Annotated in this window: 89 protein-coding genes, 1 tRNA gene and 8 pseudogenes; 45 read left to right on the top strand and 53 right to left on the bottom strand. The window is 68.3% G+C overall.

Features of this window, described 5'->3' with window-relative positions; genetic code table 11:
* Positions 1–232: 232 nt before the first annotated feature.
* Both ACFYXK_RS29560 and ACFYXK_RS29565 read right to left on the bottom strand, forming a co-directional pair.
* Positions 233–1,081: a glycoside hydrolase domain-containing protein gene (locus ACFYXK_RS29560; protein ID WP_389413893.1), complete on the bottom strand. Its 849-nt coding sequence runs from the start codon at positions 1,079–1,081 to the stop codon at positions 233–235.
* Positions 1,082–1,411: 330 nt separating this feature from the next.
* Complete coding sequence (locus tag ACFYXK_RS29565) at positions 1,412–1,612, bottom strand: hypothetical protein (RefSeq protein WP_389413894.1); 201 nt, start codon at positions 1,610–1,612, stop codon at positions 1,412–1,414.
* A gap of 314 nt (positions 1,613–1,926) precedes the next feature.
* Here ACFYXK_RS29565 and ACFYXK_RS29570 point away from each other — a divergent pair, with 314 nt between their 5' ends.
* The 5 genes and pseudogenes from ACFYXK_RS29570 to ACFYXK_RS29590 all read left to right on the top strand — a co-directional run bounded on the left by ACFYXK_RS29570 (position 1,927) and on the right by ACFYXK_RS29590 (position 10,408).
* Positions 1,927–8,151, top strand: coding sequence for an RHS repeat-associated core domain-containing protein (locus tag ACFYXK_RS29570; protein WP_389413980.1), 6,225 nt, complete (start codon positions 1,927–1,929; stop codon positions 8,149–8,151).
* A 120-nt stretch (positions 8,152–8,271) separates the two neighbouring features.
* Positions 8,272–8,679 (top strand): hypothetical protein, encoded by a 408-nt coding sequence (locus ACFYXK_RS29575; RefSeq protein ID WP_389413895.1) that lies wholly within the window; start codon positions 8,272–8,274, stop codon positions 8,677–8,679.
* 67 nt (positions 8,680–8,746) lie between these two features.
* Positions 8,747–9,197, top strand: a pseudogene (locus ACFYXK_RS29580) (hypothetical protein); the annotation flags it as partial.
* Positions 9,198–9,220: 23 nt separating this feature from the next.
* Positions 9,221–9,754, top strand: coding sequence for a GNAT family N-acetyltransferase (locus tag ACFYXK_RS29585; RefSeq protein ID WP_389413896.1), 534 nt, complete (start codon positions 9,221–9,223; stop codon positions 9,752–9,754).
* A gap of 186 nt (positions 9,755–9,940) precedes the next feature.
* The gene (locus tag ACFYXK_RS29590) at positions 9,941–10,408 is read left to right on the top strand and encodes a hypothetical protein (RefSeq protein WP_389413897.1); all 468 of its coding nucleotides are present in this window, start codon (positions 9,941–9,943) and stop codon (positions 10,406–10,408) included.
* 24 nt (positions 10,409–10,432) lie between these two features.
* On the opposite strand, the gene istB is transcribed toward ACFYXK_RS29590, so the two are convergent.
* Positions 10,433–11,200, bottom strand: a complete 768-nt coding sequence (gene istB / locus ACFYXK_RS29595; protein ID WP_389413898.1) for an IS21-like element helper ATPase IstB — start codon at positions 11,198–11,200, stop codon at positions 10,433–10,435.
* Between the two features lie 348 nt (positions 11,201–11,548).
* Here istB and ACFYXK_RS29600 point away from each other — a divergent pair, with 348 nt between their 5' ends.
* Positions 11,549–11,698 carry a hypothetical protein gene (locus ACFYXK_RS29600; protein ID WP_389413899.1) on the top strand — a complete coding sequence of 50 codons (150 nt, stop codon included), beginning with the start codon at positions 11,549–11,551 and terminating at the stop codon, positions 11,696–11,698.
* Between the two features lie 207 nt (positions 11,699–11,905).
* Here ACFYXK_RS29600 and ACFYXK_RS29605 read toward each other — a convergent pair whose 3' ends face one another.
* The 3 genes from ACFYXK_RS29605 to ACFYXK_RS29615 form a co-directional block, all read right to left on the bottom strand.
* Positions 11,906–12,595: a response regulator gene (locus ACFYXK_RS29605; RefSeq protein WP_389413900.1), complete on the bottom strand. Its 690-nt coding sequence runs from the start codon at positions 12,593–12,595 to the stop codon at positions 11,906–11,908.
* Positions 12,596–12,848: 253 nt separating this feature from the next.
* Positions 12,849–13,058 (bottom strand): DUF397 domain-containing protein, encoded by a 210-nt coding sequence (locus ACFYXK_RS29610; protein ID WP_389413901.1) that lies wholly within the window; start codon positions 13,056–13,058, stop codon positions 12,849–12,851.
* Positions 13,059–13,316: 258 nt separating this feature from the next.
* Entirely contained in the window at positions 13,317–13,508 is a 192-nt protein-coding gene (locus ACFYXK_RS29615) for a hypothetical protein (RefSeq protein ID WP_389413902.1), read from the bottom strand.
* Positions 13,509–14,098: 590 nt separating this feature from the next.
* Here ACFYXK_RS29615 and ACFYXK_RS29620 point away from each other — a divergent pair.
* The 3 genes and pseudogenes from ACFYXK_RS29620 (at position 14,099) to ACFYXK_RS29630 (ending at position 16,858) form a co-directional block, all read left to right on the top strand.
* Positions 14,099–15,193 carry a lytic polysaccharide monooxygenase auxiliary activity family 9 protein gene (locus ACFYXK_RS29620; RefSeq protein WP_389413903.1) on the top strand — a complete coding sequence of 365 codons (1,095 nt, stop codon included), beginning with the start codon at positions 14,099–14,101 and terminating at the stop codon, positions 15,191–15,193.
* Between the two features lie 371 nt (positions 15,194–15,564).
* Positions 15,565–16,121, top strand: a pseudogene (locus tag ACFYXK_RS29625) (transposase family protein); the annotation flags it as partial.
* 305 nt (positions 16,122–16,426) lie between these two features.
* A complete protein-coding gene (locus ACFYXK_RS29630; protein WP_389413904.1) occupies positions 16,427–16,858 on the top strand; it encodes a hypothetical protein in 432 nt (143 codons plus the stop codon).
* 84 nt (positions 16,859–16,942) lie between these two features.
* Here ACFYXK_RS29630 and ACFYXK_RS29635 read toward each other — a convergent pair whose 3' ends face one another.
* Positions 16,943–17,431, bottom strand: coding sequence for a hypothetical protein (locus ACFYXK_RS29635; protein ID WP_389413905.1), 489 nt, complete (start codon positions 17,429–17,431; stop codon positions 16,943–16,945).
* Positions 17,432–18,096: 665 nt separating this feature from the next.
* Positions 18,097–18,639, bottom strand: coding sequence for a hypothetical protein (locus ACFYXK_RS29640; RefSeq protein ID WP_389413906.1), 543 nt, complete (start codon positions 18,637–18,639; stop codon positions 18,097–18,099).
* A gap of 85 nt (positions 18,640–18,724) precedes the next feature.
* Between ACFYXK_RS29640 and ACFYXK_RS29645 the strand changes: the two genes are divergently transcribed.
* Both ACFYXK_RS29645 and ACFYXK_RS29650 read left to right on the top strand, forming a co-directional pair.
* Complete coding sequence (locus tag ACFYXK_RS29645) at positions 18,725–19,099, top strand: hypothetical protein (protein WP_389413907.1); 375 nt, start codon at positions 18,725–18,727, stop codon at positions 19,097–19,099.
* 138 nt (positions 19,100–19,237) lie between these two features.
* Positions 19,238–19,513 (top strand): hypothetical protein, encoded by a 276-nt coding sequence (locus ACFYXK_RS29650; protein WP_389413908.1) that lies wholly within the window; start codon positions 19,238–19,240, stop codon positions 19,511–19,513.
* 224 nt (positions 19,514–19,737) lie between these two features.
* On the opposite strand, the gene ACFYXK_RS29655 is transcribed toward ACFYXK_RS29650, so the two are convergent.
* From ACFYXK_RS29655 to ACFYXK_RS29675, 5 genes are all read right to left on the bottom strand, one after another.
* Positions 19,738–22,317 (bottom strand): tetratricopeptide repeat protein, encoded by a 2,580-nt coding sequence (locus ACFYXK_RS29655; protein ID WP_389413909.1) that lies wholly within the window; start codon positions 22,315–22,317, stop codon positions 19,738–19,740.
* Between the two features lie 125 nt (positions 22,318–22,442).
* Positions 22,443–22,895, bottom strand: a complete 453-nt coding sequence (locus tag ACFYXK_RS29660) for a hypothetical protein (protein WP_389413910.1) — start codon at positions 22,893–22,895, stop codon at positions 22,443–22,445.
* Between the two features lie 548 nt (positions 22,896–23,443).
* Positions 23,444–23,899 carry a hypothetical protein gene (locus tag ACFYXK_RS29665; RefSeq protein WP_389413911.1) on the bottom strand — a complete coding sequence of 152 codons (456 nt, stop codon included), beginning with the start codon at positions 23,897–23,899 and terminating at the stop codon, positions 23,444–23,446.
* 1,121 nt (positions 23,900–25,020) lie between these two features.
* Positions 25,021–25,883 (bottom strand): IS5 family transposase gene (locus ACFYXK_RS29670; protein ID WP_389413912.1). Its coding sequence is split into 2 segments (ribosomal slippage): positions 25,021–25,523 and positions 25,523–25,883, totalling 864 coding nucleotides; the frame shifts between segments, so codons are not numbered across the junction.
* Positions 25,884–26,774: 891 nt separating this feature from the next.
* Positions 26,775–27,905 carry a helix-turn-helix domain-containing protein gene (locus ACFYXK_RS29675; protein WP_389413913.1) on the bottom strand — a complete coding sequence of 377 codons (1,131 nt, stop codon included), beginning with the start codon at positions 27,903–27,905 and terminating at the stop codon, positions 26,775–26,777.
* Positions 27,906–27,970: 65 nt separating this feature from the next.
* Here ACFYXK_RS29675 and ACFYXK_RS29680 point away from each other — a divergent pair, with 65 nt between their 5' ends.
* Entirely contained in the window at positions 27,971–28,555 is a 585-nt protein-coding gene (locus ACFYXK_RS29680) for a hypothetical protein (RefSeq protein WP_389413914.1), read from the top strand.
* A gap of 116 nt (positions 28,556–28,671) precedes the next feature.
* On the opposite strand, the gene ACFYXK_RS29685 is transcribed toward ACFYXK_RS29680, so the two are convergent.
* The 5 genes from ACFYXK_RS29685 to ACFYXK_RS29705 form a co-directional block, all read right to left on the bottom strand.
* Complete coding sequence (locus ACFYXK_RS29685; RefSeq protein WP_389413915.1) at positions 28,672–29,973, bottom strand: pentapeptide repeat-containing protein; 1,302 nt, start codon at positions 29,971–29,973, stop codon at positions 28,672–28,674.
* 76 nt (positions 29,974–30,049) lie between these two features.
* On the bottom strand, positions 30,050–30,916 hold the full coding sequence (locus ACFYXK_RS29690; RefSeq protein WP_389413916.1) for a serine/threonine-protein kinase: 867 nt from the start codon (positions 30,914–30,916) through the stop codon (positions 30,050–30,052).
* Between the two features lie 204 nt (positions 30,917–31,120).
* Positions 31,121–31,372 (bottom strand): hypothetical protein, encoded by a 252-nt coding sequence (locus tag ACFYXK_RS29695; protein ID WP_389413917.1) that lies wholly within the window; start codon positions 31,370–31,372, stop codon positions 31,121–31,123.
* A gap of 139 nt (positions 31,373–31,511) precedes the next feature.
* On the bottom strand, positions 31,512–32,315 hold the full coding sequence (locus ACFYXK_RS29700) for a hypothetical protein (protein WP_389413918.1): 804 nt from the start codon (positions 32,313–32,315) through the stop codon (positions 31,512–31,514).
* 382 nt (positions 32,316–32,697) lie between these two features.
* On the bottom strand, positions 32,698–33,048 hold the full coding sequence (locus ACFYXK_RS29705; protein ID WP_389413919.1) for a hypothetical protein: 351 nt from the start codon (positions 33,046–33,048) through the stop codon (positions 32,698–32,700).
* A gap of 342 nt (positions 33,049–33,390) precedes the next feature.
* Here ACFYXK_RS29705 and ACFYXK_RS29710 point away from each other — a divergent pair, with 342 nt between their 5' ends.
* From ACFYXK_RS29710 to ACFYXK_RS29730, 5 genes are all read left to right on the top strand, one after another.
* Positions 33,391–34,137 (top strand): DUF5131 family protein, encoded by a 747-nt coding sequence (locus tag ACFYXK_RS29710; RefSeq protein WP_389413920.1) that lies wholly within the window; start codon positions 33,391–33,393, stop codon positions 34,135–34,137.
* Positions 34,138–34,247: 110 nt separating this feature from the next.
* Positions 34,248–35,429, top strand: a complete 1,182-nt coding sequence (tcmP, locus tag ACFYXK_RS29715) for a three-Cys-motif partner protein TcmP (protein WP_389413921.1) — start codon at positions 34,248–34,250, stop codon at positions 35,427–35,429.
* Positions 35,430–35,579: 150 nt separating this feature from the next.
* Entirely contained in the window at positions 35,580–37,022 is a 1,443-nt protein-coding gene (locus ACFYXK_RS29720; protein ID WP_389413922.1) for an HNH endonuclease signature motif containing protein, read from the top strand.
* Between the two features lie 285 nt (positions 37,023–37,307).
* Positions 37,308–37,709 (top strand): telomere-protecting terminal protein Tpg, encoded by a 402-nt coding sequence (gene tpg, locus ACFYXK_RS29725; protein WP_389413923.1) that lies wholly within the window; start codon positions 37,308–37,310, stop codon positions 37,707–37,709.
* 56 nt (positions 37,710–37,765) lie between these two features.
* A complete protein-coding gene (locus tag ACFYXK_RS29730; protein ID WP_389413924.1) occupies positions 37,766–38,020 on the top strand; it encodes a hypothetical protein in 255 nt (84 codons plus the stop codon).
* 648 nt (positions 38,021–38,668) lie between these two features.
* Here the strand turns inward: ACFYXK_RS29730 and ACFYXK_RS29735 are convergent.
* The gene (locus ACFYXK_RS29735; RefSeq protein WP_389413925.1) at positions 38,669–38,995 is read right to left on the bottom strand and encodes a hypothetical protein; all 327 of its coding nucleotides are present in this window, start codon (positions 38,993–38,995) and stop codon (positions 38,669–38,671) included.
* A 415-nt stretch (positions 38,996–39,410) separates the two neighbouring features.
* Here ACFYXK_RS29735 and ACFYXK_RS29740 point away from each other — a divergent pair.
* Positions 39,411–40,519 (top strand): annotated as a pseudogene (locus tag ACFYXK_RS29740) (IS630 family transposase).
* Between the two features lie 366 nt (positions 40,520–40,885).
* Here the strand turns inward: ACFYXK_RS29740 and ACFYXK_RS29745 are convergent.
* Positions 40,886–42,889: a hypothetical protein gene (locus ACFYXK_RS29745; protein WP_389413926.1), complete on the bottom strand. Its 2,004-nt coding sequence runs from the start codon at positions 42,887–42,889 to the stop codon at positions 40,886–40,888.
* Positions 42,890–42,916: 27 nt separating this feature from the next.
* Positions 42,917–43,063 carry a hypothetical protein gene (locus tag ACFYXK_RS29750; RefSeq protein WP_389413927.1) on the bottom strand — a complete coding sequence of 49 codons (147 nt, stop codon included), beginning with the start codon at positions 43,061–43,063 and terminating at the stop codon, positions 42,917–42,919.
* A gap of 100 nt (positions 43,064–43,163) precedes the next feature.
* On the opposite strand from ACFYXK_RS29750, the gene ACFYXK_RS29755 reads away from it, so the two are divergent.
* The 3 genes from ACFYXK_RS29755 to ACFYXK_RS29765 all read left to right on the top strand — a co-directional run bounded on the left by ACFYXK_RS29755 (position 43,164) and on the right by ACFYXK_RS29765 (position 45,140).
* Positions 43,164–43,802 carry a hypothetical protein gene (locus ACFYXK_RS29755; RefSeq protein ID WP_389413928.1) on the top strand — a complete coding sequence of 213 codons (639 nt, stop codon included), beginning with the start codon at positions 43,164–43,166 and terminating at the stop codon, positions 43,800–43,802.
* Positions 43,799–44,272, top strand: a complete 474-nt coding sequence (locus ACFYXK_RS29760; protein WP_389413929.1) for a hypothetical protein — start codon at positions 43,799–43,801, stop codon at positions 44,270–44,272. The genes ACFYXK_RS29755 and ACFYXK_RS29760 overlap by 4 nt, the downstream gene beginning before the upstream one ends.
* Before the next feature lie 217 nt (positions 44,273–44,489).
* A complete protein-coding gene (locus ACFYXK_RS29765; protein WP_389413930.1) occupies positions 44,490–45,140 on the top strand; it encodes a hypothetical protein in 651 nt (216 codons plus the stop codon).
* Here the strand turns inward: ACFYXK_RS29765 and ACFYXK_RS29770 are convergent.
* Positions 45,037–45,756: a DUF2625 domain-containing protein gene (locus tag ACFYXK_RS29770; RefSeq protein ID WP_389413931.1), complete on the bottom strand. Its 720-nt coding sequence runs from the start codon at positions 45,754–45,756 to the stop codon at positions 45,037–45,039. The genes ACFYXK_RS29765 and ACFYXK_RS29770 overlap by 104 nt on opposite strands.
* A gap of 205 nt (positions 45,757–45,961) precedes the next feature.
* Positions 45,962–46,045 (bottom strand): annotated as a pseudogene (locus ACFYXK_RS29775) (DUF475 domain-containing protein); the annotation flags it as partial.
* A 176-nt stretch (positions 46,046–46,221) separates the two neighbouring features.
* On the opposite strand from ACFYXK_RS29775, the gene ACFYXK_RS29780 reads away from it, so the two are divergent.
* Together ACFYXK_RS29780 and ACFYXK_RS29785 are read left to right on the top strand one after the other, a co-directional pair.
* Complete coding sequence (locus tag ACFYXK_RS29780) at positions 46,222–47,112, top strand: thermonuclease family protein (RefSeq protein ID WP_389413932.1); 891 nt, start codon at positions 46,222–46,224, stop codon at positions 47,110–47,112.
* Between the two features lie 64 nt (positions 47,113–47,176).
* On the top strand, positions 47,177–47,320 hold the full coding sequence (locus tag ACFYXK_RS29785; RefSeq protein WP_389413933.1) for a PQQ-binding-like beta-propeller repeat protein: 144 nt from the start codon (positions 47,177–47,179) through the stop codon (positions 47,318–47,320).
* A 10-nt stretch (positions 47,321–47,330) separates the two neighbouring features.
* Here ACFYXK_RS29785 and ACFYXK_RS29790 read toward each other — a convergent pair whose 3' ends face one another.
* A complete protein-coding gene (locus ACFYXK_RS29790) occupies positions 47,331–47,882 on the bottom strand; it encodes a hypothetical protein (RefSeq protein WP_389413981.1) in 552 nt (183 codons plus the stop codon).
* Between ACFYXK_RS29790 and ACFYXK_RS29795 the strand changes: the two genes are divergently transcribed.
* Positions 47,821–48,174 (top strand): DUF397 domain-containing protein, encoded by a 354-nt coding sequence (locus ACFYXK_RS29795; protein ID WP_389413934.1) that lies wholly within the window; start codon positions 47,821–47,823, stop codon positions 48,172–48,174. The genes ACFYXK_RS29790 and ACFYXK_RS29795 overlap by 62 nt on opposite strands.
* 381 nt (positions 48,175–48,555) lie before the next feature.
* Here the strand turns inward: ACFYXK_RS29795 and ACFYXK_RS29800 are convergent, their stop codons facing one another.
* Both ACFYXK_RS29800 and ACFYXK_RS29805 read right to left on the bottom strand, forming a co-directional pair.
* Positions 48,556–49,974, bottom strand: a complete 1,419-nt coding sequence (locus ACFYXK_RS29800; protein ID WP_389413935.1) for a cellulase family glycosylhydrolase — start codon at positions 49,972–49,974, stop codon at positions 48,556–48,558.
* Positions 49,975–50,505: 531 nt separating this feature from the next.
* Positions 50,506–50,974: pseudogene (locus ACFYXK_RS29805) on the bottom strand (IS21 family transposase); the annotation flags it as partial.
* 422 nt (positions 50,975–51,396) lie between these two features.
* Between ACFYXK_RS29805 and ACFYXK_RS29810 the strand changes: the two are divergent.
* The 3 genes from ACFYXK_RS29810 (at position 51,397) to ACFYXK_RS29820 (ending at position 53,291) form a co-directional block, all read left to right on the top strand.
* Positions 51,397–52,605 carry a flavin-containing monooxygenase gene (locus tag ACFYXK_RS29810; protein ID WP_389413936.1) on the top strand — a complete coding sequence of 403 codons (1,209 nt, stop codon included), beginning with the start codon at positions 51,397–51,399 and terminating at the stop codon, positions 52,603–52,605.
* 36 nt (positions 52,606–52,641) lie between these two features.
* The gene (locus ACFYXK_RS29815) at positions 52,642–52,935 is read left to right on the top strand and encodes a hypothetical protein (RefSeq protein ID WP_389413937.1); all 294 of its coding nucleotides are present in this window, start codon (positions 52,642–52,644) and stop codon (positions 52,933–52,935) included.
* A gap of 119 nt (positions 52,936–53,054) precedes the next feature.
* Positions 53,055–53,291, top strand: coding sequence for a hypothetical protein (locus ACFYXK_RS29820; RefSeq protein WP_389413938.1), 237 nt, complete (start codon positions 53,055–53,057; stop codon positions 53,289–53,291).
* A 24-nt stretch (positions 53,292–53,315) separates the two neighbouring features.
* Here ACFYXK_RS29820 and ACFYXK_RS29825 read toward each other — a convergent pair whose 3' ends face one another.
* Positions 53,316–53,597 (bottom strand): hypothetical protein, encoded by a 282-nt coding sequence (locus ACFYXK_RS29825; protein ID WP_389413939.1) that lies wholly within the window; start codon positions 53,595–53,597, stop codon positions 53,316–53,318.
* A gap of 449 nt (positions 53,598–54,046) precedes the next feature.
* Here ACFYXK_RS29825 and ACFYXK_RS29830 point away from each other — a divergent pair, with 449 nt between their 5' ends.
* The 3 genes and pseudogenes from ACFYXK_RS29830 to ACFYXK_RS29840 form a co-directional block, all read left to right on the top strand.
* The gene (locus tag ACFYXK_RS29830; protein WP_389413940.1) at positions 54,047–54,418 is read left to right on the top strand and encodes a DUF4383 domain-containing protein; all 372 of its coding nucleotides are present in this window, start codon (positions 54,047–54,049) and stop codon (positions 54,416–54,418) included.
* Position 54,419: 1 nt separating this feature from the next.
* Positions 54,420–55,145 (top strand): SDR family NAD(P)-dependent oxidoreductase, encoded by a 726-nt coding sequence (locus ACFYXK_RS29835; protein ID WP_389413941.1) that lies wholly within the window; start codon positions 54,420–54,422, stop codon positions 55,143–55,145.
* Positions 55,146–55,160: 15 nt separating this feature from the next.
* A pseudogene (locus tag ACFYXK_RS29840) lies at positions 55,161–55,343 on the top strand (DUF6480 family protein); the annotation flags it as partial.
* Positions 55,344–55,365: 22 nt separating this feature from the next.
* Here the strand turns inward: ACFYXK_RS29840 and ACFYXK_RS29845 are convergent.
* Both ACFYXK_RS29845 and ACFYXK_RS29850 read right to left on the bottom strand, forming a co-directional pair.
* Positions 55,366–55,872, bottom strand: coding sequence for a TspO/MBR family protein (locus tag ACFYXK_RS29845; protein WP_389413942.1), 507 nt, complete (start codon positions 55,870–55,872; stop codon positions 55,366–55,368).
* 181 nt (positions 55,873–56,053) lie between these two features.
* A complete protein-coding gene (locus ACFYXK_RS29850) occupies positions 56,054–56,485 on the bottom strand; it encodes an SRPBCC family protein (protein ID WP_389413943.1) in 432 nt (143 codons plus the stop codon).
* A 125-nt stretch (positions 56,486–56,610) separates the two neighbouring features.
* On the opposite strand from ACFYXK_RS29850, the gene ACFYXK_RS29855 reads away from it, so the two are divergent.
* Entirely contained in the window at positions 56,611–57,768 is a 1,158-nt protein-coding gene (locus ACFYXK_RS29855; protein WP_389413944.1) for a MerR family transcriptional regulator, read from the top strand.
* Between the two features lie 32 nt (positions 57,769–57,800).
* On the opposite strand, the gene ACFYXK_RS29860 is transcribed toward ACFYXK_RS29855, so the two are convergent.
* The 6 genes and pseudogenes from ACFYXK_RS29860 to ACFYXK_RS29885 form a co-directional block, all read right to left on the bottom strand.
* Entirely contained in the window at positions 57,801–58,625 is an 825-nt protein-coding gene (locus ACFYXK_RS29860) for a DUF1295 domain-containing protein (RefSeq protein WP_389413945.1), read from the bottom strand.
* A complete protein-coding gene (locus ACFYXK_RS29865; protein ID WP_389413946.1) occupies positions 58,622–59,947 on the bottom strand; it encodes a class I SAM-dependent methyltransferase in 1,326 nt (441 codons plus the stop codon). Before ACFYXK_RS29865 ends, ACFYXK_RS29860 begins: the two co-directional genes overlap by 4 nt.
* Positions 59,944–60,711 carry a DUF1365 domain-containing protein gene (locus ACFYXK_RS29870; protein WP_389413947.1) on the bottom strand — a complete coding sequence of 256 codons (768 nt, stop codon included), beginning with the start codon at positions 60,709–60,711 and terminating at the stop codon, positions 59,944–59,946. The genes ACFYXK_RS29865 and ACFYXK_RS29870 overlap by 4 nt, the downstream gene beginning before the upstream one ends.
* Positions 60,708–61,964, bottom strand: a complete 1,257-nt coding sequence (locus ACFYXK_RS29875) for an NAD(P)/FAD-dependent oxidoreductase (protein WP_389413948.1) — start codon at positions 61,962–61,964, stop codon at positions 60,708–60,710. Before ACFYXK_RS29875 ends, ACFYXK_RS29870 begins: the two co-directional genes overlap by 4 nt.
* 95 nt (positions 61,965–62,059) lie before the next feature.
* Positions 62,060–62,677 (bottom strand): RNA polymerase sigma factor, encoded by a 618-nt coding sequence (locus tag ACFYXK_RS29880; RefSeq protein ID WP_389413949.1) that lies wholly within the window; start codon positions 62,675–62,677, stop codon positions 62,060–62,062.
* Between the two features lie 164 nt (positions 62,678–62,841).
* A pseudogene (locus ACFYXK_RS29885) lies at positions 62,842–63,631 on the bottom strand (FAD-binding domain-containing protein); the annotation flags it as partial.
* A 535-nt stretch (positions 63,632–64,166) separates the two neighbouring features.
* Between ACFYXK_RS29885 and ACFYXK_RS29890 the strand changes: the two are divergent.
* Positions 64,167–64,310 (top strand): hypothetical protein, encoded by a 144-nt coding sequence (locus ACFYXK_RS29890; protein ID WP_389413950.1) that lies wholly within the window; start codon positions 64,167–64,169, stop codon positions 64,308–64,310.
* Here the strand turns inward: ACFYXK_RS29890 and ACFYXK_RS29895 are convergent.
* On the bottom strand, positions 64,307–64,558 hold the full coding sequence (locus ACFYXK_RS29895) for a hypothetical protein (RefSeq protein ID WP_389413951.1): 252 nt from the start codon (positions 64,556–64,558) through the stop codon (positions 64,307–64,309). The genes ACFYXK_RS29890 and ACFYXK_RS29895 overlap by 4 nt on opposite strands.
* A 448-nt stretch (positions 64,559–65,006) precedes the next feature.
* On the opposite strand from ACFYXK_RS29895, the gene ACFYXK_RS29900 reads away from it, so the two are divergent.
* From ACFYXK_RS29900 to ACFYXK_RS29910, 3 genes are all read left to right on the top strand, one after another.
* Positions 65,007–65,504, top strand: coding sequence for a hypothetical protein (locus ACFYXK_RS29900; protein ID WP_389413952.1), 498 nt, complete (start codon positions 65,007–65,009; stop codon positions 65,502–65,504).
* Between the two features lies 1 nt (position 65,505).
* Positions 65,506–68,943, top strand: coding sequence for a protein kinase (locus ACFYXK_RS29905; protein ID WP_389413953.1), 3,438 nt, complete (start codon positions 65,506–65,508; stop codon positions 68,941–68,943).
* Positions 68,944–70,809: 1,866 nt separating this feature from the next.
* Positions 70,810–71,061 carry a hypothetical protein gene (locus ACFYXK_RS29910; protein WP_389413954.1) on the top strand — a complete coding sequence of 84 codons (252 nt, stop codon included), beginning with the start codon at positions 70,810–70,812 and terminating at the stop codon, positions 71,059–71,061.
* On the opposite strand, the gene ACFYXK_RS29915 is transcribed toward ACFYXK_RS29910, so the two are convergent.
* Positions 71,044–71,310, bottom strand: a complete 267-nt coding sequence (locus ACFYXK_RS29915; RefSeq protein ID WP_389413955.1) for a hypothetical protein — start codon at positions 71,308–71,310, stop codon at positions 71,044–71,046. The two genes, ACFYXK_RS29910 and ACFYXK_RS29915, sit on opposite strands and share 18 nt — an antisense overlap.
* A 160-nt stretch (positions 71,311–71,470) precedes the next feature.
* On the opposite strand from ACFYXK_RS29915, the gene ACFYXK_RS29920 reads away from it, so the two are divergent.
* The 4 genes from ACFYXK_RS29920 to ACFYXK_RS29935 all read left to right on the top strand — a co-directional run bounded on the left by ACFYXK_RS29920 (position 71,471) and on the right by ACFYXK_RS29935 (position 75,499).
* A complete protein-coding gene (locus ACFYXK_RS29920) occupies positions 71,471–72,817 on the top strand; it encodes a helix-turn-helix domain-containing protein (RefSeq protein ID WP_389413956.1) in 1,347 nt (448 codons plus the stop codon).
* Positions 72,814–73,248, top strand: a complete 435-nt coding sequence (locus ACFYXK_RS29925) for a hypothetical protein (RefSeq protein ID WP_389413957.1) — start codon at positions 72,814–72,816, stop codon at positions 73,246–73,248. Before ACFYXK_RS29920 ends, ACFYXK_RS29925 begins: the two co-directional genes overlap by 4 nt.
* 373 nt (positions 73,249–73,621) lie before the next feature.
* Positions 73,622–74,923, top strand: a complete 1,302-nt coding sequence (locus tag ACFYXK_RS29930; protein ID WP_389413958.1) for a geranylgeranyl reductase family protein — start codon at positions 73,622–73,624, stop codon at positions 74,921–74,923.
* A gap of 243 nt (positions 74,924–75,166) precedes the next feature.
* Positions 75,167–75,499, top strand: coding sequence for a hypothetical protein (locus tag ACFYXK_RS29935; protein WP_389413959.1), 333 nt, complete (start codon positions 75,167–75,169; stop codon positions 75,497–75,499).
* Between the two features lie 414 nt (positions 75,500–75,913).
* Here ACFYXK_RS29935 and ACFYXK_RS29940 read toward each other — a convergent pair whose 3' ends face one another.
* Positions 75,914–76,420: a hypothetical protein gene (locus ACFYXK_RS29940; RefSeq protein ID WP_389413960.1), complete on the bottom strand. Its 507-nt coding sequence runs from the start codon at positions 76,418–76,420 to the stop codon at positions 75,914–75,916.
* 356 nt (positions 76,421–76,776) lie between these two features.
* Positions 76,777–77,334 carry a helicase associated domain-containing protein gene (locus tag ACFYXK_RS29945; RefSeq protein WP_389413961.1) on the bottom strand — a complete coding sequence of 186 codons (558 nt, stop codon included), beginning with the start codon at positions 77,332–77,334 and terminating at the stop codon, positions 76,777–76,779.
* Positions 77,335–77,435: 101 nt separating this feature from the next.
* On the opposite strand from ACFYXK_RS29945, the gene ACFYXK_RS29950 reads away from it, so the two are divergent.
* Positions 77,436–77,960 (top strand): hypothetical protein, encoded by a 525-nt coding sequence (locus tag ACFYXK_RS29950; protein WP_389413962.1) that lies wholly within the window; start codon positions 77,436–77,438, stop codon positions 77,958–77,960.
* A gap of 350 nt (positions 77,961–78,310) precedes the next feature.
* Here the strand turns inward: ACFYXK_RS29950 and ACFYXK_RS29955 are convergent, their stop codons facing one another.
* Genes ACFYXK_RS29955 through ACFYXK_RS29965 form a run of 3 tightly spaced genes read right to left on the bottom strand, consistent with a single transcriptional unit; the run spans position 78,311 to position 82,119 of the window.
* Complete coding sequence (locus ACFYXK_RS29955) at positions 78,311–78,577, bottom strand: hypothetical protein (protein WP_389413963.1); 267 nt, start codon at positions 78,575–78,577, stop codon at positions 78,311–78,313.
* Between the two features lie 58 nt (positions 78,578–78,635).
* Positions 78,636–78,845, bottom strand: a complete 210-nt coding sequence (locus ACFYXK_RS29960) for a hypothetical protein (protein WP_389413964.1) — start codon at positions 78,843–78,845, stop codon at positions 78,636–78,638.
* Positions 78,846–78,894: 49 nt separating this feature from the next.
* Positions 78,895–82,119 (bottom strand): hypothetical protein, encoded by a 3,225-nt coding sequence (locus tag ACFYXK_RS29965; protein ID WP_389413965.1) that lies wholly within the window; start codon positions 82,117–82,119, stop codon positions 78,895–78,897.
* Between the two features lie 622 nt (positions 82,120–82,741).
* Here ACFYXK_RS29965 and ACFYXK_RS29970 point away from each other — a divergent pair.
* Positions 82,742–82,942 carry a hypothetical protein gene (locus ACFYXK_RS29970; RefSeq protein WP_389413966.1) on the top strand — a complete coding sequence of 67 codons (201 nt, stop codon included), beginning with the start codon at positions 82,742–82,744 and terminating at the stop codon, positions 82,940–82,942.
* A gap of 789 nt (positions 82,943–83,731) precedes the next feature.
* Here ACFYXK_RS29970 and ACFYXK_RS29975 read toward each other — a convergent pair.
* The 3 genes from ACFYXK_RS29975 to ACFYXK_RS29985 form a co-directional block, all read right to left on the bottom strand.
* A complete protein-coding gene (locus tag ACFYXK_RS29975) occupies positions 83,732–84,019 on the bottom strand; it encodes a hypothetical protein (protein ID WP_389413967.1) in 288 nt (95 codons plus the stop codon).
* 587 nt (positions 84,020–84,606) lie between these two features.
* Entirely contained in the window at positions 84,607–85,074 is a 468-nt protein-coding gene (locus tag ACFYXK_RS29980; RefSeq protein WP_389413968.1) for a hypothetical protein, read from the bottom strand.
* A 544-nt stretch (positions 85,075–85,618) separates the two neighbouring features.
* The gene (locus ACFYXK_RS29985; RefSeq protein ID WP_389413969.1) at positions 85,619–86,809 is read right to left on the bottom strand and encodes an ATP-binding protein; all 1,191 of its coding nucleotides are present in this window, start codon (positions 86,807–86,809) and stop codon (positions 85,619–85,621) included.
* A 973-nt stretch (positions 86,810–87,782) separates the two neighbouring features.
* On the opposite strand from ACFYXK_RS29985, the gene ACFYXK_RS29990 reads away from it, so the two are divergent.
* Positions 87,783–88,190, top strand: coding sequence for an HNH endonuclease signature motif containing protein (locus ACFYXK_RS29990; protein WP_389413970.1), 408 nt, complete (start codon positions 87,783–87,785; stop codon positions 88,188–88,190).
* A gap of 27 nt (positions 88,191–88,217) precedes the next feature.
* On the opposite strand, the pseudogene ACFYXK_RS29995 reads toward ACFYXK_RS29990, so the two are convergent.
* Positions 88,218–89,423 (bottom strand): annotated as a pseudogene (locus tag ACFYXK_RS29995) (helicase associated domain-containing protein); the annotation flags it as partial.
* Between the two features lie 210 nt (positions 89,424–89,633).
* On the opposite strand from ACFYXK_RS29995, the gene ACFYXK_RS30000 reads away from it, so the two are divergent.
* The 3 genes from ACFYXK_RS30000 to ACFYXK_RS30010 all read left to right on the top strand — a co-directional run bounded on the left by ACFYXK_RS30000 (position 89,634) and on the right by ACFYXK_RS30010 (position 93,744).
* Positions 89,634–90,689 (top strand): tyrosine-type recombinase/integrase, encoded by a 1,056-nt coding sequence (locus ACFYXK_RS30000; RefSeq protein WP_389413971.1) that lies wholly within the window; start codon positions 89,634–89,636, stop codon positions 90,687–90,689.
* 527 nt (positions 90,690–91,216) lie between these two features.
* Positions 91,217–93,187 carry a tyrosine-type recombinase/integrase gene (locus ACFYXK_RS30005; protein WP_389413972.1) on the top strand — a complete coding sequence of 657 codons (1,971 nt, stop codon included), beginning with the start codon at positions 91,217–91,219 and terminating at the stop codon, positions 93,185–93,187.
* Complete coding sequence (locus ACFYXK_RS30010; RefSeq protein ID WP_389413973.1) at positions 93,184–93,744, top strand: DUF6262 family protein; 561 nt, start codon at positions 93,184–93,186, stop codon at positions 93,742–93,744. The genes ACFYXK_RS30005 and ACFYXK_RS30010 overlap by 4 nt, the downstream gene beginning before the upstream one ends.
* 76 nt (positions 93,745–93,820) lie before the next feature.
* On the opposite strand, the gene ACFYXK_RS30015 is transcribed toward ACFYXK_RS30010, so the two are convergent.
* From ACFYXK_RS30015 to ACFYXK_RS30045, 7 genes are all read right to left on the bottom strand, one after another.
* Complete coding sequence (locus ACFYXK_RS30015; RefSeq protein ID WP_389413974.1) at positions 93,821–94,393, bottom strand: hypothetical protein; 573 nt, start codon at positions 94,391–94,393, stop codon at positions 93,821–93,823.
* A gap of 137 nt (positions 94,394–94,530) precedes the next feature.
* Positions 94,531–94,965, bottom strand: a complete 435-nt coding sequence (locus ACFYXK_RS30020) for a hypothetical protein (protein ID WP_389413975.1) — start codon at positions 94,963–94,965, stop codon at positions 94,531–94,533.
* A complete protein-coding gene (locus tag ACFYXK_RS30025) occupies positions 94,962–95,984 on the bottom strand; it encodes a hypothetical protein (RefSeq protein ID WP_389413976.1) in 1,023 nt (340 codons plus the stop codon). Before ACFYXK_RS30025 ends, ACFYXK_RS30020 begins: the two co-directional genes overlap by 4 nt.
* A 148-nt stretch (positions 95,985–96,132) precedes the next feature.
* The gene (locus ACFYXK_RS30030) at positions 96,133–97,173 is read right to left on the bottom strand and encodes an ImmA/IrrE family metallo-endopeptidase (RefSeq protein ID WP_389413977.1); all 1,041 of its coding nucleotides are present in this window, start codon (positions 97,171–97,173) and stop codon (positions 96,133–96,135) included.
* Positions 97,170–98,129 carry a hypothetical protein gene (locus tag ACFYXK_RS30035; protein WP_389413978.1) on the bottom strand — a complete coding sequence of 320 codons (960 nt, stop codon included), beginning with the start codon at positions 98,127–98,129 and terminating at the stop codon, positions 97,170–97,172. Before ACFYXK_RS30035 ends, ACFYXK_RS30030 begins: the two co-directional genes overlap by 4 nt.
* 84 nt (positions 98,130–98,213) lie before the next feature.
* The gene (locus ACFYXK_RS30040; RefSeq protein WP_389413979.1) at positions 98,214–99,323 is read right to left on the bottom strand and encodes a hypothetical protein; all 1,110 of its coding nucleotides are present in this window, start codon (positions 99,321–99,323) and stop codon (positions 98,214–98,216) included.
* A gap of 485 nt (positions 99,324–99,808) precedes the next feature.
* A tRNA-Ser gene (locus ACFYXK_RS30045) sits at positions 99,809–99,881 on the bottom strand.
* Positions 99,882–100,302: the final 421 nt, after the last annotated feature.

Consider the following 100,302-nt stretch of genomic DNA (forward strand, 5'->3'; position numbering starts at 1 on the left):
ACCTCATGACCCGACGCCTCACCCACCAGAACACCCCCAACTGGCGCGACACCTGACCCCAAATGAAACAGACAACCGAGAATCAAACGCTCACTAAGGCACGGGTGGGTGTGGCTGGGAGGCTTGAGCCGGGTAGCGACACAGCCCGGCCGGTATTCGAGGGATTTCCGGAGCCTAAATCGTCAGAAGTCGTCGTGCTTGCCCCGCCGGCTCAGAGCGCTTCTTGAGGTTGTTATTTAGCGATGATTGCGACCGGGGCGTCCCAGGTGTTGCGGTCGACGGTGAGGGTGACGCCGCCGCGGGTTTCGGTGCTGTTGGCTGCGTACTGGTGGGCGCGGCGGTGGCCGGTGTACAGGTTCGGGTCCCAGCGCCAGTCGTCGGTGGTTGTCTCGTTCTTGTCCCACAGGGCGTACCAGAGGATGGCGGGGAGGTCTCGGCGGTCCGAGGCGTTCGCCACTGCGGCGGCGCTGCTGCTGGTGAACCCGTACATGCCTGGCCAGTAGCGCTGTGTGCGGACAGCTTTGTCCCAGGCGCGGACATAGGTGAGGACGGCGTCGAGGCAGGGGGCGTCGGAGAGGTTGAAGGGTTCCATGTCCAGGTAGAGGGCGCTGCCTGGCTTCATGCCCAGGGCCGAGGCCTTGGCGACGGCGTCATTGCCGTTCGCGGTGCCGACGGCGGCGGCATCGGCTGTGGTGAACCGTTCCGGATTGCTGCCGGTCTGGCATGGTGGCTGGGCGCCGACGTAGAGCGGCACGAGCTTCCAGCCGGCCGCGTCCACTGACTTCACCCAGGAAGCGGTCAGTTGCGGCTGGGCGCAGCCTCGGTTCTTCCCTCCGATGTAGACGGCCGCGCCGCCGTAGAACTGGTCGGAGCGCCATGCCTTCATCGCAGTGAGGGAGGGTGCGGTGCAGGTGTCGAACACACGCCCTGCGTAGAGGGAAGGAGTCGGGAGGCCGCGCCCGACCACAGCACCGTGGAAGGTCAAGGCGTTGGCGCTGACTGCCGTCGTCGCGGCAAGTGTCAGCCCTGCGGCCATCCAAATCAGGATGCGGGCGCGCCGTGATCGGCGGTGCTCGGACATGGATGCTCCCCTTGTGCTTCGAATCGTCTGTGCCACAGGCCGTGCCGTGCAGGTCTACGCCTACTTGAGGAAGCGAGTGGGGTCCTTGCGGCCAGGCGATCGTAGCGCCACAAGAGGCGGACAGAGAGGCCGGGTCGATTCACGGGTTTGCCGCTCGACTCTCGTGCCACGGCGTGCCCAGTCTGGGCGGCGCCCCGCTGCCGGGCTGCGGTCTCGGAGGACCGCTCGGCGTAGCGGTCCTCCGAGACGTCGTCGACGCGGTCGACCGAAGAGTCATCGCCTGCACGACGGTGTTCTGCTCAAGGGCGAGGCCGTCCGCACCGTTGCGGGTTACGTGTCCGCAACGGCCGCAGAGGCACCCACGTACGACCGGCCCTCGATCGTCAGGGCCTCGGCGTTGGCCGAGATGGCGGCTTCCCGTAGGCCGGGGACCTCGCTGGACATCGCCCGGTGCGGCGATTCAGCCGCCGCGTCGGCGGTGTGGCCCCTGCTGTCGCCGGGAACGCATATCCGCGCAAACAGCCCCTTCACCTCGGTATGCAAGTGGCTTGTTCTCGGCCACTCCAAAGCCGAAAATACGAAAAATCTGATCACTCAGCTCACCTTTAGGTAACTCTTGATCGTTGTTAGGGGGTGGCATGTCCATATCTGTTCCGGTATAGAAACCGGAGCCTCCGGCTACGTTTCGCCCTGCGCCGCATTTTTTTTCAGCCAGGCGCTTGAGAACTCTTGCTGGGGGGACAGTGAATCTTCGTAGTACTTCGGGCATGCTGCAGTGGCGTGCCCGGTCATGGACGGGCAGACCGGGTCGGCTCGGTGCCATCGCCACTGGTCTGGCCTTGGCGATGTCGATCTCGGCGCTCCCAGGGGCCGAACCCGCGCTCGCCGTCACGCAGCCCGCTCAGACGGCCAGGCCCACGACCGCGGCCGCTGCTGCCGACATACCCTCCGCCCGCGTGGCCGCCCGTCTGTCGGGCAAGCGGGTCGAAGCCCTGTCGGAGCGGACGGAGACGTCGACGACGTGGGCCAACAAGGACGGTTCGCTGACCTCAGAGGTAGCGGCCGGCCCGATCCGATTCAAGGACGCCACCGGCCAGTGGCGCGACGTGGACGTCAGTCTCACCGCTGCGGCCGACGGTTCGGTCGTGGCGAAGGCTCACCCGCAGGGGCTGCGGCTGAGCGGCAAGGCGGGAACCAAGGCCCAGTCGCTGCGTGCCGCTCAGTCGACCGCAGGCACCGATTTGGTGACGCTGGGCACTGGCGACGATGCGATCACCCTGCAGTGGCGTGGCGGGCTGCCGGCCCCGGTGCTGGACGGCACCCGGGCGACCTACCCGGACGCGGTGCCGGGTGCGAACGTGGTCGTAGAGGCCACGCGTACCGGCTTTGAGCAGTTCGTGGAGGTCAAGACCAGGCCCGAGGCGGGCTTCGGCTACACGCTTCCGCTGAAGACCAAGGGTCTGAAGGTCGAGCAGCAGGCGGACGGCAGTGTGCTGTTCACCGACAAGAAGTCCAAGAAGACGGCGACGATGCCGGCCCCGGTCATGTGGGACGCGACCGTCGACCCGGCCTCCGGTGAGCACACCCGCCGCGCCAAGGCCGGCATGAAGGTCGTCAAGACCAAGGAGGGCGTCGACCTCGTCATCACGCCCGACGCGGCCCTCCTCGCGGACCCGGCGACGAAGTACCCGGTGACCGTCGACCCGTCGACGTCCTCGCTCGGCAACCTCTTCGACACCTACGTCCAGCAAGGCGAGACCGTCGACTGGTCGAACGACACCGAGCTCGACTTCGGCAACCCGGGCACGAAGAACGGTGACGGCAGCTGGCGCACCGCCCGTTCGTTCGTCACCTGGAACACCGCGCCGATCGCCGACGCGCTCGTCTCGGACGCCAAGTTGTCGCTGTGGGACTTCCACTCGGGCAACACGGACTGCACCGCCCAGCCCTGGGAGGTGTGGACCGCCAACGGCCCCACCACCGCCTCCCGCTGGACCAACCAGCCGGCGATGGTCACCAAGATGGCCACTTCCACCGAGACCAAGGGCAACCCGGGCTGTGCCTCGCAGCCCGACGGCTGGATCAACGCGGACGTCACCAGCCTGGTCCAGCAGTGGGCGAACAACAAGTGGGCGTTCTCCAGCATGGGCCTGCGGGCGACGGACGAGAACAACATCAAGCAGTGGAAGCGGGTCAACTCCGCCAACGCCGCTGCCAACGTCCCCAAGCTCACGGTCACCTACAACTACCGGCCCAAGACCGGCACCAATCAGGAGGCCGGCCCGCCGTTCTTCTCGTACGGCGGTGCCTACACGGTGAACACCGTGACGCCCACCCTGCGCGACACCTTCGTCGACACGAACGGAGACAAGGTCAACGGCACCTTCCAGATCTTCGACACGGCCACCGACACCCAGGTCGGCAACGTCATCGTCTCCCCCTACGTCCCCTCCGGCCAGGTCGCCTCCGTGACCGTCCCCGCAGGTGTTCTGACGAACGGCAAGACGTACAAGTTCCGCACCAACCCCTACGACGGCACCCACTACAACACCGGCTGGTCCGCGTGGAAGACCTTCACCGTCGACACCACCGCCCCGGCCACGACCAGCATCGCCTCGACGGCGTTCCCGCGTGACGCCTGGTCCGGCACCCCGGACGCGGACGGCAAGCTCTCCGGCGGGTTCACCTTCACACCGCCCGTCTCCGACGTCCGCGACATCCAGTATTCGCTGGACGGCGCGCCCTGGAGCACCCTCTCCGCGACGGCCGCCGTCACCGAGCAGCTGAGCTTTGGCGCCGGCCAGCACACCGTGCGCGTACGGACGCGGGACAAGGCCGGCAACCTCTCGGCCGAGACCTCCTACCCCTTCGCCGCCGGTACGGGCGCCGCCCTGACCTCCCCGTCGGAGGGCGACCGCGCGGCACGCCGCAGCGTGCTCACCGCGGAGGGCCTGGCCACCTACACCGGGGTCACCTACCAGTACCGGCGCAGCGACACCGACGCGTGGCAGAACGTGCCCGTCGCCGATGTCCGCAAGGCCGCCGACGGCTCCGCCGTGGCCTCCTGGCCGCTGGCCTCGCCGCAGGGCCGCCCCGAGGCGCTGACGTGGAACATCACCGACACGCTGGCCGAAGACGGACCCGTCTCGGTGCGCGCGGTCTTCAACGTCGGAGCCCAGACGGCGAACTCGCCCGCACGGACGCTGACCGTGGACCGGAACGCGGGCACCGCCCCGTCCCAGAACGTGGGTCCGGGCGTGCTGAACATGCTGACCGGCGACTACGTCGTGTCGGCCACCGATGCCAGCGCCTACGGCCTGACGGTCTCCCGCACCGCCGCGTCCCGGGGCCGTCTGCAGGCGGCCGCCGAGACGGCGCCGATCTTCGGCAAGGAGTGGCTGTCCGGCACCGCGCTCGACGGCAACAGCGCCTGGCTGCACGTCCGCAAGACCTCCGCGACCTCGCTCGCGCTGGTCACCCTCGGCGGCCTGGAGATCGGTTTCACCTCCGTCGCGGGTGGCGGCTGGAAGCCCGAGCCCGGTTCGGAGGAGCTCACCCTCACCGGTGCGTTCACCGGCTCCTTCACCCTGAAGGACAACGGCGGCCACATCACGGAGTTCGTCAAGCAGGACCCGGCGCAGGCTACCTGGCCTGCCGTGACCTCCGAGCTGGACGGCCAGTCCGGCAGCGAGACCAAGGTGGTCGCCGAGACGGTGACCATCGGCGGCAAGAAGCTGTCGCGCCCCAAGCTGCTCGTCGGGACGACCTCCGCGGTCCCGCTGACGACCTGCGCCACGACTCCGGCCACCAAGGGCTGCCGGGTGATCGAGTTCACCTACGCCACCAGCACGACGGCCACGACCTTCGCGTTCGGCGACTTCGCGGACCAGGTCAAGGAAATCAGGCTGTGGGCCACCGAGCCGGGCGCCTCCGCGGCCACCTCCAAGCCGGTGTCCACGTACCGCTACGACAGCTCCGGTCGGCTCCGCCAGCAGTGGAACCCCAACCTGGCGCAGTCCACCATGGCCGAGTACGACTACGACTCCGCGGGCCGCGTCACCTCGCTGCGCTCGCAGTCGGAGCTGCCCTACACCTTCACCTACGGCAAGGCGGGCAACAGTGCCGCCGCCGGTGAGGGCATGCTGCTCAAGATGTCGCGTCCCGGCCTGAAGCAGGGCACGACCGACGTGGAAGAGGGGACGGCGGCCCAGAGCATCGTCTACGACGTGCCGCTGACCGGCTCGAAGGCCCCGTACCAGATGGGCTCCAACGACGTGAAGGCCTGGGGCCAGCAGCAGCTGGTTACGGACGCCACCGCCGTCTTCCCGGCGGACAGCGTTCCGGCCTCGAATGACGGCGCGCAGCTCTCCGCGTCGAACTACACGCGTGCGGCGCTCATGTACACGGACGCCTCCGGGCGCGAGGTGAACGCCGCGGCGCCCGGCGGGCACATCACCACCAAGGAGTACGACAGGTACGGCAACACGGTCCACAGCCTGTCCGCCGCCAACCGGGAACTCGCCCTCGGCATCAGCACGTCCGACCAGGCCATGCTCGCCGACCTCGGCGTGCAGAACCTGCCGTCCGCGGAGCGCGCCGAACTGCTCTCGGCCCGCACGGTCTACGACAGCACGGGTACGCGGGGCCTGGAGGCCCTCGCCCCGCTGCGCCGGGTCACCCTCGCCCAGCCGCTGACCTCCGGCGGTAGCACCCTCGTGGCAGCCGGCGAGTCCGTCGTGGCGCGGAACTGGACGAAGAACACCTACGACGAGGGCCGTCCCACGGACGGCTCCGCCACAGTCGAGAACCAGATCACCCGCGTCTCGATCGGCGCCCAGCTCCTGGCCCACCCGTCACTGATGGCGGAGCCGCGGATCACAGAGCACACCTACGACTGGGTGAAGGGCCTGAAGACCAAGACGGTCGAGGACCCGGGCGGTGTCGCGCTCACCGAGACCACCGAGTACGACGACCAGGGCCGCGCGACCAGCGAGACCCTGCCCGGCGGTGGTGGCCAGGCCGCCACCACCCAGATCACCACGTACTGGTCGGCGACCGGTACCGGCGAGTGCAAGGGCCGGCCCGAATGGGCCGACCGTCCCTGCATCACCCGTCCCGCCGGCGCGATCACAGGCGGCGGCTCCAACCCCAGCGAGCGGCCCTCCGTCGCCGCCGAGTACGACTTCTTCGGCAACCCGACGAAGTCCACCGAGACCATCGGCGGACAGACCCGGGTCACCGAGAAGACGTTCGACGCCGCGAGCCGACAGACCGGCGTGAAGGTCACCGGCGGACTCGGCACGGCCGTGCCGGAGACCAAGACCGAGTACGACCCGACCACCGGACGCGAGGTCAAGACCACCTCGCCCACGGCCGGCACGATCACAACCGCCCACGACAAGCTCGGCCGTGTCGTCTCCTACACCGACGCCGACGGCGGGGTCACCGCGACCCAGTACGACCTCCTCAACCGGCCGGTCAAGGAGACCGACTCCATCCTCTCGACGGTGACGTACGCCTACGACCACGCGGCCGAGCCGCGCGGCGTGGCCACCCAGACCACCGACTCGGTCGCGGGCACGTTCAACGTCGCGTACGACGCCGACGGCGCCGTCGTCTCCGAGACCCTGCCCGGCGGCTACTCGCTCGCCCAGCGCCGCGACCCGGCGGGCGGTGTCCTCCTGCGCGAGTACACCCGCACCGGCGACGGCGTGGCCGTCCTGTCCGACAGCGTGACCCGGTCCATCCACGGCCAGGTCCTGGAGCACTCCGGGCTGACCTCGCAGGACTACGGCTACGACGGCATCGGCCGCCTGACGTCCGTCAAGGACGACGCCGTGGACGGCTGCACCACCCGCACGTACTCCTTCGACAGCCGGAGCAACCGCACCGGACAGACCACCGCAACCGGCGCCCCCGGTGCGGCCTGCCCGACCTCGGGCGGCACCTCCGTCACCCACACCTACGACAGTGCCGACCGTCTGACCGACAGCGGCTACACCTACGACGCCTGGGGCCGGACCACGGCCAAGCCCGGCACCACGATCGGCTACTACACCAACGACCTCGTGCGCCAGCAGACCACGGGCAACCAGCGCCAGACCTGGGAGCTCGACGCCTCCATGCGCTTCCGCTCGTTCACGGCGGAGAGCAACGCGTCCGGTTCCTGGGCGCAGACCTCGTCCAAGGTCAACCACTACGCCGCGGACGGCGACAGCCCGAGCTGGATCGTGGAAGACGGGACGGGCACCATCACCCGCATGGTGAGCTCGGCCCCCGGCGAGTTCGCCGCGACCACCACCGCCACGGGCGGCACGGTGCTGCAGCTGACCAACATCCACGGTGACGTGGCCCTCCAACTCCCGCTGGACACGGCCCAGCCGCCGGTGGCACTCAGCACCGACGAGTACGGCAACCCGCGTGCGGGACAGGTGGACACGCGCTACGACTGGCTGGGCGGCAAGCAGCGCTCCAGCGAGAACGTCGGCGGCCTCACCCTGATGGGCGTGCGCCTGTACGACCCGACCATCGGCCGCTTCCTGAGCCGTGACGCGGACCCCAAGGGCGGCGCCAACGCCTACGCGTACTGCTCGGGCGACCCGGTCAACTGCTGGGACACCACCGGCCTGCTGGACTACACCGTCACGTACTTCATCGGTACCGGGAACGCGACCCCGCAGGGTGTCTTCAGTTACTGGATGAACTACTTCGGCAAGATCTTCCCGCTGGCCGGCCGCGCAAACCGCGTCTCCTACTACGGGCAGTTCATGCCGCTCCGGGACCACGTCGGCATCGACATCAACTTCAACGTGCGCGTGGGTTACATCGGCTCCACCTACCTGCTGTTGTGGGCCGCCCCCGGCAGTATCGTCTACGGCCGGAACTCCTACGTCGAGTTCTGGATCACCAAGTGGTGGACCGGCGGAAGGTGGGGCTACCTCTACCTCAACGTCCACGGCCACACCAGTGGCGACACGACGGCGGACTACATCCCGGGCTGGATGTACAAATTTGGTGCGGCAGCTACCTGGCGCAGGTTGGCCACCAACCTGAACCGATACCTCTGGTAACCCCTTACAGAAGCAATCCGGGGGCCTGAAACTCGGAACGCTGCCGGGGGTGGTGCGCACTCACCGCGCCCCACCCCCGGCTCTCTGCAATTGCCGAACCCTCAAGGCTGGACGTCATCCATGAAGATCATTGAAACGGCAGTATTGGCCTGGCGAGAGCCGTTCTCCCGCGTGTACATGGCCGTACTCGCGGTGTGTGCGCTATGGGCGGTGGCCGGTGGCATCGGCCTGGGCGAGGAATGGCGGCTGCCGCGCTTGTTCGCGGTGATCCTGACGATGCCCTGGTTTCTGGTCGTCCACCTCTTCTTCGTGGTCACCAACGCCGACTGGGCGCTGCTCGGCTACAGCTTCTACTTCGACTCCCCGGCCTGGTTGTTCGAACCCGTCTTCATCCTCTATTGCCTCACCGCGGGGCTGATCAACGCCCACCTCTTCGCCCGCTGGTCCCGAGCCGCGTATCGCCCCTGGTCGGTGCCGCTGTACACGACGCTCTTCTTCGTACTCGTGCTCATCGTCTGGCACCTCTGAGCACTGGCGGTGGAGGAGCCGGAAAAGGCCCCGCCGAACGAGGAGCCGGAGGGCCCCCGGCGGAGTGATGAGCCGCTTGTTGCGGCTGCGGGCCCAGGAACGGCTTGCGCGGGGGCATGTGCGTCTTGCGGGGGAGTGTTTGGGGGGTGTCGGAGCGGACGGTGTGGCGGTGGCTCGCGCAGGCGGAGGCCGAGCCCCGCTTGGCGGCCCGTCCAGGGCAGCGACCGGAGGACCGGTTCGAGGTGACGGCTGAGGTACGGGTACTCCTCGCCTACTGGCGTGGCGACGCGTCCGCAGTTCACCGGCAGCTGGTGGCCCGCGCCCAGACGGCGGCCGGTGAGCCGGTAATCGCGGTCCGGGGAGGTGCGCCGATCAAGGCGGTGCCTTTGCTGAATCCGGTGCCGTCGTTGTCGACGTTCCTGCGCGCGGTGCGCCGTGACCTGACCGCGTGCGAGCGCGCGGGTCTGGCCCGCGGGACGGAGGCGGCCCGGGCCCACGATGTGTTCGGACGTCGCCCAACGCCCGTGAGATGGTTGCTGTCATGACTATTGGCGCGCCGGGCAGCGAGGTTCTACTCGAGACGAGTCGGCTGCTGCTCAGACCTTGGCGGGTAGACGAGGCTGTCGTCCAGCGTGAACTGTGGACCGAACGTGATCCACGAGTGCCGCCGCACCGCCGAATCGACGTGGACGGACACCCCACGGTCGCGGAGCTCGAGGATTCGATCCGCACCAACAAGGTGTGGTCGACCGGGTTGCTGGCGGTCGAGCGGAAGGCGTCTCGTGACGTCATCGGCTATTGCGGGCTGGTCGACAGCGGGCGAGGGTCGGTAGGGGAACCGGAACTGGCATTCGAGCTGCTACGCCGAATTTGGCGTCAGGGATACGCGACCGAGGCCTCGTTGGCGGTTCTGGAATGGGCGCGATCGTCTGGGTACGAACGTCTGTGGGCCACCGTCTGGGACTGGAACACTGCTTCTCGCAGAGTGCTGGCCAAGGTCGGGTTCACCGAGACCGATCGGAAGGAAGTGGACGCGGTACACGGGACCACCTTGTTCACCACGAGACGGCTCTGACACACCCGACGTTTGACCTTGCGGACGGATCCGTGCAGTGCCGCTTGGCGACAGGTGTCCCCCTTCTCGTCGGCGGTGTCAACGGTCTCTGAATATTGACCCCGTGTGGGTCTCCGAAAATTGACCCCTTTGTTGTCGGCGACTCGGGTCTGCTGACCTTGCTCTGGACGAGCCGAGCTGTCGGCCATGGATGCGAGACTCGTCGCCATGACGTTGTGCGATTACTTCTCTGCTGCTGACGACCAAGCAGCGTTGGCGGTGGCCGGGCGGGCCGGAGGGCCGGCCGACGCTGCGCTCGACGTGGTCTTCCTCAAGAACATCGACCCGGTCGTCGCCATTGCCCAGCTCGAAGCGATCCTCACGGACTGCACCTATGAGGAGGCCAGCCGACGCCCGCGGGCCGGGCAGCTGCTGTCCTCTCCAGAGGACGAAGGCCGCCTCATCATCAGCGTGTCGGACACCCTGGCCGAGGCCCTCGCCGGGGCGACGGGGGCCGACCTGGAACGCGTCGCCGAGGCGTGGTCGATGACCGCCGAACTGCAGCAGAGCAAGGTCGACGCCTCCAACGCGCTCGATGTCCTTGAGGCCCTGGCGGGCCTCGCCCAGCGTGCCCGGTCAGCCGACATGCACCTGTATTGCTGGTGGTCGATCTGAACCGGACCGGCTGTCCGGGGCGGCTCAGTCGCGGCTGGCGCGGTTTTCCTTCGCGAGGAGTTCGCGCCGCTGGCGGGTCCGGTAGGAGTCGCCGGTGAGGGTGAGGACCTCGGCGTGGTGGACCAGGCGGTCGATCATCGCGGCGGCCGCGACGTCGTCGGAGAAGGTCTCTCCCCATCGCCCGAAGGGCAGGTTCGAGGTGACCATAACCGAGCCCTGTTCGTAGCGGGAGGCGATGAGCTGGAAGAACAGGTTCGCGGCGTCCTGGTCGAAGGGGATGTAGCCCACCTCGTCGATGATGATCAACTTGTAGCGGCGGATCTTCTTCAACTCGGCGTCCAGACGCCCGGCCTGGTGAGCCGCCTGGAGCCGGGCGATCCAGTTGCTGGCGGTGTCGAACAGCACCGAATAGCCGGCGTGGGCGGCCTTCACCCCGAGCCCGATCGCCAGGTGGGTCTTGTTGATCCCGGGCGGGCCGAGCAGGATCACGTTCTCCGCCTTCGCGACGAACGTGCCGGTCGCCAGGTGCGCAAGGACGTCGCGCCGCAGCAACGGCAGGTGGTCGAGGTTGAAGTCCTCCAGCGTCTTGACCTGCGGGAAGTGGGCGGTGCGGATCCGCATCACGGTGCCTTTGGACTCCCGGTCGGCGACCTGCCGCTGCAGCAGGGCTGCCAGATACTCCTCGTGGGACCAGTTTTCGTCCCGCGCCTGCTCGGGAAGCTCCTCCCAGAACGCGCCGATTGCGGCGGCCTCAGGGAGGGTGAATGCCAGCGGTGAATATATCCCTCTCAAGACCTTTCCTCAGGGGCAATTTGGCCGATGGGCGCATGTTGTGACCGTCGATCACAAGCGACTTTTCTTCTACCGTAACGACAGTGACGCGAAGGCCATGGCCGCAACGGGTGAGATGGATCCGAACGGCAATTACCTCAGCCTGAAGGATTTTCCTGCTGGGCAATTCGCGCGGTGGACCCTGATCGTTGGATAAATCATCCCCACTAACCCCCTGCGTGCGTGTTCTACGGCCGACAACTCAGGTGTCGGAGGCGACGAGTTCGCCGGTCAAGACCAGGCTGGCGGAAAGCTGCTCCGCGGCGGCCGCCACCAGAGTTGGCTACCGGTCCTGCACCCCGCAACGGTGTGGCCGGCCCCGCCCGCCGCTACGGCTTCGACCCCAGGCCGGTGCAGTGGGAGGTGGAGGCGTTGGAGCCGGCCAAGCTCCAGAGCCTGGTCCTCGCCTCCGGCGATCCGTACATCGACCGCCGCGTGCTCGTCCGGCAGATCGCCTGACAGGAACAGCAGCGCCCGACGCCTGGCAGGCCGAGGCCGTACACAGCGCCCGTACCGGTTACCCGTGGGAGGGGATCGCGGGGCCCTGGGCACCTCGAAGCGGTCCGCGCACAAGCGGTTCAGCCGCTGAGAGACGGGGCGCAATGCGGGCGGGCCCGGAGGCCGACGGGGCGGGGCAGGGGGCTCGGCCTCGCCGGGGTTCCTCGGTTATGCCAGTCGGTCGCTGCTGACGCCGGTACCGGGGCTGGTGACCATGCCAGCTTGGTAGGCGAGGACCGCGGCTTGTGTCCGGTTGTCCAGCCCGAGGCGGTTCAGCATGCGGGACGCGTACGTCTTGACACTGGCGAGGGAGAGATGGAGGGTCTCGGCGATCTGCTGGTTGGTGTGGCCGGCGCCGATGAGCGCCAGCACCTCCCGCTCGCTCTCCGTCAGGCTTGCGATTTTCTCCTGCATGCCGTCGGACCCGGCGGTGGTGCGTGACTGTGCCTGGCTGACCAGCTTGGTCATGATCTCGGGTGACGTCACGGTGCCTCCCGCCGCCGCCGTTCGGACGGCGGCGGTCAGCTCGGCGCCGCTGAGGTCTTTGAGCAGGAAACCCGAGGCCCCGGCGTTCAGCGCCTGGATCACCAGGTCGTCCGTGGTGAACGTGGTCAGCACCAGGACACGGGGCGGCTTCTCCAGCCGCAGCAACTGCGGTGTGGCCTCGACACCGCTGATGTGTGGCATGTGCAGGTCCAAGAGGACCACGTCCGGCTGGTGGCCGCGCGCGGCGCTGATGGCTTCCGCCCCGTCGGCCGCCTCGCCGACAACGACGATCCCCTCGGAATCGGCGAGGACGGAACGCAGCCCTGAGCGGATGAGGCTTTGGTCATCAACGATCAGAACTCTGATCGGCACCGGTGGCTCCTTCGTTGCGGCGGGGATGGCCGGGTGGCGGCTGAGTGGGGTGCGACGAGGCGACGCGAATGCTTCTATCACCGTTCCTGCGTTTCCGCGCTGTGGGCGGACGAAGACGCGCCGGACCGGTTGTCGCCACGACTGCTGGCCTGACGACGTTCCGCTGCTTCTTGCGGAGGCGGTTCCTTTCGCCTTGCCGGGCGCTGATCCGGCGGCAGGCAGGTGAGCGCCGGATCACCGCCACATCGGGTGTCTAGCCCTGTAGTTCGCCGGCGGTGATGCCGCGGCGGAAGGCGGTCCATTCCGCGGCGCTGAAGCGCAGTGCTTCGCGGTCGGGGTTTTTGGAGTCGCGTATTGCGACGGCTCCGCCGGGCAGGTGTGTTACCTCGACGCAGGCTCCGTCGCCGGTGCTGAATGAGGATTTCTGGGAGAGGTCCAGCGCGTACAGGTCGTCCTTCGCCATGCTGTTCTCCTTTTCGGGGGAAGGCTGCGCCTCATCTCTACCCGGCCCGTACGGCGCCTACCGGCCAGCTTCCTTTGCCCACTCCGGGCGTCCTGCCGGGCGCCCGGGGACCGGGTGCCGGCCTTGGCGGCCAGGGGTCGGGGGCAGCCCGTGCCGATATGGCGTGCTCGGGTGAGGCCCGTACCCAGAGCGCTCTGGGGGCAGCAGTACCACCGGGCCGCCCCAAGCAGGCAGGAGTGACCGGATGGTGATGGCCGGTCAGTGACAGGCGATATCCGCCCCGGGTCCCAGGGGGCGCCGGCCCGGGGAACGGGTCATCGCGGGCACCCCGGGCGCAGTGCCGGTGTCCTCGGCAGGCTCGGCGGCGAGGCGGGCCCGGCGCGCAGCCGCGGGCGGCATGGAGGGTGTTGTGGGGCCGGGGCCGGTGCCCAGGGGGCGGCGTTCGCTCATGTGCCCAGTGTCGCGGACACGGCTTGTGCGTTCGGCCGGTGGCTGATGGTGCGGTGGAGAGAGGCGCGCAGGATCGCCCCGGTGGTGATGATCCGCGCGGCGGCGCGGCCGCGTTCGGCGAGGGCTTTGGGCGGCGCGGCCTGCCTGCTCGCCGCATCCGGTCCCCACCGGTCGCCCCAATTGCGATCTCTCGGTCTGGGGGCAGTGGTGTGAGAGGCGGCGGGTCATGGTGTGTTGGTGCTGGTCGGGGGCTGTTTCGGGGCGTGGGGTCACTGTTTTGAGCGTGAGAGATCGGTGTGGGATGGCTGATCTGGGCGTTCATCGCGCCTGGGGTGACGCCGTCTCAGTCTTGTGAGTCCTTATCCACCTGTGGCGGGGGTTGGTGTGATCGGGGGTGGATCGGGACGGGCGGCGTGTAGGCCGGGCTCCCATCACTGGGGCTGGATGTCTGGTTTGGGGTGGCTGTGTCTGTCCGGGTGGGTTCGATGATCTACAGTGACTTTCTGTCATGGGTCGTAACTGTCGGTGGCGTGCGTGGTGCTCCGTGGTGATGGCCTGAGGGATGGTTTTGATCTAGGAGAGGGGACGCAGTGGGCAATTCGAAGCTGGCTGCTCCGTCTGATCTGCGTGCTGACATCCGCTATCGCGATGACGGCAAGTACACGATGTACGGGATCAGCCTGCGATGGCAGATCGGGGAGAACGCCCCTGATCAGGGGGCCTGGCCCCCGCCGGCGGACTGGGAGGAGGGCAACGCGTCCTATCCGCACCTGTACGAGGTGTGGCTCAACGACGAGCTGCGGCAGACGGTCTTCTTGCACTGGTCTGCCTGGAACTGGATCCAGTCCAACTCCCACTGGGTGGATCTGGGTGACGAGGAGCCGGAAGAGCAGTTCCGTGTGAAGATCCGCGCCAAGGTGGACGGTCAGTTCACGCCCTTCACCAACGTGGTCACCATCGGTTCGGAGCAGGCAGGCTCCCGTAAGTGGGCGGTGCGCCAGCCTCGCCGCAGGGCCCCCAAGTCCTCCGGGACCTCGATGGCGGATCCGCGGCACGGCACGGCCAATCATCCGCGCAGCCGGGCCGGCGCCGCGATCCGGGACCAGGACCCCTCACGGATCTGTGCCGAGGCGCGCCGTGTCAACACGAGCACCGACTGGCACGAAGTGGTGCCGGGGGCTGCCAGGATGCTCGCCGACTATCCGTGGAACAACGCCCAGAAGTACCTCGAGTACCGCAAGTTCTTCGAGGAGGGCACCCTGGCGTCCGCGGGCAACCCGGCTTTCCGCGGCCTGGACCTGGAACCGGGCGACACGCTCGGGGACTGGCCCCTGACGGAGCTGGACACCTCGGCCTCCACCCAGACCTTCACCTACGACTACATGGCGTATCACCAGGGCGAGAGCTGGTCCCACCGCTGGTTCATCACCCGTGACGACTGGGTTCCTTCCCACGGCTTGAGCTGGCAGGACCTGGATCCGATCCCGTTCCTGGTCGAGGTGCACGGTGCGCCGAGGGAAGAGGAGTCCGCCAGCTGGGAGTTCGCCTCCCTCCCGCGCCGGACCGGGCGGGCGGCGATCGTGGGTATCTGGGGCGGTCACGGGGGGCCGGACACCCCGAACGGCGAGAACGGCGGTAAGACGGGCGAATTCTTCCTGTCCACCTGCGACGTGATCCTGCGGTAGCCGAGTCTCTGCGCCGCCCGATCGACCGCCCCCGGCCGACGACCACCTCGTCGGCCGGGGGCCGGAGCAGGCGGTCAGGAGCCGGCCCACTCCACCCCGAGCCCGGCCAGGGCTTCGATGTCGCCGGTCAGTGAAACTGAGCAGTCGTCAGGCTTCGGACCTGCGGTTGTGCAGGTTGGCTGAGCGGGGCGTGATGGGCGACGTGTGAGTTGCAGTGGTTGGCGGCAGGGCTTTCAGGGTGGGTTTTGCCTGGTGGGTGGGTTGTGGGGTGTCGTTCTTCTGCTGAAGGCGGGTGTCGTTTCCCGCTGAAAGTTTGCTGTCGTGTGTGTGGGCTTGCCGTGCAGGGGCTGGCTGCTCGGCTCGCTGTGCCGGTGTACCTGCGTGGACACACCACGCTGGCGGAGATCGCCGCCGGTTTCGGGATCAGCGAGTCCACCGCCCACGCCTACACCAGCGCGGTCGTCGACCTGCTCGCCGCACGTGCACCGGGCCTGCTGCGAGCATGATTCCGACTTCGTCCTGCTCGTCGGGACACTCGCCGAGTGTGACCGTGTCGGCGACGGCCGGGCCGGCTGCTCCCACAAACACCGGGCCCCGCGGCGTGAATGTGCAGATCGTCACCGACCCCGGAGGCCGGCTGCTCTGGCTCTCGCCCGCCCTGCCGGGCCGCACCCATGACCTGACCGCCGCCCGCACCCACCGGATCATCCGCATCTGCGAGCGCCAAGGCGTTCACATCGTGGCCGATCTCGCCTACCAGGGCGGCGGCCTCTGGCTGACCACCGGCATCGAACGCAGACCGCGGCAGGAACTGACCCCCACCGAGAAGACCCGCAGCCGGGCCCTGGCCGCGGCGCGGGCACCCGTCGAGCGCGGTATCGCCCGTCTGAAGTCCTGGCGGATCTTCCGCAGATCCCGATGCAGCCCCGTTCCACGCGCACCTCGGGGCGGGTCCGGTCCTCAACCCCGTGCCGGAGTCACGGTGCGAGGCCATGCTGAACCGGCACCGTGTACCGGACGCTCCTCGGACCCCGGCCCGCCGCGGCCGACTGCGCCAGAAGTCCTCCTGCCCGGCGCCGCGGCAACTGTCCGACGCGGCATGGGACGAGCTGTTTGCGGCGATGGGAAGCGATCGAGACAGGGCCCTGCTGTCGTGCGGTGACGAAGGAGCCCCGACGGCTCCGGGTCCCAAACCGTTTGCCCTCGGTGCCCGGCGCGGTGTGACATGTGGGCATGAGCAGAATGGCGCAGGTCATCGTGTTGGCCCGGTACGAGGATGAGGTGATGGAGCCGCTGACGCGGCCGGACGAGGCCCGCACCTGGCAGGGCTGCTTCGTGCAGATTCCCATGTTCGTCGGGGGCTGGCACATCGAATTCGAGCGGTGGAACCGGCGCCTCGGGGTGCTCAAGGACCTGGAGTCCCTGCCCTGGAACGAGCCTGCCTGCGTCCAGGTCATGCTGCACGACGAGGACGATGACCTGTTCGGTCTGTGGATGTTCCGGGACGGAGTCCTCGTGGAGGTGGGGATCCCCGGCACCCAGCGGGTGCACTGCGCTTCCTCCCCGTGGGACGTGGATCCCGGCTTCCTGATTCGGACCGGTCTGGGCAGGGGAGAGGACCGGCACTCGCCGGAGCACGTACAAGACCCGCGGTTGTGCTGGTGACCCGGCGAAGAAGGAGCCGGACACATGCCTGCTCGGGGCCGGACCGGTTTCGCCTGGCTCCGGGCAGGACTGGCTGGACAAGTCCTAGGAAGGGGCACAGGTGCGGTCGCCGGCGTCGCTGAGCTGGAGCGGAGCCTTGGATGTCGTGCCGTCGTGGCTCAAGAGCAACGTGATGCTGCCCTTCGTGTAGTCCGGGAACCACACCGCATACAGGGTGCGGGCACCGTCCGCGACGGTACCGACCCGGTGGACTTCCAGGGGTTCGCCGCTGCACGTCGCAGAGGTCACCTGCTGGTGGTCGGTGGCGAAGAGGCGAACCCAGCCATCGGTGAAGAGGGTTGCGAGCGGGTCCACCCCGCGCGAGTTTCCGATGGCCATGGGATTGGTGGCGCAGGCCCGCTCGGAGAAGCCAGTTTCGCCGACCGACGCCCAGCACAGGCGCCGGTCGGTCGTCTCCCAGGCGTAGGCGGCGCCGGTTGGCCAAGCCTCGGCCAGCATCAGGCCCTGGGAGCCGGGGGCGTCGGGGCCCACTGCCCCCGATGCCATCAGGGTGGTACGGGTCCGGTTGATCACCGCGGTGAGATCCGGAGGCGAGGGAGTCGGCGCAGCGGTCGAGGCAGAGGCTTGAGTGGCCGACGGCTTCGCAGCGGTCCCTTCCCCGCCTGAGCAGCCCGTAGAGGCCGTGACCAGCAATATCGCTGCCCCGAAGGCGGCGCGAAGTACGTTTCGCATGAGCGGTCCCCCCCTTTTTGTGCTCCCCCGCGACCGGGGCAGCAACAGAGGATCACACACAGCAGCCGGGTCCGGACCACTACCCCGCCGCCGACTTCCATGCTCAGGCCTGCCAACTCACTCGGCTCCGTCGAGCCGGAGGACGTCAAGGGCCATGAAGCAGGGATGCGGATCGCGAGCGTGGGCACGCTACGAGCGCGGGCGGCAGCTCGGCGCTGCAACGTCTCGAACGACAGCTGGCCCGCTTCCGGATCCCATACCAGCAGCTCACCATCCAGGACCAGTCCCGGCGGGAGCTCTCCACCGCTGTTAGACGACTCTCTGCGTGGCGATGAGGCGGGGGTGATGGCGAGACCCCCGTTGCACACAGGCTGTGGTCGCGCCTGGGTCCCGGTCGTCTCTTTGTGTGCGACGACGCGTTGGAACACGAACGGGGCCGTCGACGTGTCCCTGTACACGGTCATCTGCAAACGCGTAGGGGGCTGGCCTCGCTTGGTCAGATCGAGTCAGCCGCCGATGGTGCCGGCGAGAGCAATACAGACGAGCATCCCCACAGTGCAGCCGTCGGCTACCCACGCCCAGGTGTAGCGCCGGACCGTACGGGAGTTCCCTCTCGGGTCCCGCCGTTCCGCAAGCCTGGCCTTGATCTGGACGATGGCCCGATCGGTGGAACCAGCGAAGTGGTCCACGATCGATCCGGCGAACCCGAACGCCCCGATCTCGACAGCTTGCGACGTGGTGATGATCAGGCTCCCGCCGTTGTCAGCTGCCGCCTTGGCCACGTATCGGTAGGGAATGTCATGGGTGAACACGGGATTCACCACAGATAGCACCTTCTCGCTGAGCACTATGCGGGATCCGGTGATCCGCCGGATGAACGCGATCCCGCCTAGCATCACAGCCATGACCGTGAGTGCGTCCGTGTCAGGCCCGCCTTCGGCCATGCTCACCCAGGCCCCCAGCGCGATCTCTCCAAGTAGCGTGGTGAACAGAAGCGACAGGAAGACGAATGACTTCCGGCGCAGCATCTTCCGGCCTTTGGCACGCACGGGCGCCTTCTTGGGAGCACGCCCGGTATTCGTCAAGCCTCGGCTTTCCACTTTGCGCCCCTTCCGGCCAGGAGCGCACGCAGGTGTGGTGTATCTTGAACGCGTTCAGTTGAACATGTTCAAGGGGGGGGTTGTGGTGACGGAATGCCAGGGGGTGCCGGCTCGGCAACTGAGGTGGGCCGTGGCAGGGGTTGTGGTGGCAGGGATCCTGGGGGTCTTCGGGCTCGTGGTCGCGCCCTTCCTGGCGCATTTCCTCTTTCTCAGTGCGGCTGCGGCTGCCCTCCCGCTTGTGGTGCGAGACTGGCCGAAGGTGTTTTCCGGTGCCTGCCTCGTGGTTGGGGTGGGTCTGCTGGCCTGGGCCGTGATCGGCGCTGCCATCGGGATGTTCGTGTTCATCCCGGTGGCTCTGTTGCTGCTGGTCGCCGCCTTCGCAGACGGCGGCGTTCGCCCGGGCGCATAGTTGGTGGTGATCAAGCCCATCGTGGCGGTGACAGCCGTAGCAGCGTCCTCTCTCCATCCTCCGGACCCGGCGGGCGGACCGACACCCCCGCGGCCTCCGACTTCGACGAGGTCGGGTTCGTGGACATGGCCGAGCTCCGTGGCCGGCGGCGCCGGTGAGCCTGCCCCCGTACGCGGTCCGCCTCTCGGCCCGGCCGCGAAGGTTCTCGCCGAACTCCCCGAGCACGCCGAAGAAACGGTCTGGGACCTGCCCGACGCCGCCGCGGCCGACCCGTGGGGCTTCCGCCAGTGGGACCCCGGCGACCCCGGAGACGAAGACGTCCGGATCACGTCCGCCGGTCAGCTGTCCGTCGTCTACTTCGCCAACCGGCCGCGGCGGCACCTGCCCGTACTGGACATCGTCTGGCTCGGGTAGTTCCTGACCGCCGTGCCGACGCACTCGCCCGCATCACATCTGTCGCGGACTTGAACGTCCGGAACGCATGATGCTCACGAGCCCAGTCACGCAGTTCCGGCTGACGGACCGTCGGCCTGGGATGGCGGGCGCCCTGACCGCTCCGCGCCCGGGCGAAAGCGGAGGGCGCCAAGGCCATCCGCCGCCGGGGCCAGGCTCGCGAGTGCTACGCGACCGAGAGATCGTTACCGAACACTGCCTCGGCCGCCTGTCTCCCCCCGCCAGTGGGCGAGGTTGTGTCGGGTGGCGAGGGTGTGGGGGTGGTCCGGGCCCAGCACCCGCATTCGGTCGGCCAGCAGTTCGGCGAGCGCGACGGCGGCGCCAGCCGGATCCCCCGCCCGCCCCAGCCAGTGGGCAAGGTCGTGTCGGGTGGTGAGGGTGTCGGGGTGGTCCGGGCCCAGCAGCCGCAGCCTGTCGGGCAGCAACTGCTCGAAATCGGCCACAGCGCCATCTGCATCCCCCGCCCACCCCCGCCAGTGGGCAAGGTCGTGTCGGGTGGTGAGGGTGTCGGGGTGGTCCGCGCCCAACACCCGAACCCTGTCGGGCAACAACGCGGCGAGCGAGGCGACGACACCATCCGCTTCCCCTGCCTCCCCCCGCCACCGGCCAAGGCTGTGTCGGGTGGTGAGGGTGTCGGGATGGTCCGGGCCTAGCACCCGCAGCCTGTCGGGCAGCAACTGCTCGAAGCCGGCCACAGCGCCATCTGCGTCCCCCGCCCGCCCCCGCCAGTAGGCAAGGTCGTGTCGGGTGGTGAGGGTGTCGGGGTGGTCCGGGCCCAGCACCCGCAGCTTGTCGGGCAGCAACTGCTCGAAGCCGGCCACAGCGCCATCTGCGTCCCCCGCCCGCCCCCGCCAGTGGGCAAGGTCGTGTCGGGTGGTGAGGGTGTCGGGGTGGTCCGCGCCCGACACCCGCAGCCTGTCGGGCAGCAACTGCTCGAAATCGGCCGCAGCGCCATCTGCATCCCCCGCCTCCCCCCGCCACCGGGCGAGGCTGCTCCGAGCGGTGAGGGTGTCGGGATGGTTTGCGCCCAGCACCCGCAGCATGTCTGCCAGTAACTGCTCGAAGTCGGCGGCACCGTCCGCATCCCCCGCCCGCCCCCGCCAGTAGGCAAGGTTGTGCCGAGCGGTGAGGGTGTAGGGGTCGTCCGGGCCCAGCACCCGCAGTCTGTCCTCCAGCAACTCGGCGAGCGAGGCGGCTGCTGCTGCCGCGTCTCCCGCCTGCCCCTGCCAATGGGCGAGGTTGCTGCGGGCGGCCAGGGTGTTGGGGTGGTCCGGGCCCAGCACCCGCAGCGTGTCCTCCAGCAACTGCTCGCAGTCGGCGGTGCCGTCCGCATTTCCCGCCCGCCGCCGCCAGTAGGCGAGGTTATACCTGGCGGTGAGGGTGTTGGGGTGGTCCGGGCCGAGGCGCGTGTGCGCGGTGTCGGCAAGGTGGCGGAAGTATGCGGTGGCGGCGGTGACCTGGCCGGCCTCGCCAAGGCTTGCACCAGTGCGGTAGAGCACGGCGTGGGCCTCGGGCTGGTAGAGGGCCTCTGGCGCGTGGCGGGTGAGGGCATCGGTGTTGGCGCGCAGGGCCCGGGCGAGGCCGGTGTCCCGCTCCACGTCGGGCCAGGTGGCGGTCAGGGCGTCGGCGACGGTACGCGCGAGCCGGTCGTACCGGTCGGTGGGCAGGGGTTCGCGAACGGCACGCTGGATCAGCTGGTGCACGTGGACGGCTTGCTGAGGGGTTCCGGGGGTGTGGTTGATCAGGCTCAGGCGGTGGAGCACACGCAGGGTGTCGTACGCCTGCTCCGCTGTGATGGGCGCGGCCGGGTCGTGTCCTGGTGAGGGGTGGGTGCGGTGTTCGGCGAGGTAGGCCAGCACGGGTGGGCTGGTCAGGACGGCGGCGGGGATGCCGTTGGGGTCGAGCATCGCGGCGACTTCGAGCATGGGTCGAGCCAGGCCGGCCGGCTGGAGTTTGCTGGCGCGGCCGATGGACAGCGACCAGGCCGCGGCCGTGCTGGTGGTCTGGTCGTCGGGCAGGGCGTCGGTATCGGGGAGCAGGTCGGCCAGGCGGCGGGTGTGGTCGGCCAGGTGCCGGCGGTAGGTGGCGCAGTCCAGTTCGGCGTCGATGAGGTAGGCGGCTGCCTGGGACAGGGCCAGGGGGAGGTGGCCGAGGTCGGTGGCCAGGTACGCGAGTTGCTGGTCGGGTTCGTGGCGGCCGCGCTCGGCCAGGGCCGCCCGCAGGTATGAGGTGGCCTCGCCGGGGGTGAACATGCCTACCGGTACCTGGCGTCGGCCGGGGCCGCTGAGGGCGGCGTCGCGGCGGCGGGTGGTGACCACCGTGGCGCCGTGCGGGCTGGTCGGCGGCCACAGGCCGGAGAGGTCGGCGGGGGAGGACACGTCGTCCAGGACGATCAGCCAGCGCCGTGGCGTCGCCGTGGCTCGGGGTTCGAGCCACGCGAGGAACGCCCTCGCGGCGTCCTCGGGGTTCTCCGGAGGCACGGGCAGAATCTCTGCAGCGGCTTGCGCGTACCCGGACATGATCGCCGTCCGGGTGCTGGCGGTGATCCAGATCAGGAGGTCCGCGGTGCCCGAGTGCCAGGCACGGCGGGCGTAGTCGGCGGCGAGCTGAGTCTTGCCGACTCCGCCCGCACCGGCCAGCACCTGGCCGACGAGGACCGCGGTGTTCCCGTCAGCCAGGGCCGCGCCGACTTGGTCCACCGCGCGGCGGTGCTGGAAACAGTCGGCACGCCGCGGGATCACGCCGACCTGGTGCGGCCAGGACACCAAGGGGCGCGTGTTGGGGAAGTAGTTGTTCTGCGTGCTGTGGTGGCCGTACTGCCCGGCGGTGGGTCCGTTGAACGTACTTCCGCCGCTTCCACGGGTGTGTTCGGGGTCGGCGGCCGGCCCGTTCAGGACCCGGCCCCGAAGTGGTTGTCCATCCGGTTGTTGTCCCCCGTCTGGATTGCGGTGGGGCCGTTGAAGGTGCCCGAGACGCCACCCCCGCCACCTGTGTGCGCGGACTGTTCGTCGATCAAGGCCCGCAGTCCCTCGGCGAGCCGTGCGCGTTCCTGCGTATCGCTCACGCTCTCCAACAACACCTCGAAGCGGGTCTGCCAGGAAGCCTCCTGACGGATCCGTACCCGGCCCACCTCGGCCGGCTCCAGCTCCCGCAAGGCGGTGGCCGTCTGGTCCAGGCGTTCCAGCTCCGCCTGTTCCAGCGCCGGATCCCCACGGCCCAGCAGCCGGGCCACCCGGGACCGCAGCCCGTTCCACGCGTCAGTACCCGCCGCTTGGACCACCGCTGTCCCGCCCGCCACGGCCACTGCCGCCAACGCCGCCTCCAGCATCCCCACCACCTCCACGCTCGCGTCTCTGCTCCTGCGACCGTACCGCCGCCCCGGCACGCAGGCAGCGATCGCGCGAAAATGCCCGACAACCACGCGTCTGCCCCTGCGCCCACCGGGTGCAGGGCCGGGGCGCCGCCCCGACGGGACGGCGCCTGAGGCCCGCATGGGGGGTGGCGGCCACAGCGGTGCCGTGGGGGAGAGGAATCACTGCTGTGGCCGGGCGCCTTGAACATGCCCTCGGTGCACGTGGGTCACGTGCGAAACCACCTGTGCGCATGGAGAGGTGCGGGCCGGGTTTACAGACTGGCATTGTGCTCACCTGCGCGGCTCGCCCGCAGCGGCGCCAGGCCGGCCTTCGTAATGTGTGTCGTGGGAGCGGGGTGCGCCCCCGTCGGCAGGCCGTTCGCGGTGAGGGCTGTCCTCCGGTGAGAGGTGGCAGCCCAGGTGAGAGCCGGGCGGGGCAGGTTGCCGTGCGGAGCGGGCCTGGGGGGCCGGTTGCGTGGCGGCAGCGCGGGTGGAGGCCGCTTCGGCGACCCGCTTGGGCGTCGCCGGGTGGCGGGGCGTCAGCAGGTGAGGGTGACCTCGTGCACGACCGGCTGGGGTGTCCAGGGGAAGGAGGCCACGCCGAACGTGCCGCGGAGCGTGCTGCCACAGGGGACGGTGCTCGCCGGGCCGCGCACCTCGAGCGTCGTGGTGGTGAAGACGACAGGCTTGTTGTGCGTGAGGGGCGGGGCGCCGGCGCCCACGACCTCGGCGGACAGCGTGGTGGACAGCTCCTTTGTGGCCGGCGTCGGGCTGCCGGGAGAGGGCGGCCCGGCGAGGCTGACCCTGCCATAGAACTGCACCGCGTTACCGGTGACTTCCGCGCACAGCCGGGTGAGCAGGCCTGCCTGAAGACCCGAGTTCCCGCAGGTGGTCACGGTCTGGTCGGCGGCGGCCTCGGGGGTCGCGGCGGCCGGGCCGGCGGCCAGAACGGTCAGGCCGGCAACGCCGACCGCGAGAAGGGCTAAGCGGTTCATGGGGACGTGCTCTCCTTGGTGTATTCGTCGGTGCGTGACGGGCCATCAACCCGCCTTGTGTGATGTGATATTTCACATCACACAAGAAGGCGAGAAGATCGCGCCCTGAACTCCTTCCATCGGGGGGTCAAACTCTCCGGCGCAGCGGTCGGCCCGACCTTCCGTGGTCGAGCAGCGCAAGCCCCGCCTCGCTCTCCGCATCGGCGAGGTCACCAGCCTGGTCGCACCTGGCAGCAGCAGGCGCTGCGGGCTCTATCGAGGCGGTTACCGGTGGGAGGTCACCAGCCAGTGAGGGTTGGGCACCTGCCGCCCGGGTATTGGCCGGCCCTGGCGCCACCCGTTGGGGGGTCCTACGGACACGGTCAGCTCGCCCTTGCCGTCCTGGGCTGCGAGTTCAGCGGAGGCTTCCTTGGCCGGGGGGTACTACAGGGTGAGGTAGGAATTGCGGACGTCGAAGTCGACGCCCAGCTGGTCTGTGGCCGGGGTGCCGTTACGCGCCCGCGCGGTCGAACCGGACTTCCCCACCCCCTGGAACATGATCGTCTTCCCGGACGGCAGCGTTCACGACGCCGCCACCCACCCCGACCCGCCCGCGGCCCCGCCGACCCTGCCGCGCTCGTTCCCGAGGACCACCGGGCCGCGTGGACGGCGCTGTGGGCCACGCACGCGGCTGGGGACCTCCCCACCGCGGTCGTCCTCGCGCACCGCCTGGAGGCACAGCTACTGACTTCGGCGTGTCAGGGTGAACTGTGGGGAGGTCAGTAGCGCCCAGGGTCGGCGGGATTCACCAGCGCCCTGAGGGTGCAGCTGCTGTTCAGGCCCGGGTGGTGAGTCGCGCGAGTGCCACGTCGTAGCGTGTTTGGACCTCTGGACTTGGGGCTGCGCGCAGGAGGGCGGCGAGTGCTCGTACCGTGCCGTCGTCGTAGCCGGCGGCTTCCGCTTCCCGGGCCGCGAGGTCGAGCTGTGCGGTGCCCTCGGCGTGGTGTCCGAGTCCGAGCAGTGCCTCGCCCTTGATCGCGAGCAGGAGGAGGTGGGGGATGTCGGTGGCGCCGGGGCGGTAGTCGAAGTCCAGGGTGCGGGTGGCGATGGTGAGGGCTTGCTGCTAGGCCGTTTCTTAGCGATCACCTCGCGGCCCAGATGTGGATGGCCGCGAGGTGAAGGGCCGCCTGGTAAGCGGTGGCTGTCTTGTCATAGCAAGTGGCGATACCGCGCCACTGTTTCAGCTTGTTGATGCAGCGTTCGACGGTGTTCCGCTGCTTGTAGGCCTCGCGGTCGAAGCCCGGCGGCCGACCGCCCTTGCTGCCAAGTCGTCTGCGATTGGCGATCTGGTCGGCCGGCTGCGGGATCACGGCCCGGATCCTGCGTTTGCGCAGGTGCTCGCGGATCGCACGGGACGAATACGCCTTGTCGGCCAGCACGACGACGGGGCGGGATCGCGGCCTGCCTTTCGGCCTCGTCACCCGGATTGCGGCCATGACCTGGGTGAACGCCGGTGCGTCCCCGGCCTGGCCGGGAGTGAGGACGAAAGCGAGCGGGCGGCAGCGGCCGTCAGAGGCAAGATGGATCTTCGTGGTCAGCCCGCCGCGGGATCGTCCGAGGGCATGATTGGCCGGCTCGCCGGCCGGAGCCCCTTTTGACGGGCCCCGGCGGCGTGCTGGTGGGCGCGGACGATCGTGGAATCGACGGCGACGACCCAGTCCAGGTCCTCCTCGGCGTCGGCCTGGGCAAGCAGAGCGACGAACACTCGCTCCCACGTGCCGTCGATCGCCCACATCCGCAGCCTGCTGTGGGCGCCCTTCCACGAACCGAACCGCTCGGGCAGGTCCATCCACGGCGTACCGGTGCGGTACTTGAACGCGATCGCGTCGATCACCTGCCGGTGATCCCGCCACCGCCCACCACGCCTCGGCGTCCGATCCGGCAGCAACGGCTCGATCCGCGCCCACTGCGCGTCAGTCAACGACACATACCAACCAGCGATCATATGATCGGTAAGAAACGGCCTAGTGGCCGGCGTCGGCCTGGTGGCGGGCGAGGTGCTGGGTGGCGAGGCGTTCGACCCTGCGGTCACCGATGCGGCGGCCCAGGTCGGCGGCGCGCTCGCAGCTGGTGGCGGCCTGGTCCAGGTCGCAGAGGGCGGCTTGGGCCATGGCGAGGACGATCAGGGCGTTGGCCTCGGCGAAGGTGTCGCCAGCGCGGGCGGCGAGCGCGGAGGCGGCCTCCAGATGGACGAGTGCCTCGGGGGTGCGGTCTTCCTCGGTGAGGACCCAGCCCAGCACGTTGAGCACCCGTGCCTCCCCGTGCTCCTCGGCGTCGGCCCGCGCGGCGGCGAGGGCGGTTTCCAGGAGCGGGGCCCAGCCGTCGCGCACCCGCCAGACCATGAGTGGCCACATCGTCATGACGATGCGCCAGGTGCGCTCGTGCAGGCGGGCGGCGTCGGCGGCGTTGATCGCCTGGGTGAGGTTGCCGCGCTCGGCGGTGAACCAGGCGACGGCGGCGCTCCGGTCGCCGAAGTCCCGCACCGCGGTGGGCGGGTGGAAGTCGGCGGGGAGGGGGAAGCAGTCCTCGGAGCCGGGTTCGGCCGCCGCGACGGCGGCGGTGGCGGTGGTGATGTAGTGGTCGAGGACGCGCTTGAGGGTGTCGGGGTGGGCGTCCAGGCCCCGGGCGTACAGCCGCACAAGGTCGTGCATCGTCCAGCGGCCGGGCGCGGTCTCGGTGAGCAGGTGTGCGGCCGTCAGGCGGTCCAGGGCCGTGTCGGTGGCGGTCGGGTCGGTGCCGGCCAGGGCGGCGGCGGTGTAGCGGTCCAGGTGGGTGCCGGGGTGGCAGCCGAGGGCGGCGAACACGTCCGTTACGGGCGCGGGGAGTTGGCGCAGCGTCAGGTGGAGTGCGGCGCGGACGCCGGTGTCCTCCAGGTCCAGCAGGCCAAGGCGGCGGGTCTCGTCGGCGAGCTCGTCGGCGAGTGCGGCCAGGGTCCAGCCGGGCCGCCCGGCGAGGCGGGCGGCGACCACCCGCAGCGCCAGCGGCAGTCCGCCGCACAGGTCCGCGAGGCGCAGTGCGGCGGCCTCCTCGGCGTGGACCCGGTCGGCGCCGAGGAGGCGGGCCAGGAGGGCGGTGGCGTCCTGGGGGGGGTGAGGACGTCCAGGGGGACGGGGCAGGCAGTGTCGGTGACGATCAGCCCGGGCAGGCGGTGGCGGCTGGTGACGACGGTGACGCAGCGGTCGCCGCCGGGCAGGAGCGGACGGACCTGGTCGGAGTCGCGGGCGTTGTCGAGGACGACCAGCAGCTGCCGGTCGGCGGCCAGCGAGCGGAACAACGCGGCCGCGGCCGGCTCCGACTCCGGGATCCGCTCGGGCGGCACGCCGAGGGCGAGGAGGAACTCGCGCAGCACCTCGACGGCGGCCGGCTCGCCCATGTCGCTGAAACCGCGCAGATCGGCGTAGAGGCGGCCGTCGGCCAGGCCCGCGGGGTCGTGGCGGGCCCAGTGCAGGACCAGGGCGGTCTTGCCGACCCCGGCGGGCCCCACCACCAGGCACACCGGGGCCTCGCCCGCGCTGGCCCGGGTCAGCGCGTCGAGCTCGGCCGCCCGGCCGTGGAAACCGCGCGGCGCGCGCGGCAGCAGATCGGGCGCGTTCACAGTGGCCTCCGGTACCAGGGCGGGCACCGGGACGTTCGGCGAAGGGCTGAGCGGTGGTGCTGGGGCGTCCGTGGTACGGGTGGCGCGGGGCCGGCCCGCGCTCGCGGCGTCCTCCAGCTCCCGGGCGCCGGCCGCATCCAGGCCCAGCGCCGTCGCTAACGCCTGCACGGTACGGCGCTGCGGCCCGCGGGAGCGGCCCTTCTCCAGGTAGGACAAGCCCCGCACGCTCATCCCGGCCGCGTGCGCCAGGTCCTCCTGGCTGAGCCCGGCCCGGCGGCGCAGGGCGTGCAGCAGCGTACCGAAGGAGTAGTCGTACGAACTGGGCGTCGCTCGCCACAGCCTGCGGGACAGGCGAGGCCCTGCCGGCGGCACTGACACTCCTCACCGACGCTGACCCGATCATCAGGGAGTCGGCTCTCCACGATGCGCTGGGGCCCGTGACTCACCAGAACAGCATCTACGAGGCCACTGTCCCAGTGGCACTCTACGTCGCGGCGATTCTCAACCATCCGTCCATCACGGCGGGCGACGACAACCCCAACGTCGAGACACAGAACCGCCCGACTCTCGTGCAGCTGCTCGACTGGCTCGGCGACACCGCCTACGACGCCAATGACGAGTGCGTGGCTATTGACGAACGCCTCTACGGTGAGGGAATTCACGATGAGCAGATGCGGGCGTTTCGGGACGCACGCCCGGCGATCTACTCCGCTGTTCATTCACTCCTCGGTCATGACAACGCCGACGTGCGCCACACCGCCCTTGTTGCTTCCATCCCCCTCATCGAGCACCCCCTCCTCACTCAGCACCAAGCCGCTTTGGCCGCACACGCCCGACGCCTACTGGCCACCAGCACCGACCGGCACCACCGAGACCGCGTCCTGGACGCGCTGAGGGCATGGGGCCAAGGCCCCAGCGCCCTGGAGAACGCATCCGACTTTGCAGCCCGCGAGCACTACGCGCGCCTCAGAGCTGCACGCGCTTCTTGGGGAGGCGGGTACAGCGAAGACCCTCCGTTCTAACTCAAGGTCTTAAAACACTCCGAATCATCCAATGACTACCCCGCGTGGCCACACCACAAGAAGTGGACCAGAGCCCCGGTTCCGACAGCACTTGCTCGTGAGAGTCGGGCCGGAATTCAGCCCGTCCCGCCCTCGGGCGGCCGAAGGCGGCCCCATCGGACGTTGGCTCCGCTGAAGTGTGCGTCAGCGAAGGCGACCCGGCCCCCGTCCACCTGGGCGCGGACGAAGGAGACCATGCCGCCGCTGAACCTGGCGTTGTCGAGTGAGACGGTGCCTCCGGTGAATCGCCCATGGTGGAAGGTCACGGTGCTGTTGGTGAACTGCCCGTAGTCGAGACTGACGTTTCCACCGTCGAACCGCGCCGCGTAGAAGGTCACCGTACCGCCCGTGAATACCGCGTCGTCGAGAGCGACGGCACCGCCGGTGAAGTGTGCGTGGTCGAAGCTCAGCGTGCTTCCGGTGAACCGCGCGCGGCGGAAGGCGAGTGAACCGTCCTCGAATCGCGCCCGGTTGAAGGTGGCCGTGGCGTTGTCGAACTGCGCGTAGTCGAAGCCGACCGTGCCGCCGTTGAACCGTGCTTCGTCCAGAGCGAGCGTTCCGCCGCTGAGGCTCGCATGGTGAAACGTGATGTCGCCGGGACCGAGCAGCGCGCCGCAGAAGGAAAGCGCGCTGCCGCTGAACCGCGCCTCGTCGAAGCTGACCGTACCGCCCTGGAATTGCGCGTCGTTGAACGTGACCGCGCCGGCGCCGAATCGTGCGCTGTGGAAGGTAACTGTGCCGTCGAGGAACCCGGCTTCGTCGAAGCTGATCAGGTCACCGACGAAGTCGGCGTCGGCAAAGGAGACACTACCGCGGAACCGGCAGCCGGAGAAGTCGCCTCCGTCGAAGGTCGCGCGCGTGAAATCAAGAGCGCAGGTCGACCAGGAAGACTCCTCCCGTGACTCCTGGAGGTGGTCGCGGATGACCTGGATGATCGTCTGCCGTACCTCCCGTTCTCCCTTCTTGTACTGGTTGGACTCAGGGTTCCATTCGTAGGGCATGCGCAGATAGGCGCACAGGACATCCACGCAGACCTGGCGTTGCTCTACCCAGTCGTCGGCCAGCCGGGCCATTGCGTATACGCCGGCGAGGCGTACGGCCGGTCCTTCATGGCCGAGCTGGCCGGCTGCCGTGCTGTAGCGCTCGGCGAACTGGGTCGCGTCCGCCCGGTGGGCGTCCCCTTCGGAGATGCGCTGCTTGCGGTAGGCGTACACACCAGCGAGCGCCGCGCCGAAGACCGTCAGCATGGCGATGCTGAGCCTGATGCCGTCAGGAACGCCCAAGGGCTCCGTGGGTTCCGCCAGCTGGCGGAGGAGCCAGTACGCCACGACGCCGGCAACGCAGACCACGACCACAGCCAGACCGGCCACGATCCACACGGGCCAGAGGTCCGGCGCGTACCGACCACTCGTATGCCGCCATCGGCGCGGCCACCAGCGTCTCCGGGGCATCGTGTCAGCTTGCCCGACCGCCCGCGGCGGCAACCAACTCCGCCACAAACTCCCGGCACGAGCCGTAACGATCCTCAGGGGCCTTGGCCATCGCCTTCGCCATCACGCTGTCAACGGCCGACGCGAGCCCCGGACATCGCCCGGAGAGCTCCGGTGGCAGGTCGTATTGGTGCGCCCACAACAGCGTCACGTCTTCGTTCCTCTGGAATACGGGCTCACCCGCAAGGGCCTCATAGACGACGCAGGCGAGGCTGTACAGATCACGCCGACCGTCTGCTGGGCGGCCGGCGATCTGCTCTGGGGCGATGTACTCCAGGGTGCCCACGGATTCACCCACTGTGGTCACGGAGGAGGCGTCCAGCGATGGCTTCGCCTGCCCGAAGTCCATCAGATACGCATAGTAGGGATCGTCACCTACATTGCTCCTGGCCACGAGGATGTTGCCGGGCTTCACGTCCCCGTGTACGAGACCGTGCTCGTGCGCGGCGTCGAGCGCCGACGCCACCTGCGCGGCGATGCGCATCGCACCCGGCACAGGCAGTGGACCGTCCCGGTCCAGGAGAGCTCCCAAGTCCGGCCCGGAAACGTAACGCATGGCGATGTACAGGACCCCGTTAGCCTCTCCGGCTTCGAAGATCGGCAGGATGTGGGGATGATCAATCGCTGCGGCCGCGCGCGACTCATGGATGAAACGTCGACGGAAAGCGTCACTGCGCGTCAATTCGGGGGCGAGCACTTTCAGAGCCACGGCACGGCCCAGCCGCAGATCCTCCGCGAGGTAGACAACGCCCATTCCCCCGCGGCCGATCTCACGCTCCACCTGGTAGCCCGCGATCTGTGCACCGAGATGAATGGGTTGATATCGGGCCACCTGCCCAAATTAGCATCCAGACGCCTCGGGTCGATGGACATCGGTGAGGGAGTGCGGCGCGCTGTCGGGTACGGTCCGTCCTCTACGGCCGCTGGCTGATGTCGGCGGCCGTAGAGCATCCGGTCTGCGCGTGGTGATTGGGCTCGAGTTCCGCTCCCCGACATCGTCGCGGCATTCCTCGTTCTGATCCTCATCCCGCTCGCCCTAGCGTGGGCTCTGCAGGCATCGGCCGTCGGCCAGCCAGCAGGTGCCCGACGCCGCGACGACCACGATGGTCCCGCTGATTGCGTCACGCTGCTGGTCGCGGCCGCCTCCCAGGTCTCCAAGCTCGGCGACACGCCTGGCCGGCGTCGCCGCCGCCGCAGCTCCCTCGCCGTCCCGCCGCTGGCCAACCACGCTTCCATTGATCCCACGACCGGCGTTGACCGGGGGAGTGATGACGATCTTGCCGTCCACGACCTTCTTCAGGATTTCCGGTTCACCTCCGGGCGCGGCGACGGCCGCACGCTGCAGTGCGGCGCAGACGGCCCAGGTCCAGGGGTGGGTGCGCCAGTGGAGGTGCTCGATGATCCGGTTGGTGAGGACAGCCGACGGCTTAGATTTGGGCGGGACGAGTCTCTCCGGACTCCGGGATCCATTCCACACCCCCCTCGCGGTTCGCGCCCAGCGACTCCCTCGCAGCATCGACGAAATCGTGCAGCGCCGCTGCGTAGGCGTCGCCCCGGTCCTGTTGAGCGGCGACAAGGTGCCCATGAGGGATGTCCATATACACCGCCATGACCTGCCGTTCGTCGAGAAGGCCACACCGCCGCAGTTCCCTCATGGCCTGCACCTGGATCGCGTCCCGGTCCGAGTGATCGTCGGCCGCTGCGATCCGCGCCGCCCTCACGGTGTCATACGCCAATAAACCGGGTGTGCCTCCGTCCGCCGCCGGCACGAGCAGCAGCCGCGTGCTCCTGGCAGCTGGCCCCCTCGAACGCGCCAGGAACCACGCATCCTCCGCAGCCTCCAAGAGGCCTCCCGCCAGGAGCACGATGCTCCCAGGCGCGCACAGCTGGACCTCGGCGTAGGCATAGGACAGCGCACCATGCGCCTGCCTCGCCTCCTCCTCACGGTCATCGTGGTACAGCTCCCAGCTGAGACGAAACAGTGCTCGAGCCCCGCGGACGAACTCAGCGATCGCCAACCGCCTCTCGTCCCTCAACGCCGCCAGCCGGGACGCCTCCGCCGTGATCCGGGCCGCCTCCCGGGCCGCACTCGCCTGGGCCAGGCCCCCGTTCGCCTGGATCCTCGCGCCGAGCCAGTTCCCCAGCAGCCCGCCCCCGATCGCCAAGAACGGCACCAGCAGGCTCAACCCCGCCGAGTTCCGTTCGATCCAATGCCAGAGCCCGACCACCATGCCGCCCCCTCAGATCCACCCGCCCGCATACAACGGTCCGGCAGCGTACGCACCGGACCGCAGGCCCGGACCCCGTACAGGCAATTTGGCCGAATGGACCACGACGCCACCGCGCTGCGCCGCGCTGGTGGAGGAGTGGCTGCCCGGCCCGAACTCCGAGGCCTCCGGCTACAGGTCGGCTTCACGCGCTAAACAGGTCGCAGCAGGCGGCCGAGCGCGCTCTGTCCAGCATGGTGCGCGCGGCTCTGGCGATCTGACAGGCTATCCCGACCCGGGATTTGGCTCGCTATCAGGCGGCCTTCATTTGTGGCGTCCTGGGCGCACGCCTCCGCCGCAACGAAGGCGCCCCCTCCGGCTTCCGGCGGAGGGGGCGCAACGTCGACTATGCGGCTCGATAGAGGCCGCGTTTCACTCGCACAACCTTCCCCGTCTTCAAGAGCCCGTCGAGATACACGGAGGCTCCGTCCGGCTTCAGGTTCGACCCGGCCTTGCTCACAGCGTCCGCGATCTGCCCCAAAGTCATGGGTTCTGAGGACTGCGCGAGGGCTGCAACGATAGCTTCCGCCTTCGTCATTCCCTGGACGTTCAGCTCCGGGGCCTTGACGATCAGCCCCTCCAGCACCGCTTCCTTGGCCCGCAGGGCGGCAATCTGGGCTTCGAGGCGCTGGTATTCGAGTTCTGCCGCGGCCAACTCGACCCTCACCTGCTTCAGGTCATCCTCGAGTGGGTTCATGCTCACAACCCTACAGAAGGCTATGAATAATTCCTAGAGTCCTAGGATTCTTTCTTAGAGCTTGCTAGATCGTCGAACGGGGTGGCAACACGGCTCCGCCTCTTCCTGCGGTGGCAGTTGAGGGCCGTCCTGTCTCCGGTCAGGTGCCGCATGCATGGGGAGGCGTGTCGAGCGGGTCTGGAGTCACCCCTGAGTAGGGGCTGGGGATCCAAGGAGCTCCATCAGAAAGAAACTTAGGTCAAGAACCAAGGGCGTAAGGGTGGTTGGATGGCGGATACCGAGCCCCCGGGCGACGCTTCGTTGTCCGCCGATGCCGGGACGCGGCTAGACAGGAGGCAACCGGTGAGTGACCGGAGTTCGATCGAGTGGACCGAGGCGACCTGGAACCCGACGACGGGCTGCGACCGAGTCTCATCAGGCTGCGACCACTGCTACGCACTGACCCTGGCGAAGCGGTTGAAGGCCATGGGAGCGGCCAAGTACCAGAACGACGGTGATCCGCGAACCTCAGGCCCAGGCTTCGACCTCACTGTTCATCCGGAGGCCCTGGACGTTCCGTATGGGTGGAAGGGCCCGCGCACGGTGTTCGTGAACTCCATGTCGGACCTCTTCCACGCCAGGGTGCCACTGGACTTCGTACGCCGTGTGTTCGAGGTCATGGCGGGTACCCCCCAGCACACCTACCAGGTCCTCACCAAGCGGGCCCGCCGACTGCGGCAGGTCGCAGACCGCCTGGAGTGGCCGGCCAACGTGTGGATGGGCGTCTCGGTGGAGACCGCAAGGGAACTCCCGCGAGTCGACGACCTGCGCCAGGTGCCTGCCGCGGTTCGGTTTCTCTCCTGTGAGCCCCTGCTGGGCCCGCTTGACGGCCTGAGACTCGACGGCATCCACTGGGTGATCGCCGGTGGCGAGTCAGGGCCTGGCCACCGGCCGATGGGCCCCGCCTGGATCGCCCAGATCCGCGACCTGTGCGTTGACGAGCACGTCGCGTTCTTCTTCAAGCAGTGGGGCGGCCACAGACCTAAGGCTGGCGGACGGACCCTGGACGGACGGACCTGGGACCAGATGCCGATCCCCGCCCCCGCCTGAGGCCGATCCGGTTTCGGCAATACCACTACACACCGGGTTCACCCACCGCAAACTTGTCCCCAGACATTCTGAGATGAGGGGGCGGAATCTTGGAAGAACCCCATGAAGCAATGCTCGACAACGCCGTACTCGATCTGAGCGGTGAGACCGCTGGCGAACACGCCACTGACGTCGCCAGCCCCTTCTTCGTCAGCAAGAAGGCCGCGGCCGTCCTCAAGCACGCGATCCTCGACAAGTATGTCGTCCCCTTCGCCAGCAAGGTCGGCAAGTACGCCCCGGACGGCCGGGTCGTCTACCTGGACGGATATGCAGGCCCTGGCAGGTACGACGACGGCACCCCCGGCTCGCCAGACCTCATCCTCGACTCCGCTGCCGCCATCTCGGCCTTCCGCAAGCTCGACTGCTACTTCATCGAGAAGAACCGCAAGAACTACCAGTCCCTGTCAGCGCTTGTCGCAGAAGCCCGTGAGCAAGGGCTCTCAGCCCATGCTCTGCAGGGCGGCGTCGAAAGGCACCTGGACCACGTCCTGGAAGCAGCGCAAGGGTCGCCGCTATTTGCCTTCCTTGACCCATTCGGTCTTGGCATCACCTTTGAGGCCCTCACGCAGCGGATCTTCGGGAGCCGTCGCGCCGGTGGTCAGCCCACTGAGGTTCTCCTGAACTTCAACGCCAACGCCGTACGCCGCATCGGAGGCCTGCTCACCAGCACGAAGGACAACCCTAGGAAGCCGGCAACCCTCAAGGCTCTGGACGACGCCTGCGGCGGCGACTGGTGGCAACAAGAGTTCCTAGATTCCGCTGGCAACCCCGAGGCCGTCCGTCGCATCGCCAGAGGCTTCGCCCAACGGGTCGGCAAGGCCGTCAACGCGGGCTCCTGGATTGTCGGGGTACGCAATCGTGCAGACCTCCAGGTCGCCTACAACCTGGTCCACTTCAGTCGTCACAGGGACGGCCTCTGGCTCTTCGGCGAAGCAGCCAGCCTCGCCCAGGTGGAATGGCGCCGCGCCTGCCTCCCACCAGACACCCCCGACATGCTCTTCAACCCGGCTGACACCTTCGAGCAGGAGGAAGAGGTCCGCCGCCTCGGATGGATCAAGACGATCCGCGCGAACCTGGAAGATCTCCTCCACAAACACGGCAGCTTCGTCGTGGGTGACCACCAGCGCGAGGTCCTGGCCGGGGTACTCGGCGAAGCCCGGGAGAGAGGCACGTCCGCGCAGCCATCAAGGAGCTCTACAAGGAGGGAAAGACCAGCTGTACCGGGGTCGGCGACGTGCGGAAGCTATGCGTGACTGGAGCACGCGTAGCGGGCAGCTCCCACACGGCTCGTCGCCAGTAGCCCATCAGCCCCCGGTCCGCGGCGAACGAAGCGCGGAGCGGCAGCTGACACCCTGTTCGGCGACAATTTTGTGAGCGGCAGCGGGGAGAGGAAAGGGGGGCCGGTGACCAACCAGGACTTCGCGGACTACGCCAACGCGAACGAGCTCACCTTGGCCATCGCCAGACTGCGGACCCAAGAACGAATCAGCTTGGACAAGGGCGACAGTCGGGCAGCCGCCGAGGCAAAGGTCGCTCTTGGTCGTGCCCAGGCACGACTTGCCGAGCTGTACCGCGAGCGCGGCCTGCTCGGTACTACGGCCCCCGCCAACTCCACGGCAACCCCGGCCGAGCGCGCCGCCGAGGGGTGGGAGAGCGTCCTCGCCAACCCCCTTCCGAAGCTTCCGCCGAAGCCACGCAAGCGAGACAAGGAAAAAAGCCCGAGGCCGAAGAAATCCGCGGCCATGCCCGCTCCGCACCCGGACGACCTGGAGCGGACGCTGACCTACAGTACGAAGCGCCTAACAGGCGTGATCCAAGCTCGGAAACTGACCAAGCAGGACGAAGCGGATCTGGCTCTCTTGCCGACCAACGCTCTCGTGTTTCTCCCGAAAAGCACCCAGCCGCTGTGTACCGCGGCCGAGCTGGAGGCCATCGGCTGGAGCCGACACTTGATCACCGAACTGGGACCCCTCGCAAGCGGGATGAGGTATCGCCGGACGCAGATACTCCACCGTGCCAGTGGCGAGGACTTCCAGCGCGAGCTTGCTCGGCTCTACCAGATCCGGCTGGAGGAGGCGTGGCAGGAGCAGAAGCGGCGTGAACGCGAACGGGATATAGAGCGCCTCACCCGTGGGTGGAAGCCCGAGAGTAAGGCCGCCCGTACGTGGAAGGAGCAAAACGCCCGCTACCAGAAGATCCTCCAGAGTCGGAAAGCGCTGGAGGCGGGTGCAACCCCCACAAGCAAGGGGCCAGATCTGACCGTGAGGCCAATTCGGCCGCTTCCCATGCAGGCCACGGTCGAGTCCCGGACAGGCGAGCTCCTCGAAGGCGTGTGCCCGGTATGCAACAAGGGTGGTCTCCCTCGCGGCTGGCTCCGACACCAGCGATGCGAGGGGATGGCGCGGCCACAGGAGACCGAGGATACGGATCCCACTTGGGTAAGGGACGCCCCGACGCCAGAGCCACATGGATCAGTGGAGTATCGACGGCTGGTAGCGGTGGTTGAGCGGAAGGAGGCGGCGGCGAGTGGGAAGCGGACAGCCGGATCAGCTCGGCCCATCCGAATCCCAGAGGCTCGCAGGGCGGTGCTTGAGAGGTGCAAAGGCTGCTGTGAGAACCCTGGATGCGCCGGCCAGCCGGACGATGTCACGGACAACAATGTGGCGCTGCTGGAGGTCGATCACGTGGACGAGATCGCCGGGGGCGGCCGGGACCACCCGCGTGTGATGGTCGCACTCTGCCCGAACTGCCACGCGGTCAAGACGCGCGGGCGGACCCGGGAACAACTCACGAAGGTCCTGCGCGGAGTCGCGGAGCGGGCACACGCCACCGCGAACGGCGCCTGACATGGCCCCTCGGCGTCACCATGGCCCGGCGGCCTCGAGCGGAAGCCCAGCGTAGCGACCAAGGATATGGTCCACAGGCTGAAGCACTGAAGATCCATTGCCATGAGCAACGGCGACACCGCCGCGCGCGGCGCGACAAGCTCCATGACGGCCTGCGCCGTGCGGAGCGCACCCTGTTCACGCGTCCCGCGCCGAAATCCGTGCAGGCCCGGACGAAATTCCTTCGCACGCGTGAGGGCGGCTCTTCCAGGGCTCCTGGCGGAGCGTCTGGGTGTCTCCCGTGTAATGGTGGACCGCTATCTCTCCGGAGCAACGAACACGCCACAGAAGCGCCTCCAGGCCGTCCTGGAGCAGGAGACCGCGGCCGAGTGGCGACCGCAGGTCAGAGCACAGGCGAGGCAGCGCGCGGCCACCTCGGCAGGGCTCGTCATCTCGACCACCGCCTACTTCGCTCTCGGCCCTGCGGCCACCTCGGACGCGGGCCGCCGACGCGACATCAGCGTCGCCGTCACGCCCTCCCACGCCGCCGCGATCCTCGCCGCCAAGGACAGAGGAGCGACGGACAGCGAGCTACACGGCCTCGTCGCAGAGGCCATAGCCGATGCGTATTTCCGCCGCGAAGGTGGCGGCCGCGCGAACCTGAAGGCACAAATCGTGGACGTCGAACGGCTCGATATCGCGTTTTAGAAACTCCTAATTCCATGCGGGCACCCCTTTCCGTTTCCGTGTGAAAGCGAGACGTGATGAGCACGACCGACGGCTGGCGGCGACCGCGCCGCGTCCCCACGGCCCGCACCCAAGGCCCGCGCACGCTCATCGACCCGGCGAAGATCGGCCGCTCCTCGGTCCGGCGCCGCCCCTGCGGCATGACGTACCGCGAGGCGTTCCAAGCACTCGCCGACGCCGAGCTGGAGGCGCACTTGGACCGCCGGTACGAAAATGCAGCCGACCACAGCCGCCGCCGCGCGGCCGACGGCGCATCGCAGAGCTCCTCGTAAGGGTCGGCGGCCCGTACGACCTGGATGCCGACGCCGTCGTCCAGGAGAAGCTCGCCGCCGAAGCCGCGGTCGCCGCCGCCCGGGAAGCCGAACGGCGCGACGCTGCCCGGATCGCCGACCGCGCCGTCCTCAAGGAGACCGACCCCTGCGATGGCGACGAGGCCGTCCGCGCCGAGCTCACCCGCAGGGCTGGCTCGGTACATGCAGCAGGACCTCGACACCTGGCTCGCCGTCGCCCTCGCCGCGCACTGCGGCCCTGCTCTCCGAGCTCACCCGCCTCGTCCCCGGTGCCGACGTCGCCGAGCTGAGCTTCGCGGCCCGCCTCACTGCCCAAAGCCGTCGCAGACTTCGCCGGCTTCCTCACCCGCGTACCCCGCCTTGCTGAGAGCCGGGGATGAGCCACGGCCGGGAGCACCAGCTCGCCGCCGGCCGGGCCGGTGGTGCGCCAGCCTCCCGCCTGCGGCCGCCCGAAGCCCTCGTGACCTCTGACACTGGACATGGACCGATTGCCAGGGAAGCTGGTGACCGAGTTCCTGCGGCGGGCGGGCTGACTCAACAAAAAAAGGCTGGCCGCCCATCGAATGGCGTGGCCAAGGCCCCGAGGTGTGGAGAGGGCAGAGTCCTGAGGTCGATCTCTGGAATCGGAACCTACTGGGAGTTGATCTGATCAAGCCAAGTCTGGGCAGTAGCCCGATCATCGATGCTGAAGCAGGGTGGGTTCTGCATCACAGTGGTGGCGGCCTTGTGGTAGTTCGGCTCCGGCTTCACGGCGAGGCTGTCTTTCGCGATCCGCTGAGCTTCTGCGCAGCCCTTCTTCATGTTGGCGCTCCGCCCGTCGCGCAGGTCGTTGATCTGCTTCTGCTGGATCACGACCGCGGCAATCAGTCCGCCGATGAGCAGGCCCGTCACGGCTAGGGCAGTAGCCTTGAGGCGTCTCCTGGGGCGCTGCGGTATCGCCGGCTGGACCTCGTCCACGTTTCCTCCCCTGTTCAGTGATGCGCGAAGTCTAGGGCTGCCCCCATGCCCCGAGCGACGGCGGCTCTAGGCGCTCGGCCGCCCTCCTGCGGGGAGCCGGGAGGGCGCTGGGCCCGGAATGGTCCCGAGCCACACCATGAGCACGGGGTCGGCACGGCCGGTAGGCATTTGAGATGCTGCTCGCTACGAAACAAGCTCGGTGTCCAGCAGGATGAGCAGGCGGTGGAGGGCATTGCCCGTGCGAGTGTCATGTCCGGCAGCCGACCAGGTAGCCGCACACCCCGCTGCAGCAGGGGGCAGACGGTGGTGCTGCTCAGGAAGCCGGAGAGCGATGACATTTCAGGGCAGCAGGACGTATAGCAAATGGTCGTTTGTCTGCTGCTGGGAGCAGCCCCTAGTGACCTGAGTCGGAGGTTTGGCGTTAGTTCGGTATGAGCCGTCCTGGTCCGAAGATTCCGCCGTTGCCGTGACCGATGCCCAGCGGGCCGTGTTGGAGGGCTGGGTCCGTCGCACGACCGCACAGGCGTTGGCTCAGCGGTCGCGGATCGTGCTGGAGTGCGCGCAGGGGCACTCGGTCATGGAAGTGTCGCGCCGGATGCGGATCGCTCCGGACACGGTCCGCACCTGGCGGCGGCGGTTCCTTGACCACGGCTTGGACGGGCTGGGCGACGAACCGCGACCGGGTGTCCCGCGGAAGATCACAGACGCGGATGTCGAGCGCGTGATCGTCAAGACGCTCGAAGAGAAGCCGAAGAACGCGACGCACTGGTCGACCAGGTCGATGGCCGCGGCGACGGGAATGTCGCAGTCGACGGTCTCCAGGATCTGGCGGGCGTTCGCCCTGGCCCCGCACCGGTCACAGACGTTCAAGCTGTCCACGGATCCGCTGTTCATCGACAGGGTCCGTGATGTCGTCGGCCTCTATCTCGACCCTCCCCTCCGGAGAAGACCCTTGTCCTCTGCGTGGACGAAAAGTCGCAGATCCAGGCGTTGGACCGGTCCCAGCCGGTCCTGCCGGTGATGCCCGGTGTGCCCGAACGCCGCAGCCACGACTACGTTCGCGCCGGCACCACGACCCTCTTCGCCGCCCTCGAGGTCGCCACAGGCAAGGTCATCGGCTCCCTGCACCGCCGCCACCGGGCCGCCGAGTTCAAGAAGTTCCTCTCCAAGCTCGACAAGGAAGTCCCCGTCAGCCTGCAGATCCACCTGATCCTGGACAACTACGCCACCCACAAGACGCCGGACATCAAGAAGTGGCTGCTGGCCCACCCGCGGTTCCACCTGCACTTCACGCCGACGAGTGCGTCATGGCTGAACCTGGTGGAGCGGTGGTTCGCCGAGCTCACACAGAAGAAGCTCAAGCGCGGCGTCCACCGCTCAGTCCAGGCCCTCGAACGTGACATCCGGGCCTGGCTCGACGACTGGAACGAACACCCCCGACCCTTCGTCTGGACGAAGACCGCCGACGAGATCCTCGACAAAGTCGCCGCCTACTGCCACCGAATCTCTGACTCACGTCACTAGCGCATCAGGCGTGCGGCCTGGGGGTCTGGTGGAGAGCAAGGCCCGGACCTTGAGCAACAGACTGAGGCACCCGCTGAAGCGGAGCCCGTCGGCTGAACCCTGCCGCTATGGGTACGGGGGGCTCGACCAGCATCGCCGAATTCCCCTCGTGGCTACGTACGCAAGTTGTGCGTCTGGCTCAACTTCTTTGGAGCTGTGCTGTCAGCCCCCGCACCCCCGCTGAGTCAAGCCGCTGACCTGCCCCCTTCCGCCGCTCCGGTGTACTGAGCACCGGAGCGGCACCGCGGAGCTGAGCCAGAGCCCAAGCTGCAACTCGTGAACAAAAGCCACGGTCCGACCAGGGCCCGCATGTAAACCTCATGCGGATTAAACAGAAGCACTGAGCAGCTCTCTGACGGCGGTGCGGATGTTCTCGTCCTGGACGAAGCCTCGCCAGCCGCCGTTGGTACGCAGCCGCTGGTCCCGGGCGGGCACGTCGCGCAAGAGGTCTGCGGCAGGTTGGGCTGCCTGCCCGAGCTTGGCCAAGTGGTCCAGTGCGGGAAGCATGACGGGCAGGTAGGTGCCCTTGGTCAGATCCAGCACGGCCGTCGCTAGCACTGGGACCGCGGTCTCGGCGTCGCTGGTCACAGCCCACAGGGCGTGTGCTGCCTCGACACGAGTCCAGGGGTCGGTGTCGCTTGTCATCGCCCTGAGGCGGTCTGCGTAGGGGGCGGCATGAGGTCCGAAGCTGGCGAGCTTACGCAGGGTGGGATGGCGGAACCTTCGCTCCTCAACGCTGCGTCCGAGTATTTCCAGGGCCGGCCCAGGTTCGCCGCCGACTCTCCAGTACGCCCAAGCCGCGAGTTCCGTGTGCGGTCCGGCGTCACGCAATCGGGATAGGAGCAGGTCCCGTGCACCGACCCCCGCCGACCCGATCCCTGCCAGGGCCTTCGCCGCCGCCATCCAGGTTCGGTCGTCCTCCAGGAGGCCGAGCAGCTGTGGAACAGCTGCCCCTGCAACGGGCCCCCAGTCCGCGAGTCCCTCGCAGAGACGGTTGAGCAGGCGGTCATCCGTAGCGGTGTCGAGCTGGCCGCAGATCGACGGAAGGAGCCGCTCGGCGTGGTCCGGGAGGTAGCCCAGCACCTCATCGAGTGCGGGGAGGACGACAGGGTGCAGGTCTGTGGCGGGGTAGTGGGCGGATGTCGATGCGAAGCCGGAGCGTGCGCCGGCGATCAGTTCGATCAGGCCCGGCAAGCAGCGCGGATCGTTCATCCGGGCCAGGGCCCACAGGGCGGCCTCGCCTACGGTCTCCCGTTTGCGTGTGGTGCGGGCGGAGGTGTCAGAGAGGAGTGTGGCGACCTCGTCAGCGTGGGCGGCGGCCGCCGGGCCGAGGCAGGCCAGCAGCTCGGCCGCCCGGAAGCGTGCTTCGGGGGCGGGATCGTACAGTCGCGCGACGAGACGCGGCAAAAGGGCAGCGGTCGGTGAGCGCCACTGAGACAGCAGCCTGCCCGCCTGGGCCAAGGCACCGATCCGCTGTTCGGCGTCGTGATGGTCTGCCAGCAGGCCGAGCGTGAATGTGGGGGCGGGGCCCGCTATCAGACCCGCAGCCCAGTGGTGGACACCCAGTACTCCGGTTTGCACCGAACTGGTGTGGCGCCACAGCTCGATGGTGGGGTCCCGGACCGCTTCGAGAATCAGGTCGAGCCGCTCGGCAGGCAAGCCCGGGTCGTTCGGGGCAAGCGCGTGCACCGCTGCCAAGCGTATCTGAGCCTGTGGAGAGTCGAGCAGATCACGGAGCAGGTCGAAGACCTCGGCGCCATGTCCGCCGACTGGCGCGCGTAGGGCCGCCTGGCCCAGTGAGAGGACCAGCTCAAGGCGGGTTGCCAGATCATCCTCCGCCTCCCAGCACCGCAGCAGCCCAGGCAGAACCAACTCACCGGGGCTATCGCAGGCAGCGAGCACGTCGGCTGCGGCCCGCCGGATCTCCGGCTCGGGATCGTCCAGCAGGCCCAGCAACTCGGGCAGGGCCTGTGTCCACGCCGGCGCCCAGCCGGGATCCAGGAACCGGGCTTCGATCCGACCGGCTTCCGCCGCCAGCATCGCCACCAATTCCAGCATCGCGCAGCGGCTCGGCACTTGCGGTGTCGCAGCGAGGCGGAGTGCGAAGGGCAGTGCGGCCGAGGCGGCGGAACAGACCCAGCCACCTTGGTGGAAGAGCAGATTGAGCAGCTCGGACGAGGCGTCGTCTGCGTCGTCCGGATTCGGACCCCCGCATCGGCGGAGCAGGCCGGGTACATCCTCGGCAGACCCGTAGTTGTGCTTCAGCCCAGCCCAGTCGGCCTCATCCAATCCCACCCACATGCGCGCGATCTTACCGGGCGGGTTACCCACGAAGCTCAGCCGAGCCCGCAACGGCATTTACGCCCTTGGCCGCTCCATGCCAACCAGCCTTGCGACGGCAGCGATCCCCGACTGCGGCCAGCCGTCCAGGCTGAGGACGGTGACAGCGAGGCAGCCGTCGACGAGGTCGGAGCGGTACTGGATCTTCTTGAGTCGGCGTTTCACGGCTCGGCGAAGATGAGGATGCTCGGGGTAATCGGGAGGCGAGATCGGAGACGGATGAGGAACACTTCGCCAGGTAATCGTGATGCAGCCCGTTCTAGGGATGAACACCCCCGATGGGTTCGACCTCTGGCCTGTCGCCGAGACCGAACGGTTCAGTTTCCTGCCGCTCAACGGTGAACTTTCACCCGCCGAGATCGGGACGGCGCTCATGCGCATCGCCGCCTGCAATGACATAGACCCCGACGACGATGGCGACCTCCCGCCTCGGCCGACCGAGCCTCTCAGCGGCTTCCTCCACGGACTGCTGAACCTCGACAGCCCTTACGCGGCGGGCGGCCTGCGCGTCACGGACAACTCCACGGGCATCGCCTTCTCGCCCGGCTGCTGTGACGGACTGGAGGACTGGCACGACTGGTACCAGGTCGTCGACGGCAGCGGCGTAATCGGGTACGGCCACGATCCGGAGCCGTCGCTGGCCGAGCGCCTCGGGGATACCATCCGCCTCACCGTCGACACCGACCGGAACGACAGTCCCGTGATCGAGCTGTCAGTCACCGAGCTCCGCCATCTGCTCGCCAGCGCCGAGCGCGACCTGACCGAGTTCCTCGCGGCGGCAACGGACTGGATTTCCGAACACCTACCTGACTACTCCGCTCCTCTGACCGCCGCCCTTGCCCGCGTTCTCGCCCTTCCCGCGCCGGGCATACCGCCAACGCCACTCGATACGGAACGAACGTGACTGCTGGCATGCGCATGGCCTGGACGCTCGACGGACATGGCTGGGCCAACTGCACAGTTGAAGATCAACAGACCAAGGTCGAGCTCACCGCCTCCTACATCACCAGCGCTCCAGAGGAGTTGCTCACCGCCGTGGCCCGGCTCGTCTCAGGCGAAACGGACACCCGCGCGCAGTTCGAAGCCGAGCCCACCGCCTTCCGGTGGATCTTCTACCGCCAAGGCGACGACGCCTGGATCCGCATCCTGGAACTGCGCCGTGGCAGCGACCACGACCACAAGGGCACCGAGATCTGGTCGAGTCAACTTCATATCGACACGCTAGCCCGAGCCGTGATCCGCTGCTTCGACGAGGTTGTTCAGACCTACGACGAGAGCGGCTACCGAGGTAAATGGGGTGAGCACTTCCCTCGAACCGAACTCGAAGCCCTCAGACGCCTCTGGAACGCTCATCTACACGGAGATGACGCATAGCCCACGGTCGCCCGTTGCTCATGTCTACTGAGACGGGACTTGATCGGCGGTGTCTGCTCCGCGGGTGCTGAGTTCCATTCGCCACCGGACGGCCTTCTGACGGCATGCTCCTGAGCATCAGCGGCGGGTGTCGTGCGGCTTTCGGTCGCTCAGCGATATCGCGCAGATCCCGCATGCGAGCTGCTGGGATCGGTGATCAAGCGCCTCACTCCAACACTTGGTTTTCCTCGCCGAGCTGACCCGGCACCGCATCATCACCACCCGCACACCCGAAGGGCCTTCGCTACGTCCGATGGCGGAGCTCATCCACGACGCGCTCATCCGAGACTGGGGCAGGCTGCGCGAGTTGGTCAGCCAGGACCGCCGCTTCCAGGAATGGTTCGTACGAGCACACGAGCAGCAGGCCCGCTGGGCCGACCGAAAACACGAGGAAGACCTGCTCGCGGGTACGGCTCTGGTAGCCGGGCTTGAATTGTCCCACCAGCGCCGTCTACCTGCAGAAATCGCCCATTTCCTCACTGCGAGCAAGCAGCACCAGCAGGCTGCCATCCGCCGCAGCAGACGCCTCAACGCAATCCTCGCCGGCCTACTTGTCATCGCTCTCATCGCGGGGGCCGGCGCCCTCTGGCAGTGGCGGACTGCCGAGACACAGCGGCGTGAAGCCCTGTCCCGCCAGCTCGCGGGCCAGTCCAGCACCCTCCCTCGCGTTCGCCGGCATTGCCGCCACCCTCATCTGCTACCGGCGTCTGGACGGGTGAGCCGGTTCATGCGACTCCGAGGAAGCCCGGGTCGGCGCCATCGAACTGAAGGCACGAGTCGCGGCTCACACCAAGGAGTTCCGCCATGGGCACCGCGCGACGGCTGGTAGCCGACAGATCCTGGCGGGCCTCGGCCGACCACAACGGCGGGAAGAACGACAATCCCTCCCGACCGTCCAGCACTGAGACCTCACTGCGCCAGCCGTCCCACCGCAGGCCTTCATAGAACTCCTGGAGCCCTCCGGCGAAGATCCAAGACAACCACGCCGAGTGGCCCGCGTCCAAGGCCTCCCAGCCGAGCGCATCAGGGGCGAAGTAGAGGATCTCGCCTGGCTCGCCGGGCCGACCGGCCTCACGGGGGTTACCCCCGTTGAGGGCAAAGACCCCGCCCAGGACATCGTGCGCAACCACGAGACCAGCACCAGGCCGCCATGAGGGATCGAATGACGAAGGCATCGCGTTGACCTCGGCCAGGCCAGGCAGTCTGGCGTCGCTCGGGCTTCCAAAGATCCGAAGCCATCCACCGTCCACGAGCAGACCGCCGCAGTTCAGTACGATGCCGCCCAAATTCGACCGGGCGGAGACCTGTAGTTGCAGCAGGGAGGCTCGCCCTTTCCTGACATCGCCGGGCAGCACTTCAACTGGAACGTCGGTGCCGGATAGCTCCTGAAGGAGGAGCGGCCAGGCTGGATCGTCAACGTTGATCAGTTCATTGTCCTCACGCATCCCCGCATCGTCGCACCAGTGCCCAGAGGCTCAGTCCGCCGGGCTACCCGCACTTCGATCCGCCAATCGAGATGACGTCTAAGACCATCGCGGTCTCCGTCGAGGTGTCCTCACTCAGGTCGCAGCGCGAGCTCCTGGCCGTCGGCCTGGTTGACCACGCGGATGATGGCTGCTCCGGTGATGGAGCTCGCGTCCCAGCTCAGCTCTTGATGTCACGGTCCTCGAAGATGAAGTCGAGGAAGATCATGAGTAGGAACATGCCTCCGAGGGCGGCAATCGACGGACGCGCCGGTTACGAATTACTGGTCCGTGTCCTTCACGGGGTGCATTGTGTGCAGACCCTCGCCCGGTCGCACCCTGCTCGGGCATGCCCGTAGATTCGCCGGATATGCACTATATGTAACCAAAGGTGACGTATAGTGGGGGAGGCGCGCGCCGACCCTGTCCGATGTCTGTGGGAGTGCCATGTCCGCCACGTCCATGCTGCTGATCAAAGGAACCTTCCGGGCGGCGTTCTCCGCACCGGATGGTGACACCATCCTCTTCCTCCCGGACAACGTGGCTGACTGGAAGCTCGTGCCCGGGGTTAACAGGGTCTTGCCGAAGGGCGACGGCCGCGCCCCGATCCGGCTGGAAGCCATCGACGCGCTGGAGACCCACTACGGGGACAAGGATTCCCCCTCAGGCGTGCAGCACCAGCCGCTGAACCTGGCGCATCAGGCACGTGACGAGCTACTGGCCTCGCTCGGCTTCACCAACGTTGTCCGCGACGGCGAATTCGTCAAGAGCACCACCCCAGACGCCGTGCCCGGCTTCATCCTCACCCGCGGCGCGGACATCTTCGGCCGGTGCGTGGCCCTGGTCAGCAAGACATTCCCCCCGGTCTTCAACGGCTACGAAACCGAAGTCGACGAGGACCTGTTGAAGAAGACCGCGAACTACCACATGATCGACCTCGGCCTGGCCTACCCGACCTACTACGCCGCCTTCCCCGACCACCTGCGCGCCTCCCTGACCGTCGCCGCCAGGGAGGCCAGGAATGCGAGGAAGGGCGTATGGGCCAAGGACGCGACCACCGAGGGGGCGAAGGTCACCGGGATGGACTCGCTCACGGCCGAAACCGGGGCCGTGGTCCTCCCGAAGCTGTTCCGTCGGCTGAAGGACTACCTGGACCTCAACCCGGCGGATCCCTCCCTGGCCTGCTTCCCTGCCTTCCTCGCCGGAAACTCGGACAAGTTCTACATCCAGGGAAATCCGAAGCAGTTCACCGGCCTGCACAACATTGTCGAGATCACCAACGGCCAGACCGTGAAGATGACCCGCCAGGCCGAGGAAATCACCTTCGACGAGAAGTGAGCGGGAGCCGACGCGCGCCCGGATCTCGGTCGCGGTCACGGCGGCCTGATCGTCGAGCCCGAACGTGCCGAGGCTCTCGTCTGCGGCGGTGGTGGACGGCGCGGTGTACGTCAACAGCGACGGCAGCGCATACGCGCTGGACGCCGCCACCGGCGGCCCGGCCAGTGTCTCGTTGGCAGCATCGCCGCAGCCTGCGCGGTCACCCTGACCAGCGCCGCCTACACCTCACCCTTCCGGTTGTCCAGGGCGGCTTCAGCGCCGAACGCGCCCTGCAGAGTCTTGAAGCCGCACTCGGTAAGAGTGATGGCCCCTGTGCCTTTGGTGATCGCCCGCTCCCCAATGGCGAGTGAGAGGCTCGGTGGTCGGATCACCGAGGCAGAAGGCCGCTTGCCATGTCGGACGCCATACCGCAGCCTGTGCACCTCGCCAAGGTGGTGGACGGGCTCGCGGGAATCCCCGCCCTGCCATCCGAACTCGTGCGACGCCTCCTCGGCTATCGCAAGGGCTTTGGCGAGGTGGCCAAGCGGCCGGACCTGAGCGATGACGTGATCGCCGAGATCATTGCCGCTGACGACCACTGGCTCACGCACTCTCTCGCCCTCAACCGCAGCCTCCCGCACGCCTTCCGGATGATGCTTTCCGAGCACCTGAATCCCGCGATATGCACGGCTATGGCGGTTGCTGCGGGCGACGCACCGCGAGAGCCGTATGAACGGCTGCTCGACGACGCCGACCCACAGGTACGCGGACACCTGGCGGAGAGCGATCACGTACCGGCGGACCTGCGGGCCCGGCTGGCAGCGGACTCCGACCCGAAGGTCCGGGCGACGCTTGCCCAATGGTGGACCACGGCCCCGGAACCGGTGCGCCGACTGCTGCTGCCAGTGGTTCAAGTCGTCCTACAGCAACGGCGGAGACGCGAACTGTCTCGAGGTCTGTCCGCTGCCGGGCTCCATGCGGGTCCGGGATTCCAAGTGCAACTACGATCCCGGTTCCGGCTCGCTGGCCTTCTCAGCCATGGCTTGGACCGCCTTCGCCGACCACGTCAGCATGACGCCGTAGGCTGCTTCCGGATGGCCTCCGCACCCTCGATGTGGAGGCCACCCGCCGGATCCGGGCGCGGCCCATGCTCGTGTGCGAGCCGGTTGGCTGCCTCGGCGCCGGCGGACGTCGGGCGGAGGGTGCTGGTCGGGCGGATCATCCAGTAGCCGGGCCGGGGTTGCTGCGGGTGAAGGGCGAGGGCGAACACTGCCTTCGCGAACCTCGTGGCCGGTAGCGGGATCAAGCCCAGATCTTCGTGAGGTTCCTGCCGGATACAGGAGAGGAGACCGGTGCGTTCGTCCCGTACGCCAGGGGAGAGCGGGCGGTGATACGAGCTGGGGTCGGGGGTGAAGTGCTGCCGAGCCGCGGGCTGCAGTCCTCGAGCGAATCAGGTGGCGTGGGCTACTTCGGGCTGATCGTGATCTTGTAAGTGGCTCCGGCCCTGCCGTGAGTACTCACGGTGACGGTCTCGCCGTGGTTGCCCCAACCGGCCTTGCTGCCTGCGACATCGACCCGGTAGCCGCCTGGGTAGGCGTCCCTGGGCACGGTGATCTGGGTGGGCCCCTGGGCGTTGTCGCGGGTGCGGAAGGTGAGCGTGTAGATGCGCGTAGCCGGGTCGTAGGTGAAGTTGAGCGGGTCGCCTGCGACGGCCCGCGCGTACGGCTGCACGAGCAGCAGGGCGTTGGGCTTCGCGGCGCCCGTCTGGTCGAGGAAGCAGTAGCCGCCGCCCCGGCACCACTGCCACCACGTCCAGCCACTGGAGAAGCGGCCCAGGGAGGCCGTCATGTCGGTGACGAACTGGCTCGCGTGCGGAATGTAGGGGTTGCCGCCCCACTCCCCGACGATCACCGGCATGCGGTTGCGGGTCGGGTAGTCGCTGATCGCGGCCTCGTAGGCGGGGATGAAGGTGCCGTTGGGGTCGTAGTCGGCGCCGGTTTCCATCGTGGTCTCGTAGAAGTGCGGCGCGTAGCCGGCGTGCGGGTCGTCGATGCGGCCCATCCGGGTCGGGACACCGAGACCGACGATGACGGTGGGTTCGACGAATACCCACGACTTGTCGTCGACCAGGCGGACCGCCCGGGCAAGGCGGTTCCACAGTTCGGTGAGCTCGGTGGCCTCGAAGCGGGCCGCGGCGGCGGGGAGGTCTTCGCCGGCGAGGAACTTCGCGAACGGCTCGTTCATCAGGTCGTAGCCGAGCAGCGCCGGGTGCCTGCCCAGGGCGGATGCGACCGTCATCCACATGCGAGCGTGCGTGGCGCGGAGGTCGGCGTCCTTGTACAGGTGGTCGAAGGCGGTCTGTACGGAAGGCTCGAAGTACTGGGAGAACCAGTCGTCGGGTATCGGCCAGAACGGCAACCCCTCGTCGCGGGTGGCCCAGTCGGGGACGCCGCGGGAGCCGAAGTGGGGGCCGTACACGTCCTGGTGGGCGTCGAGGATGACCTTGATGTGGTAACGGTCGGCCCAGTCGAGGATGCGGCGCACCTTGGTGAGGTAGCCGCGGTCGTAGTGCCCCGGGGTGGGTTCGAGGTCGTCCCAGAAGAACGCGAGGCGCGCTAGGTTGAAGCCCCGGGCGGCCATGTCTTTGAGGTCGCTGTCGTGGATGTCGGCGAACGCGTTGGTGCCCCGGTTGCTCTTGTCTGCGAGGTTGAAGCCGCGCCACTGGAGCGCGCGGCCTTGGCCGTCGGCGATGAAGGTACGGTCACCGACTGTGACCCGGTCGGGGGCGCGGTCGGGCTGGGCCTTGGCCTGCGCGGGGAGGACGCCGAGCAGGAGGGCGGCCGCGGCGAGGGCGACGGGGGCGACGCGGGAGGTCAAGCGCATGCAGGAGACCCCTTCGAGGGTGGCTGCTCGGGCGGCGGGCTACCAGCCGGTCGGATGTTACTGGCGAGTGGGTCAAGTTCCCAGGATTGCGCGTGAGTTGGCGAAATTTCCTGCGGCCGGGGCAGTTGGCTTCGGGTCACCACCCGGTGGACCGAAGCCGCGAGACGACCACGGCCCCCTCGGGGACCAGTTCGTGGGCGATCCACCGCACCCGACATCGAGTGTTCCCGGCGCATCTCGGCAGCGTGGTGCCGCTGCCGCGACGGTGCTTCAGTGCATCGCGCTGTTGCGGAGTGTGAGGGTGGTCTGTGCGGCGTCGGCGAGGGTGGTCAGGTGCACGATACGGACCGCGGCGTAGGTGGTGGCGTCGCTCCAGGCGCACATTGCCTCATCGCCGTCAGGGCTTCGACAAGGCCGCAGCCGAGGCCTCCGCCGTACAGGCCCGGCTTGAAGCGGGTCGCGTCGTGGGTTTTCGCGCCGGCGAAGAAGTTGCGGAATTCCTGCGTGATCGACTTGCTGGCCTTGTCCGCCCCGCGAATAGCCCGAGACCATCACCAGCACGGGCATCCGCCCGCTCTGCCCATAGCCCAGCGGGATGTCCGCCTCCGGGAACCACAGGTCGCACTGGGCCTGCTCGCCGGGCCGATAGACCGTCCTCGAGACCGAGTCGACCGGAACATAGGCCGGCCCGAGCTCAGCCACCCGGTCCTTGAGGATCGTCATCCCACGATCCCAGCCGAGCCGAGCCGAGCCGAGCCGAGCCGCTCCGCGATCACCGTCGCTGGCATCGTCGGGGTCTCCCGCAGAAGCTCACGGATCCGGACCTCGACCGCATCGACCGCCGAGCCCTTGACCGCACGCTCGTACTTCGGCGGCCGGTCCGTGGCAAGAGCCCGCTTGACCGTGTTCCTCGAGTCCCCAGATGCCGGGCGATCGAGATCGGCATCCGCTTGGCCCGATGCGGCCGGCGGATCTCTGCCCGGTCCTCCACGAGGATCACCCTTCCCTCCTGGCCTTGATCACCAAGGCCAGATTCAGACGAAGAGCACCACGTGGGTCACTTTTGATACGCCGTCAGAAGGTCCGAGTCCAACCGTCGCCGAGACGAGCCCGTACCGGGCGGCGAGCGCCGGTATTGAGTCCTCCGCCGGGGGCTGGGAGCCTCACCGTAACGACGTCGGGCCGACCGCGCGCGCGGCGCGCTGCCCCGCGGGCGGCGTGACCGACGGGACCGTGGTGACCGCCTGCCGTGTGTCCCCCGAGTGGAAGTTTCACCCGGTCTGCAAGATCACTCGTATGGGTCAAGCGCACTCCGCATATCCCCGCGCGCGCACGCAAACGCCTACGATCAGTCGCTCTGGGTGACTCTCGAATGGGGTCCGGCACCGGCCGGGATGCTCCTGACGCAGGGAGGGAGCAAGCGTGACCCGTGAACGTTCCGGCAGCTGCCGTCAGGCGGAGGTGGTCGTCATCGGGGCGGGGCTCTCGGGTGTGGCCACCGTGATCGCACTGCGCCGGGCCGGGATCGACGACGTCGTGGTGCTGGAGAAGTCTGACCGTCTCGGCGGGACCTGGCGCGACAACACCTACCCCGGATGCGGCTGCGACGTGCCCGCGATGCTGTACGAGTACTCCTTCGCCCCCCACCCCTGGAGCCGGTGCTTCGCCGACCGGTCCGAAATCCTCGACTACCTCCGGACGACCGCGTCAACCCACCGGGTGGACGAGGCGATCCGCTACGACACGGAGGTGCTGGACGCGCGCTGGCAGCCGGCCGCCAGCCGCTGGAACCTGCAGACCACGGCGGGCGCCTACACGGCCCGCGCCGTCATCGTCGCCACCGGCCCATGGCACCGGCCCCGCCTTCCCGACATCCCAGGCCTCGACACCTTCCCCGGCCCGGCCTTCCACTCCGCGCGCTGGAACCACGACGCCGACCTCACCGGTCGCCGCATCGCGGTGGTGGGCACCGGCGCGTCCGCCGTGCAGTTCCTGCCCGAGATCCAGCCGCAGGCCGCGCACGTCGACGTCTTCCAGAGCACTCCCCACTGGGTGCTCCCGAAGCCCGACTACCCGCTCCCCGCACGCCTGCACCGATTCCTGGGACTCCACCCGCCAGCCCGCCGCGCCCTGCGCGGCCTACACCGCTGGACCCAGGAAGCCGTCGGCCTCCCCCTGCGCCACCCCCGCCTGCTGCGGCCCGTGGAAGCCGTGGCGCGCCTCCATCTGCGCACTTCCGTACCGGACCGGGCCCTGCGCCAGGCACTCACCCCCGACTACCGCCTCGGGGCCCGCCGCCTGATCACGTCCGACACCTACTACCCCGCCCTCGGCCGGCCCAACGTCCGGCTTCATCCCACCCGGGCAGCTGCCGTGGAGGGCTCCCACGTCATCGGCGCCGACGGCACCCGTACCCGCGCCGACGTCATCGTCCTGGCCACCGGATACCACGTGGGCGACGTCCCCCTGGCCAGCCGGCTGTACGGCACCAGCGGCACCACGCTCGCCCGGACCTGGGCCGACAACCGCCGCGCCTATCTGGGCACCAGCGTCAGCGGCTACCCCAACCTCTTCCTCCTCGTCGGCCCGAACCTGCTCACCGGTACCACCGCAGTACCCACCGTCCTCTAGGCCCAGCTCCGCTACATCTCGACGGCCCTCACCCACTTGCGCACCCACGGTTACGCCGCGCTCGACGTCACTCCCGAAGCCGAGGAAACCCATCAGCAGGCCCTGCACAAGGCGCTGCGCACCACCGTCTACAGCCCCGTGAACGGAGGCGGGTACTACTTCGGCCTCCCGGGCGTCAACACCTTCTGCTGGCCCTGGTCGACCGCCAGGCTCGTCAGGCGTCTGCACGCCTTCTCGCCGGACGTCTATACCTGGACCCAGCCAGGGGCGCTGCCAGCACCTCGCGCCGCGCAGGACGGCCTGCCGACGGCACCGTTGGGCAGGCCGTAGTACGCGCAGGTCGGCTCAGGGCCGTTGACCAGGGGAGTCGGCCCGCCCGTACGGAATGCGAGGGTGGAAGGCGATCGGGATCCGGGGCTGGGCTGGCGGCCCTACCCGCCTGGTCGGCCGTGCGTCAGGTGGCGAACGGGGCCAAGGGGGAGCGGCACACCGACACCGCACCGCTGGAGCGGGCGTTCCCGCTGCTGGGCCCGCTCACCGACGCCAAGTGGGTAAGCAACCGGGACCACGACCGGGGCGTACCGTCGCCGAAGCTGGTGATCTCGGGCTTCGCCCGGCTGACACCGCGGAGACTTGCCGAGCTGACGGCGGCCCACGCCTTTGTCTCCGAGGGGCCGACACCTTGAGCTCTTCGCGGACTGCCTCCAGAGCTACGTCATGGATGACGACTCCGAGGCGACCGGGTCCGGCATCGGCGACGTGGGAAACGAACAGGTCATCGTCGACGCCGTGCAGCCCGGCACGAGGAGTCGTCCCGAGGCCAGGTTGAGGCCCGTGCCCGCGCGGCCGGGATCCTCGCCGCCCTCGGCGCCGCCCACCCCGAGCGCTCGGCCGAGCTCCTGTTCTTGCAGGTCAAACCCGGTAGACAAGCTCTCCGGCGAGGAGGGCGCCTCTTCATGGCGACAGCCGAGGACGAGGCGCCTCTCGATCACGCCCGCGGCCGACGGCGCCCGGGCGGATGCTGCTCAGCTGCTGCGCTGGCTGCGGCTGGCCTGGCCGAGTTGCTCGGTGTGCCGGGTCAGGGCACCTATGCGTTCGTCAAGTTCGGCAAGTTCGGCGTCCTGGTGTCGCAGGTGTGGCCGATCGCCGGTGGCCGATCAGTGCGGCCGCGGCCCGGCGCCCGTACGCTCCAGACCAACCGACGCGCTCGACGCCGTCCCCGGCGGCGCTACTGCCGGCCCTCGGCTTCCGGCCGGCTTCCTGCCGACGCCCGCCACACCCGCACCCGGTGTTGGGACGAGGGCACCACTGTGTACCTGCTCCCGCGCCCAGCGACCGGGTCGACCGAATTTCAATGCAGAAACGCTGCGAGTTTCGCGTGCAGTCCCTGTTGGTCATGCTGGTCTCCTCGGGACAAGATCTTGCGATCGCGGGCGTGCCCATGCGCCTTCGAGACGAACTGCCCGTGGACCACCGCCTCAACCAGGTGTACCGGGTCGGTGCCGCCCTGTGCGGGCTGCTGCTCCTTGTCTTCGGCTGCCTCGGTTTCGCCGACAGCCTGTCTTCTTTCGGCACGGAGGGGCAGCGCATCGCGGGCCTGGCCACCAACGACCTGCTGAGCGCAGTCTCCGTGGCCTTCGGCCTGCTGCTGATCATGAGCTTCGGGATGTACGGCCGGGTCAGCGGCGGGCTGCCCCACGACAACCCCTACTGGCGGCGGCGCCATCCCGAGCAGCCAGTGCTCGAAGCAGCTCTCTCCCGCCCTCAGGTCGGGACCGCAGCCACCGACACCGACCCAACTCCGGAGTGCTGAGATGACCACTCCTGAAGCAGCACGAATACTCGTCGTCGGCGCGACCGGAGAACTTGGCCGGCTGGCGACACGGGAACTGTTCGATCGCGGCGCCCGCCTCGCACTGGCCGGGCGTAACAAGAGGAGGCTGGCCGAGATGGCGGCGCGCTCGGGCTGTCCCACCCGGATCCTGGATACCTACGACCTTGACGCCTGCGCCGGAGCGGGCCCGTGGGCGCTGTCAGAGCTGGGCGGTTTGGATGGGGTTCTTGTGACGGTCGGGGTCGCGGGCTTCGGGCCGGCCGCCGACGTCCCGAACGCCGCCGCCGAGCACCTGATGACCGTGAACGCGTTGTGCCCCATGGCTGTGCTGAGGGGAGCCGTACCCGCAGTGCGCGATGGCGGGTTCCTGTCCGCGATCAGCGGGGCGATCGTCATAGCCCCGCTCACCGGGACCGCGGACTACGCGGCTTCAAAAGCCGCCTTGGCCTGCTGGCTGGGTGTTCTGGCCCGTGAGGTGCGCAGGCGGCGTATCGCTGTGGTGGACGCCCGGCTCCGTCACCTGGATACCGGATTTGCCTCCCGCGCCGTAGTGGGAAGCCCGCCAGCCCTTCAGCGGGGCGCGGAGCCCGCGCCTGAGGTGCATGTGCTGGTCGACGACCTCATCGGTTACCTCGACGATCTCGCGCCCCGAAGCACCGCGACCGCGCCAGGGCAGGTGGGGACCGCGCCTGCCCGAAGCCGCTGACAATCGACAGGAGGAGTCATGTCCACATCGAAGGTTGCGCCGGAAGAGACACCCGAGGTGGAGGGCTCGACGGCATCCGCCCATCAGGAGCGTCCGGACGGAGGGGTCTGGGAGCACCCGTGGGCCATTCTGGGCCTCATCGCCGTCGGGGCGGTCATGGTGGCAGTGTTCTTCGTCGTCCGCATCGCCGGGTGGTGAATGACGACCCGTCCGAAGCCGTCTATCGGTTGCGCGCTGCCAGAGCCCCGTTGAGGGCTGTGGCGAACGCGCACCAGAGGGCATAGGGGGCGAGCATCTTGGCCGCCGTGTGGTCGACGCGCCAGGTCCTGTGAATCAGTTCCGCGTTACTGAAGTCGAGAAGGAGCGTGCCGACAAGTCCAGCGCGAGGGCTCCGGCAACCGAAGAACAGCCACGTCCACGCGGCGTTCAGGGTCAGATTCGTTCCCAGGCTTGCGGCCACCTTGGCCCGATCCTCCCCCTGCGCCGCACCCAGCGCCCTGCCGCCGGCCACGGCGAGAGAGACGTACAAGGGGGTCCACACCACCCCGAAGGCCCGCGGGGGAGGCTGCCACGCAGGCTTGTCCAGCGCCCTGTACCAGGAGCTGGCCGGATCCACTGCCACCGATCCCAGTGCTGCGGTCGCCGTCACCGCGGCTGATGCTGCCGCGTAGTACCGCCATCTTCGGCGCTTCTGACGCACCTCGTCACGTTCACCGACCAGCCTCACGCTAGACATTGTGACCTGTAATTCTGCTTGATCGCGGATTGTCCGATTCGGGAGCGGGTCGGCGCGGCGAGTTCTCGCGCAACGGAGGTGGTGCGGGGATCTCGGCAGCCTGTTTCGCCGGGGGCGCCGAAGGGCTGAACCGGCCTCCTGCGTCCGGTCGCCGGTCCTGCAGCGCAGGAATTCAGCGAGCCATGACACGGGGCAGTGCTGAAGCCACGTCGTCCGCGAGCCGGTTGACGTCCTTGCTCAAGAATGGAGCCGCAAGACGTGCGATGCCCTTGAAGCGAAAGGTCGCGGTGTAGGTCAGCCGGGTCGACTCATCGGATACCGGCGTGAAGCGGAGGTCGTCCGTTACGAGGACCGTGCTGTTCTCGCCCGTGAACACGAGCCGGTCCACTTCTTCGACATCGAGCCGGTACAGCACTTCGCTGGTGCGCCCGCGGAAGCGTGAGACGTTACGCCAGCGCGAGCCCGGCCCCGATGCGCCTGGGGCCAAGGGGACACACGAGACGGTTGCGGGATCCCACTGCTGAGCGTGCGCGAAGTCTGTGAGGTATGCCAGCGTGTCCTGCATCGGGCAAGGAATGAGCATGGTGCGCGCAACCTGGATCACGGTCGCCTCCTCGGAGGGTTGTCACTTCGTGCAAAGCTCTTCCGGTCGTTGCCCTTCCTCGGATGCACTGCCCCAGTACTCCGTCGTTCCGACTCGCATCGATTGTGCGTCCTAGAATAGGCGCCATGACCGAATCGTCCCCCGGTGTCACGACTGGCTCGGTGGCACGGCGCCTGGGGGTCTCACCGAACACGGTGCGCTCCTGGGAACAGCGGTACGGAATCGGACCGGCGGTCCGTGAAGGTGGCAGGCACCGGCGGTGGATGCCGGGCGATGTGGCGATGCTGGAAGAAATGTGTCGGCTCACCTCGTCCGGAATCCCTCCGGCCGAGGCCGCTCGGGCAGCTGCGACCATGCGCCGTGAGCCCGGTCCGGACGTCCGTGTTCAGCCACCGCCGCCTGCGGCGCAGGAAGCGGTCGTGCTGCAGGGCGGCCCCCGGCAGCGTCAGGGCGGTCCGGGTGGCGGACTGCCCCTCGGTGAGGTGCGTCAGGAATGCCGCGGCCTGGCACGGGCAGCGGTGCGGCTCGACGGCCCGGCCATGGACACCCTGCTGCAGCAGACCGTGCAGGCTCACGGCCTGCTGATCGCGTGGGAGGAGGTGATGGCGCCGACGCTGCATGCGGTGGGGCGCAAGTGGGAGTCCACGGATGAGCGGTACGTCGAGGTGGAGCATCTGCTGTCGTGGCATGTTTCGACCGTGCTGCGGCGAGCGGCAGTGACCGTGCCCCTGGTCTCGGCTCACGCGGCACCGGTGGTGCTGGCCTGCCTTCCCGGGGAGCAACACACGCTGCCGTTGGAGGCGCTTGCGGCGGGGCTGGCCGAACGGGGGCTGCCGACGCGCATGTTCGGCGCGGCGGTGCCCGCGGAGGCGCTGCGGGCGGCAGTGGGCCGGTCCGGTCCGAAGGCTGTCGTGCTGTGGTCACAGTCCCGCTCGACAGCGGACAACACTCTGGCACGCCAGGTGGCATCGACGGCGTTCGGCCTCAAGGGAGCACGGACCGCTCCTCTGGTTCTGCTCGCGGGCCCGGGGTGGTCGGTGCGGGCCGCGACTGCAGGTATGAGGCGTCCTCTCGGGCTGCGGGAAGCGGTGGATGCGATTTCCGCGCTCTATGCCGAGCCGGACGCGGTCCTGGCAGCCAGCGAAACGACGCCCGGCCCTGCGGACCCGGCCTCCTCGCTGCGAAAGTATCCGCGCCGCGATGCCGATGGTGTTCCAGCGTCACGGTCCACTGCCGAGCAGCATGGCGTGGCTGCCCGCCGGCATGAGGATCGCCACCACTAATGCGCCAGTGGCCCGCGTGGACCTTCTGATCTTCAACTTGACCGGTCCGAAGGGCTTGAGGGGCGTGGCGGGCGGGGAAGGAACCCGCTGGTGCGGGCCTGGTAGTCGGCGTATCCGGGGCGGTCGGCCATGTGCGCTTCGAGCAGGCGTTTGCCGCTGCCCTTGATCAGCAGGACGCTCATCAAGAGCGGGGAGACGACGGTCGCGGCCGCAGTCTGCCAGGTGGCGCAGGCCGTCAGGTACAGGCCCCACCAGACGAGGAAGTCGCCGAAGTAGTTGGGGTGCCGGGTCCAGGCCCACAGCCCGCGGTCCATGAGGCGGCCCTTGTTCGCGGGATCTGCCTTGAAGAGGGCGAGCTGGTGGTCCCCGAGCGCCTCGAAGAACAGTCCGGCGGTCCACAGGGCCAGCCCCAGCGCGGCCGCGGCGTCCAAGGACTGGGGGAGCAGCACGGCGACCTGGACGGGCAGGGACACCAGCCAGACCAGGGAGCCCTGGAGAAGATAGATGCTGCGCAGGGCATAAACGTGCTGGTTGCCTCGTGCCCGGGCGAGCATGCGGGCATAGCGCGGATCCTCTCCCTGCCCCCTTCCGCGCCGTGCGATGTGTACTGCCAGGCGCAGCCCCCACACGACGGTGGCAAGGGCCACCACGGTCCTTCGTGCAGGGTCGCCGTAGCCAGCCGAGAGGATCCAGGCCACGACGGCGACGGCCGCGAAGGCCAGACCCCAGGCGCTGTCGACGATCCGGTGCACCCCTTTTACCGTGCCCACGGCAAACGTGACGAGCATGACGGTGAGCGCCGTGCCCGCCGATGCGGCGAGGACGGTGGCGAGGGCTCCCGTGTCGACGGAGGTCACGTCAGTGGCCCGTTCGTGGATTCGTGCACCGCTGTCCCGTCGGTGAGCACGAGTTGGCGGACATCGAGATAGCGGGAGCGGAATCCGGCCTCGGAGTAGGCGAGGTAGAGCTCCCACATCCGGCGGAAAGTATCGTCGAAGCCGAGCCTGGCCACCTCGGCGGACTGGTGGAGGAACCGCTCGCGCCACAGCCGAAGCGTTTCCGCGTAGTGGTCGCCGTAGCCGGTGTCGTGGACGACGCGCAGTCCAGCGGCCACGCTCTGCCTCGTGACGGCCTCCATGGAGGGGATGAGGCCTCCGGGAAAGACGTACTTGCTGATCCAGGTGTGCGTACGGGCAGTGTTCAGCATCCGCTCGTGGGGCATGGTGATGGCCTGCAGTACTACACGGCCGCCGGGAGCCAGCAGGCCGCGCAGGGCGCCGAAGTAGGCCGGCCAGTAGGCGGCTCCGACCGCTTCGATCATCTCGACGCTCACGATGGCGTCGTACCTGCCCTCGACACGACGGTAGTCGCACAGCTCGACGGTGACCCGGTCGGCGACCCCGGCATCCGCGATGCGCTCGAGGGCCAGCTCGCGTTGCTCCTGGGAGAGGGTGACGGTGTGGACGCGGGCGCCGCGCGCGGCGGCCCGGATGGCGAGTTCGCCCCAGCCCGTGCCGATCTCCAGGAGGCTGGAGTCCGATCCGGTCCCGGCGAGGTCGAGAAGCCGGTCGATCTTGCGATGCTGAGCCGCGGGCAGATCCGCGGTGCACGCCGGAAGGGAAGCGAAGACGGCCGACGAGTAGGTGAGCGTCGGGTCGAGGAAGGTGGCGAAGAGCTCGTTGGACAGGTCATAGTGCCGGTGGATGTTGCGGCGGGCCCCGTCGACGGTGTTCAGGTCCGAGGCCGGGCGGCGGCGGACCCAGACGCTCCGCAAACGGCGCAGAGCCTGCGGCACGAGGTCGTCGACGTGGTGGGCGAGGACGGTCAGCACCCCGACCAGGTCAGCGCTGTCCCATTCGCCCGCCATGTAGGACTCGCCGAACCCGATCAGCCCGTCCGCGCCGATCCGCCGGTAGAAGGAGTCCGGATCGCGCAGGGTCAGTGTCGGCGGACAGCCCACTCTTCCCGAGGGCTGCATGGGGACCTGGGGCCCTGTGCCGGCGATCCGCACCCGCAAGGGCAGCCGATCGAAGGCGCGCTCGATGATTCGACGGGTGGCGTGCGTGCGCAGGGCGGAGGCGCGTGGCAGTCGGGCGACGTCGGGCCAGCGTGCGGGGTCCACCAGGTGACGGCCGGCGCGGGTCTCGCCCTGGGGAGCGGGAGGGAGGGTGAGGGTCACGGTGCGTCTTCCTGGACGGGATGGGCCGGGCGGGTGGGCCGCGGTTGGACGGGGAGGCCTTTGAGGTAGAGGTGGATGCCGTGTCGGCGGATGCCGAGCGACACTCCGGCGGTAGACCACGGATTGCGCAGCAGAGCCGCGAGCAGGGCGCGGGTTCTGGCAGGGCGGTGCGTTCCGCGGACGGTGGCGGTCAGAGGGCGCGAACCGTCTGCTCGGCAGAGCTGGACGGTCAAGTCGAGACGTTCGCCCGGCAGCGGCAGCCTCATCCGGTAGCTTCCCTCGACGCCGAAGAACGGGGACACGTAGAAGTCCTTGGGCACCTCGTCACGGGCGTGGGCGTCAGGGTGCAGGAGGTAGCAGTGGCGTTCGCCGTAGGTGTTGTGGACCTCGGCGACGACACAGACGAGGCTGCCGGACATGTCGTGGCACCAGTACAGGGTCAGGGGGTTGAAGACATGTCCCAGCACGCGTGCATGGGCCAGCATGAGAACCCGTCCGTCAGCGCGGATTCCCTGGGCGGCGAGGTAGGCGTCGATCCCGGCGCGCATGGTCGGGGTGTCGCCCGTGAAGTGGTCGCGGGCATCGAAGCGGGCGAGCGGGCGCAGGATGCGGTGCAGGACCGGAAGGTCGTCCAGGTCGACCAGCCACATGTACGTCCGATGCCCCAGGACGTATCTGAAGGGTGAGGTGCGCACGTGCCTCACCTCGGCCGCGTACAAGGCGGGGACATGTGGTGGTGCCGGGCGGGCGGGGGCGGAGGTCACCAGGTCACCCCGAGGTGTCTGGCCGCCTCGGCGCCCGAGCGGCAGCCGTCCTCGTGGAAACCCCACCCGTGATAGGCGCCCGCGAAGACGGTGACGCCGTTGTTGAGGGAGGGCAGCTGCCGCTGCGCCGCCACCGACTCGGTCGTGTAGACCGGGTGTTCGTAGTCCATTCGGGCCAGGACGGTGCTCTCGTCGATCCGCTCACCGGGGTTGAGCGTGACGATGTGCGGCTCGCGGCCGGGCAGGCGCTGAAGCCGGTTCATGTCGTAGCTGACCTGAACGGAACCGGGCCGTGCCGAGCAGGAAGGGAGCCAGTAGTTCCACGACGCCCGGGCATGGCCGGAGCGAGGCAGCAGAGAGGTGTCACGGTGGAGGACGGTCGGATTGCGGGAATAGGTGAACGTGCCGAGGACGCGCCGCTCCTGCTCCGTGGGGTCGGCCAACAGGCGAAGTGCCTGGTCGGGGTGGACGGCGATGACGACCGCGACGTGCTCGGCCGACTCTCCGTCCTCGGTGAACAGGCGCACGCGGCCGGCTCCGCGCACGACCTTGCGGACCGGTGTGGAGGTCAGAACGCGGGCCGGGGACTTGGCGGCCTGCTCGACGTAGACCTTGGATCCTCCGGTGACGGTCTTCCACTGCGGGGACCCGGTGACCGACAGCAGTCCGTGGTGGTCCAGGAAGCGGAAGAGGTACGCGGCAGGGTACTGCAGGGCGGTGGCCGGCGCGCAGGACCAGACGGCCGCGACCAGGGGGATCGCGAAGTGGCTGACAAAGTAGGGCGAGAATCGTTGCTCGCGCAGGAAGCGTCCCAAGGTGGAGGCCGTGTCTTCGGCGGCGAGCAGCCGGCGCGCGGCGCGATGGAACCGGGGCACGTCGGCGAGCATCAGCAGATGACGTCCGCGGAGCAGGTTGGTTCCGCCCAGGAGCCCGCGCGGGCCTCGGGCGCCGGCGTACTCCAGGCCGCAGCCGTCGCACCGGACCGACATGCTCATCTCGGAGTCCTGAGTGGTCACGCCGAGCTCACGAAAGAGGCGATTCAGGTGGGGATAGGTGCGGTTGTTGTGGACGATGAAACCGGTGTCCACGTTGACCGTTCCGCCACTGCCGGTCGGGACTTCGTGGGTGTGTGCGTGGCCGCCGAGGCGTCCGTCGGCCTCGTAGAGGACCACGTCGTGGCTGCGGGACAAAATGTGCGCGGCGGTAAGTCCGGATACGCCCGCCCCCACCACCGCGATGCTTCTTCGGTTCATCCAGTCCACCCTTGGTGTCGTGGACTTGGGAACGCTGTTCCCACGCCCGGCTCTCATCTGATGATTCGGTGCGGCGCCCCTGCCGGATGTGCTTGTCAGTGCCCGGTTTCCAGGGCGCCTGCGGCCACGAGCAGGCGGAGCCGTTGCATGCCTCGCCGGGCGTGGCTCTTGACGCTGCCGAGCGGCATCCCGGTGCGGTCGGCGATCTGTACCTGGGTGAGATCGGCGAAGTAGGCGAGGGTCAGAACGTCGCGCTGGACCTGCGGGAGCCGGGCGAGTTCCCTGGTGATCACAATCCGGTCGATCACCTGCTCGGGTCCGCCCACCGTCTCCTCGCCGAGGCGCCTGCCCGCCGCGGCCACGAGGCCCAGGCGCCGGGTTCGTGCGCTCAGGGCATCCACCGTCTTGCGTCGGGTGATGCCCATGAGCCACGCCGGCAGCGTGCCGCGATCGGGCCGGAACCCGGCCCGCCCTCGCCATGCGGCGATGAACACATGTTGGGCCACGTCCTCCGCCTCGAACGCGTCACCCAGGACGCGCCAGGCGTAGGCGTGAACGAGATGGCTCCAGCGCCGGTGTGCCGGCGACAACCACCGCTCGTCACTCTGGATGAGCAACGAGGCGATCTCCGTGTCCGAGAGCGGATCGTCGAGCCGGGGGCAGGGTTCCGCCGGTCGGCTGAGGGTCCTGCCTCGCGCCAGTGGTGCAGTCATGGCGCCACCTCCTCTGCCTCGCCGTAGATCGCGTCCGCCGGAGCGGGGCGGCCCCCGCGGGAGGAAGGAAACCCCGCAACCCGGCGGACGCGATGAGATCAGGCTCCCCGGGCCACTACGGGACGAGCAAGTTGCAGCGTTTCTGCATTGAATCTGCGCAGGGGTCAGACGAGGCGGCGCGCCTGCCGGAACCTGGCGAGACCGTCCGCGAGAGCGATCAGCGGATCTGGATCCTCGAGTGCGGCGCGGTCGAGGCCGGGCAGCCGCCAAGGCTCGTGGACGGCCGCGCCGTCCAGCCCGGAGAGCTCTGAGACCCAGCGCCGGACATAGACGCCGTCCGGGTCGTAGCGCCGGCCCTCAAGCACCGGATTGAGGATCCGGTCCGGGCGGGTATCCGTGCTGGTGCCGGCCACCCGTTCCAGCTCAGCTGGTTGTTGGCCACATCGCCGTCCACCGGCAGGCTCAGTGGCGGGCGCCCTCACGCCAGTCGATGTAGAGGGTCTTGGCCAGGAACGAAGCGACGATGAGCCGGCCCCGGTTGTGCATCCACCCCTCGTGGGCGAGCCAGCGCATGGCGGCGTCAACAACCGGGTAGCCCGTCCTCCCCTCCTGCCACGCCAGCAGATCCTCCTCCGCCTCCCTGCCCCGCCGCCAGAGGTCGTCACGGCAGCGGTAGTCCCGCGTGGCAGTCTCGGGACGCGCGGCGAGCACCTGCTGGTGGAAGTCACGCTGGCACACCTGCCGAATGAACGCCGCCGCACCCGGGTCCCCGTGCCTGCTCGCCTGGACCACCGCCTCGTCCGCCGACAGCGTCCCGAAGTGCAGGTGTGCGGAGAGCCGGGAGGTGGAGTCCCCCGCGAGGTCGTCACGCCGCTCCTGGTAGGTGTCGACGTGCTCCGGCAGGAAGGACAGCAACTCCTTGCGGCCCTCTTTCTCTCCCCCCAGCGGCCGGCCCCGGCGACACCCCGGCCGGCTGCGCCGATCCGGTGGCGGGGCCGGAAGTGCCGCCCGCCGGCCCGGGGTTGTGGTGGCCGGTGGTGGAGGCCGCCGACGCGGAAGCGGTCCACGCGGCGCTGCGCGGCCCGATCGGCGCGCGGGTGGCGGCGGACCGGCCGACGGGAGGCCCTCGGGGTGCCGCTCCCGATCCTCCGGCCGAGGGTGACCGCGGCGGCGGTCGGTCATCTCGTGAAGGCCGGTTCTCCTGGTCTGCCTCGGTGGGGACAGGCAGTTCCCCGACGTCCATCCGGACCAGGTGGCCGCGCTCGGCCGCCGCCGGGACCTGCCCGCCCTGCCCGACCGGCACGTGCCCCTCGGCCCGGACCGGGCCGCGGTGCGCCTCGGCGTCCGCCGTTGCCTCGGCTTCACCACCGCGCACGTCCGTCAACGCGAACTCGTCGGGAGAGTCGCACCAGCTTTGACGGGCCGTGCCTGCTGGAAGGCTCTCAGGCGTAATCCGGACAGGGTCAGCAATGCTCGCTCGGCTTCTCGTATGACGACAATGGCCCTGGACTGGGCCGAGTTGGTGATCGGAGAGGTGCTTCTGGCCGATGACTTCGGCTCGAAGGAACCGAGTGAGAACGAGAAGCGCGCAGTCGCCCGGCGGTGGTTCGACAGCAACCTCCCCAAGCTCTAGCGGTCTTCGATTCGATCGGTGTGGCCAGCCCGCCCCGAGGGACAATCACCCTTCGGATCCCCTCCGTCACCATCCTCACACTCCAAGCAGGCCAGGACGGTGCCCGCGGCCCAGCTCATCGCAGCGTTGAAGAGCTCGTGAAGCGCGTTCCCGGCGTTGCCTGCCGAGATGTTGCTCATCGCGAGTGCGTTGAACCCGATGCCGACGAGCACACCGGCTGCCATGTAAACCCTGTTCCGTTTGTTCATGGCGCCATCGGAGCAGGCAGCTGCCGGGACCGGACCCGGAGCACAGCAGCATCCTCGACCCGTGGCGGGATGGTGCTCCCACGCCGGGACCGGTCCCCGGGACGGCGGCGTACGGTGGCTCCCAGGCAATTGGACCGACCGGATGGGGTGGGGAATGGCGAGTAGAGGATTCATTCCACGGGTGCTGCCGGCTTCCATGCCCAGCCTGGCCGGAGGTGTGCCACCGGCACCACCTGGAACGATCTTCGTGAAGGCCGCACACGGCGGGTTCGCAGCGCCGCCCCGGAAGTTCACACTGCATTTCGGGCGAGCCGCGGAAGACGTCCACGTCCCAGTGGGCGTCGGCGACAGCTATGTAAGCCGGTTGCACGGCGTATTCACCTGTGATGGTAGCCAATGGTGGCTACATAACAGGGGTAACAAGCCCATCCAGCTGCCGGGTGCGGACATGGTGCTCCGCGATCACGAGGTGCCGATTTCAGCGGGCTTCACGCCGCTGACCATCGAAACTCCGACATGCAGGGCCCATCTCGTCGAGGTATACATCGTCGGCTACCCGGGCCTTGTTCAGCCAGACGATTCACAGGCACCTACCGACACAGCCGATGTCTACGATCTAAACCCAACCGAGCGGCTGGTCGTCACCGTGTTGGCTCAGCGCTACCTGCGCCAGGAGCCGTACCCGCAGCCCGTCTCGTGGCAGCAGGTGGCTCAGGATCTGAACCGGGTCGCTGCCTACCGGCCATGGAATGACAAGACCGCCGAGCGCACGATCGCCAACCTGCGACAGCGGCTGGCAAACGGCCCGAACCCGATCCGCGGGGTCCTCCGGGGCGAGGTCGGTGAACCTGTGGGTAACACCCTCAACAAGAACCTGATCGAGGCGCTGTTAAAGAGCGCCACGCTGATACCCGAGGACCTCCACACGCTGGGCGAGGAGCTCTGAGATGGACACCGGCACGAATGGCGCGTGGACGCCCGGCTACATTGTCGATGGCCGCTACCAACTGGTGGCTCGGGCCGGGGCAGGTGGGATGGGGCTGGTCTACCAGGCCAGGCACCTGCAGTGGGGCATCGACCTAGCCTTGAAGCGCCCGCACCTGAGCGTCGAGCTCGGCTCCGATGAGATCGAGCAGTTCGTTCAGGAAGCCGAGACATGGGTCTCCGTCGGTCTCCATCCGAATGTTTGCGGCTGCCACTACGTCCGCAAGATCGATGGTGTCCCGGTGGTGTTCGCCGAATACGTCCCCGGCGGCAGCCTGCACGAGTGGATCGCAGACCGCCGTCTCCATGAAGGCTCGTCCAGCGAAGCTACGCTCCGCATCCTGGACGTGGCAATTCAGTTCGCGTGGGGTCTGGAGCATGCGCACAGCCGAGGTCTGGTGCACCAAGACGTGAAGCCCGGCAACGTCCTCCTCGACACGTCCGGTGGCGACTTCACAGTCAAAGTCACCGACTTCGGGCTGGCGCGCGCCCGCACGCTCATCCCCCCGACAGGGGGGAGCCCCGGCAGCGACGGACAGCCCGACGTCAGCATGCTCGCCGGCCAAGCCGGCTTCCTGACCAGGGCTTACGCTTCACCCGAGCAATTGGCCGGCGACGCCTTGAGCCGACGCACCGACGTCTACAGCTACGCAGTATCGGTTCTGGAGATGGTCACCGGCAGACGGACGTGGAGGACAGGTGCTCAGGCGCGCCGGGCGCTGACCGCATATGCCACCGACGGCGGTGCAGAGACCGGCCTACCCGCGCTGCCGTCTGAGTTGGCTGCGTTGCTCGACTGGTGCCTGCTTCCGGGCCCGAGCCAGCGGCCCTCTTCCATGGCCGTAGTAGCCGCTGAAATCGCCGAGATCTACCAGAAAGAGGCGGGACGCCCGTATCCGCGGTCGATACCGTCAGAAGCGGAACTGCTGGCTGACGAGTTCAACAACCGAGCCCTGTCACTCATAGACCTGGGGCGGCGGGCTGAGGCCGAAGAGGCGTTTCTACAGGCCTTGCAGGCTGATCCGCGGCACCTGGAAGCCACCTACAACCGGGGCCTGGCCCGGTGGCGCCACGGCGAGATCACGGACGAGACGCTGGTAAGCGACTTTGATGTCCTCCGCGTGGATGTCGGCGACACCTGGCAGGCACGGCTGCTGCTCGCCCAAATCCATCTGGAACGTGGCGACCTCGATGCAGCGGGTCCCATGCTGGACTCGGTGACAAAGGAGCGGCCGGATGATCCCGAGGTGAGGACAGCCGTAGCGGCCTCGGGACGTATACAGGGCGGGCGCCATGTACGCACACAAGTGCTGGTGCCTTCCGTCGCTCAGGGGGAGGACGAGCCGGACTGGCTGGCCAACTCGGAGAGCCGGGCACGCTTCGCCCTCGGTGGGCGTTTGGTCGTCACCGGAGACTGCGAGGGGGTACTACGCCTGTGGGAATCTGATACAGGGCGTTGCCTGAACGTCCTCAAGGGTCACACGCGACGGGTCAGCGCTCTGGCCGTTACCCCTGACGGCCGATTCGGCCTGTCTTCGAGCGACGACGGCACCGTGTGCTACTGGGATTTCTCAGCAGCACGGCGTGTACGCGTCATCCCCGCCCCCGGGGCCTATCTGAAGCCGGGATGGGTAGGTCCGTTTGAGATCCACCTCAGCGCGGACGGTCGCATCGGTCTTTGGCCGGGTGCAGAACAGATGTCCGAGCCCGAAGTGTGGGACCTGCCGGAAGGACGGCGCCTGCGGACTTTCCCCGAGCTCGGTGCCGACGTACACGCACTCGCCCTCAGCCCCGATGGCCAGCACGCCCTGATATCGGAAGGCCGGTATGACGGGCCGCACGGGCACCGGCTCCAGCACTGGGACCTGAATGCTGACTTGCTTCGCGTCCTGGCCCGGAGGCGAGGAGCATTCTACGAGTTGTTCTTCGGCCCGGACGGACGAACGGCGGCGAGCACGCTCCTTGATGAGGAGATCCACGTCTGGGACCTCACCGACGGGCCCGAATTCGGGACATGCATGGCCACGCTGACCTATCCATCTTGGATGAACGGGCCAACTACGGTGGCTCTGACCGCAGACGGTCGATACGTGCTTTCCGCCCACCACGACCGTCTGCGGTTCTGGGATGTCGCCGCCAGCCGGTGCCTGCGCACCCTGCCCTTCCCCGACCGGAGTCCGGAAAATTGCAAGGTCACGGACGCTGTGTTGTCGCCGGACGCAAGCACTGGATACTCCATAGCAAGAATCCGGAGCGTAGTGAGCTGGATGTTGCCAACTACGGGCTACACGGCCCCGCCTCGACTGAGCATGCCCAGGCCTCACGGCGAACTCGAGCAGCACAGGGCCAAAGCGTACGGACTGTGGCGACAGTCCGCTCGAGCCATGGCGGCCGGCCGCGATACGGAGGCCCTCGCCCTGCTCAGGCAGGCGTGGACGATTCCCGGGTATGAACGTTCGCCAATGCTGTCCGCTGCCTGGCGGCACATCAGTGCCAGGATGACGCGCGTCGGGGTGCGCTCGGCCACATCACTCTGGACCATGCCCACCAGTGCCTGGTACTTGGACTGCGCCATATCGCCCAACGGAAAGCTCTACGCGTTCAGTGCGGTCATCAGTCCCATCCGTGTGCGAGCGGTCAGCTCCGAGACACCGGAGATTACGATCCCGAGCACCCAGCCGCAGCAGCGCAGCGTCGTTTTCAGTGCGGACGGAACTCGGCTCCTCTCGGTCGGCTCGGAGGGCTACTTCGGGCTTTGGGAAGCCGACACCGGCCGGTGTCGTTTCCTGGGCAAACAAGGTGATGACGTAGTAACAGCCAGATTCGCGTCCAGCGCGACCAACGACGCGATGGTGTGTGGCGAGGCTGACGGCCACATTTCGCTCTGGGACAGCCACCGCGGCCGGTACGCCCGCTCCCGTGAGCATCACACCGAAGCCGTGAAAGACCTCTGGGTCAGCGACGTTGGTCTCGGGGTTAGCACGTGCGGCCGCGAGGTGCGGCTGTGGAACGTGGACACCGGTGACTGTGTACGCACACTGCACGAGAGCGGAGAGGTCCGCTCGGTGTGCGCCAGCTCCGACGGGCGCTTCGTTATTGCCGGCGGCGAATCCCTCAAGCTTTGGAACGCCGAGTCGGGTTTCCTCGCGTACGACTTCGGTGCGCGGGACGTTCACACCGTCCGCTTCACGCCAGACGGCCGCTTCGCGGCATCGGTGAGCCAGGACGGCAACGTGCGGATTTGGGATATCGCGAACGGAAGTTGCTTACGCACTCTGAAAGGACACGAGGGACCGGTCAAAAGCGCCTCATTCACGACAGACGCACGCTTCCTGATGACCGGAGGCATGAATCACTCCATCTGCCTCTGGGAGCTGGAGTGGGAGTTGGAAGGGCCGTAACGAGCCGCCTTCATCCGACATGCCCGTCCCCTGTCCGCCAACCGGGAGCCCCGCACCACTGGATTGCTGACCCGACAAGACGACGGTGGGGCAGAGAAGGTTCAGTTGGCGCGTCCTGCCGACTGAACCACTGAGTCACACCTCGGGAGTCGCCGGGCTGCGGCGGTTGGTGTTGCGTACCGGCGTGGGCAGCGTGCGGGAGGGTCAGGGCCTTCAGCAGAAGCGGATGCGCCTGCCCCGGAGTCCCGCCCCACGGCATACTCCAGCACCACCCCACAGCCCTCACCCCGGGGCCGTACCTGCGTGGCGCGAACCTGAGCTGTCCACCTGCCGCTGTTCGAGCACCCTGAAGAGGAGGACTTCGAGGAGATCGAAGACTTCGATGACGCCATTGAGGCATGGGAAGACCGCTGAGAGCCCGTGACGTGGTCGGTGGGCCGCACTGTCGGCGCGGTCGTGATCTCAACGCTGGGGTGCGCCGCACACGAGTGGTTGATCACCAGCGGTCCGGTGCGTGGGCGACAACAGGGCGGATGACGAAGAGCGGAAGCCGCTTCTCGTTGACTACGGTGCTCTGATGAGCTTCACGCGCTGGTATCTGGCATGGCTGGCGAAGGCTGAACGTCAGGTGGAGTCAGTCATGGCGGCAGACTGAGTCGCGGTTCCCGGTGGAGCTCGTCCCGGGCTTCCTTGTCCAGCTGTCGGGTGCAGGGGCCTTTGTGGGTCAGTCGACGGCGAGCTGGGGCCGGTTGTCGTTCGAGGCGTTGCAGCCAGGCCGCCGCCCGAGGCCGCAGTACCCCGCGCCGGCCGCCCGATGGCCGGGCTTCGGTGATGTCCCGGCGGCGGGTCCGGCCAGATAGATCCGTCCAGGTCTGAAGCCCGCGCCTTGGCCAGGTCGGTGGTCATCGGGTAGAGCGTCCAGGGGCAGATGCTCGAGGAGAGCGCGCAGCTCCGTGTACGGGCGCGATAACAGCTCTTGCCCCTCGAGCTGTGGGACGGCGAAGGCGACGAAGTAGGCCGGCCACCGGCCGGCCAGACCGGCGGCGACTGCGGCTGCGGTGCGCGCAGGCTCATGTGTCTGCCGTGTTCGGCCGCGGTGTGATGGGCCTGGATGAGGGCGTTGAGGCCGGCGGAGTCGCAGAAGGACCCCGGCATGTGGGTGGACGGCGATGACGAGCGGGTTGTCGTGCACGTCGGCGGTGAGATGGACATCGACCGGGCGCCCATGCTGGACTTCTTGATCTCCCATGGCGCCCATGATGGGGCAGGCTGGACGGTGGGGGTAGGTGCGAACGGAGGCCCTGGGTGTCGTTGCGTCTCCCGGTTGAGCCGATGCTGGCGCAGGCCGCCGAGCCCGTGCCGGGCCCGGCCGCGCTGCGTGCCGGGGTGGCGTATGAGCAGAAGTTCGACGGGCACCGGGCGCTGCTGTTCACCCCGGCCGGGCCGGGCGGGCGGGTGCTGGTGCAGACCCGGCGCGGGGCGCTGGTCCAGGACCGGTGGCCGGCCCTGGGGCGGCCGCCGAGCAGCCGCCCCAGGGCCTGGTCCTTGATGGCGAGCTGGTCGTCTGAGACACCGAAGCGGGCCGGTTGTCATTCGAGGCGTAGCGCGTCGGGCCGCCGTCCGTGTCCGCGGCGCCGCCGGCCTGATCGCCTGGTGGCCGGCCTACTTCGTCGCGTTCGACATCCTGCAGCTCGACGGGCAAGAGCTGCTATCGCGCCCTTACAAGGAGCGGCGCACTCTCCTAGAACAGCTGTTCACCTACCGCGCCCTGACGGCCCCGTGGATGCTGTGTCCGATGACCACGGATCTGGCCGTGGCTCGGGAGTGGTTGGAGGCACGATTTGTGAGCAGAGCGGCAGCTACGGCTTGCCGGCCTTCCGTAACCCGCACGGCGTCAAGGGGCTCGGTGAGCGGGTCCCTGTCCATGCCTGGGTGGACGTGGAGTGCCGGGTGTTCGCCCTCGAGGTCGACTCGGCGAATCCGGACGGCTGGTGGTACCGGATCGTCACCAGCCCGTGGAGCGGCAGCTACTACGCGGTGGCGAACATGTTCATGAACGGGGGCGCCCCGGGCCAGAGCCTGCCGGCCAAGACGGATTCGTCAGTTTCGGTCTGCTGACGGTGGCTGGGGACGGCGCGAGCCGTCGCCAGCCACTGTGGGGGAGGTGTCGGGGGATGAGTCCGGTTGCGTCCGGGCGGGACGGTGGTGCCAGGCGGCGTAGAGGCCGGCGAGCGCGGAGGCGTAACCGGCAAGGGCTTCGGGAGAGACGTGCCCGACGAGGACGAGGGTGATGCCGGTGGCCAGGATCGCCAGGAACGCGGTGAGTTCTACGGGAAAGCTCTGACGCGGGGCAGGACGGATTGCCATGATGATGCTCCTCAGTACATGGAAGGTCGCGGAACGTCACCCCGGCCGGGGCTGTCATCGGGCTGCACTCCTCGGGGTGTGGTTCGAGCGTTGCGTCCCGGAGGCGGGTGCGCCAAGGGAAACGATCTTCTTTCCGTAGCTGTCAACTGGGGGAACGGGCATGACGGGTGTTGTCGAGGGGGGAACCGGCGAGCAAGGACCCGTCGGTGGACCGTCTCGGTCGGGACGGCGACCGCTGAAGAAGCTGAACCCGAAACTCTTCGAGGAACGCCCGCACAAGCTGGTGCTCGTGCGGTACCTGCGCTCCCTGATCGAGGCCGCGGACCTGGCGAGCAAGAACGTCGCTCCAGGCGCAGCAACGAGCCCTGCGACCCTGTCGAGGAACCTTTCAGGAGAGCGGCTTCCCCAGCGCTCCACGGTCGAGGCGATCATCCGGCTCTGCGAGGCGACCGACGAGGTCCGGGCCCAGGTACTGCGCCTGCACACCGCCGCCCTGGGGGAGGCGTACCCGGCTTTCGCCGACCGCCTGGTGATGGCCGACGCCTACGAGGAGACTGTCCTGCGCCACGACCGTGTCCAGAACTGCCTCAAGGCCGTGACCGAGGAGCACCGCCGACAGCAGGCGGACTACGACGACCTCCTGGCCCGCCACGAAACCACCAGGCAGGCCTTCGCCGCAGCCCAGGACGAACTACGTACCCGGCGCCGGCACCACCAAGAGGAGACCGCCCGCATCAGCTCCCTGCTCCGGGAGGAGCAGGACGCCCGCCGACGCGACCGCACCGACTCCGACGCCCGCCTCCACCAGGCCCAAGCCGAAGCCGAGAAGCAGTTGCGGGCCCGGGAAGAGGAGGAAGCCCGCCTCCGCCAGGACCTGCACGCACAGAAGGACAAGATCAACACCCTCTGCGGCCGGCTGGAGGACTCGGCCGCCGAGGCGAGCGCCTTGCGACACGAACGCGACCAGCTGCGCGTTGAATCGGCCCGGCTGCGCGAGAACCTGGTGGGTTTGCAGGTGGACCTCGCGGCGGCCGAAGCGGCACAGGAGAAGCAGAGCCCGCACGCTCAGGAAACGATGGCCGCCCCGGTGAGCCAGAGCGTCGGGCACGCCCTCGACCGGCATCCCGCCACGCGTGAGGACGACGAAGCCGCAGGCCAGCCTGCTCTTGCCGGGGTGTCAACGCGAGCCACCGCCGGCGACGGGGACCCGCGGCCGGCGCCGGCTTCGTCGGAGGCGGATCCGAAGTCGGTGAAGAACTCTGACGGGCTGTGGGAGTTTACCGGCGGCGCAGCGGTCAGCCTCGTGCTCATCTGCATTGGGCTGAACCAGCACACCGGCCCTGCGGATGACCTGCATCTGACGACCGCCGGATGGTGGTGCACGGGCAGTGGCTTCTTCCTGCTATTGTCCTCTGCCTTCTTCTTGGCCGTGCACGAGGCGAGGAACAGCACCGCCGCGCCGGGCGGGACGTACGACCCCGTGTACAGCTACGAACCGATGGCGTGATCGATCCCAGGCCGGGCAGTCTTCGACCACCCAGACGGGACACCACCGAAGCAGCCATCGGCGCCGTCACCGGCACCCTGATCCGCCCTCAGCTCCTGGTCCTGGGCGGCCATGACCAGGCCGGCCGGCTGCGCGCGGTCGGCCGGACCGCACTGCTGCGCCCGGACGTCTCCCACCACGTCGGCGAGCACCTCGCCGCGGCCGGCCCGGGTCACCCTTTCGAGGGGATGCGGTTCGCCTCGGCCTGGGGGAGCCGTGACGCCCTGGACGTGGTGCTTGTCCGCCCGGACCTGGTGGCGGAGGTCAGCGCGGACCGGGCGGTTGACCTGGGCGTTTTCCGTCACCCGCTGAGGTTCCAGCGAATCCGCCTGGACGTGACCGCCAGCGATGTCCCGCCCTTCGGCCAGGGATCGGCTGCGGCGGCTGGCTGACCGGCCCGGCGCGCGCCGACAGAGAGCGGCGTACCCCCGCGCAGGCGCCAGGGTTGGGGCCGATACCCGGCAGGTATCTGGCTTCTTTCGTCAAAGTGGTGTGGTCAGGGACAGCCACTCGCTGGCTTTGTGACCCGGTTCGGCATCGCGATCGACGTCTGCGGCTTGCATCCGGTGCCGGTCGGCTGCCACCACGGTGGCAGCGACAGGATCAGCCTGGGCCGACAGCGGCGAGGAACACGGCCGCCCCGCACACAGTGCAAGGGTCCCCGCTGGTCAGGCCCGGCGGTCAGGCGTGACGGATCCGGCCGCTTGAGGGTTGATACGCGAGAGCCCCACTGCCCGTCGGGGCGACCCCACAGAGAGACAGCCGATGTCCCCTCACCGCGACCAGGACAGCGCCGATGTGATCGTGGTCGGCGCAGGTCCTGCCGGCTGTACCACCGCCTTCCACCTGGCCCAGGCCGGCCACGATGTTCTGCTGCTGGAGAAGGCTGTCTTCCCCAGGGATAAAATCTGTGGCGACGGCCTGACTCCGCGTGCCGTCAAAGAACTTCTCGCCCTGGGTGTCGACGTCGACTGCGATGGCTGGGTGCGCACCCGAGGGCTGCGTGTCCACGGTCCCGGCTACATGTTCGAGCAGCCCTGGCTCAGCGTGGCACCCTTTCCCGACTTCGGGCTCGTGCGAACCCGCCACGACTTCGACTATCTCCTGGCTCGCACCGCCACCGCGGCCGGAGCACGCCTGCTGCAGGGCACCAAGGTCACCGCCCCCCTCATGGAGGCCCGCACGGGCCGCGTCGCCGGTGTCGTTGCGCAACGTGCCGGCGTCACTCACACCTACCGGGCACCCTTGGTCGTGGCGGCCGACGGTGCCTCCAGCCGCCTCGCCGTCGCCCTCGGTCTCCAGCAGCGCAAAGACCGCCCCATGGGCGTAGCCGTGCGCCGCTACTACCAAGCCCCCTACCGCAACCAGGACCACCTCGAACTGTGGGTGGGGCTTCAGGCCCGCGACCAGCGCGGCCGCACCTACCAGCCGTACGGCTACGGATGGGTTTTTCCCGTCGGCGATGGGTCCTTCAACGTGGGCGCTGGCACCTTCCACATCAACCGCACATCCAAAAACGATCACCGGATGCTCTTCGACGACCTGATCGCACGTCTGCCGGCAGCCTGGCACTTCGATGACGCCCACGCCACAAGCCCTGTCCGCGGGGCCCCACTGCCTGCCGGCCTCAACCGGCATCCCCAGTACACCCGCGGCATGCTGCTGATCGGAGACGCCGCCGGCGTGATCAACCCGCTCAGCGGCGAAGGCATCGACTACGCCATGGAATCCGGCCGCCTCACCGCGGAAACCATCACCAACGCCCGCTCCCAGCGCACCGCCGCCCTACGCGAGCAGGTCCTGCTCAGCTATCCCGATGCCCTGCGTCAGGCCTACGGCAGATACTTCACGGTGGGACGCCTCATGATCCAGGCCCTCAGCCACCCCCGCATCATGAAGCTCTTCACCACGCACATCATGAGCCGATCCGCCCTCCAACCCGCGCTGGTCAAGCTCTTGGGCAACCTCCCGGACCCGCACAGCAAAGATGCCCTCGACCGCGTCATCACCGCGCTCTCACGAACAGCGCCCTTAGCCGCGCCTCGCGCCTCGCCCAGCTCCAGGTAGAACGGGACGATGGCCCTGGCGACCGTCGTGGTGCCATCCGGGCTCGGGCCGGGCGCGTGGCCGATGTCTGCACGATCTCGGCCTGCGAGCCGCGGGTGTCTGCCAGGCACACTGTGACGTGCGCACCACCGCGGCCGACAGCCGCTCCCCGCTCGCCGCCCTCCGCCCAGTTGCCCCCGGCGGTGACCGGGTGTTCTTGGCGGAGGTGGCGCGGATCGCCAGGGTGGGCTCCGGGCCGCGGTCGTGAACTGGCGCCGCCGGCACCCCGACTTCCCCGACCCGGTGGCTGGTACGGACATGCACCCGCAGTTCGACCGCCGCGCGGTCGTCGCCTGGCTCCTCGCCCACGACAAGATCGAAGTACCCACCGGGCCGACGATCGCCTCGCTGGTGCTGGCCGGGGCAGGGGGCGCCACGCACCGGTTCCGCCTCGATGACCCGTGGCTGGACCTGGCCGACGACGCGGCCAGCGAGGACTCGTTGTGGCTGGTCCACCGACGCGGACGCCGACGCGCTGGCCGAGCTGACGGCCGGGGAGTCCGGGGCATCGCTGCGCCGGCTGACCGTGCCTGGTAGCGGTTCGGTGGCGGTGCTGGGGGAGGTCCGGGTGATCGAACGGTTCCGCTCGGGGTCGGGCGGCCTGCGGGTGACGCTGGCGTGGCCGGCCGGCCTGCGGGGCGCCGCCGCGGAAGGGTCGGCGGGCGGAGTGGTCCGGCACGAAGTTGCTTACGCCGGCCCGGGGGAGGGGTGCGTGTGCGAGCGGCACGACTGTGGGGAGCCGTCCCCGTCTCCTGGTGCGCCGAGCACGGAGACGCGGTCGGCCCGGTGATGGAGGGGCACCCGGGCGGCGGGATCCGGTGCGCGGAGCTGGTCCGAAGGCCTACCGGCGCCGCAGCGGCACGCGCCTGACCTTGGAATGCGGCGGTGTTCCACTGTCGAACCTGCTTCCCCGGCCGGGTGAACCCTGGTCGGGGAAGCTGTTGCTGACGGTTACGAGCGGATGCCTAGCACAGTGCGGGCCTGGGCGATCAACTCGTAGAACGCTTCCCCGTGAGCCTCACGGCACCGGGCACGTTCAGGCGCGAGTTCTGGGAACTGGGTGTCGAGAAGCAGCCGGTTCACCTGTTCCTGAGAGAGACCCGGGATCTGCCCGAGTGCGGTGGACGCGATTGGGTGGTTGGCACGGTTGAGGTCCTCGTCGTCTTCTACGTAAGACCGGCGTAGCTCGGCAAGGGCGAGCCGGGCCCGGCGGACAGCTGCGTATGCCGGGTCGAACTGGGAGACGGAGTCCAATACGGCCTTGGCTCGCGCGGCTTCGGCGCGGTCTTGCGCCAGGTTCGCCAGACTCTCAGCCGTCGACACGACGCGGCTGGCCTGCATTTCCAGACCGGACTGCGCCACGAGATCCACCCCGGCAAAGGCGTGTGCCAGATTGTTGTACGCCGCCTCGGCTGGTCCCCGGTCAGCATCGACGTACAGGCGGTCTACGGCTCGCACGAACTCCCGAGTGGCCCGCAAAACTCGGCTATCGCAGCTGTCTGCCTGTCGCGCAAGGAGGCGAGGCGGGTGGCTTCTGCCGTGCGGTCGGCCTGCTCCCGCACAGCTGCGAGGGTGGCGGCTGCAGCGGTCTCGGCAGCCTCCTTCGCAGCCTTGGCTTGTTCACGGGCTCCGCCCGCCTGGACCCTCGCGCCCAACCAGGCACCTGTGAAGCCGACCAGCACGGTAAATATGGGGAGGAGGAGCGTGGAGTGCCCTGTGAGGAAGTCCATCACCCCACTTATCCTGCCGGTTGCCGCTGTCAGTCACGCCACTGGGCTCCTTGTCCGATCAGTTGCGAGCTCCTGCTCGAGTAGCTATTGCGCCCAGTCGACTCCGAGTGCGGCGAGCGCAGCGAGTTGATCGGCGTCGAGCCGGTCGCGGCGCTGCTTCTGGTTGACGATCCACACCCCGGTACGGTGCTCGGTCCCGTCGGGGAACTGCTCGACGTGCGCCCGCCTGGGCAGGCCGCCGCCTTCGCGCTCGAGGTACTGCGTGAGGGCTTGTACGCCCTTGTGGAACGCCTCGGCGCCCCGCCTGGACATGGACGCCGCGCCCACCGTCGCCGTACGGGCGCGTACGGCCCGTGCTGGCTTGACGCCGAGCTCGGCGAGGCGGCGCTGCTGTTCCTCGGTGAGCCGGCGGAAGTCCCGTCGTTGGGTGGCGAGCCACCGGCCGATGTCCTCCCCGTGCCACGTCACCCCCGCGACCACGGCCGTGAGGCGCGCACCGCCGTCCAGGAGGGCCTTCAGGCCCGCGTACTGGCGTTGCCAGTCGACCGTCCAGCCGAGCGCGCCGGGGTTCCAGTCCTCATCGATCGCGGCGAGGGCGGCGGCCCGCCGCTCGGCGCGGTCGGGGTCTGGGGCGACGGTCATTTCGCTGGGTACGGGTCGCGCTCGCTGACGGTGTGTGAGCACGGGTGGGACTGCTGGTCGGCGACAGCGGAACGATAGGTAGAGCAGATCGTTAGCAGGGCATGATCACCATGAAGCGTGCGCTTGCCGCTGCCATCCTCGTGGGGGCCTGCCTGGGGACGTCGGGTGCTGGCCACGCGGCGGACAACGACACCACGGAGGTATTCACCCTCCGCTCCAGTGGTCCGGACGTGTCCCAGCATTGGCTCAAGGCTGTCCCCCACGTCGGCTCGCCGACGAAGTCACACGCCGTTTTCGTTCCAAATAAGGCGGACGCGACCATCTGGTTCATCGACTCTGCCGGGAGGTTGTCGTACAAAAACGGTAACGACGACTGGGTGAGCTTCACCGTCGGCTCAAGCGACCCCAGGGAGATTTTCTGGCCAGTCCCTGGCTCGCAAAACTTCCTCGTGTGGAAGAAGCACGCGAATGGGAAGGTCGTCTCCAATGACCCTGTGCTCGACAAGCTCCAGTCTTGCGCTGAGGTTGGAGTGCCAGATCCGGGGCGTACTCTTTGGATCGGGAGTTTCGTAGATAACCGGAATGACTGTAAATCGGTCGATCTCCACTCCGAGGTTCCCCTTTGATGAGTGTTGAGGTGCGCCTGACCTCGTCGGCCATGTAGTTGCCTGGGTCCGGCACGGTGGCCGGCCAGTACTGCGCCCGCCGCCGGCTCGTCCTGGAGGCCCGGCGCCCGGTTTCCGGGGGCGGTACTGCTGGGCCGCCCCATGCAGACAGCCGGCCTCGGCGGTGACGGGCGGTCAGCGCGTGTCCGGGCCGGTGCCGAGTTGGCGGCGGCCGGGTGAGCGGGGCACTGCCGCGGGCGCTTCTGCGGGCGTTCCGGTCGGCTCGGCGGCCAGACGGGCCTGGCGGTCGGCCGTGGGCTGTGCTGAGGGAGTGGCGGGGCGGGGGCCGGTGCCCAGGGGGCGGCGTTCGATCATGTGCCCAGTTTCGCGGACACGGTGGGTGCGTTCGGGCGCTGGTTGATGGTGCGGTGGAGGGCGGCACGCAGTTCCAGCCCGGTGGTGACGATCTGCGCGGCGGCGCGGGCGCGTTCGGCGAGGGCCTCGTCGGGCGCGGCCCGCCTGCTCGCCGCGTCCGTTCCCCATCGGTCGCCCCATGCTTCGAGGGCCTGGGCGTGGGGGAGGTTGATCCAGTACACGCCGCGCAGCAGCGGCACCGCGAGCGCGTTGGGCAGGGTCACGCACAGCCGCGCGGTGTATCCGCCGCCCGCGTACGCCCGCCGCAGGGGGCCCTGGCTGTCAGTGCTGGAGAGTGCTCTCGCTGGGGGGCGGCGTCTCCGTGGCTTGGGGTGCCGGCTCAGCGGCGCGCCACTTCTCGTAGGTCACCGTCCCGGCGATGTTCGCGACGGTGAGCGCTGCGCCGATCAGGACGCCTTGGCCGCGGTAGAAGTACCGCAGCGCGTCGGGACCGCCCCGCCTACCGAACGGGCCGCCCGGGTGGTCGTCCATGCTGGCGACCGGCTCGCCCGGCGAGCCGGCCTGCTCTCGCCTGTGTAGTTCATTCCAGGTCCGCCCACGTCCAGGCAGGCGCGGGGTTTCCGTCAGGCTCACGACCCCAGCGGAATCGCTCGTGATGGTCACCGACTGATAGGAATCGAGAGAAGTCACCTGCGGGAGGAAGCCGTGCGATCAAGGTTGTGGATTGCTGCTCGGTTCCTGCATCCCTCAGGCTGTCCAGCAGGCAGGTAGTCGCGGTGGGATTGTTGAGTGGGGCATGGGCGGCGGCGCGGGTCGCCAAGGTGATGATCTGCTCCTTCGCGCCGGCCATGCGCAGGCCTTCAAGCAACGTGGCTGTCGCTGGCAGGTCGTGCAGTGGCGTGTGGGAAGCGGCTCGCGTCGCCAGGGTGGTGACTTGTTCCCTGGCCCCTGCCGCCAGCATCACGTCCAGAAGTTTGGCCACGCCTCCCGGGTCGTCAAGAGGGACATGGGCAGCGGCGCGGGTTGCCAGGGCACTGATCCCTTCACCAGCTTCCGCGCTATGCAGGATGCTCAGCAGGCGCGCCATCTCGCGCGGACAGTCGAAGGGAAGATGGGCGGCAGCGCGGATGGCCAAGGCCGCGGCCTGTTTCCCAGCACCTGCTTCTCGCAGGCTGCTCACCAGGTGGAACGTCCCGGACACGAGTGGGGCATGGGCGGCGGCGCGAGTTGCCAGCGTATTGATCTGCGCATGAGCTTCCACCTTGTGCAGGCTGTTCAGCAGCCAAGCCACCTCGAGCGGACTGGCGAGGGAGGTTTCGGTGGCGGCGCGGGTTGCTAGATCGGAAACCGGCTCTTTGGCTCCTGTCCTACAAAGGGCTTCCAGCAGCCGGGCCACCTCGTACGGGTTGTCAACCGGGGTGTGGGTGGCGGCCTGGGTGGCTAGGTGTTGGGCCTGTGCAAGGTCCCCAGCCGCCCGTTGCAAGGCCAGTAGCCTGGTTACCTCAACGGGATCGTCGATGGGGCACTGGCTGGCAGCTCGGGTGGCCAGGGCAGAGAGCTGCTCCTTGTGACCTGTTGCCCACAGGATGTGCGCCAGAGCGGCCAGCGCATCGAGGTCGTCGAAAGGGCTGCGGGTGGCGGCGCGGGCTGCCAGGTCGCTCGCCTGCTCCTTGGCTCCAGAAGCATCCAGGAATTGTAGAAGCCAGGCCAGTGCATCGGGGTTGTCGAGGGGGGTGTGGGTGGCGGCGCGGGTTGCGAGGGAGGCCGCCTGCTCCTTGGCTCCCGTTTTATGCAGGCTGTCTATCAGACATGCGACCGCCTCGGGGTTGTCGAGGGGGGTGTGGGTGGCGGCGCGGATTGCCAGGGAGGCCGCCTGCTCCTTGGCTTCTGCTTCGTGCAGGCTGTTCAACAGCCGGGCCACCTTTTGGGGCTCGTTAAGGGGCGTGTGGGTGGCGGCGCGGGTTGCCAGCACTGTGGCCTGCTCCTCAGTTTCTTCCTCGTGCAGGCAGTGCAGGAGATATGCCACCGTGTCGGGGTCGTCGAGTGCTGCAGAGGTGGCGGCGCGGTCTGCCAGGAAAGAGACCTCTGCGCTCGCCCCAGCTTCACGCAGGATCTGCAGAAGCCGATTCATGCCACGGGGATGGTCGACGGGGGAGTCCACCACCTGGGTCGCCGTTCGAGTTGCCAGGGCAATTGCCTCATCCCGAGCCCCGGCTGCTACCAGGCTGTTCAACAGCACGCGCACACTCTCCCAGTCGTCGAGAGGAGCCTGTGCAATTGCCCATTGAGCGGGATGGCGGTCGGTGGGCCACTGGGCGTGCAGCAAATCAACGAGCGCGGGAGCGGCTAAGTAGTGGCCGTGGAGGGTCGCGCGTTTGAAGAGTTGGGCGGCGTCACGGTAGAGGCCGCGTGCCTGTGCTGCAGCGCCGAGGGTGAACAGATCCGTGCCAGGGGCGTGGCCAGCGGCTGCCGTCCAGAAGTCGATCGGCGGTACCTGATCAGCTCGGTGCCGGCGGCCGAACTGGTCGAGGTAGTCGGCGAGCTGGTATTGGGGCCCGGGCGTGTGCCGGACTGATCGTCCTCGACTGGTGCCGTCGCCAGTCGGGCGCTGATTGCGGGGGGCAACGGCTTTCACCGGGGTGAGGATTCCGGGAATGCCATTGCATTCCCGGGTGACGTAGTCGAGCGCTTGTGGCAGCCAGTCGTCACTGGTCGAGTTCCACTCGGTGTCGGTGAGGTAGCCGAGGGCGGCATCGGCGAGCCACGCCAGTGGGAGGTGCGGGCCAGCGCCAAGGCGGCGGGCATCCATCGCGGCGTGGATTAGTGCGCGGTTAGCCCCCTGGGCACCTTCGTAGCGGTCCATCAGGACAGGTACTCCAGCCAGATACTGGGTTACCTGACCATCTGACGAGCGCTGGGCGGCCTCCGCGAGCCGGGGGTCGATACTCGCCGACGTGAACAGGCACGCAAGCTCCGTGTGAGTGAAGGAATTCGGAACGTTGATCTTGTGGCCGCTGAGCAGTTCCCGGGCGTGCCGATCCGAGCTGGTGCGTGAGGTCAGCCGGTCCCAGTGTTCGGGCCAGAGCGTGGCCAGTACGAGTACGGGGCCACGGTCAGGATCGTGCAGCAGACTGCGAAGACCAGCGGCAACCTGTTCCCCGAGAGGTTCGGGCCCCAGGTAGTGCTGAGCCTCGTTGAGCCACACGACGGTCCGGGGTGCGATGTCGGCCAGCCCGTTCAGGACGGCGTCGGGGCGGGTGGGGGAGAGCGGGTGCCATAGGCGCCAGGTGTCCGGTAGCTTGCGGGCCGCTTCCCACAAGGCGCGGGTTTTGCCTGTCGATGAGCCACCGACCAGGACCACGACCCGGCTCTGCCCATCCGCCGCGGCACTTATCTCCGCGTTGAGAAGGGAATCGAAGTCCCGTGGGACGTAAGTGGGCAGGGCACCGAGCCGGTCGGAGCTGCCAGCGCGGTCGAGAGAGGGGTGGACTTCCAAGTCGGCCAAGACGATTCGGTCGACTTCGAAGTCACGCACCGGCCTACCAGCGCCCTCGGCCATGCGGGCGGCTATCCATCGCTCGCGCAGACGGGCAGAAATATCCTGCTCATCCCATGCGGCGCGCCGCGCCAGTACCACGGCAACGGAGACTAGATCAGCCTGGCTAGGAGGCAAGAACGGTTCGCTGATACACCGCCGGACCGTGTCACGACCAGGAGCTCCCGGCAGGGTCTCATCGTCCCTGATGTCCCCGGCGATCTCATTCAGGCTCGGCGCCCCGGCTGCCAGATACAGCTGGTAGAGCAAGTCTTTGAGATCCCGCAGCGGGCGCGGCCATCCCACCCGAGCCCGCTCCAGCGGCCGCGGCCGCTTGACTGAGCCGCCCTTAGTGTCGCTACCCATCGCACCATCTTCGCGTACCTCTGCCTACATCGGCCATGAACTGCGTTTATTCCGGACGCGATTGAGGTCTCGTCGCAACTGGGAGTCGATCTACGTGCGGGGTCGAACCTGGACAGAGAGCCGGCCGGCTGTCCATCCGCTACCGCGTGACCTGTGGAGGTCTCATGTCCCGCATGCCCCTGACCCGTCGCGAGCGCCTGGCCCTGGCCGGCACTGTGACGGGCGGTCTCGTCTCAGGCCTGGTCCGGGCCGTCGCCACCTGGCTCCTTGACCAGCTGGCCTGACAGCCCTCACCTCCGACCGGATGGCGTCCTGGCCCCCGAAACGGGCTGGGACGCAACCATCTACTCGCCCCGACCTCTGTGAGGCGCGGGTTGGGGAGGCCACAGCGCCGGAGCCGCCAGCGCAGACCGCGCGGCGCCCGGCCGCAGCTGGTCGTTTCCGCGGTGAATCCGGACGCCCGCCCGGGTGAGTTGACGGCTCACGCCCTGTCGGAGATCACGCGACTCGCGCTACACCCACTCATGTGATCAAGAACCTGCTGTGGCACGGGCTGCCCGCGCTCACCCTCGCCGCCCTGCCCCAGCTCACCACCGCTCCCGCCTCCCACGCCGCAGTCCTGTGGCCAGCCGCGGTCGCCACGTTTGCCGCGGCTCCCGCCGTACCGGGCGCCCCCGGGGGTGTGGGCGCCGTTGTTGTGAATGGGTGTGTTGGCGGCATCGGGTGAGCGTCAGCTGGGTCGAGGCCCCGAGTTCGCCGAGGGGTGCCGGGAGCTGGGGTTTGACCTCCAGAGCCGGTGAACGCCCCACCGACGAGACATCGTTGGGGCAGCCCGAGATTCCACAGTAACGTATTCGTAAAGACGCAGGTCAGAGCGGCTGGAGGCGCGGGAAAGTTCACCCTTTTAGTAGGAAGAAAGGCTGAGAGGGCGAGGGCAGCAGCTGCCCTTATGTCTGGGGCCGCGAAGGTGTTCTGACGTGCAGTTTCCTCGGCGGAGCCTCGGTCGGCCGGGCGGAGGCGCAACAGGCCTGCCAGGACCAGGAGGCGCGGTCCCGGCAGTGTTCCAGCACTGTTCGGGTGATGGTGCGCGTGTCACCCAGCGGTCTCTGCCCTGTCTTTTTTCCCAGGCCGGGCAGAGGCCGCTCTTTGTTGTGGCGACGGCCCACCTGCTTCCAGGCGAAAGCCGTCTCCCGCGCGGCGTACGCACCGCCCCCTCGTAGCCACCGGCTCGGCTTCACGGACCGCTCCCCGTACACGCGGGGATGACGACCCACCGATCAGCTGCTGGTGGTGCTCAACGGGCCATCCCCGCGTGCACGGGGAGCGGTCCGCCGGGGTTGAGGCGTACTCCACATCGGTTCCAACTGTAGCGAGAGTCGTCCATGAGGGTGGACATCGTGTCCACCCATCCAGGCGGAGGTCCATGCGTACGAAGGTGCCCGGCATGGATTTCCGGGCCCTCCGGCGGGTCGTCCGCGGCCGGCGGCCGACCTCGAGGGCCGGGGCGGACATGGGGTCAGGAGCCGGCCCATTCCACTCCGAGGGCGGCGAGGACGGCGAGCTGTGCGGCGTCGAGTCGGTCGCGGCGCTGCTTCTGGTTGGCGATCCACACGCCAGTGCGATGCGGACCGTCGGGGAGGTGTTCGACGTGGGAGCGGCCGGGGAGGGCGCCGCCTTCCAGTGCGAGGTACTGCGCGAGGGCCGTCACGCCTTTGTGGAAGCCTTCCGTGCTCCGCCCGGACGTGGAGGCCGCGCTCGCCTTCGCGGCCGCCGTACGGGCCCGTACGGCCCGTGCCGGCTTCACGCCGAGCCCGGCCAGGCGGCGCTGCTGCTCCTGGTTGAGCTGGCGATAGTTGCGGCGCTGGGTGGGAGTTCTCGCTTGTTTGTCCGGGCTGATTCTCGGTTGGGTGTCCAGTCTTGGGGCGCTGTGTGTCGCTTCAACAGTGGTTGTTCTATGGGGTGTGGAGTGGCGCTAGCAGGGTGTTGAGGTTGGACAGGTAGTGAGGATCAGCTGGTCATCAGGTGAGGATTGGCTGGTCAGCGGGCTGGGGGTTCCCACTAAGGGTCACGCCTTCGAGCCCCGGAACACTAATCGAGGTAAGGGCAGCGCCCAACCCAAGCATAGTCAATTCGAGGGCCCCGAATCGCGGCCATCTTGAGCCTCAGACGGCTTATCGGTCAGTTCTCTCAAGATCTCGTCTCGAAGCTCAGACGCAGACATTTCCGATTCCTCGCTGATGCGAACACGCCGCCCCCCTGAATCCTCAATCCGGATCCTCACGGCAGGTTTCTCACTCCTTCTGCCAACTAGGGAGATCAAGGAAACAGCCGCCCCCGCCACGCCGCCAGCCACACCAATGAGCGCCGGCCAGAGCTCTTCGGAAGAGGCCATCACTCCACCCCCGTTACCACACAAGCCACACCGCTAAGGATAGCAGCAAGGAAAAGCCAGCCGGACATCGCAACGCGGAAATCAACGGACAGGTCACTAAGGATGATGTAATAAATGGTATTCCCTAGGAAGACGGCGCCGGCTGCGGAAACAGCCCCGAACCCCAGGAAGTCATACTTCTCCAATCCTCTTCCAATGCGGTCCGCAGCGGCGGCGGCGCACAGAATTGCTGACGCAATAAAGAGGTCCCCTTTTTGTAAAACGGCGCTCTTGGATGGGTGATCACCCTCCTTGCCGATCTCAATCCAGATCGGAATCAAGCCAACAACCACTCCGCCAATCACCCAAATAAACACACGCCAAAAAATCTCCTTCTTCGATCTCCCCAGATTACCCTGCCTCTTAACTCCGGACATGGCACCTCTATAGGTTTTATAGCTCATGCAGCCTTGCGCAAAAAATGCCACAGCCGCAAAGATGCTTCAAGAACCGACCCGCAAATACGCCCCTTCGTCGCACGGGGCATGCATCTACTTACGCCGACTGTAGGCCGTATTGGCTGAAAAGCCTTAAAGATGGAGCGTGTACGTGTCAGCCGTGACCATCATCGTCAAGGTATGAGCGGGCAGCCTCAGTCCATTCCTCGAGGCTTCGAGCGGGCGGTGCCACAACCCGGGCGGGCCGCCGTTCACCGCTTGCCGTCCTGGCCCGGGTGGGTCCCGACTAGGACCGGGTGCTGCTGGCGGAGATGGGCCGGATGGTGTGGCGCTGGCTCGCTGCGCCCGGTCCCGGGGTGGTGCCGGGTGCTCGGCTGACGCTGGGGGACCAGCTCGTCGTGACGGACGAGGTACGCGTGTTGCTGGTGCTGTGGGGTGGGAACGTCGCTGCGGTACAGCGTGAGCTGGCCGAGCGCGCTGCCCGGCAGTCGCCTGCGGGTATCGCTCCGTCGTTCACGACGTTGTATCGTGCGATCCGGCGGGATCCGTTGCAGACCAAGGCGGAAGGCCTTCGTCACCGCCTTCCGTGTCCGGTAGAGGCGTTGAGGATGTGGCGGATGATGGACGCGGCTTCGTTCGGGTTGCGGTCGAGCCAGTCGGTGAGGTGTTCGCGGACGACCTCCTGAACGTAGGCGTCTGCTTCGGGGTTGCCGAGCCTGGTCCTGGTGGCGCCCTCGAACACGGGATGGGCGAGTTTTACGGAGACGACTGCAGTCAGGCCCTCGTGGACGGCTTCGGCTGTGATGTCCTCGTCGTCCGGGGAGAGCAGGTGCTGTCGGCGCGCGTGGTCGTTGACGATCGCAGTGAGCGCGGTTTGGAGGCCGTGTTCGTGTGTGCCGCCCTCATGGGTGCGGGTGCTGTTCGCGAAGGATTGGAGGTTTCCCGTGGACCAGGTGTTCCACTGCATAGCGACCTGCACGGAGATTGTCGCATCCTGATTCTCCGACTCGAAGGCGATGGCGGGTGAATGAACGAGCCTCGGGGGGTAGGGGTTGAGGTGGGCGACGTAGGCCCGCAGGCCGTCCGTGTGGTGGTAGCGGACCGGTCGCTCCGGTCGCTCGTCAGTGAGTGAGATGGCCAGGCCCTCGTTGAGGAAGGCCAGTTCCTGGAGGCGTTCCGACAGCGTGGCGAACGAGTAGCGGGTGGTCTCGAAGATGTCGGCGTCGGGCCAGAACGCGATCGCGGTGCCGTGCGTATCCGTCTCTTCCTTCCTCGTCAGCGGGGTGACCGGGGTGCCCTTCTCGTATGCCTGGGTCCACCGGTGGCCGTCCCGGCGGACCTCGACCGTCAGGTGGCTCGACAGCGCGTTGACCACGCAAAGGCCCAGGCCATTGATGCCACCGGAGATCGCGTAGCCGGTGTGGGGCCTGGAGCCGAAGGAGAGCTCTGTCAGTTCGCGTTCGACCCCCGACTTGCCGGTGGGTTCCTCCATCTCGACGGGCAGGCCCCGCCCGTTGTCCGAGACACGAATGCCGCCCTCCGCGGTGATCGTGACGTCGATGGTGTCGGCGTGGCCGGCAAGGTGCTCGTCGACGGCGTACGAGACGACCTCGTAGATCAGTTGATGCAGGCCGCGCTCGCTGGTCGAGCCGATGTACATGCCGGGACGCTTGCGTATCGCTTCGTGGCTCTTGAGTACCTGGATGAGGCTGGCGGTGTACTCGTGCACGTTCGAGGGCTGACTGGGGTTGCCGGTCTCCGTCATGAAGCATCCTTCCTTGGGCCGTCCTGAGCATGTTTGTGAGCGGGCGTCACCGAAGCGGCCGCAGCTGCTTCCAAGCCGTCGCCGGTACAGGACCATCCTAGGTATCTGGAGGTAAATGCGCAGGTCAGCCCCTATATGGCGAGGTCCCATATGGATGCGTAGACGGCTTCGCCGTGGCCACCGTTCTCGAGGGCTGCTACTGGGGCGGGCGCAGCGCTAAGCTCCCGTCGGAGGCGCGAGAGAGGCGTTCTCGGCTGGCTCTGAGGTGCCTTTCCCACGTATTTTCCGGCAGGAGTTCGACTCACTACTGTGCCCATTCGATGCCCAGCTTCGCGAGGGCGGCGAGCTGGTCGGGGGTGAGTTTGTCGCGGCGGGTCTTGGTGTTGGAGACGGATACGCCGAGCGATTAGCTCATCCCTATGCTGCTCCCGTGGACACGGGTTCACCAGGGGTGGCGTGGCCGTGAGGAGTGGGGGCGGACATGAGGGATGACAGCTTGTGGCTGTTGTCGGAGCCGGTAGAGCGGACACCGATGCCGATACCTCACCTCAAGCGACAGGTGGAACGGGCGCGATCGAGATTGAGTGAGGCGGAGACCGAAGAGCGCCGGGCAGCCAAAGCGTTGCAGCGTGCTGGGAAGGCAAGTGCCGGGAAGAAGAACCAGACCAGCGAAGGGGCGGAACGGCGTCTGGCCCTGGCCAGGAGCCGACGAAGCCAGCGCGAAGGACAGCTGGCGCAAGCCCAGCAACGCCTCCAGGCACGCACTGGTGCGGGAGCTAACCTCACGCCTCGACCTCGACGAACAACGGACTCGGTGATTCCTGCGGAAGGCACGCGACCCACGAATGGGACGTGCCCGGTATGCGGTAAGAGCGGTTTGCCGCAGGGACGTGTCCGCCACCTCAGGTGCGAGAACGCTGCACGCCCCGGCAACGCTTCGGAGCTCAGGGCAGCAGCGGAAGAGGCTGGGAGAATGCAGGCCGCGATCCGATATAGGACCCTCGTGAGGCAAGCTGAGCAGCGGGAGGACAGCACCCGCGGTAAGCGTGGTCCGACGGCCGGCGGACGGCCGGTACGCATCGCAGCCGCGAGAGGAGCAGTGCTGCTGCGTAGTGGAGGCCGATGCGAGAATCCAGACTGCGCTGGTCAGCCTGAGGAACTCACTGACGCCGGACACCCCATTCTGGAAGTTGACCATGTAGAGGAATTGGCTTCCGGTGGACGTGATCACCCTTCACGGATGATTGCTCTGTGTCCGAACTGTCATGCGCTCAAGACCCGGGGCCGTAACCGAGCGAGGTTGGCAGACATCTTGTGTCGCATCGCCGAAGACCGACACACGAGGTGGGTAGAGCTGGTGAAGCCTCAGGCGCGGCCCTGACGACGGGTGGGGCTACGACATGCTGCTCTACGCCCAGCTGACGCCCAGTTCTCGTAGTGCGTCCAGCTGTTCCTGGGTGAGTTTGTCGCGTCGGGTTTTGGTGTTGGACACCCACACGCCCAGCTTCACAGTCACCGGTTCCTCCTCGCCCTCGACCGCGATCTCCTCGCCGTGCGCGCGGGGCACCGCCCGGTCCGCGCCTTCCCGCTCCACCCACTGCGCAAGGGCCTCCAGGCCCCGCTGGAACGCCTGCTGAGCCTTGCTCGGCCCCTTCGCCCCGCGGCTGGCCGCACGGGCGGGAGGGGGCGCCTGGTTGGGCTGTACGACCAGCTTGGTCAGCCGTGCCTGTTGCTCGGGTAGGAGCCGTGTCCAGGTGGCCGGCTGCTTTTGCTGTTGGAGCCACTTGCCGATGTCGTCGCCGTCGAAGACGACGCCCGGCGCGATGTGGGGCAGGCTACCGTCGGCGTCGACCAGGTCCGCCAGGACGCGGTAGTGCCGCTGCCAGTCCAGCGGCCACGGGCAGTCCCAGTCCTGGTCGATCGCGGTCAGCTGCGCCGCGCGTTCCGCGGCCCGGTCCGGGTCCTTGCCCAGGCCGTTCTTGGCGCCTTTGCGGCGGAGGTTGGCCACGTGCTGTCCGACGGGCACCATCTCGTCGTCCTCGCCCCACATGGCGTCCTGCCGGGGCGCGAGGTGCCCGGTGGCCCGCCGGTACGACCGCAGCACGGCGAGTTTGGCCTCCCATGCCTCCTCGCCGGGCTCCCACACCATCCCGGCCTCCGGCGCGTCCAGCAGGGTTTTGCGCCGTTCCTCGAGTTCGCCGGCGCGCAGGGCCTTGCGCTGCTGGTGCACCCACCGGCCGAGCGGGAAGTCCTTCGTGACGCCGACTTCGGTCTCGGTGTCGTACGGCACGGCGTAGACGCCGGTGATCTCGTTCTCCGTCCGCCAGCGGATGAGGGCCTGGTATCCCTCCAGCCAAACCAGGGACTCGGGCCGGTGGACCCAGGTGCGCAGGAATGCTGCGATCGTGGCCGCGTCCCGGGGAGAGGAGAAGTGGAGCAGGGCCGACTCCGCGGCGGCGTCGGTGTCGTCCTGCTCCTGGTCGCCTTCGCCGCCGGCTCCGACGATCTGCCCGTCCTCGTCGCGGCGCAGGTGGACCTTGCGCTGGCCGCTGGTGAGGGCGCGGGAGGCCAGCTGCTCGACGAGGCGCTCGTCGTGGGAGCGCAGGCCCTTTATCTAGGGGTGGCCGGAGTGCGAGGGACGTTTGTTCTGCTTGTCACCTGCAGGAATGGTTGCGTGACGATCCCCGGGTGAGGGCGGGGGAGTGGTGGTTACGTTCGTTACGTGGAGGGCATCTACGCGGGAGAACGGGCCGTCTCTCCGGCAACAGGAACCGTCCGGTGGGTCGTGGTCGACTCCCGGTCCTACAGGCTGCACACGGAGGCCGTGGCTTACCTCGCGTCCCTGCGCGGCCGGGACTGCTCACCGAACACCGAACGTGCCTACGCGGGACGGATCGCTCTCTACCTGAACTTCTGCCTGATACGCCGCCTGGAGTGGACGACACCCGGCTTCCTGGGACTGGCCGCACTGCAGCAGTGGCTCATCGAGGCGCCCCTGCCCTCCCGCAGCGGCGGGCTCAGGACCGGCCCGGCCCGGTACCGCTCGCGAGTCACGGCGAACGCGGTAATGACTGCGGTGGCGGAGTTCCTCCGGTTCGGGCACGCGCATGGCTGGGTGCCGGCCTCCACGACCGGACTGCTGTCGGAACCGAAGCTGCTGCGCTTCAACCCGCCCGGCTATGACACCGGCGAATCGGGTCGGCGCCGCGAGGTCCAGGCGGCTGCGTTCCGGTTCCGGATCGCCGAACCGGGATATGAGGACCTCAGCGACGAGCAGATCCGCCGCATGATCGCCATCGCCCCGAGAGCACGAGACCGTTTCCTGATCACGCTGCTCGCCTGTACCGGTCTGCGGATCGGTGAGGCACTCGGACTGCGCCGTGCCGACATGCATCTGCTTGCCTCGTCCCGAACAGTGGGTTGCGGGATCGAGGGCCCGCACGTACATGTCCGCCGCCGCACTGACAACCCCAACCGCGCCCTGGCGAAGTCCCGCTTCTCCCGCAGCGTGCCGGTCACCGCCGATCTGGTCGCGCTCTACACCGACTACCAGTACGAGCGAGACCGGGTGGTCCAGGCAGCCGAATCGGAGATGGTGTTCGTCAATCTCTTCCGCCCGCCGCTGGGCGGCGCCATGTCCTACCCGAACACCAAGGAGATGTTCGACCGCCTGGCCCGCACCGCCGGACACGCGTGCCGCCCTCACATGCTGCGGCACTCGGCGGCGACCCGCTGGCTGCGCGACGGCGTCGACCGGGACGTGGTGCAGCGGCTGCTGGGCCACGCCTCACCGCTGTCGATGGAGCACTACCGCCACGTCGACGACGCCGAGGCACGTGCCGCCGTCGAGCACATCGAATCTCTGAAGGGGTACCCGTGAGCATCCCGTCCGTGACCGTGCTGGTGCCCGCACCACGAGCCGACCAATCACCAGACTCCGACGACGCCGGCTGGGCGCCGTGGCTGCGGGCCCGTCTCGACCCTGACTGGCGGACCACCGAGTGGCGGCCGGACTGCTGGCTGTTCACCGGCAGCGTCCAAGAGCCCCGAACCTCGGTGTCGCTGTGCCGCACGACGGTGTGCGACACGGTCGTCTCACCGGCAGGGATCTTCTGCCCCTTGTGTAGAGAGGAGCAGAAGAGGTCACCACTGTCCGCCGAGGAGTTCTCGCGGACCCCTGGGCCTGTGCGCACCCGGGCCTACTTCGGCCAGTGCAAGGAGCCCTGCTCCGTCACCCGGGACGGACAGCAGTGCGTGCGTCCCTCTCACTGCAAAGAATTGTGCGCCCTGCACTACGCGCAATGGAAGGCGCATAAGAAGAGAGCGGATGCCCGGGACTGGGGCTTGCTCGCCGTTCCGTTCACCGACGTTGAGCCGTGCCCAGTGCCTGCATGTCCCCTGCCTGCTGTGCACACCCGGGGCCCTTGTCGGCTCCACGCCCGGCATTTCCGTGAGTACCGCCGCACTGCCCCGGCCGCCACGCTCGCCGACTGGGCTGCCCACCAAGCCCCCTACCTCGCCCCGCACCAGTTCAGCCTTCTGCCCCTGCCCGACCAGATTCGCCTGGAGATGCTCTACGGCCTGCAGCAGACGGACCCATGGCTGCGGATCTTCGAGCCTCCTCAGGTCCGCCGCCTGGTCCGCGACCTGGCCGGGACCACGACCCTCCTCAGCCAGGTGACCGACGAGCAGATGTGCCCTCGATCCACCGTTGCCGTGCTCAGGCTCCTCACTCGCGTCCGCATCGCGGTCCGGGCCGCTCACGCCGAGTACACCGGAACCGCGCCAGCCAAGGCGGACTTCCTGGACCTGCGCGCGTTGGGCCAACGCGCCCGGACAGCTGGTGGCATCAAGACACCCAAGACCGTCGACCTGCGCACGATCCAACAGCCCTGGCTGCGCGATCTCCTGCGGACTTGGACGATCCAGCAGCGTCCCAGCTCGGACGAGTTCGCCCGCACCCTGCGCGGGGTCGAGCTTGCCTCGCGAGCCCTCGCACCACGCCAAGGCACCGAAGACCCCGCACGGCTGCGCTACGACGACGTCACCGCCGTGGTCGAGGCCTTCCGAACCGCGCTCAAACTGGACGGCGAGCCCGCCGGCTGGAACTACCGGATGTCCATCGCGAGCCACTTCTTCGCACTGATCGACTACGGCCGACGCTCCGAGACGACCGAAGCCCTCTCAGCCGCCTTCGTCCGCGACCCTGCCACTCACCGCATCACACAGGAAGAGACCAACGAGGACGAGATCGGCAAAGCAATCCCCGAACCGGTGATCCGCCAACTCGACGCCCACCTCGACCTCCTCGGACAGGGACGGGCCCGCGGCCAGCGCACCCTCGCACCCGCCGACCTGCAGCTGATGTACCGCACCCTGTACGTCGTGCTCAGGGACACAGGACGCCGCCCCCTGGAAGTCCTCTCCCTGCCCCTCGACTGCCTCGAGACCCGCCACGACCAGACCTCCCTCGTGTGGAACAACCACAAGGCCCGTCGGCACCGCAGGCGCCTGCCCATCACCACACCCACCGCAGACGCCATCCGTACCTGGAAAACCCGCCGCGACCAGCTCCAGCCCACCCTCCCGCCCTCCGGCGCGGCCTACCTCTTCCCCGCACTGACCCGCCTCGCCACCCGCCCCTACCTCCACACCAGCTACCTCGGCGAGACCCTGCGCCACTGGGTCGACTCCATCTCCCACCTCCACGACGAAGGAACCGACACCCACGGCAACCCACTGCCCTTCGACCGGACCCTCATCTACGCCTACGCCTTCCGGCACTCCTTCGCACAGCGCCACGCAGACGCCGGAACCCCCCTCGACGTCCTGCGCGAACTAATGGACCACAAATCGGTCAGCACCACCCAGCGCTACTACACCGTCTCCCTCAAACGGAAACGTGACGCCGTCACCAAACTCTCCGCCCACGTCGTCGACAACCACGGCCGTCCCAGCCCCTGCTCCGAGTCCACCTACGAACTCCGCTCGGTCGCCGTCCCCTACGGCGGATGCACCGAACCCAGCAACGTCAAAGCCGGCGGAAGCTCCTGCCCCATCCGCTTCCAGTGCGCAGGCTGCGGCTACTACCGCCCCGACCCCTCCTACCTCACAGCGATCGAACAGCACATCAACGAACTCCGCGCCGACCGCGAGACGGCCCGCGCCATGGACGCGGCCGAATTCGTCATCACCGCCCTCACCGCCCAGATCAGCGCCTTCGAACAAGTCACCGACCGAATGCGCCGCCAACTCGCCGCCCTGCCCACCGCGGAACGGCAAGAAATCGAGGAAGCCAGCACCATCCTGCGCAAGGTCCGCGCCGGCACCCACACCCTCCTGCCGCTCACCGTGATCACCCAGGAGGACCAGGCATGAACGCCCGCGGAAACACGCACACCCTGGTCCAGGCCCGCCGCCGCGACAGCCTCGACAAACGCCAGCGCGTCCACACCGCCCTCGCCGCTCTGGAACAAGAAGGAAGGAAGATCACGCACACCGCAGTCGCCCGGACCGCCGGAGTCTCCACCTGGCTCACCTACACCGAAGGCATCCGCGAACACATCGAAGCCGCACAGCAACGCCAGCGGCAAAGGGTCTCGCAGCCTGTACCTGCCCGGAATCCCGATGCGAGGTTGCGCACGGAACTGGAACTGGCCAGACAGGAGATCCGCGCCCTGCGCGAAGAGCGCGATCAGATGAGGCAGGCCCTCCGACACCAGCTCGGGCAGCAACTCGATGCCCTGAGCACTACTGTCCTGACTGGACGGGTCGACGAGCTTACGCGCAACAACCAGCGGCTCGCCGACCAGCTCCGGCAGGCTACCGACGAGAACACTGCCCTCAACGCCCGCGTCGCATCCATGGACCAAGACCTCGAGGCAGCCCGCACCAGCCTGCGCCGCATGATCCGAAACGAGAACACTGCACGCTGATGCCTTGGGCTAGAGCCAGTCAGCGAACAAGTCGCACTTAACCTGACAAATGCGCGCGACAAGCGCTCTGGCGCTTCTACCGGGACCACCAAGGTCTTTTGAGCGCGCGCAGGTGTTCCCGGACGGCAGCGATGTAGGCGGTTTCCAGCGTCTCCAGCGCGCTGAGGTCGATCTGTGCTGGCGGGATGTTCATGGCCGTGTCGCTCTGGATGGGAGACGCTTCCCACGCTGCGCGCATGGCCGCTCCGGCCGTCTTACGCAGCTCCTGGACGAGCTCCGCGTAAGCAGCGCCCACCGCTTCGGATTCGATCTTCGTCCATGCAAGGTGGTAAGAGAGGTTGCCCTGGATCTCCCGCAACGTCTCCGAGAGCCGCACGCGTTCTTCGGCCGCGGCGTCGAACCGGCGCCGCCTGATGGCGTAGGGCATCTCCTTGTAGGCGCTGTGGGCGGCGAAGGCCTCGGCGAAGGCGGTCCGGAGCCTGCTGATCTCCTCCTCCCGGCTCTTTCGCCGTGCGAGCCATATGTTGATGGCCGCCGTGAGCATGGCGGCGAGAAACGCCCCGGACACCACGGCCGGCAACACCAAGGTGGCATCAGCCGCGGCAGGGGCTGCGGGGGGAGCCGACGGAACCACGGTGGCCGTCGACACCGCCGGGACCGGCAGGGAAGGGGCCGCAGGTGTCGCGGAAGGCACTGCTGCGGTCGCCGATCCAGAGGGAGCCGGCGGCGCAAGTGCCGTCTGGACGGGCGTCATGACGACCTCCAAGCCGATACCGGGCACGCCGCTCACGTGCCGTGGGGAGCTTCCTGGCCGGGCCACTCGCCCGTGCCGCGCCACCATTGTTCACGCAGTAGATGGGCCACCACATGCCCCAGCAAGGCCTCCGGCCCGTCCTTGCGGATCCAGCGCTGCTCAGGCGCATCGTACGGGTACCACATGCACAGAGCACCGTCGGAGTACCGGTGAGGCGACTTGGACGGCCCGTCGGTGTACACGTGCGGCACGTCGGGGGCTCCTGGGCCGAAAACGATCGAGACCGTCTGCTCGACGACGTCCGCGACCCGCAGCTGGACGGCCAGGGCGAAGCCACCGCGGAAGCGGCGCGGAGGCGGGATGACCCTGACCGCCTGGCCGCAGGCGGCCAGGCGGCGCTGGAAGGCGATGCGGGCCGCCGGCCTGGCGAACCAGGCCGGCGCATGCCAGGCAGGACGGCGTCTCACGCGTGAGGTCCGGCGCCGTAGGCCCGGGTGGGCCGTACATCGGCCGCCGGCCCGCTCAGCCCCAGCGCCACCGTTGTGACGGGCGTGCGCCGCCGCAGCGCCGCGATCTTGCCCGCGAAACTGTCGGACACCGGGTTCTGTACGTACTGGTAGAACACCCCCGACAGCGCCGACAGCACCGCCTCGCGGTCGTCGTCGACCGCCAGAGCCTCGGCCACGCCGTCCGCCGCCCCGCGCAGCCGCCGGGCTGCAGCTTCACGCCCCACCAGCAGCTTCACGTTCGGCGAGACCCCGAGCGGGTCCTTGGTCGCCGTCCCGGCCTCCACCCGGGCCGCAGCCTTGGACAGCACCGTGCTCAGCGCCTTCGCCACGCCCATCCCCGGTTCGATGAACTCCCACGCCCAGACCGTCAGGTTGTGCGAGGAGAAGCCCGGCTGGGAGTACTGCTTGTTCCAGGCCTTCAGCAGGCGCACCACCCTGCGGCGGGTACGGCGCTGGGACTGCGTCCCGCCGGTGAAGAGCTCGACGTGCCCCTCCGGGTCGGACGCCTCCCACCGGTCGGTCTCCAGGTTCGGGATCCACAGCCCGCCCCCCTCCTTCCGGGTGAGCGCCACGACCAGGTCCACCGTCGGGTCCTGGCCGTCGACCGGCTCCCCGAAGGTGATTTTCGGGCCGCGCTTGGAGGTGCCGCAGCGGGCTTTCGGATACACCTCGCGCACCGCGGGGCCGAGCAGTGCGCACAGCTCGCCGGTGATCACGGTCGGCGTCTCGCCGCCCCCGTCCGGTCCGAGCCGCGGATACACGCGCCGGTCCAGGACGACTCCGCCGTCACCGTCGCCGACCGGGTGGATGAAGGTGTGCTGGGGCAGCGAACCACTGCGGTAGGTCCGCAGGGCGCCCGTGAAGCCGATCGCGCTCGAGCTGACGAGCTCCAGCCGCGTACGTGCCTGCGTCAGCGGCTCAGGATGAGCGTCGATCTGGTCGCGGATGTCGTTGAGGATGTCCTCGGTGTATCCCATGAAGATGTGTCCGTTCAGGTGAGGGGCGCTGAGCGCCGCACATCGCCCGGGACGTTCCCCGGGCGGAGCCGTCACTCGGCGGCTCACCCTCCTCTGACGTCACACCGTCGAGATCGTCCGGGCGGCCCTCACCCTCGCTGAGATCAGGTCAGGAACAGTCGCGGCAGACCGTGTTCGCACCCTCGAACCGGGACGGGGCCAGGACCATGAAGCACGCCTTGCAGGGACGATCGCTCTGCCTCCTGGCGGCCGTGCAGCCACAGTGCCCCTGCCCGCATGAAGGGTCCCCGCACTCCGCACATCCCGGCTCGGTGATCTTGAACGGCTCCCCGCACGTCTCGCACTCCCACCAGGAACCGAACCGGGAGCTCCCGGTCCGTGGTCGCGGCGCTGTGAAGGCACGCCAGGCCACGTTGTCCTCGGCGAGCACCGCGATCAGATAGTCCTCGTCACACCAGGCCGCCTGCCCGTAAAGCAGATCGCTCTGCTGGCCGGACCGGTAGAGCACGAATGTCTTGTCGCGCTCGACTGTGGCGCGGGTCCCCAGGGCCGCGGCCAGGAGCGGGGTGCCCGACTGGTCGGAGTCCCGAGCCGGCGGAATCATGCCGTGAGCCGCGGCGAACAGCACCCGGCCCGCGGCGTCGAACAGGACGACCACGCCCCCGCCGGCCAGGTACTGCGCCGCACGCACACAGCACGCCTCGCGCGATGCCCGGGAGGTGCGGAACATCGCGACCACATCGTCGGCGCAGGGCCCGCGGCGGCGTACGTCCGCGGCAATCTGCGCATCCGGCACGAGGATGCGCGCGGCGAAGGCGTCACATGCGGCTTCCTCGAACGCTTCGGAGTCCTCCCAGTCGAACAGGCGCTGCCCCAGCTCGGGGTCGGTCTGCTGGAGATGGTGGCCCAGCTCGTGCAGGCCGGTGAATCCGCGGCGCCGATGTGAGCGGGCCGCCCCGACCACCAGCGTGGGGGGATCGGTCTGCGACCGGTAGCTGCCGGCGACCGAGCACCGGCCACCGCCGTCCGACGCGGCCTCCAACGACACCTGGACGTCCGTCCAGCGGCCGAGCTCGGCCAGCGGATCAGCGCGCAGCGCTTCCACGGTGCCGGGGTGCAGCCGCTCAAGAGCCGAGATCATCGCCTCCGCCTGACGCGGAGCCTCCTGGTCGAACCGGCGCCGTGTCATGCGCCGGCCTTTGTACTGTCCTCGCCGCCGAGGAACTGCTGCAGACGGGCGTCCCAGTCGGCCGCGCCACCGCCTGTTTCGCGAGCTGCCAGGGCGAAGGCGCCGTAACTGCCCCAAAGACGCGCCTGGGCTTCACTGATCTCCAGCTGCCGGGCGCGGCGTACCCATACCGAGCGCCACCGCGGGTGCTCTATGGCCTGGACGAGATCGGCGGGCAGGGGACGGACCGTCCGGGCGATCTGCTCTGCGCTCAGCCCGGTCACCGAGGCGATGGCGTCGATCCGGTCGGCAGGCAGCAGAGCCTTGCCGCGAAGCAGTTTCATGACCTCGGGCTGCGGCATCTCCAAGGCAGAGCACAGCGTTCTCAAGTCCAACCGGTCGCCGAGCAGCGACGCCAACGTCCCGGGAGGCCGCCCGTTCTCCTGAACTGGCAGACCGGGCGCATGTTGCAGATGCTCCAGGTCATCGGCGAGGCCAGCTCGCGTCTCGGCGTCCGGCTCCAGGGCGGAACGGATCATCTGTCCCTGGCGTACCCCTGCCGCGGCTGGCGCCGGCCGGCCCTGTGCCCGGGCCGCCGCACACCCCACGATGTCCTCGTCCCAGGCATCGACCACGCGCTCCAGCACGCGCATGGGGACACAGGAGACCAGCCCTGCCCATACGGTGGCCTCGACGCCGAACGCGGTACGTGCCGCGTCCACGACCACGCTGGTCTCATCCTCACCCGGCGGGTCGATCGTGATGGGGACGGCGTTCACCTCCCGAGCCTGCACCTCCAGGACCAGCACAAGCACGCTGACCTCGTCCCAGCGTGCCCGCCACACCTGACCAGCCTTGATCTCTGCCTGAGCCGGATCACCGAAGCGCTCCTTCAGCCCTGCCTCCGACAGAGCATGCGGCCCACGCATCTGCCTGGCCAGGTCCAGGAACCGCTGTGGCACTCCCGAGTCACTCATGGTGTCCTCCCGCATCCATCGACTGAGCAGGCCTCCACCATCGACTGACGTCATACCGGCCAGGACGTCCGGCCCCGGCCGCGCTCATCGTGTCTGCGCCGCTTCGCTGCACAGCCGGATCACCTCCGACCCCACCGAACGTACCTGGTCCCCGTCTCCGTTCCCGACGAGCTGCTGCAGTTTCTCCCGCAGACGTGTTCTGTGGTGATAAGCCTGGGACCGGCCGCAGCCCAACAACGCCTGGAGCTCCCCTGGACGCTCCAGATACGCGACCATGCCCCGCTCCTGAGGGCTGAGCATGGCCACGATCTGTGCCGCAGCAGACATCGCACCGGCTTCGTCGTCGCGAGCAAGCACGATCTCCTCTGGGGAGGCGTGCGTACTGGCGGTGATCTGCGATCCCGCATCGTCGGGGAGTGAGAGCACCCTCGGATCCAGCGTCACGGGAAAACGAGAGATGAACACCTCGACGAGCTGAGCGACCTCCATCGATCCGGCGGCGGTGGACAAAACCGCACGGATCACGGCCTCCAGCGACTTCCTGTCAGCGAGAGGGGCACGACGCGTTTCACTGGTCCACTTCGGGATCTTGATATTCGGCACGGCGTACGCGGCTTTGACGAGCGGGTCGGGGGGACCGGACCAGGGCTGCACTGTGGTGCCGGACAAGCGCCACCTACCGGCCCCCGCCTCGCCCGGCGGCACTGCCTCGAAGGCACTGCAGTCCGTCAGCACGTCTTCCAGCAAGCGCCTGACCGAACCGAGCGCAGTCTTGCGGGCTTGGTCGATCAACCAGCGCCGGATCGATGTCCGCAGCAATCGTCCGACACTGTCATCGTCGGTGGCCAGAGCCAGGAGATTGGCGGTGACCGCCTGGAGGCGATCCGCCAGGAACTCACTCAGCAGATCCTCCTCATCGGCCTGCTGCCAGCCGGCCGACGGAGCCAGAACGGGAAAGCGCTGCACTTCCTGCCGCACCAGCGTCCCTGTCAGAGATAGACACACGGGGCCGAAGCACCCGAGTTCGTGCAGTTCGTCGAAAGCTGAAATAGCCGGTACCTCCCCTCGATGGGCGAACCGTACGCCAAGGAGCCCTTCTGGCAAAGGAACTTGCCCATTCCAGCTTTCACCGCGACCGCACACCCGCATGGCCGCTGAGGTGGCGATCGCTGCGTCCTGCACCCAGCTGCGCACCGCTCACGTCCACGACCTGGTCCGGGGTGCCTCCACCATCACGCTCCACGACGGACGGGCTCCGCCAAGGCTGCATGACCCACCAGGTACCGTTGTGAGCCCGCCCGTTGCTGCTGGCGGCCCCCGCCGTTCCTGACCGCCTTCGCCGAAAGTGATGGGCGACGTGTGAGTTGCAGTGGTTGGCGACAGGGCTTTCATGGTGGGTTTTGCCTGGTGGGCGGGTTGTGGGGTGGCGTTCTTGTTCGGGGCAGTGTCTGGTTCCGCGTCATCTGTCGAGGTGGGAGTGGGTTTCGCGGTCGCCTGCGGCGGCGAGGTACAGGGTGTTTTTGTTCGTTGCCGGGGGATGTGTTCGGCTCAGATTTGGTCGGCCATGCCCAGGGGGACAGGAGCCGGCTGCGCATCACCTACCCACTCGGAGGGGTGCGGGCACGGGTTTCCAGTTTAGATCCGGTTCATAGAATGAAGCACTCGGTGAGTGCGCGCGGCGGGGTGGGCCGGATTCGAACCGGCGTCTTTCCTCTTAGCTAGAGGGTGCGTCGACCTCTGCGCTACCTTCCCCGCCGCGGCGCGAACAGCCTACCGACCCCGGGTGGCGGGGTCGGTTCTGGTAGGCCTGTACCTGGCCCTTTTTCCCCGGCCGCCGGTTAGGTCGTGACCGCCCCCGTGCAGATCCGGGAGGTTACTGCCGTTGGGTTTCCAGTGCTGGACGCCTCGATGCCGACCCCGCCAGCGGCACCCTAGTCGGAACCACTGACACTGCTGCTGGCGCCCGCGTAGCGGGCTGGTCCTGGAGGCGGAGCCGGAAGGACCCGGGTGGGGGAGCGGAGCGGACCCGCCCAACGGGCCGAAGGCCCAGACCCCGTGAAACGGGGTCACTCTGGCCTGCGGAGCAGGCCGTTCGGGGTGGAGCGCAGCGGGCCCCCGAACCATGTCCGGAGCGAAGCGCAGGACTCCGGCCCGAAGGGCCGGCCCTGGCTCG

The organism is Streptomyces sp. NPDC002209 (assembly GCF_042890265.1).
Classification (GTDB): domain Bacteria; phylum Actinomycetota; class Actinomycetes; order Streptomycetales; family Streptomycetaceae; genus Streptomyces.

Coding starts and splice junctions, on each gene's coding strand:
- ACFYXK_RS29560 (WP_389413893.1), bottom strand. CDS start 1,081: ATGTCCGAGCACCGCCGATCACGGCGCGCCCGCATCCTGATTTGGATG.
- ACFYXK_RS29570 (WP_389413980.1), top strand. CDS start 1,927: ATGTCGATCTCGGCGCTCCCAGGGGCCGAACCCGCGCTCGCCGTCACG.
- ACFYXK_RS29575 (WP_389413895.1), top strand. CDS start 8,272: ATGAAGATCATTGAAACGGCAGTATTGGCCTGGCGAGAGCCGTTCTCC.
- ACFYXK_RS29585 (WP_389413896.1), top strand. CDS start 9,221: ATGACTATTGGCGCGCCGGGCAGCGAGGTTCTACTCGAGACGAGTCGG.
- ACFYXK_RS29590 (WP_389413897.1), top strand. CDS start 9,941: ATGGATGCGAGACTCGTCGCCATGACGTTGTGCGATTACTTCTCTGCT.
- ACFYXK_RS29610 (WP_389413901.1), bottom strand. CDS start 13,058: ATGGCGAAGGACGACCTGTACGCGCTGGACCTCTCCCAGAAATCCTCA.
- ACFYXK_RS29615 (WP_389413902.1), bottom strand. CDS start 13,508: ATGAGCGAACGCCGCCCCCTGGGCACCGGCCCCGGCCCCACAACACCC.
- ACFYXK_RS29630 (WP_389413904.1), top strand. CDS start 16,427: ATGAGCAGAATGGCGCAGGTCATCGTGTTGGCCCGGTACGAGGATGAG.
- ACFYXK_RS29665 (WP_389413911.1), bottom strand. CDS start 23,899: ATGAACCGCTTAGCCCTTCTCGCGGTCGGCGTTGCCGGCCTGACCGTT.
- ACFYXK_RS29700 (WP_389413918.1), bottom strand. CDS start 32,315: ATGGTGGTCGGGCTCTGGCATTGGATCGAACGGAACTCGGCGGGGTTG.
- ACFYXK_RS29705 (WP_389413919.1), bottom strand. CDS start 33,048: ATGAACCCACTCGAGGATGACCTGAAGCAGGTGAGGGTCGAGTTGGCC.
- tcmP (WP_389413921.1), top strand. CDS start 34,248: ATGCTCGACAACGCCGTACTCGATCTGAGCGGTGAGACCGCTGGCGAA.
- tpg (WP_389413923.1), top strand. CDS start 37,308: ATGGTGGACCGCTATCTCTCCGGAGCAACGAACACGCCACAGAAGCGC.
- ACFYXK_RS29730 (WP_389413924.1), top strand. CDS start 37,766: ATGAGCACGACCGACGGCTGGCGGCGACCGCGCCGCGTCCCCACGGCC.
- ACFYXK_RS29755 (WP_389413928.1), top strand. CDS start 43,164: ATGAACACCCCCGATGGGTTCGACCTCTGGCCTGTCGCCGAGACCGAA.
- ACFYXK_RS29770 (WP_389413931.1), bottom strand. CDS start 45,756: ATGCGTGAGGACAATGAACTGATCAACGTTGACGATCCAGCCTGGCCG.
- ACFYXK_RS29780 (WP_389413932.1), top strand. CDS start 46,222: ATGTCCGCCACGTCCATGCTGCTGATCAAAGGAACCTTCCGGGCGGCG.
- ACFYXK_RS29795 (WP_389413934.1), top strand. CDS start 47,821: ATGAACGGCTGCTCGACGACGCCGACCCACAGGTACGCGGACACCTGG.
- ACFYXK_RS29800 (WP_389413935.1), bottom strand. CDS start 49,974: ATGCGCTTGACCTCCCGCGTCGCCCCCGTCGCCCTCGCCGCGGCCGCC.
- ACFYXK_RS29830 (WP_389413940.1), top strand. CDS start 54,047: ATGCGCCTTCGAGACGAACTGCCCGTGGACCACCGCCTCAACCAGGTG.
- ACFYXK_RS29835 (WP_389413941.1), top strand. CDS start 54,420: ATGACCACTCCTGAAGCAGCACGAATACTCGTCGTCGGCGCGACCGGA.
- ACFYXK_RS29855 (WP_389413944.1), top strand. CDS start 56,611: ATGACCGAATCGTCCCCCGGTGTCACGACTGGCTCGGTGGCACGGCGC.
- ACFYXK_RS29875 (WP_389413948.1), bottom strand. CDS start 61,964: ATGAACCGAAGAAGCATCGCGGTGGTGGGGGCGGGCGTATCCGGACTT.
- ACFYXK_RS29880 (WP_389413949.1), bottom strand. CDS start 62,677: ATGACTGCACCACTGGCGCGAGGCAGGACCCTCAGCCGACCGGCGGAA.
- ACFYXK_RS29890 (WP_389413950.1), top strand. CDS start 64,167: ATGACGACAATGGCCCTGGACTGGGCCGAGTTGGTGATCGGAGAGGTG.
- ACFYXK_RS29895 (WP_389413951.1), bottom strand. CDS start 64,558: ATGAACAAACGGAACAGGGTTTACATGGCAGCCGGTGTGCTCGTCGGC.
- ACFYXK_RS29900 (WP_389413952.1), top strand. CDS start 65,007: ATGGTGCTCCGCGATCACGAGGTGCCGATTTCAGCGGGCTTCACGCCG.
- ACFYXK_RS29905 (WP_389413953.1), top strand. CDS start 65,506: ATGGACACCGGCACGAATGGCGCGTGGACGCCCGGCTACATTGTCGAT.
- ACFYXK_RS29915 (WP_389413955.1), bottom strand. CDS start 71,310: ATGGCAATCCGTCCTGCCCCGCGTCAGAGCTTTCCCGTAGAACTCACC.
- ACFYXK_RS29920 (WP_389413956.1), top strand. CDS start 71,471: ATGACGGGTGTTGTCGAGGGGGGAACCGGCGAGCAAGGACCCGTCGGT.
- ACFYXK_RS29930 (WP_389413958.1), top strand. CDS start 73,622: ATGTCCCCTCACCGCGACCAGGACAGCGCCGATGTGATCGTGGTCGGC.
- ACFYXK_RS29945 (WP_389413961.1), bottom strand. CDS start 77,334: ATGACCGTCGCCCCAGACCCCGACCGCGCCGAGCGGCGGGCCGCCGCC.
- ACFYXK_RS29950 (WP_389413962.1), top strand. CDS start 77,436: ATGATCACCATGAAGCGTGCGCTTGCCGCTGCCATCCTCGTGGGGGCC.
- ACFYXK_RS29960 (WP_389413964.1), bottom strand. CDS start 78,845: ATGGACGACCACCCGGGCGGCCCGTTCGGTAGGCGGGGCGGTCCCGAC.
- ACFYXK_RS29985 (WP_389413969.1), bottom strand. CDS start 86,809: ATGACGGAGACCGGCAACCCCAGTCAGCCCTCGAACGTGCACGAGTAC.
- ACFYXK_RS29990 (WP_389413970.1), top strand. CDS start 87,783: ATGCAGGCCGCGATCCGATATAGGACCCTCGTGAGGCAAGCTGAGCAG.
- ACFYXK_RS30010 (WP_389413973.1), top strand. CDS start 93,184: ATGAACGCCCGCGGAAACACGCACACCCTGGTCCAGGCCCGCCGCCGC.
- ACFYXK_RS30025 (WP_389413976.1), bottom strand. CDS start 95,984: ATGGGATACACCGAGGACATCCTCAACGACATCCGCGACCAGATCGAC.
- ACFYXK_RS30030 (WP_389413977.1), bottom strand. CDS start 97,173: ATGACACGGCGCCGGTTCGACCAGGAGGCTCCGCGTCAGGCGGAGGCG.
- ACFYXK_RS30035 (WP_389413978.1), bottom strand. CDS start 98,129: ATGAGTGACTCGGGAGTGCCACAGCGGTTCCTGGACCTGGCCAGGCAG.